Genomic DNA, 114,867 nt, shown 5'->3' on the forward strand with positions numbered 1-114,867 from the left:
TGTCGTTCGACCTCGCCGGCGACATGAAGCGTGACCAGCTCGTCACGGTTCACTGGGCGAAGAAGAACTACAAGCTGCCGCGTCAGGCCACGACCACGGGCGCCGACACGTTCTACGATCCGGCCAACGGCTTCAAGCTGATCGTGATCCCGACCAAGGCGATGCTGTTCAGCGACGCGAACGGCGGCGAGCGTCTCGCCGACGAATGCGTGACGCCGGAAATGGCACAAGGCGGCGCGGCGCCGACGCAGTCGAACGAGCTGAAGCCGGCAACGAACTAAGCGCGTTCCCAGACCCTCGATGTCCGCCCCGGTCTCCAACGTCCGCCCCGCGCCGGATTCGGTACTCGTCGATATCGTCGACTACGTGCTGAACACCGGCATCGACAGCGCGCTCGCGCTGGAGACGGCGCGTCATTGCCTGATCGACACGCTCGGATGCGGACTCGAGGCGCTGTCCTACCCTGCCTGCACCAAGCTGCTCGGCCCCGTCGTGCCCGGCACGATCGTGCCGAACGGCGCGAAGGTGCCCGGCACGTCGTTCCAGCTCGATCCCGTCCAGGCCGCTTTCGACATCGGCGCGATGATCCGCTGGCTGGACTTCAACGACACCTGGCTCGCGGCCGAATGGGGTCATCCGTCCGACAACCTCGGCGGGATCCTGGCGACGGCCGACTGGCTGTCCCGCACGGCCGTCGCGGCCGGCCGGCAGCCGCTTGCGATGCGCGACGTACTCGTCGCGATGATCCAGGCCCACGAGATCCAGGGCTGCCTCGCCCTCGAGAATTCGTTCAACGCGGTCGGGCTCGACCACGTGCTGCTCGTCAAGGTGGCGTCGACGGCCGTCGTCGGCCGCCTGCTCGGGCTCACCAGCGACGAGCTGATCAACGCGGTGTCCAACGCGTTCGTCGACGGTCAATCGCTGCGCACCTACCGCCACGCGCCGAACACCGGTTCGCGAAAGTCGTGGGCGGCCGGCGACGCGACGTCCCGCGCGGTGCGCCTCGCGCTGATCGCGAAAACCGGCGAGATGGGCTATCCGTCGGCGCTCACCGCGAAAACCTGGGGTTTCTACGATGTGCTGTTCGACGGGCAGCCGTTCCGCTTCCAGCGCCCGTACGGCACGTACGTGATGGAGAACGTGCTGTTCAAGATCGCGTTCCCCGCCGAATTCCATGCGCAGACGGCCGCCGAGGCCGCGCTGCAGCTGCATGCGCAGCTCGCCGCGGCGGGTCGCACGACCGACGAGATCAGCCGGATCACGATCCGCACGCACGCGGCCGCGATCCGCATCATCGACAAGCAGGGCCCGCTCGCCAATCCGGCCGATCGCGACCACTGCATCCAGTACATGGTCGCCGTGCCGCTGTTGTTCGGCCGGCTGACCGCGGCCGACTATGAGGATTCGGTCGCCGCCGATCCCCGCATCGATGCGCTGCGCGCGAAAACCGTGTGCGTCGAGGATCCGCAATTCACGAAGGATTACCATGACCCGGCGAAGCGCTCGATCGCGAATGCACTGACGATCGAATTCGCGGACGGATCAAAGCTTGCCGAAGTCGCGGTCGAATACCCGATCGGCCATCAGCGACGCCGTGCGGACGGCATCCCGCTCCTGGTCGAGAAATTCCGGACCAACCTCGCCCGCCGTTTCCCGGCAAAGCAGCAACAAGCGATTCTCGACGTGTCGCTGGACCAGGCAAAGCTCGAAGCGATGCCGGTCGATGAGTACGTCGACTTGTATGTGATATAGCCGTCAGATACGAGACTCTCTGTTTCCTAGCCTTAAACCCAGGAAAATCACCATGGCCCACAATCTCCACAAGACCCTCAAGGAATTCGACAGCGGTTCCGGCAAAGGCAAGTTCTACTCGCTGCCGCAGCTCGGCAAGGAACTGAAGACGAAGATCGAGCGCCTCCCGGTGTCGATCCGTATCGTGCTCGAGTCCGTGCTGCGCAACTACGACGGCAAGAAGATCACCGAAGAGCACATCGAGCAGCTGGCGAACTGGAAGCCGACCGCGAAGCGCGTCGACGAGATTCCGTTCGTGGTGTCGCGCGTCGTGCTGCAGGACTTCACGGGCGTGCCGCTGCTCGCCGACATCGCGGCCATGCGCGGCGTCGCGGAGCGTTCGGGCAAGAACCCGAAGAAGATCGAGCCGCTGGTCCCGGTGGATCTCGTCGTCGACCACTCGGTCCAGATCGACTACTTCCGCCAGAAGGACGCGCTCGACCTGAACATGAAGCTGGAATTCCAGCGCAACAACGAGCGCTACCAGTTCATGAAGTGGGGCATGCAGGCGTTCGACACGTTCAAGGTCGTGCCGCCGGGTGTCGGCATCGTCCACCAGGTGAACCTCGAATATCTCGCGCGCGGCGTCCACAAGAAGGCGGACGGCGGCGACACCGTGTACTACCCGGATACGCTCGTCGGCACGGACAGCCACACGACGATGATCAACGGCATCGGCGTGGTCGGCTGGGGCGTGGGCGGCATCGAGGCGGAAGCCGGCATGCTCGGCCAGCCGGTGTACTTCCTGACGCCGGACGTCGTCGGCGTCGAGCTGAAGGGCAAGCTGCGCGAAGGCGTGACGGCGACCGACCTGGTGCTGACGATCACCGAAATGCTGCGCAAGGAGAAGGTCGTCGGCAAGTTCGTCGAGTTCTTTGGCGAAGGCACGAAGTCGCTGTCGCTGCCGGACCGCGCGACGATCGGCAACATGGCGCCGGAATACGGCGCGACGATGGGCTTCTTCCCGGTCGACGAAAAGACCATCGACTACTTCGAAGGCACGGGCCGCACGAAGGCGGAAATCGCCGCGTTCGAGAACTACTTCAAGGCGCAGAAGCTGTTCGGCATTCCGAAGGCCGGCGACATCGACTACACGAAGACGGTATCGCTCGACCTGGCAACGGTCGCGCCGTCGCTGGCCGGCCCGAAGCGCCCGCAGGACCGCATCGAGATCGGCAACGTCAAGTCGACGTTCACCGACCTGTTCTCGAAGCCGGTCGCCGAAAACGGCTTCGCGAAGAAGGCGGACGATCTCGACACGCAGTACACGACGAGCAACGGCGTCGACGTGAAGAACGGCGACGTGCTGATCGCCGCGATCACGTCGTGCACGAACACGTCGAACCCGAGCGTGCTGCTGGCCGCCGGCCTGCTCGCGAAGAAGGCCGTCGAAGCCGGCCTGACCGTCGCACCGCACATCAAGACGTCGCTCGCGCCGGGATCGCGCATCGTCACCGAGTACCTGACGAAGACGGGCCTGCTGCCCTACCTGTCGAAGCTCGGCTTCGAACTCGCCGCTTACGGCTGCACGACCTGTATCGGCAACGCGGGCGACCTGACGCCGGAACTGAACGAAGCGATCACGAAGAACGACCTCGTCGCGGCAGCCGTGCTGTCGGGCAACCGTAACTTCGAAGCGCGTATCCACCCGAACATCCGCGCGAACTTCCTCGCGTCGCCGCCGCTCGTCGTCGCGTACGCGATCGCCGGCAACATCACGCGCGACCTGATGACCGAGCCGGTCGGCAAGGGCAAGGGCGGCCGCGACATCTACCTCGGCGACATCTGGCCGACGAGCGACGAAATCCACGCATTGCTCAAGTTCGCGCTGGACCCGAAGAAGTTCGAGGAAAACTACTCGAAGCTGACCAAGAAGGGCGACCTCTGGAGCAAGATCGAGGGCGAGACGGGCCAGGTCTACGACTGGCCGAAGTCGACCTACATCGCGGAGCCGCCGTTCTTCGGCAACGACTTCTCGATGGAACCGTCCGCGTCGATCCCGACCGTCAAGGGCGCGCGCGCGCTGGGCATCTTCGGTGACTCGGTCACGACCGACCACATCAGCCCGGCAGGCTCGATCAAGGAAGACTCGCCGGCAGGCAAGTGGCTGAAGGAGAACGGCGTGCAGAAGGCCGACTTCAACAGCTACGGCTCGCGCCGCGGCAACCACGACGTGATGATGCGCGGCACGTTCGCGAACGTCCGGATCAAGAACCTGATGATCCCGGCAAAGGCAGACGGCACGCGCGTCGAAGGCGGCCTGACGATTCACCAGCCGAGCGGCGAACAGCAGTCGATCTATGATGCGGCGATGCAGTACGTCGCGGCCGACACGCCGACCGTCGTGTTCGCGGGCGAAGAGTACGGCACGGGCTCGTCGCGCGACTGGGCCGCGAAGGGCACGCAACTGCTCGGCGTGAAGGCCGTGATCGCACGCAGCTTCGAGCGGATCCACCGTTCGAACCTGGTCGGCATGGGCGTGCTGCCGCTGCAGTTCAAGGGCGCGGACAGCATCCAGTCGCTCGGCATCACCGGCGAAGAGACCTACGACATCGAAGGCCTCGGCGACGACTTCAAGCCGCAGCAGGACGTCACGCTCGTGATCCACCGCAAGAACGGCGAAACGACCCGCGTGCCGGTGCTGCTGCGCATCGATACGCCGATCGAAGTCGACTACTACAAGCACGGCGGTATCCTGCCGTTCGTGCTGCGCTCGCTGCTCGCAGCATAAGCGCCCTGCTTTTGCAGGTGCCGCGGCCGCCTCGCGGGCGGTTGCGGCCGATTTGGATGCCCGACCTCGTGTCGGGCTTTTTTTGGTTCATCGCGGATTACCGGGGAACGCGGCGGCCGGACTGCGTGCCCGGTGCGTCGGTGCGTCATGCCTTGCCGGTTCGCGCCTTCGCGGCGGTGCCGGCCCGCGCGTTCTTCTTCAGATGCGCGCGGTTGTAGTCGATCGCCGCGCGCACGAGGCGCTTCAGCGCCCGCGTGTCGAGCTTGTCGCCCTCGAAAAAATCGATCGCGCGCCGCGCGTTGCCGCCAAGGCCGTCGTTGAACACATGGTCGGGATCGGGCAAATGCGCGCCGTGCATGAACGTGAGCTTCACCTTGCCCTTGTGCGCGTTCGCGACCGCGATCATCCCGTCGCACGACCACACCGGGCTGCCCATCCATTTCCATTCCTCGACGATGCCGTCGTCGACCGCGACGATCGTCTCGCGCAACTCGGCGAACGTCTTGCCGCGCCAGTCGGCGATGCCGGCGATCAGCGCGTCGATGCGGGCCGACGGTTCCAGGTCCGGGGTGGATGCGCTCATGCTCGCGCCTCCCGGTCGGCATCGGGGCGCGCCAGCACCTGGTCGAGCGACGTGAAGAATTGCGCCCAACCGTGCTGCGCACCGCGGTACGCCTGCTCCTGATCCGCGCGGAAGCCGGCCTGCTCCATCCGCAGCAACGTGCCGCGCGGCGTCGGTGTGAGCGTCCAGGTGACGACGCTTTCGAGGCCATAGGCGGCCCATGTATAAGACAACACACGCTGGGGCTCGATCGTCAGCACCGTGCAGTCGACCGAGCCCCAGTCCGCGCGGAAGCTGAACGCGCGGCCCGCGACGGGCTCGAAATCGCTCTTCATCAGCCACGCCTCGATCAGGTGCGGTTGCGTGAGCGCGCGCCAGATCTTCTCCGGCGGATGCGACAGTTCCCGTTCGACGACGACGGTACGCGTTTCGGTCGTGGCCTGATTCATCATTGATCCATCCTTTTCAGCAGATCTTCGAGCGCGTCGAACCGGTTCTGCCAGAAACCCGCCATCTGGCTGGTCCAGTCGATCAACGGAGTCAGCGCCTGCGGCTGCGCGCTGTAGTGCGTCTGCCGGCCCTCGTGACGGTCGCTCACGAGCCCGGCCTGCTTCAGTACGCCCAGATGCTTCGATACCGCCGGCTGCGACACGCCTGCATGGGCCGTCAGCGCGGCAACCGTCAGTTCGCCCTCCTCGCACAGCCGCTCGAAGAGCGCGCGGCGCGTCGGATCGGCAAGCGTCCTGAACAGCATGTCGTGAGCGTTTTGCATGGTTGAATTCATAACCCGATGGTTATGGGTTGAAGGATAGTGGCCGAGCGGCACACGTCAAGGAGGAATTTCGCCGCGGACGTCGTCCGCGCGTGCCGCATCCCGCATTCGCCACGACGGGCCGCCCGGCGCGGAACCTGCCTGCAACGAACGTCGGGAGCGCTTCGGGTTCGCTTCGGGTTCGTTTCCCGCCCGAATTCGAGCATTCCCTCTAATCGACTCACCCGACCCGCGAACCGAAAGCACGCTGCAAGACTCGGCCGCACGCTGTTCCACAGTTCGGGAAACGCTCGCTCCCGACTGGCCCTGTTTTCGTGTATCCGCTTATCCGGACACCGTCGCGTGGGCGCCGCGACGGCGCTTGACCACATAGTGCAACGTGCGACGTGCCCACGACCGATCGCGACCGATGCGGGCGCGCGGCGATTCGCTCCGTCATCGCGCGCATTCCGATGGCGCAACGAACGAGTCGTGCGTGCGAACGTCGTCGACCGTCGCGCGGTCGCGCCGCAAACCGGTTCCCTTTGCCGGCGGCCGCTATGGATGCATGAACGATGCAACGGATGCGCACGGGTACGCCGATGTCAGAACTGACAGCTATGGAAACTGGCAGCTACCTGAACGGCACCGACGCCCTACGCTCGTCTGCGCTCGCGGCCCCACAAGGGCCGGGTGCTCCAGCAACGTCGTCTCTCCTAAAAAGGACTCCCGATGAAAAGGAACGCCTGGTTTGCCCTCCCCCTTCCGTCGCCTCGCCGCCTTGCGTGCGCGGTCCCGCTCGTGTTCGCCGCCGGCGCGGCGCATGCGACGACGGACTGGGTCGACACCCACACGAAGGCCTTTCTGACCGGCCCGCAATTGATGGCGCGCAGCGCGGCGCCGTCGCTCGAACTCGCGGCCGGCGAGACGACCGACGTCGTCGTCAGCCTGAAGCTGCGCAACGCCGCGCAGCTCAAGCAGCTCGCACACGACGTGAACCGGCCCGGCAACGCGCATTACCGCCAGTACCTCACGCACGAGCAGTTCCTCGCCCGCTACGCGCCGACCGAAGCGCAGGTGAAATCGGTCGTCGACTATCTGCGCAAGAGCGGCTTCGTGAACATCGAAGTCGCGCCGAACCGGCTGCTGGTGTCCGCGCGCGGCACGGCCGGCACGGTGAAAACCGCATTCAACACGTCCCTCGTGCATTTCCAGTACGCCGGCCGCTCGGGCTTCGCGAACGCATCGACCGCGCAAGTGCCGCATGCGCTCGGCGGCATCGTCGGCTCGGTGCTGGGGCTGCAGAACGTCGCACGCGCACGGCCGATGCTGCGCATCGGCAACGTCGCGAAGCCGCAGGCGCTCGCGGCCGGCACGGCCACGGGCCACTATCCGAAGGAATTCCCGGGCCTCTACAACGCGACCGGCGTGCCGACCGCGGCCGGCGTGACCGTCGGCATCGTCACGATCGGCGGCGTGTCGCAGACACTGCAGGACCTGAAGCAGTTCACGTCGGCCAACGGTTACGGCACGGTCTCGACCCAGACCGTGAAGACCAACGGCACCGGCACGACCGGCAGCTACAGCGACGACCCGAGCGGCCAGGGCGAATGGGATCTCGACAGCCAGTCGATCGTCGGCTCGGCCGGCGGCCAGGTCGGCAAGCTGATGTTCTACATGGCGGACCTGAATGCCGCCGGCAATACCGGACTCACGCAGGCGTTCAACCGCGCGGTGTCGGACAACACCGCGAAAGTGTTGACATCCTCCCCCGCCTGAAGGCGGTGGATTCCTGCCGCGTCTGAAGCGATGATGCTTGCCTCAGATCGCCTCGGCGGGTTCCTGCTTCACGGAGCGGCCCGACTGCACCGGCTCTCCACAGGCTGCAACGCGGTGTCCCCGCGCCAGTATGTTGATCGCACCGACCACATCGGCATGGTCCTCATGACCGCACGCGACGCAGCGGAATGCGGCCTGCGTTTGCCGGTTTTCGGTGCTCACTGATTCGCAGGCCGGGCATGTGCGACTCGTATTCGCCGGCGGCACGGCGATGAGCCAGCCGCCATTCCACGTCAGCTTATAGTCCAGCTGACGACGAAATTCGAACCACCCCTGATCGAGGATGGCTTTGTTCAGGCCGGATTTGGCCCGAACGTTTTTGCCCGGCGCATCGGGGCTGCCAGCCGCCGACCTCGACATGTTGCGTACCTGCAAGTCCTCGATGCACACCATCGCGTGTTTTTTGCTGATCGTGGTCGTGGCTTTGTGCAGGTAGTCGCGGCGAGCGTTGCCGATGCCGGCATGGATACGCTGGATGCGCGCCTTTGCCTTCTTCCAGTTGTTGCTGAACTTGACCTTTCGGCTCATCGCCCGCTGCGCACGACGCAGCCTGGCCTCGTGCCGCTTGAAGCTGTTGAGCGGCGCGAGAAAGCTGCCGTCGCTCAGGGTGGCAAACCGTGCGATGCCCATATCGATGCCGATCGCGCTGGTGGCCTGCGGCACCGGCTGCGCGACTTCACGCGCGGTCTGGATCGATACGAACCATTTGCCCGCGTTTCGCGACGCGGTGGCATTACGCACTTCGCCCAACACATCCCGACTGTTGCGATAACGGAGCCAGCCAAGCTTGGGCAGAAAGATGCGGTTGTTGACCTGATCGAGCTTGATCTGCTTCGAGTCCGGGTAGCGAAAGCTGTCGCTGCGCCCCTTCTTCTTGAAGCGCGGGAACGCCGCACGCTTGGCGAAGAAGTTCTTGTACGCGCGCTCCAGATCCTTGAGTGCGTGTTGGAGCGGATGCACCGGGGCGTCTTTGAGCCAAGGTGTGTCCGTACCGTTGCGCCACGCCGTCAGGTGCTTTGCCATTGCCACATACCCGATGAACGTGCCGCCCGCCTCGTGGTTTTCCTTCTGCAACGCCAGCGCCTTGTTGAAAACGAACCGGCATGCCCCGGCGAAGCGGCACATCTTGCGCTGCTGCTCGCCGTTAGGCACCAGTTCGAACTTGAAAGCCTGGAGTCGTTGCATCGGGCCATTGTATGCTTGGCCCACAAGTGAGAGTCAAGCCATTCGATGTGGTCGCCATTGCATCTTTCTGATGCGCGTGCATTTTGCCATCCTGACCAAGTACCGGCGAGATGTGTTGCCCAAGGAAATTCTGGACAACATGCGCAGCATCTTCAAATCGTCCGCCAATACATCGAACAGCAAAAAACTCCGCATCAGCGGCCGCAAAGGACGCCTACGGCGTCCGCGCTATCCTTCCCCGTCCTGAAGAACGAGGTTTGACGCGCATTCAGATCAACGTCTCGCTCGGCTGGTGCGAGACGGACGCGAACGCAGACGGCACGATCGACGCCGAAGAGCAGATCTTCACGACGGCCGCCGCGCAAGGCCAGACGTTCTCGGTGTCGTCCGGCGACGAAGGCGTGTACGAGTGCAACAACCGCGGCTATCCGGACGGCGCGAACTACACGGTGTCGTGGCCGGCCGCGTCGCCGCACGTGCTCGCGATCGGCGGCACGACGCTGTACACGACGTCGGCGGGTGCGTTCTCGAACGAAACGGTGTGGAACGAAGGCCTCGACGCGAACGGCAAGCTATGGGCGACGGGCGGCGGCGTCAGCACGGTGCTGCCGGCGCCGGCGTGGCAGTCGGGCAGCAACCGTCAGTTGCCCGACGTGTCGTTCGACGCCGCGCAAAGCACGGGCGCGTACATCTACAACTACGGCCAGTTGCAGCAGATCGGCGGCACGAGCCTCGCCGCACCGATCTTCACCGGCTTCTGGGCGCGCCTGCTCGCGGCGAACGGCACGGGCCTCGGTTTCCCGGCCGGCAACTTCTATGCGGACATCCCGTCGAACCCGTCGCTCGTGCGCCATGACGTCGTGTCGGGGAACAACGGCTATCAGGGGTATGGCTACAACGCAGGCACCGGCCGGGATCTGACGACCGGCTTCGGCAGCCTGAACATCGCGAACCTCAACACGCTGATCAAGACGGGCGGCTTCTGAGTGCGATGTGACGGCCGGCGCGCGCGTCAGCGGCCTCGCGCGCCGGCTTGCGACGAGGATACCGCGCGGCCGGCGCGCCCGTGCCGCGTCACGTCACCGCGCGCCGCGCGTTGCGTCCGCGCAGCCACTCGAGCGCGAGCAGCAGGCTCGTCGAGAAGACGATCAGGATCGTCGCGAGCGCGGCGATCGTCGGGCTGATGTTCTCGCGGATGCCGGTGAACATCTGGCGCGGCAGCGTCGTCTGGTCCGCGCCCGCGAGGAACAGCGTGACGACGACTTCGTCGAACGACGTCGCGAACGCGAACAGCGCGCCCGACATCACGCCCGGCGCGATCACCGGCAGCGTCACGCGGAAGAACGTCGTGACGGGATTCGCGCCGAGCGACAGGCTCGCACGCACCAGGTTCTGGTTGAAGCCCTGCAGCGTCGCGGCCACCGTCGTCACGACGAACGGCACGCCGAGCGCCGCGTGCGCGGCGATCAGCCCGGTGTAGGTATTGGCGAGCCCGAGCGGCGCGAAGAACAGGTACATGCCGACGCCGACCACGACGACCGGCACGATCATCGGCGACAGCAGCACGGCCATCAGCAGCCCCTTGCCGCGGAAGTCCGCTTTCGTCAGGCCGATCGCGGCGAGCGTGCCGAGCACGGTCGCGACGATCGTCGCCGACGGCGCGACGATGAAGCTGTTCTTCGCGGCCATCCGCCACTCGTCGGATGCGATCAGGTTCTCGTACCAGCGCATCGAGAAGCCCGGGATCGGATACACGAGGAACGTGCTCGACGAAAACGACAGCGGCACGATCGCGAGCACCGGCAGGATCAGGTACAGCAGCGTCAGCACGACGAGCACGCGCAGCGCGACATACCACGCGCGCTCGACGAACGACATGTGCGGCGCGAACAGCGGCCTGGCGAGTTTCATGGTCGGCATCCCCTTTCCGTTTCCGTATTCGTGTTCCGCCCGGCGCTCAGCCGAGGCTCACGTTGGTGCGCGTGAAGCGCCCGTACACCGCATACAGCACCAGCGTCGCCGCGAGCAGCAGCCCGCCGAGCGCGCACGCCATGCCCCAGTTGATCGTCACGTTGGTGAAGTACGCGACGTAGTAGCTGACCATCTGGTCGTTCGGCCCGCCGAGCAGCGCCGGCGTGATGTAGTAGCCGATCGCGAGGATGAACACGAGCAGCGCGCCCGCGCCGACGCCCGGATAGGTCTGCGGCACGTACACGCGCCAGAACGCGGCGAACGGATGGCTGCCGAGCGACACGGCCGCGCGCTGGTAGGTCGGCGGGATCGATTTCATCACGCTGTAGAGCGGCAGGATCATGAACGGCAGCAGGATGTGCGTCATCGAGATGTACACGCCGACGCGATTGAACAGCAGCGCCAGTGGATGCGAAATGAGCCCGCTGCCGATCAGCGCGGTGTTGATCAGCCCTTCGCTCTGCAGCAGCACGATCCACGCGGCGACGCGCACCAGCACCGACGTCCAGAACGGAATCAGCACGAGGATCATCACGAGGTTCGCGCGGCGCTCCGACAGCGTCGAGATCCAGTATGCGAGCGGATAGCCGAGCAGCAGCGCGAACAGCGTGACCGCGACGCCGATCACGAACGTGCGGCCGAAAATCGCGAGATAGATCGACTGGTCGGGATCGGCCTGCACGATCCGGCCGAAGCCGTCCTGCTTGTGGTCGAGCGCGGCGAGCAGGTAGAACGGCGACACCTGGCTGCCGTTCTTCGCGATCGACTGCCAGTATGCGACGTCGCCCCAGCGTGCATCGAGGTCGATGAACTTCGCACGGGTCTGCGCGGGCGTCAGCGCCGCGGCGCCGGCACTGTCGTCGCCCTTCAGCGGCATCGCGCGCGCCGTCTTCGCGACGAGCGAGCGATAACCGGGAATTTCGGTGTTCAGGCGCCGCGCGAGCGCGCCCATCGCCTCGCTGTCGGCGACTTTCGTCATGTCGGCCGCGAGCGCGACATATGCGGCATCGGCCGGCGGCGCCTTGCGGTCCCAGCCCGACAGCGCGGCGATGGTGTTCGGCAGCGCGGTCGCGATCTCGGGGTTCTGCACGGCGCGCGTGAGCAGCGTGCCGATCGGCACGACGAAGACGAGCAGCAGGAAGATCGCGAGCGGCGCGATCAGCAGCAACGCCATCGTGCGCTTGCGGGCCTCGGCGGCCTTCAGCTCGCGCTTGAGCGCGACTGTCGACGGCGAGGAAGGAGCGATCGTCATCGTGTTCAACGGTTCTCTCCGGCCGGGCTCGATCCGGCGGAATGCCGCGCGACGCGTTCGGCGCGCCGCGCGGCAGGTTGCATCAGGACACCTGAACGGCGCTTACTTCGTCGCCCATGCGGCGAAGCGCTGCTCGAGCTCGTCGCTGTGATCGGTCCAGAAACCGATGTCCTCCAGCACCGCGTTCTTGCCGTTGGCCGGCGAGTTCGGCAGGTTCGCGAGCGTCTTCGCGTCGAGCGACTTGATCGCCGCGACGTTCGCGGGGCCGTACGCGATGTGCTGCGCATACCCTTGCTGCGGCTTCGGCGTCAGCGTGTACGCGATGTACTGCTCGGCCAGCGCCTTGTTCGGCGAGCCCTTCGGAATCGCCCAGTAGTCGAGGTCGTAGATGCTGCCGTTCCACACGACCTTCAGGTTCTTGCCTTCCTTCTGCGCGGCATCGATGCGGCCGTTGTACGCGGTCGACATCACGACGTCGCCGGCCACCAGGAACTGCGGCGGCTGCGCGCCCGCTTCCCACCACTGGATGTACGGCTTCAGCTCGTCGAGCTTCTTGAACGCGCGATCCTGGCCGGCCTTCGTGCCGAGCACCTTGTATACGTCCTTCGTCGGGACGCCGTCGGCCATCAGCGCGAACTCGAGGTTGTAACGCGCGCCCTTGCGCATCCCGCGCTTGCCGGGGAATTTCTTCACGTTCCAGAAATCGGCCCAGCCGGCCGGCGCGCTCTTCAGCTTGTCCGCGTTGTACGACAGCGCGGTCGACCACACGAAGAAGCCGACGCCGCACACCTGCGGCGATTCCGGAATCAGGTCGGACTTCTTCGCGATCTTCGACCAGTCGAGCTTCTCGTACAGCCCTTCGTCGCAGCCGCGGTTCAGGTCGCCCGATTCGACTTCGACCACGTCCCAGTTGACGTGCTTCGCCTCGACCATCGCCTTCACTTTCGCCTGCTCGCCGTTGTACTCGACGGCCGTGACCTTGTTGCCGGTCGACTTCTCGAACGGCTGGTTGAACGCGGCCTTCTGCGCGTCGCCGTTCGCGCCGCCGAAGTTGACGACCGTGAGTTCGGCCGCCGTGGCCGATGCGCCGACGACGGCGAGCGCCAATGCGAGCGCGGTGCGCCGCGCGGTAAAGCTTGCTCGGTTCATGGTGGTTCCTCTCCTCTCGTGGTGGAAGTGGGCTTTGTTGTTGACGACGTGCTGCGGAAAAACGGAAAGACGGGAAACGGCAAAAGCCTGCGTCACGCGAACACGCGCAGGTGCTCGGGCGAGAATGCGAGCGATACCGGCGTGCCGGGCGAGAACGCGTCGAGCGCGCCCGTGCCGAGCGGCACCTTCACGAAGCATTCGTCCTGGCCCGGCAGCGCGCAGCGCATCCGCACGTGATCGCCGAAATAGATGAGGCTGCGCGCCTCGCCGGTCACGCGATTGGCGGTGCCGCCATTCATATGCCCGTTCGCGAGGCTCATGCGTTCGGGACGGATGCACGCAACGGCCGGCGCGCCTTCGGCGGCGTCGCCGATGCGGCGTCCGACGAGCTGCGTGCCGTCGTCGAGCCGGAAGTCGCAGAATTCGCCGTCGACGCGCGCGATGGTGCCGCGCAGGCGGTTGCTGTCGCCGATGAAGTTCGCGACGAACTCGTTGCACGGCGATTCGTACAGGCGGTCGACGGTATCGAGCTGCTGCACGATGCCCTTGTCGAACACGGCGACGCGATCCGACATCGTCAGCGCCTCGCCCTGGTCGTGCGTCACGTAGACGAAGGTCACGCCGAGCTTCTCGTGCAGCGCCTTCAGTTCGTACTGCATGTGTTCGCGCAACTGCTTGTCGAGCGCGCCGAGCGGCTCGTCCATGAGCACGAGCTTCGGCTCGAACACGAGCGCACGGGCAAGCGCGATGCGCTGCTGCTGGCCGCCCGACAGCTGCGCCGGATAGCGCTTCGCGAAGCGTTCCATCTGCACCATCTTCAGCGCATGCGCGACGCGCTCCGCGCGCTCGGCCGCCGACAGCTTGCGCACCGTCAACGGATACGCGACGTTCTGCTCGACCGTCAGGTGCGGGAACAGCGCGTAGTTCTGGAACACCATGCCGATGTTGCGCTTGTGCGGCGGCACGGTATTCAGCAGCTCGCCGTCGAGGCGAATCTCGCCGCCCGTCGGAAACTCGAAGCCCGCCAGCATCATCAGGCAGGTGGTCTTGCCCGAGCCGGACGGCCCGAGCAGCGTCAGGAATTCCCCTCGGTGGATGTCGAGGTCGAGCGATTTGACGACCAGCGTCTCGCCGTCGTAGGTCTTCCGCACGCCGCGAAAGCTGACGATCACATCATCGGACTTCATCGTGGCTGTCCCCTTGCTGCGCGACAATCAATTTTGAGATGGACCCACTATACGGCGCGCACGGTTCTATACTAGGGAACCATTTCAATATTCCCAGTGGGACCACTTTGGATACCGTGATCCTCGCCGACTGGCTCTCCGCCCGTCTCGACCGCAGCTCGTCCGAGCCGATGTACCGGCAACTGCTGCAACAGATGCAGCAAGCCATCCTCACCGGGGAATTGGGGCCAGGCACGAAGCTGCCGAGTTCGCGCACGCTGGCGGCCGACCTGTCGATCGCGCGCAATACCGTGCTCCACGTGTACGACCAGCTGACCGCCGAAGGCTACGTGCTGACCACGACCGGCAGCGGTACCTACGTGGCCGACACGCGCCCGGACGCCGCCGCGATTCGCGTGCCGGGCGCCGCATCGGCGTCGCCCGACGCCGGCACGGCACCGCTGCCGGACGCGCAGGGCGGCCTGTCGGCGCGCGGCCGGCAACTGATCGAGCACGCGGGGGTGTCGCGGCGCCAGTGGGGCGCGTTCATGCCGGGCGTGCCGGACGTATCGGAATTCCCGAGTCGCACGTGGAGCCGCCTGCAGGCGCGGCTGTGGAAGGAAGCGAATCCCGAGCTGCTGACCTACGCGCCGGGCGGCGGCTACCGGCCGCTGCGCCGCGCGCTCGCCGACTACCTGCGCGTCGCCCGCTCGGTCAAATGCTCGCCGGACCAGGTGATCATCACGACCGGCATCCACCAGTCGATCGACCTCGCGGTGCGGCTGCTGTCCGACATCGGCGATCGCGCGTGGGTCGAGGAGCCGTGCTACTGGGGCGTGCGCAGCGTGCTGCAGGCGACCGGCCTCACGCTCATGCCGGTGCCGGTCGACCAGGAAGGCCTCGACCCGAGCGCGGGCGACATGCAGCATCCGCCGCGGCTCGTGCTCGTCACGCCGTCGCATCAGTATCCGCTCGGGATGGTGATGAGCCTCGCGCGGAGGCGGATGCTGCTCGAGTACGCACGTCAGCACCGCTGCTGGATCATCGAAGACGACTACGACAGCGAATTCCGCTACGGCAGCCGCCCGCTCGCGTCGCTGCAAGGGCTCGACGACGGCGGCCGCGTGATCTACGTCGGCAGCCTCGGCAAGATGCTGTTTCCCGGCCTGCGGATGGGCTACATGGTCGTGCCCGAGCACCTGGTCGACACGTTCCGCACCGGGCTGTCGGAGCTGTATCGCGAGGGCCAGCTGATGCAGCAGGCGGTGCTCGCCGAGTTCATCATGGACGGGCACCTGACTTCGCACGTCAGGCGGATGCGCACGCTGTACGGCGAGCGCCGGCAACTGCTGATCGATGCGATCCATGCACGCTTCGGCGACGCACTGCCCGTGATGGGTGACGAGGCCGGCCTGCATCTCGTGCTCGGCCTGCCCGACACCTGCGACGATCGCGCGGTCACGCAAAGCGCGTTCGACGCGGGCGTGATCGTGCGCCCGCTCACCAGCTACTACAGCAGCCTGGACACCGCGCGGCACGGGCTGCTGCTCGGCTATGCGTGCGTCGCGCACGAAAGCATCGGCCCCGCGTTCGACACGCTCGCGGCAACCATCGAGCAGCATCTGCCGCGGCACTTCACGCGCGCGGCATGATCGCATGCGCTAGGGCGCGGCGGCGGCACCGCGGTCGAGCGACGCCGCACGCACCGCTTCGCCGGGCCTGGTGAACACGCGCTGACGCAGCGCCGCGATCCGCGCGTCGCGATCCTGCGAAGACAACCCGGCCGTGTCGATCTGCGCCCGCTGCGCCGCATAGTCCGCATAGCGGCTTTGCCACGATGCGTCGTCCCGCTGCATCTGCGCGACGCGCGCGGCGGCTTCGGGGCCGAGCGTCTGCGTCAGTTGCGCACGCATCGTGTCGGGCGTCACCCCGCGCTTCTGCAACTGATCGATCTGGTCGATCGTGGCCCGCTGCCGCTCAGCCTTCTGTTGCGCCGCGCGTTCATCAGCCGGCATCTGCTGCGCGAGCGCCGCGAGCCGCTCCGCCTTCTGCGCGTCCGTCAACGTGCGGTCCTGCGCAATCTTCAACCGCGCGAGATCGTAGCGCTGCCGCCACTGTTCGGCGCCGAAGAACGGCTGGCTCCAGTCGCCGAGCGTCCGGTATGCGAGCGACGCGCGCTGGTCGAGCGCGAGCTGCAACGCACCGGGATCGGCCTTGTCGACCGCCCCGGCGTCGGGTAACTTCGCGAGCGCGTCGAGATAGGCACGGTATCGATGCCAGATGTCGAGCGCCTCGGGTTGCGCCACCGTGCCGTCCAGCTGCGCGGCGATCTCGCGCACGACGAGCGCATCGAGCGCGGTCGCGCTCAGGTCGTTCTGCGCGGTCAGGCAGTAGTCGAGGAAATCGCGCACCGCGCGCGACTTCGCGAGATGGCCGCCGGCGTCGAGCGGCAGCCGCGGCGCAACGGAACCGGCCAGCGGCGACGGCAGGCCCGCGCTCGCCGGCAACGCGGCCTGCGGCGCGCCCGTCGCGACGCGCACGCCGTCGAGCACCGCCGCATCGGCCGACGCGCGCGCGGCGTCGGCGCCGCGATGCGATGTCGCGCCGCTCCACACCGCGACGCCGGCGATCGCCGCCAGCCCCACCGCACCGTAGATCGCCACGCGCCGCGCGAGCGGCGCGCGTCCTTCACGTGCCGTCATCGATCACACGCCCGCGAGCTTCAGCCGGTTCGCATGCGTGCGGATCACCGCGACCGGATCGGCCGCGTACGCACCGCGCACGCCGAGCAACTGGTTGATCTCGTCGAGATGGTTCCACTTGTAATTCGTGCCCAGCACCTGCCCGTACAACGCGCTGCACTTCGACACGAGCCCGTCGTTCTGTCCCGAGCCGCGATTGATCATCACCGTGCCGGTGCCGAGCAGCGCAAGCGTCGACGGGTCGAGCGCATTCGCCGGATCGATCAGCGGGATCGTGCTGGTATCCGCCGCGCCCGTGACGCCGAATGCCGAGATCGTCGGCTGGATCGCCGTGCCGGCCCATGAATACAGCAGATGCGTATTGCCGCCGACGGTTTCGGTCGGCGCACCCGTCTGGCAACTGCCCGGCGCGCCGAGGCCGGCACTCGGATAGTTCTGGTTGTACGCGGCGGCCTGCGCGGTCGTCAGCGTCTTCAGCGCGGCGAGCGCGTCCTGGTTCGTATTGTTGTTGCTGCTCGTCAGGATGCCGAACACATTGACGAATGCAGCGATCACCGACGACGACAGCCCGGTCGGATCGTAGGCCAGCACGCTCTGCACGAAGTCGGCGAATTCCGAGCCGCGATGCGGCGTGCCGATCGTCGTCACCGACGCGACGAGGTCGGGCGCGACGGCCGCGACATAGCGCGACGTGAGGCCGCCCTGGCTGTGGCCGATCAGGTTCACCTTGGTCGCACCGGTTGCGGCAAGCACGGTCTTCACGTAAGCGAGCAACTGTTCGCCGCGCCCGTTCGGACCGTCGTCGCTCTGGAATCCCGACAAGTTCGCGACGTAGACCGTCGCACCGTGCTGCTGCAGGTCCTCCTGGATGCCGTACCAGTACTCGAGCACGCCGGCGTACTTGTCGGTGCCGGTGAGCCCGTGCACGAGGATGATCGGATAACGCGTCGCCGCATAGTTGTCCGCGGGCGCGGTTGCCGCCATCGCCGCGTGCGTCGTCGCGAGCGTCATCACCGCGGTCGCCCCCGCCAACGACGCGACGCTCATCGCGCATGCCACTGCCCCTGCCACCACCCTGGAACGCATCGATCTGGCCATGCATGTTCTCCTGATTATCGTGCTGCCGGTGCGAATGAGATCGGATCGACGCGCACGGCACGTCGCGAACCCTCGCAGGCATCGTGTGCGTCGAATGCGGGAGTGAAGCACGAGCGGCGAACGTTTGCGCCCTGACTAGACACGGTTCTCTAATCGGTTGACGCGCCCCACCCGTTCGGGCGGGGCCGCGTTCGTGCGCGCGCATGCTGCATCGCACATGCGCGTCGCGCGCTACAGCTTCGCGCTCACACGCACCCATGCGGTGCGCCCCGGCTCCCTCACCGGCGTGTTGGCCGGATAGCCGAAACCTGCGTTGCCGGCGAGGTTCAGGTGCTCGGCATAGGCCTTGTTCAGCACGTTGTCGACGCCGATCGAGATCTGCACCTGCTTGCTGACGTTGTACTGCGCATGCAGCGACAGCACGCCGAACCCGGCGCTCGGACCGAAGTCCTTGCCGACCACGTTGCCCTCATTCAGTGCATCGCGATGCTGCGGCGCAACGACCCGCCACAGGCCGCCGGCCGACCATGCGCCGCGCGCGTATTCGAGCCCGAAGCGCGCCTCGAGCGGCGGCATCTGCGGCAATGGCTCGCCGCTCGTCGCGTTGCGCCCCCACGCATACGCGAGCGACGTCTCGACGCGCAGCGGCGCAACCGGCCGCCACGACACGCCGGCTTCGCCGCCCATGATCTGCGCGTTGACGTTGGTCGCCTGCGTGGTCGGGCCCATCATCCCGGCCGCGTAGTTGAACAGGATGTAGTCCTGTACATAGCCGGCATAGGCCGACACCCACGCATCGAACCGGTCGCTCCTGTATTGCGCGCCGAGGTCGAGCTGCGTGGTCCTTTCCGGCTGCACCGCCGAGAACGCGTTGATCGAACCGGCCGGCCCGCGCTTCGCGGAGAACAGCTCCCAGTAGTCGGGATAGCGTTGCGCATGGCCGATCCCCGCGTACCACGTGACCGGCAGCGACACGAGATCGCGCTCGTAGCGCACGAAGCCGCTCGGCAGCACGCGCGCGCGATCGTCGTCGAAGGTCGGATTCGGCTTGCTCGCCATCATCCCGCGCGTCATCGCACGCTTGTCGCGCGCGCTCGCGTAGTCGATCCGCGCGCCGCCGATCACGCGCGACGCATCGCTCGCGTACCACGTCAGTTCGCCGAACGCGCCCGCGTTCCACATCGTCGCCTGCGCATCCCACGGCTGGTCGCCGTCGTTCTGCCGCCCCATCGCCGAACGCGTGTCGAGCCGGTTCGACTGCGCATCGACGCCGGTCACGAGCTTGAAATCGTCGCCGAAGCGGAACGTCGCCGCCGCCCGTGCGCCGAGCGTGCGGCGCCGCACCTCGGAGGCCATCCGCATCGGCATGCTGCTGGTCGGGTCCGGTTGACGCAGCGTGGTGTTGTCCATCACGTGGTCGGCTTCGTTGTAGTACACGCGCGCCTCGATCCGATCGAGCACGTCGCCGAGATGCCGCTTGTCGAACGACAGGCCGAACGTCTCGCGACGGAAATGCGCGCCGTCCATCCCGCGCCCTGCGTAGCGCGCATAACCGTCGCCGGTGCCCGCCGTCAGCTCGACGCGCGTGTGGTCGTCGGGCGTCCAGCCGAGCGCCGCGTCCGCATTCCACTTGTCCCATTGCGACGGCACGGTATTGCCGTTGCCGTCCTTGTAATCTTGCGCATGTGCATGGTTCGCGGTCACGCGGCCATAGACGTCCGGCGTGCCGGCCGTCACGTCGACGTTCTGGTCGTTGCGGCCGAACGACCCGCCGACCACGCTGCCCTCGAAGCGCATGCCGGGGCGCTCGAAACGCGGCGTCACGCGTTCGAACAGCACGGTGCCGGCCGATGCGCCGGGACCGTACAGCACGGTCTGCGGGCCCTTCACGACGGTGACCTTGTCATAGCTTTCCGGTGCGATATACGAAGTCGGCGCGTCCATTCGGTTCGGGCACGCGCCGAGCGTCGGCAGCCCGTTCGCGAGAATGTTCAGCCGCGAACCGAACATCCCGCGCAGCACGGGGTCGCCATTGGTCCCGCCGCTGCGGATCGACGTGAAGCCGGGAATGGTCTTCAGGTAATCGGCGCCGTCGCTCGCCGGCAGCGGCTGGCGTGGCGTCTTCGGATCCGTGACGACGACGAGCGGCGTCGTCAGCGGCGACGCGACGACTTCGACGGGCGGCAGCAGCGCGGCCGTGTCGCCGGCCGGCGCACCGGCAGCACGTGCGGTCTCGGCCGCTGCGGCCGCGGTCATCGCGCTGACGGCCAGCGCGGGAACGGTGAGTGTCAGCATGCGCGGCACGCGCCGCGCACGGGAATGGCGCGACGCCCGCGGCGCGCGCAAGGAAAACATGGTCATGATCGAAAGCCCGAGTGACGCCCTCCACGCGGCCTCGACGGACCGCACGGATATCGGCGATGAAGGAAACGAAAAACGGCGCGTCAGGCGCGCTCGGGCGGTGCGCGCGGATACGCGCGCGGATAGCGGTCGGCACAGGGCGCGGCCGCATGCGGCGCGGCGGCGGAAACGGTAACGACGGGAACGAAAGCGAACGATGCGGCGGCCGGGGCGCCGATCGCCGGACTGTGCGCGAAGAAGCCGCAATAGCCGCACGCATCGAGATGCCGCGCGTGGTCGTGCGCGGCGCCTGCATCGGGCGCGCGGTGCGCGCCATGCTCTGCACTGCAGACAATCGCGTCGGGCGTGGCCGCCTGCGCGATGCGCCACTGCGACACCAGCGGCGCCGCGATCGCGAGCCAGATCGCGAACACGCCGAGCCAGGCGGTCAAGTGACGATGTCGGTGCAGCATGCGCGGCGATGCGTAAGCGGAATGTAAAAACAGCCGAGATGTTACCGAATGTTCGCCGCGATGGCCAGCCGCACATGACCGTAAACGAGCCAGGGGCGCATGGTTGTCAACGCAACCATACGCCCCTGGATTGTCGTGCGCGACTTCAGCGTATTGCGATCACGGCGCCATGCGGCGCAGCACGTCGTCGCGCCGGATGAAGTGATGGTAGAGCGCGGCCAGCGCGTGCAGGCCGATCACGAAGTAGAACGCATTGCCGATCAGTTCGTGCGCCTCCTTGATCACCCGCCCCAGCGCCTTGTCCGGGCCGAACAGCGTGAACGACACGCCGATCCAGTCGAGCGACACGGGCTTGCCGCCCAGGTTGACCATCATGATGCCGAGCAGCGGCTGCGCGATGATGAACACGTACAGCGCAATATGCGCGAGCGTCGACAGCCACTTGAGCAGCGTTGCCTGCGGAATGGGTTGCGGCACGCGGCTGATCATCCGCCACAGCACCCGCAGCACGGACAGCACGAGCACGGACGTGCCGGCCAGCAAGTGCACATTCATCCAGAACGCGCGGCTGTCGCTGCCTTTCGGCCCGCGAATCTCGATGGCCAGGTAGGCGAGCGCCACCATCAGGAAGACGATCCAGTGGAAGAAGATTGCCGGCGCGCTGTAGCGCGTCTGTTTCGCGAGGATGTTTTTCATGCGGTGTCTCGTGTATTTCTCGTGTGGGTTACGCGACCGGCACATGCCGCGGCTCGCCGGTGCCCGGCGCTGCCCCGATTGTAGCCTCACGAGCGACCGGTATTGCGCGACCGGATCAAATATCCGAAGAATCCGCCTCGCCCCGCCTCGCGGCCTCGTCATATGGAAAATCCGCATCGCGCGCGCCCGCGGCTGTGGCACGATGAAGTTTTCGTGCGACGTTGCGCGGGCATCATGAGCAAAGCGTTCTTCGTTGCGGCCTACCGGCTGATCGCCGCGCTGCTCGCGGTGTCCATCACGCTGCACAGCGTCGCCGACTACTGGAGCTTGCCGACCTTCCGCCTCGGCAACTACCTCAGCTACTTCACGCAACTGAGCAGCCTGTATGCAGCGGCCATGCTGGTCGCGGGGCTGTCGCGCATCACGCGCCGCGGCTCGGCCCGCTACGAATCGATGCGCGGCGCCGCCGTGCTGTACATGCTGATCACCGCGATCGTCTACGAGTTGCTGCTCGCGCGGCTCGATGCGCTGCGCCACATCACCCCGGCCCTCAACAACTGGGTCCTGCACCGGATCGTGCCGCTCGTGGTGCTGTGCGACTGGCTCTATGTGGAGCCGCGCTCGCCGATTCCGCGGCGCAGCGCGTTCGCGTGGCTCGCTTTTCCGGTCGTCTATCTCGGCTATACGCTCGTGCGCGGCGCGGTGGAGAACTGGTATCCCTACCCGTTCGTCGATCCGCGGCCGCACGGCTATCTACCGGTCGCGATCCAGTGTTCGCTGATCGCACTCGGCGCAGCGGGGCTCGCGCTGGCCATTCGCTGGCTCGGCAATCATGCGAGGCAGCCTGACACCGCGGAGCTCAAGGAAGGTTGAAGGCGGGAACGTGTGCGCCGCGCGGCGCACACGTTGTCACGCGGCGCGTCAGCCGCCGTTGCGCGGCAGAAACCCCATCGGATCGACGACCTTGCCGTTCTGCCGGACTTCGAATTCGAACGTCGCGCGGCCGCTCGCGTCGGTGCCCATCTCCGCGATCGGCTGGCCCGCGCGCACCGCGTCGCCTTCGTTGACGAGCAGCTTGCCGTTGTGTCCATAGGCCGTGATGAGCCCGTTGTCGTGCTTGAGGATCACGAGCGGCCCGTATGCCTTGACGCCGGACCCGGCGTAGACCACCCGCCCGTTCGCCGCGGCCCGCACCGAATGGTCGGGCCCCGATGCGGCGATCACGATGCCGCGCGTCTTGCCGGCCGAGAACGGCGTCGCGACGATACCCGTGGCCGGCCAGGCCAGCGAGCCGGGTTGCGCGGCCGCGGCGGACGGCTGCCCGAGCGACGTCGCGGCAGGCGGCGGCGCGACGCGCAGCACCTGGCCCGGCGACACGGCGTCGTTGGGCGACATGTGGTTCCAGCTGGCCACGTCCTGCACGCGCTGCCCGTAGGCGGCGGCGATGCCGGCGAGCGTGTCGCCCGGATTCACGCGGTAATAGCCGGCGATCACACCCGGCGTGGCGGCCGACATCGGCGTCGACGGCCGCATCGGCTGCCAGTTGTCGGTCCACGGCGTCATCGTACAGCCCGTCAGCGCCACGGCCGCGGCGACGAATGCCGCCTGCGGCAACCAGCGCGTCAGCGCATCGTGGATCGGAGTATTGTTTCTCAAGGGTCCTCCCGGATTTGCGTCGTTGCGCCGCCCACCGCCCTCCGGCGCGCGACGCACGATGTCCGGCCGGACGGCCGGACCAACCAGTATCCGACCGCTCTCGCGGCCGTCAGTTTCCACAGCGGAACATCGACGTGAACGGGCTCACCGGCCCTTTTTTCGCGTCGTCCCGATCGGCAAAGATACCATTTGTCGTGGTCGGGACTGCGGCAGGCGCCTCCGCCGGCAACAATCTTGCAGCACCGCAAACGGATGCCGACTGGCCGCAAACCGCGTCGCACGGGGCGTCCGGCGGGTGTCCGGCCGGCCACGCGCGCCGCCTCCTATACTCGGAAAGGCACCGCGCGATCGAGCGATAACGAGGAGATCACCATGAACAATGCGACGTTTCTGTCCGTGCAACTCAACGCCGAGGATTTCGCCGGTACCAGCGGCCTGGTCGAATTGCTGAACCGGCACCTGCTGTTCGCGACCGACGTGGCCGAAGCCGCCGACGCCCTCGTCCAGCTGGCGAGCGTCGCGCACCTGAGCGGCGCCACCCGGCACAGCGTCGAGCTGCCGGTGCTCGCAATCGAGCGGCTGCGCGACGCGCTCGACACGCTGAGCGGCTACGACGAAGCGTGGCTGCAGGCACTCGAGCCGGCCGACACGCTGTTCCGGGACATCGCTCGCGGCCCGCGGCCGCTGCACTGACGCGGCGCACCGCCAATGAAAACAGCCCGCCGTTCCGTGATGCGGAACGACGGGCTGCCTGCACTGCATTACGCTGCTCGGGGTCAGATCGGGCCGCGCGTGCGGCCTGCGATCAATGCCGATTAACGACCCTTGTAGACCGGTGCGCCATCCGACACGCGCTTGACCTGCCAGCCGGTCTTGGCGACTGCCGGCGCGCCCGACTCTTGTTGGGCAGCGGGCTGGGCACCGTAGCCGCTCGTATCGGCAGCGGCGACGTTCTGTTGCGGGTTCAGGCGAGCTTCGGCGGCCTGGATGCTTGCCGGGTAGTCGGTACGGTCGCTGCCCAGCTTGTAGCCGGCCTGTTGCAGCGCGGACAGTTCAGACTTCACCTGCGCACGGGTGACAGGCGCGCTCTGTTGGGCAAACGACACGGCGGGAACGGCGAGAACGGCAGCTGCAGCGAACGTTGCGATCAGCGATTTCATGATTACCTCCGGGATTTTTTTGCTTCGCCGCACACACCATGTCTGCAGCGATTGATCAAAGTTTAGTCCGGAGATCACCTAGGGAAAACCATGAAACAACGAAAACACTGTTTCCTGAGTGCCAACAATTCCGACATCCGGGAAGGAGAAACCCTACTCGAAGAATAGAATTTCGCAACAATACCGCCTCGCCTGCTAGTTACGACCAGTTCGCGTGGAAGCTGCCCGGCTTGTCGGTCCGCTCGAACGTGTGCGCGCCGAAGAAGTCTCGCTGCGCCTGCACAAGGTTCGCCGGCAGCCGCTCCGAACGGTAGCTGTCGAAGTAAGCGACCGCCGACGCGAACGCCGGCACCGGCACGCCCGCCTTCACCGCCGCCACCACGACGTCGCGCAGCGAGGCCTGGTAATTCGCGGCGATGTCCTTGAAGTACGGATCGAGCAGCAGGTTCGCGAGCACCGGATCCTGCGCGTATGCGTCCGTGATCTTCTGCAGGAAGCGCGCACGGATGATGCAGCCCGCGCGGAAGATCTTCGCGATCGTCCCGAGATCGAGGTTCCAGCCGTACTCTTCGGACGCCGTGCGCAATTGCGCGAAGCCCTGTGCGTACGAGATCACCTTGCTCAGGTACAGCGCGCGGCGCACTGCTTCGACGAACGCGGCACGATCGCCGTCGAACGGCGCGGCGGCCGGGCCCGACAGGATCTTGCTGGCCGCGACGCGCTCGGTCTTCAGCGACGACAGCACGCGCGCGAACACCGACTCGGTGATGAGCGGCAGCGGCACGCCGAGATCCAGCGCGTTCTGGCTCGTCCACTTGCCGGTGCCCTTCTGCGCGGCGCGGTCGAGAATCACGTCGACGAGGTGCTTGCCGGTTTCGTCGTCCTTCTTGCCGAAGATCTTCGACGTGATCTCGATCAGATAGCTGTCGAGTTCGCCCTGGTTCCACTCGGTGTACACCGCGCCGAGTTCGTCGTTGGTCAGGCCGGCGACGTCCTTCAGCACCGCATAGCTCTCGGCGATCAGCTGCATGTCGCCGTATTCGATCCCGTTGTGGACCATCTTCACATAGTGGCCCGCACCGTCCGGGCCCATGTACGCGACGCACGGCTCGCCGTCCGACGGCGCCTTCGCGGCGATCTGCTTGAGGATCGGCTCGACCAGGTCGTACGCGTCGCGCTGGCCGCCAGGCATGATCGACGGGCCGCGCAGCGCGCCCTCTTCGCCGCCCGACACGCCGGTGCCGATGAAGTGCAGGCCCGATTGCGCGAGTTCCTGGTTGCGGCGGATCGTGTCGGTAAAGTGCGTATTGCCGCCGTCGATCAGCACGTCGCCCTTCTCGAGCAGCGGCTTGAGCGATGCGATCGTCGCATCGGTCGCTTCGCCGGCCTTCACCATCATCAGGATCCGGCGCGGCGTTTCGAGCGATGCGACGAATTCTTCGAGCGTATAGGTCGGCACCAGATTGCGGCCGGGGAATTCGGCGATCAGTTCGTCGGTTTTCTCGCGGCTGCGGTTGTACACCGACACCGCGTAACCGCGGCTCTCGATATTGAGTGCGAGATTGCGGCCCATCACCGCGAGCCCGATCACACCGATTGCTTGTTTGCCCATTATTCAATTCTCCGGAAAAAACGGGGCGCGACCCGAACCGGGCCGCGCGCACAGGCGAAAGGATAGTGGAAACCCGGCCGCGATGCGCGCATGCGCGTCACTGCTCGGCGTGCGGCAGACGCCGGAACACGACGCTCAGGTTGTTGGCCGGCATCTCGACGACCTCGACGCAGTCGAGCCCGCGGTCGAGGCCGAGCGCGACGACCGCCTCGAGATCGCGCACGCCCCACGACGGGTCGCGGCTGCGCAACTGCTGGTCAAATGCTTCGTTGGACGGTGCCGTGTGCCGGCCTTCGCGGCGATACGGGCCGTACAGGAACAGCACGCCACCGGGGCGCAATACGCGTGCCGCGCCGGCAAACAGTGCGTCGGTGCAGGCCCACGGCGAGATGTGAATCATGTTGATGCAGACGATCGCGTCGAGCGCCACGCCCGGCCACGACGACGCGTCGCGCACGTCGAACGCGAGCGGCTCGGCGAGATTCGGGAGGCCCGCATGCGCGACCCATGCGGCAATCGAGCGGCGCGCGTGCGCGTCGGGGTCGCTCGGCTGCCAGCGCAGGCCCGGCAGCGCCTGCGCGAAGTGGACGGCATGCTGCCCGGTGCCGCTGGCGATCTCGAGCACGCTGCCGCTCGCCGGCAACACGCGGCGCAGCACGTCGAGGATCGGCCCGCGGTTGCGCTCGGCCGCGGGCGCCAACAGCCGCGCGGACGGATCGGGCGTAGACGCCGGCCCGGTCACGATGCGTGCTCCGGCGCGCTGCCGGCGACACCCAGCCGCGCATTCAGCGCATCGAGCGCAGGCGCGCAACGCGCTTCGATCTTCAGCGTCAGCATCGGATCGGCACGCGTGTGGCCGAGGTTCAGCGCGGCGACAGGCTTGTCCTGCGCCTGCGCCCACACGCAGAACCGGTAGCCGGAATACACCATCAGCGACGAGCCGACCACGAGCAGCGCATCGGCCGCGTCGAGCGCCTGCGACGCGCGCGCGACGCGTTCGCGCGGCACGTTCTCGCCGAAGAACACCACCGCCGGCTTCAGCAGCCCGCCGCAGGCCGGGCAGGCCGGGATGCGGAACGTGTCGAGCGCGGCCCATTCGAGGTGCGCGTCGCCGTCGGCGGCAGGCTCCGCCTGCGCGCCCAGCAATTCGGGGTTATCCGTTTCGAGCACGGTCTGGATCGTCGCGCGCGCATGATCCGCGCCGCAATCGAGGCACGTGACGCCGTTGATGCCGCCATGCAGTTCGATCACGTCGTCGCTGCCCGCGCGCTGGTGCAGGCCGTCGACGTTCTGCGTGACGAGGCGTTCGATCCGGCCGGTGCCGCCGAGCCGCGCGAGCGCGACGTGCGACCGGTTCGGCTGCGCGCGGCCGACCACCGGCCAGCCGATCATGCTGCGCGCCCAGTAGCGTCGGCGCGCGGCGTCGGAACCGAGGAATTCGTGGAGCTGGATCGGCGGCGAGCGCATCCATTGACCGTTGCGGTCGCGATAACCGGGAATGCCGGAATCCGTGCTGATGCCCGCGCCGGTCAGCACGAACAGCCGCGGATGGCGCTCGACGAACGTGTGCAGCGCATCGAGCGCGGCCGGCTCGATGCTGGCGGATGAGGGGTCGTGCAAGTCGGTATCGTTCATGTTGACGGCGGGTGATCGGGCACGCAGGCAGGCCGTGCGCCCGCACGGGCGGCCAACGCGCCAGCACATGATACAGAACGCCGTGCGATCGGGCCGGCGGTCCACGCGCGAAACCGGCGCTGCCAAAAAAGACGCCCATCGACCACATGGCGATGGGCGCTTCAACAATTGATCCATCGGGGTAGTGGATCAACTGACAGCACAATGTCGTCGGATCCGCCGCGGTGCGGCCGGCGGACCATTCCCCTGAACTACGCCTGCGATTTGCTGATGTTGCGCGGATCGCCGCGCCGCCGGCCCGTCCTTCCGGACCGTTTCGGCTTTGCCGGTTCGCCGCCATGCGCCGCGTGCGGCACGCACGCGCATGCGACGCGTGCGGCGCGCTGGCAATTCGCGCGTCGGAATGACGGTCCGGAAGTCATGGTCGCCCATCGGCGCGCACTCGCGGTTCATTCCCGACGGCCGACTGGCACCGGTCGACCTCGTGCGTCACACCTGCACGTCGTCGTTCGGAACAAACCCGATTGGTCCGGATGGAACGGAAAGCCGCGCGCTCATGTCGCCGCAATCAACGGCGAAGCGAATTCACGGGCAGGTCGGCGATTCATGTTTGCAACATGACTCGTTGCGATTTGGTCTGTTCTCATTGTCTTGTCCCTGTCTTCGATGCATCCGACCCACTGAAGCGATCGCCCGGTCGTACTCCGCCGGCGATCGCGCTCACGGCGCATACAGACATGCAAGGAGCGCACCATGTTTCGCGGCGCAAGGCCACACGGGCCGATGAAATGATCCGATGCAAATTGCACGGCGACAGATACGCGCAAACGTTTCGAAAGTGAAACGACGGGAAACGGCCCGCCCGGTCGACGGGAAGCGGGCAGGACGCCGGTGTTACAGGAATGGGACGCGTGCGCGGGCCGTGGAGCGGCGTCGCGCTCGGGCCCGCACGATGCTGACGATCAGCCTGCAACCGCCCGCGTCGGCCGAGTGCCGGCGCCGCCGCTCGAACGCTGCCGTCAACGATAGGCTTCGAGCACCTTCACGCGGCGTTCGGTGGCGTCGACACGGCAACCGTCGTATTCGATCAGGCCGAGCGTGCCGCCGGCGTCCGACTGCCGCGACTCCGCGCATCGTGCGCCCCGCGCCTTGAGCCAGCGCCGCTCGTGCGGCGCAAGCGGCGCGCAAACACGTTAGCATGCGGACACGGCGCGGCGCGCACGCCCTTCGCCCCGTCTTCAAGGAATGGACATGACCCTGCCCGCCTCCGAGCGCGCCGACGTTGCCCATCGCGTATTCGCGCCCGAGCGGCTGTCGATCGGCCTCACGCTGCCGCTGCTGCGCCGCGGCCATGCCGTCGCCGATTTCAACGAGCAGCTCGAACTGGCGGCGCTGGCCGATTCGCTCGGCTTTCGCGCGCTGTGGATTCGCGACGTGCCGCTCAACAGCGCCGACTACCCCGACCCGGTCGGGCATCTCGATCCGTGGGTGCTGCTCGGCGCGCTCGCAGCGCGCACGCACCGGATCGCGCTCGCCAGCGGCGCGATCGTGCTGCCGCTGCGCCATCCGCTGCATATCGCGAAAGGCGCGCTGTCGGTCGCGACGCTGTCCGGCGGACGCTTCATCCTCGGCCTCGGCTCCGGCGACCGGCCGCCCGAATATGCGGCGTTCGGCGTCGATGCGGACACGCGGCGCGACCGCTATCGCCGCCATTGGGACATCGTCGCGGCCGCGCTCGGCGTGCCGTCCCGCGTGCTGCCCGACGAGACGCCGCCCGACGCGCCCGATTTCACGCTGCTGCCGCGCGGCGACGACGCGGTGCCGATGCTCGCGGTCGGCTCGGGCGGGCAAAGCGTCGACTGGATCGCACGGAACGCGATCGGCTGGATGACGTACCACCGCGATCCGGACACGCAGCGCGCCCGTTATTCGATGTGGCGCGCGGCCGTCGAGCGGCTCGCCCAGCCGGCGTTTCGCGCGTTCGGCGTATCGATGCGGCTCGATCTCGACGCGAAGCGCGATGGGCCGGCCACCGCGCTGCCGCTCGGTTACGCAACCGGCCGGGATGCGCTGATCGACATCCTGCAGGACATGCGGGCGGCCGGCACCCATCATGTCACGCTGAATCCCGGTTCAGCGCGGCCCGTGCGCGAGGTCGTCGAGGAAATCGCCGAGCACGTCCTGCCGATCTTTCACGGCGGGCAGGACTGATTCATCAGGAATCCGGAACGCATCGCAGGTAGCGTAAGACGTGGATTGCGCCGGACCGATGCGCCGCCGAGCATGCTTCGTTCCCGGTCCGGCCGAAACGACCTGCCCGAACAGCGGAGCACGAACGGCCCGGACTGACGCCGACGTCACTCGAAACGAATTGTCCGGCATGCTGTAGACGCCCGCAGCGCTTGCCGCATGCCCGATACGAATACTCATCGAAGGAACTATTCGGCCCCGCTCGCGATCATGTTAACTTCCGTCCATCGTCCAGCCTGGCGGGCCGCACCGCGATGCGCGCCCGCCTGCCCATTCATGCGACATTTCCTGCTCGGCTGGCTGCTCGCCGCCATCGTATCGGCCGCCCACGCGGCCACGCCTGCCCCCGCCGCCGCATCGGCCGCCTCCGGCGCCGTGCCCGCGCTGACACCGCAACAGGCGCAGCAGGCGCTCTCCGTCCTGCAGAACCCGCGCGAGCGCCAACAAGTCGAAACGACGTTGCGCGCGATCGCGGCCGTCGGCGTGCTGAGCACGCCCGCGCTGCCGGCCAGCGGCGCGGCGCCGGCCAGCGCGGCATCGGCCGCCGCCCCCGCCGCGCTCACCACGAACGGGCTGGCGTCGATGCTGGTCCGGCAGGGAGCGCACTGGGCCGCCGAAATCGGCGGTGCGCTGAACGAATCGCTGCGCTCGCTGCTCGATGTCGGCTCGGTGGGCACCTGGTGGCACGAGCGGCTGGTACGGGCCGACGAACGCGCGGATCTCACGCGCGCGATCGGGATCCTCCTTGCGGTGCTCGTGCCCGCGCTCGTCGTCGAATGGTTCGCGAAGCGACTGCTGCGACGCGCACTGGCCGCCCTTGGCGTGCGCCGCGCCGAATCGCCGCGCCCGAATGAAGCCGAATCGCCCGAGCCCGACGACGACGACGAGACCGCGCCACCGACGAAGCCGGGCGACACCGCGGCCGCGGCCACGACCATCAAGGCCGACGCGGCCGCCACGCCCCATACGTCGTCGCAAGGCCGCGGCCATGCGCGCCGCCACACCACGCTGCTGCGCCGGATGCCGCGCGCGCTGGTCAGCCTCGCACTGCGGGTGGTGCCGCTGCTCGTGTTCGTCGGCGTCGCGAGCCTGACGATGTCGGTCCTCGACGGTGCCGACACGCCGACCGATACCGCGCTCGAATCGCTGATCGACATCTACGTGATCTGCCGCCTCGTGACGATCGTCAGCCGGCTGTTCTTCCAGCCCGACGCGCGGCAACTGCGGCTGGTGCATATCAGCGACGCATGGGCCGCGGTCGCGCAGCGCTCGATCGCGCGGATCGCGATCGTCGTCGGCGCCCTCACGGCCGCGGTCGAGGTTGCCGCGAGCTTCGGCCTCAGCGACGCCAGCCACATCGCGCTGCTGAAGGCCGTCGCGCTCGTCGGCCACCTGATGGTCTCGGTGCTGATCCTGCGGTGCCGTCAACCGGTCGCCACGCGCATTCGTGCAGCCGGCGAAAACCGGCCGACCGCCGCGATGGTCAGCAATGCGCTCGCCGACGCGTGGGCGCCCGTGTCGGTATTCGTCGTGATGGCACTGTGGTTCGTGTGGGCACTCGACGTGCACAACGGCTACCGCGTGTTGATCACGCTCGGCGGCCGCTCGATCGCCGTGATGATCGGAATGCGGATCGTGTCGATCGTCGTGTTCGGCGCGCTCGCGCGGCTGTTCCAGCGCCGCGACGACGATCGCACGCTCGTTCATCTGCACGCGTACCGCTACTACCCGCTGCTGCGTCAGATCGTGTCGGCGGTGATTGCCATCGTGACCGTCGTGCTGCTGCTGCAAATCTGGGGCGTGCCGATCTTCCACGCGTTCCAGGCCGGCACGATCGGCCATCGGCTCGCGTCGGCGCTGATGACGATCGCGATCGCGGCCGTCGTCGCGCTGATCGTCTGGGAAGCCGCGAACATCGCGATCGAGCGCCGCCTGCAACAGTGGACGCGCGAAGGCAACCTCGTGCGCGCGGCGCGCTTGCGCACCCTGCTGCCGATGCTGCGTTCGCTGCTGTTCATCATGATCGCGCTCGTCGTCGTGCTGACCGGCCTGAGCGAAATCGGCGTGAACGTCGGCCCGCTGCTCGCCGGCGCCAGCATCTTCGGCGTCGCGCTCGGGTTCGGCTCGCAGAAGCTCGTGCAGGACTTCATCACCGGGATCTTCCTGCTGATGGAGAATGCGATGCAGGTGGGCGACTGGGTCACGCTCGCCGGCGTGTCCGGCACGGTCGAATACCTGTCGATCCGCACCGTGCGGCTGCGCGCGGGCGACGGTTCGCTGTACACGATCCCATTCAGTTCGGTGACGACCGTCAACAACACGAATCGCGGGCTCGGCAACGCGGCCGTCAAGGTCAGCATCGCGTATGGGCAGGACATCGATCTCGCAATCGCGACGCTCAAGGAAATCGGCGCGGCGTTGCGCGAGGATCCGAATTACAAGGACGGCATCCTGTCGGATTTCAGCTACTGGGGCATCGACCAGGTCGACGGCGCGACGATCGCGCTGGCGGGACAGATCCAGTGCAAGGACTCCGCACGCTGGGGCGTGCAGCGCGAATTCAACCGGCGCATCGCGGTGATGTTCCGCGAACGCGGGATCCGGATCGCGAATCCGCAGCGCAGCCTCGTCGCGTATGACGACGGTTCGCGACATGTCGTGCCCGGCAACGGCGAGCGCAACGCGAACGGCGACAACGCCGCGGGCCCGCCCGCTGCCGAACCGCCCCCCCCGCCGCCGGAGCGCAAGCCGGGCTGATCATGCGAATGCCGGTGGCGCAACCACCGCGCGTCGTGCCGTAATCGGGCCCGTGCCGCCTGACGGCTCACCGCTGCGCTCGGCGCGCGGCGCTTTTCTTCCCCTTCGCGGTCGGCCGTGCCATTACGAATCGAACCGCGGATTATCCGGTCGATGAAGTTGCCATTGCAACTGGATCGAACCTCGGAAATTACAAAACACCGACACTGCTGCACGACGTCACCGCCGGCAACAACGGCAGCGGCACGTACGGCTACAAGGCGAAGGCCGGCTGGGATGCGACGACGGGCTTCGGCAGTGTGAACATCTCGAAGCTGAACGCGTTCATCCAGAGCACGTCGGATTTCGCGCGCTGATCGAGCGATGAGCGGTGCGGTTCCGGGGGCGGAGTCTCGCACGCCCGGAACCGTGTGCGCGGCCTTCGGCACATCGCGTAAGGATCGACGATGCGCGTCCGCGCAAACCGCCCGCGCTGGCAGCGGGATCACAGCTGCGATTCGATCGGGAACAGCCCGAGAAACCACACCTCCATGCGCCGCGCCGCCGACACTTCCGGCTCGTGATCGATCTCGGTCACCTTCCCGTCCGCATCGGTCTGAATCCATTTGAGCCGCCCCTTCCCGGCCGGGTCGGTTCTCGCTTCGACCCGCCACGCGATCAGGTCGAGCCGCGGCTCCAGATCGGCCGCGACTTCCGACGCAATCGCCGGACTCTCGCAGTAAACGCCGATCTCGGTGTTGAGATTCAGCGAGCGCGGATCGAGATTCATCGAGCCGATGAAGATGCTCTTGCGATCGAACACATACGTCTTCGCGTGCAGCGACGCGCGCGACGAACCGATGATGACCTGCTTCGAGATGCTCTTGTCGCCGGACGGCCGCCGCTCGTAAAGCCGCACGCCGGCGTCGACCAGCTCGCGCCGATAGCGCCGGTAACCGGCATGCACGGCCGCGACGTCGGTCGATGCGAGCGAGTTGGTGAGGATCGTCACGTTCACGCCGCGCGCCGTGAGCGCTCGCAGTCGATCGACCATGTCCTGGCCCGGCACGAAATACGGCGACACGATCAGCAGTTCGTGCTCGGGCCGCAGCGCGAGCGCGCGCAATTGCGGCATCAGGTGCCCTTCGCTGTCCTTCGGTGCGCGTGCGATCTTCGCCGGATCGTCGTACAGGACCGTCGCATGGCCCCATGACAGCTCGGTTCCCTGGCCGTGCACGATCTGATCGAGCCGATGCCGCGCCTCGAGCACATACGGATTGTCCTCCATCGCGCGCAGGTAGTCGCGCAGCCGTTCGCGCTCGCGATCGAGCCCGCCCGGCGTCGCGTCATGCCCGACCAGCGCATCGATCGAAAAGGCATACGGCGAGTTCCAGAACGTATCGAACTCCGTCGAGATGTCGTTCACGACGGGGCCGTGCACGACCACATCGAGATCGCCGAACTCCAGCATCGACGACGCGCCGAAATACTCGTCGCCGATATTGCGGCCGCCGACGATCGCCGCCTGGTTGTCCGCGATCATCGCCTTGTTGTGCATGCGCCGGTTGACGCGCGAGAACTCGAACACCGTGCCGATCTTCTTGAAATGGCGCGTGGCGACCGGATTGAACAACCGGATCTCGATGTTCGGATGCGAACTGATCTGGAGCAGCTTGCGATCGTCCGCATTCGTGCCGAGATCGTCGAGCAGCACACGCACCCGTACCCCGCGATCGGCCGCGCGCATGATCGCGTCCGCGAGCTCATGGCCGGTCAGGTCGTCGTGCCAGATGTAGTACTGAAGGTCCAGCGAGCGGTCCGCGCGATCGGCGAGCAGCACGCGCGCGTCGAGTGCATCGACCGGATCGCGCAGCAGATGAAACGCGTCCTGCCCCGGATGGGCGGCAGCCTGCCGGCGGAACGCCGCACCGAGGCGCGTGTTGCCGGTATCGGTGAACCCATGCGTCGGCGCGCGGTCGACCTGCGGCGGCAGGCTGGCGCACGCGGCAAGCATCAGCAACGAGAGAATCGCACCCCACGAACGCAGCATGGTCATGATGGCCGCCCCTCACTGTCGGGCGAAGTCGGTTGGTGTTTGTTCTGGCTGCCGGATCGCACGCAGCGCGGGTCGGCGGCTTGCGCGCTCGACGGACATCCGGTCGTGCACGCCGGTCGCGCTACAGCATACTTCGATCGGGATCGGGACGGCACGCTCTCCGTGTTTCCCCGGTGGCGGCGATACGACATGCTGCGCCGACGTGAATGCGTTCAACGCGTTCGACACATTCCGTCCGACCGCAAAAGAAAAACCCGCGACGCGTGATGCGATCGCGGGTTTTGCGACGCTGTGCCGTTAGTCGTAACCTGCCCGCGGAATAAAGCATAAGCTGTCCGCGGATGGCGGCTCTCCGCCTCGGCTCGCATGTCGTCAGTCAAGGTGGCTTGCAGCACCTTGGTGGAAGACAAAGTGCGCATCAGCTGCTTGAACCGCGGCGCCTCATAATTGTTATAGCGCACATCACCCAACAGGAGATTTCGAATGCTCCGTGCCTGACTGGTACAGAACGTATTCTGCGAGGACGTCTCCGAGTCCTTGTACGCAGTGAGTCTCGCCAGGTCCTTGGCGAGCGCGTCCTTCTCCTCTTGTAGAGCGACTATCTCCCTCTGTTTCTCAGCACTATCCTCACCAAGATAGAACACTGGAGGCAGCGTTACGCCTGGCGTCTCAAAAACGTTGCGGTCAACGAAGTCGCGATTGAACACGCGAACGGAGGACACTTTCCCGCTAGCAAAGTCCGTCCCTGTGACCACATTGCCGTCAATTACCAACTCAACAGCCCCTGTCTCAAGAGGCTGTTGTCTTTGCAAGAACCTGAACACCGACGATAGCGACGTCTTTCCAGCACCATTCCAACCGTATATCAGGTTGTATCGCCCGAAGTCTGGCAAACCATCCCAAGTGAAGTCCCGAAATATCCGATAACCTTGCAATTTTTGGATACGCACAATCGCCACGCTGACCCTCTGTCTGATTCTTGATAACGATGGCCACCTGCACCGTGATTACGGCCTGCCTACTCGTTAGGCCACATAGGCGGTGCTCCCCACTGCTGCGTCCCAGAACGGAAACTATTCGGCTGCCGCATTGCCCGTCTCAGCGATATGCTGGAGCACGGTTCTTTGGTCCGCATACCACCTTGCCAGACATTCGCGGTCGTGACAGGCTTTCTCGCGGTAGTTCCACTGCTCCAGCGTTCGTGCCTTGAAAGCTACCTGGTCCGTGACAGCCGCCTTTGCTTTGGTATATATGGCAGCCAGCTCGACGTCAGCCGCAGCCAGCTGGGCATCAGTGCAAATGAGGTGTTCAGCATCCGAATGCGCCTTGCTGCAATCGAAGCTTGTCCGCAGGGTCGATTGCGCCGGAGCGAGTGCAGCTGTGTCTGAAGCCGCTTCGGTCTCCGTCGAGTGCACCCATTCGGCGAGCGGAGTTGAATCCAGCGGCAGGTCCTTCCATGTCACCCTTTTGATGATGGCCTTACCGGATGCGGGGTCGACAGTTTCCCGAAACGCAAAATCGCCCTTACCCGTAGACGCATCAATTGCAAACGCGGCGGCATCCGAACCACAAGCACCTGCCTTACATCCTTGCCCTACTAGAAAGCCGTCTCGCAACTCGATGCCCCTGGAATTCGCGACCGCGAGCCGGTCAACGAATCGCTTCCAGTCTGCCTTGGAAGCGTGGTTGAAGGTCGCGCGAAACCGCTTATCGGTAACCACGTCGACCGGCAGCTTTCCGACCATCCAACCGAAGTCGAGTTGCTTTCCGTCCCCCTGTGCCGTGTCGGCGGCCACGCTCGACGTCGATGCGACAGATTTCTCGGCACCTTGCGTCGCTGTCGCAGGCTGATAAGCATTCGGTGTTCGATACGACCACGCAACTGCAGAAACGGCTACAAGCAGAACGCCGCAGCCGATTGCCTTGACATGCGTGTTGTCCCGGACTTCACCAAGTGCCGGGCGCCCGGACACCTCGACAGCCAACAACGCATCGAACCGCTCGTTGGCATCCGCAATCGTGTTTGCAGCAGCAGTTTTTTTCTTGCTGAACGATACGAAGCTGAAGCCCCCAAGTGCAAGCGCGACCAGGAGCAGAATTAGGCCGGCGACAATGCCACCCATGAACAGGAGAAACGCTGCTATGAGCCCCACAACCAACGGGGCCATTAACGTGGGAGCCACCGGCCACGAGCGCACCACGCTTGCAAGGGTGGCGGCTTCGTTCGCCAGTTGCCCTCTATCGCCGAGATTTTCTGAACACTTGCGCTCGACTTCATAGACTGCAAGCATCGCCTTCTCTTTCTCGGCGAGCGATATCGAGCCGATGTCGACAGCCAACTTAATTGCCTTGGTCGTGGCTTCAAACTCAAGGGCGAGCGTCTCGACGAATCCTTGATGCTCCTCAAGCGTTACGGCATCCGTCAAATCCTCTCGTCGGACGTAGACACCGTGCGACATGAAGTACAACAACAGCGCATTCGCCGTGCGCTCCTGCACCTGGGCCACGAAGTCTCGAGCTGCCTGCTCCCGCTTCGAGAGACGTTCCGTGCTCGCGGAATCGATGCGACCACTTCCGGCAACCACGGAGCGTACCGGATTCGATGTACGTGTTGCGCGGGTGTTCTGGGTAAAGCGAACACCCGTGCCAGGAATACTAGCGGTCACACGGCCGCGCGAATTGTAGGTAAATCCTTTGCCACCAATCGACGTACTGACACCGCTCTTGCTCACGTTCAGACGAACGCCAGGCGCAATCTTTATGCTCTTCCTGAAACCCCAGCCCATTTTTAGCCCCGTATTGTCTCAATTCGTTTCGTCAGCTGGAGCTACCCATCAAGCCCCCGCTTGTACAGACGAGCGCGTTAGTGGGCCTCCAGTGAAGCCCCACCCACGACGTTCGACCCGACTCTCTCCAGGCGAGCCTTACTCACTGCAGAGACCTTGCTCAGACCAATCGCGTGCCATCGCGATAACACCCGACTCGTATCATGGCCTACCTACGGAATTTCTATAGCAAGCGCCTTGAGCTCGTCTAGCGAGATTCGTCAACAGAGCGCGCGGTGCTATCGGCGGCCCGTCTGAACTCAACGTTATTCACATCGCCATGCTTGCTCCAAACGCTCCCTGCTCGCGCCGCGCAGTCGAAGGAGGCCCAACTCTCGACTCATGGCGTTGAGCCCTGACTCCTCGTCATGCCCCTCGGCTTGCAGTTTTGTCGCAAGCGTTCTCAGCTCTGCGATTGAAACCTCATCTACCGGTCGTGTAGCTCCGGGCAGCGGACTTCTGAACGCTAAAGATGCCTTGACAGTCTTAGGCCAGATAAACAGGCCAACATCTTCAGTCTCGGCATCGAAGTGCTTCGACGCGAGGTCGACCACGCGACTCAGAATGCGAGAGCCGGTTCGGGACCATCCATGCGCCCGAGCAATACGTCTTGCCAGAACCTCGTCGCGCACGGGTCCCTCGACGTTGACGACTGCTGTAATCATTGCGAGCAGACGCTCGTCGTAAGAGTGAGCGAAGAACAGCTCCGGGTCACGCTCGTGGTCGGAAATCGTCAAGTCAACTTCAACGAATATCGCCTCCTCGCGCTCAACGGATATCGGCGTTGACGCGGCGCGAGCGTACATGACCGGCGCTTCATCTTCGGAGACTGCAGCCTTCGATACCACCTTCGGCGCAACATCTTCCACCGAATTTGCGTTACTGAATCCGCTGCCTGAACCCGATTTTGCGGCGGCGAGGACCTCGTCCGCGATTGCTGCAGCGCTCTGCATCTCCGCTGCCTCTGCTTCTCGTCTGACCGCAAGCAAAGCTCGCAGTTGACTATCCACCTTCTCGAGGGTGCCCGGCATGTCAACCCACCAGTCTGTCGACCAGATTCGGACGATTTCCCAACCAAGCCCTCTCAGAACCTGCTCGCGCAGCTTATCGCGGTCACGAGCCGTCGCTGAGCGATGGTAGGTCGCGCCATCACATTCAACGCCTGCCAGATAGCGGCCAGGAGCATCGGGGTCCACCACGCCAAGATCAATACGAAACGCCGATACGCCCACCTGAGGATGAACCGTCCAGCCCCTCTCCGCCAGTGCCACACACACCGCCTTCTCAAACGGGCTATCGAAGTCGCCGATGCTGCCGGCAACGGCTTCACCCAAAGCGCGAGCTCCTCGCTCGGCAAACTCGAGGAAGTGCTTCAGGTCTCGAACACCCAGCGCCTGCGTTCGGGACAGGTCCATCTTCTCCGGCTTGAAGCTGCCAAACACACGCAGTTCCTGGCGAGCACGCGTGATAGCAACATTGAGGCGCCGCTCCCCACCCTGCTGGTTCATCGGACCGAAGTTCATTGGCATCGTGCCATCAATGCCAGGGCCGTAGGTAATCGAGAAGTACATGATGTCCCGCTCGTCACCTTGAACGCTTTCCAAATTCTTGACGAACACCGGCTCAAGCGCCGACTCAGCAAAGTGCGGCTCGATTGACGGGTCCCTGCGACGCTCCTCGTCAAGGAGGTCTTCAATCAGGCGCTGCTGCTCGGTGTTGAACGTGACGACACCGACCGTCATCCGACTGTCGATGAATCCCGGGGACTTCAGTCTGCCGACCAAGTCGGCCACAAGCGCCTTCGCCTCTGGTTTGTTGGTACGGGCTCCACCGCGCTCATACTTGCCGTCAGGCACGAGATTGAAACTGACAGCCCTGTCGTTGGTGACAGGACTCGGGAATGTAACCAGGTCGCCGCTGTAGTACCGGTAGTTCGAGAAGGCAATAAGGCTCTCGTGCCGGCTGCGGTAGTGCCACGACAGCTTCATTGTCGGCAGGTTCGCTCCGATACATTCTTCCAGAATGCTCTCGAGTTCCGCCTCGACATCCGTATCGTCGACGTCGGATTCCGCACGGTCGAAGAAGCTGGTCGGCGGGAGCTGCTTCGGGTCACCGACCATGATGACTTGCCGCGCCCGCGCCATCGCACCAATCGCATCCCAGACCGGAATCTGAGAAGCTTCGTCGAAGACCACGACATCAAAGTCAGAGGTCTCAGCCGGTAGGTACTGGGCAATCGACAGCGGGCTCATGAGCAGACAAGGAGTCAACCTGAGAATTGCACCAGAAGCCTTCGACATAAGTTCGCGCAACGGAAGATGTCGCGTCTTCTTCTGCATCTCATAACGCAGGAGCCCCCACTCGGAGCCCAGTGCGACCCTCGCCGGCGAAGGAAGACCGGACGAAAGTTGCGCTCTGACCCAGGCCCGAGTCAGAGCGACGAACTGCTCATCAAGCTCGCGAAAATCTTGGATGCGTTTTTCGTGCTCGGCGGACACAAAGTTACGCAGAACCTCGTCGCCATCCACGACAGCATTCAACCACCAGCGGCAGTAGTTGGTCTCAAAGACCGCCTTCACCTGCCCACGCTGAATATTGCCGTCTTCGATACCTGAAACCAATGGGGCCAATCCCAGCGAAAGCGCATGCTGACGGACTTTCCGCCAGGCGCACCAGAGTTTCAGCCGATTAGCATTCTGCACCACCTGCCTAGCGCGTTCCGCTACTTGACCGGGGAGAAGCGAATGCAGAGTCGCGTGTTCCGAAGATGCCAGCCCGCTGGCAGTAGCAAATTGAGCGACAACTTCATTAAACGACTGCAGCGCTTCGGCATAGGTGCGCCTCGTACCAGCAACGATGCCTGACGGCTCAAGCAGAATATTGCTGTCGCCAAGCAGAAGGGCGACCGGGGCTTTGACCGCTGCAAGCAATTCAGGTGTATTCGCGAGGTTTGCCAGTGCGGCCGAGAGAGACTCGAGAAACTTGAGGGCCGGCTCAATGCCATCAATCTTAGTTTGTAGACCGCTCCACAGACCGGACGTCTTGCCTGACAGGTCTGCGAACTCCTGAATTCTGGCATGCAACGAAACCAATTCGCGCATGTTTCGTATGTCGGTAGCCGCGGTTGGGCCAGCGCGTCCAGACTCGATTACCGTATATCCGTCATCCATCCAGTGGGTTTCTGCTCGTGCAGCAGAGAGCGCTCCTTGAAAAGGTACATATGCTTTCGCAACTACAACATCAGTTTTGTAACCGGTCCAGACCTTGCCCGTCTCGATTTCCAGATGAGCGAGGCTCGCAATAACCTGCTCGATTTTCCGCAGCTCACGCATCCGCTGCAGGTCATCTTGAGCAGCATCGCCGCATTGCCCTCGGCTGACTGGGTCAAGGCCCACGTCATCCCAGTTCGAGCGTTCACGAGCACGCTCGAGGGCCGTCTGGAATGACAGGAGCGCACAAACTACATCAAGGTCTGTTTTTAGCCCCGTCCATACGCTCGAAGTGAGCGAGAACAGGTCACCGTATTCCTTGATTTCGTTATTGAGGGCGTCAATTCGCGCAAGACTCTCGATATCACCATCGATGTTCGGTTCGCCACCACCGTTTCCGCCTGCCAGCTCCCTGAGCTTCTTCGTCAAGGACCGTTTGCGCATCATGCTCATCGGCCAGCCCGAGTCCTTGAGCTCACGCAGGTCAGACTGCAACTCGGCAATTGTCCTTGTCTGGATGCCCTCCTTGTATGGAATCGAAAGCTGGCCGAGAACGTCAAGTCGGGTGCGCAGCAGTTCGATACCTTTGGCGAGGCGAGCGCGCAGTGTTTCGCTCCAAGGCACGGAAAGAGCTGCATGCAATTCCGAATCGCGTTGCAAATGGCTAATGCCTACTCGCAGGTCCTCGAGTGTCTGATTCGAGCAAGGCGTCGACAACGTGCCGAGCAATTCCCGGTACCGCTGCAACATTGGTGTTGCCTGGCGCAATCCATCCGCAATAGCCTTTGCATCCGGACGTAGCGCAAAACGCCAGTCGTAACCAGACGCGGACGACAGGACCGCGGCGAGCATCCGCATACCATCGCGTACTCGGGGGTCCAACGGCAGGTCCGGCAGCCCTATAGCCTGGCGCAGGTCAGCCGCTGCTTTCTCGAAGCGCACCACAACGTCTGGTACCGCGCGGGCAGCGTCGTCCAGCGCGGCCGCCCAGAGAGGCGACCACTCGGTCTGAGCCACATGTGCCAACGGGGTTGACGTCAACTTCTCTTCACCGAATGCCTTGGCATTGACATCGAGCAGTTCGGCGGTTTCGCGAAGGCCCCGCATCGCTTCCATGTCATGCGCCTGGGTCGACGACCACGTCAGCCGGAACACTGGCAGGTCATGACCGCCGACGACTCGACCGATTGCCTCATAGACGCTCAGGCCATTCGAGTGTCGAAGATGGAGTCGTTCAACATATCCATTCAGCTGGGACCTCAGTCCTTCAAGTCGGACCGCTTCTGCGTGCCATTGCTCAGGCGCGAGGACGGCGGAGGCATCCCATGACGTTTTCAACTGCTCAAGAACATCAGTCTTTCGCGCCTTGCTGGAGTGAAGCTCGAGACAGAAATTTCCAAGGCCGACGTCCGCGAGGCGCCGGTAGACGACATCCAGCGCGGCCATCTTCTCGGAAACGAACAGAACGCGCTTGCGCTCGGCGAGGCACTGCGCAATGAGATTTGCAATCGTCTGGCTCTTTCCGGTGCCCGGTGGTCCAATCAGAACAAAATCCTTGCCCTTGCTGCCCGCGACCACGGCGGAAAGCTGCGACGAGTCTGCTGGTAGAGGGCAGAACGTCTCCTTCACAGGCAGCTCGATATCCAGCCGCCTGACATCAGGGAACTCCACCGTACTTTGATACGAATCGCGCGGAGTATCGATGAGGTGACGAACTACCGCGTTCTGTTTGAGCTGCTCGGTACGTTCGGTGAGGTCCCGCCACATCAAGTATTTGGCAAAGGAGAAAGAGGCCAGAACGACTTCTTCCACGACCTCCCAGCCCTTGATGTCCTTGATGGCATGGGACACCGTTTTCCAGATTCCGGCAACATCGAGGCCTGAGTCATCCTTGGGCAGCTCGACGTCGTTCACACCGAGTTCGAGCTCGAAGTCCTGACGCAGCATTTCAATGAGCGTCGGATTGAATCGGGCCTCTTCGTCGTAAAGCTTCAGACTGAAGCCAGAGCGCGCACTGCGACGCTCGAGTGTGACAGGTACGAGGATGAGAGGTGCACGATATTTCTTGTCGTCTTTGTCGTCGCGCGTCCACGATAGGAAGCCGAGTGCGAGGTACAGTGTATTCGAACCACCCTCCTGCAAGGTGGTCCGGGAATTCCGGAACAATTCAGTCAGGCGAGAATCCATCTCGTCCTGCGGCAACCCGATAAACACTTCCTTGCGCGTCAACGCGTCGAGGGCGTGCTGGCGGCGAATGTGTTCGCGCTCGCGCGCCTCGTGGATAGCCTGGCTGCGTGGGTCCGAACCGTCCATGAGGTCCGGACGGGTCAGCAGCTTTAGCGCATGACCCTCCGCCAGAACATCCTCAAGCAGTCCTGGCTCAGGCGCGTCGAGCTTCAGGGACTTCTTTCCCGACTTGAAGCTCAGCAGATTGTTCCTGAGTGACAGGTCGAGGAGCCTTCGCTGCCAGCGTGTAAGACGGTCCTCCGGCCGCTCCTGCCCGTCGTCTGAATGCGCGTCTTCAAGCTCCTCCAAAAACTCAGGGGCATCCTCCCACCGCGGAGTCAGGTCCTCGGTCACATCGGTGCCAGCTGTGCCACGAACTACAGCGTGTTCGCTAGCAAGCGGTTTGATGCGCTGCAGGCGTGCGCGTCGAATATCAATTGCCAGCTCGAACTTCGGCTCTTCGTCTTCGGAGATGTGCTCCTCACCTTTGGCCGTAGTGAAACTGAAAGTCGGCAGAGGCCTCTGTGCAAGGAGGGTCGACTCGAACAGGACCATCTCTTTGAGCTTCACCCGCTTCCGCAGAGCAGTGATGTCGTCAATGACAGTGGTCGAGAACTCTTCGGGCTTCAGCCAGACGCCGGGAAAAGCGTGCCCCTGCTGGAAGACGAGAACTGGATTCAGTCCCGCCTGCTCCAGTGCCGCGCAGACGAACAAAGCCAGGTCGAGACAGGTAGCGAGTCCAGATTCCGCAATCTGGCTGGGCCCGCGCACTTTCTGCCCGTCCCGCTCGAAGCTCGCGGGAGGTACGGCATAGTCGAGTCCCATCGCGCCAATTGCATTCCAGATAGCAGAAGCGAGTTCCCATGCGCGCTTTGCACCTTCCTGATAGCCATTGATGCCGCCGGGCTTCCCCGCTTTGCGTAGCACCTCCGCAGCCTGCTTGAGCACACGTTCGACTGCCTGCTCGTTCGGCTGAACGAAGGCCGCAATCATGTCCGGCAACGACGACAGGCCGCCCCACTGATTCCTTGGAAGAAGCTCGACTGTCTGCTCGGAAACTGCAACCTCGGCTGACTCTCGGTTTGGCGCAGTGAGTGTGAGCGTGACCACCGACTTTTCCGACTCAGTCAGGCGGCCAAGCAGCGGACCGTCGAGAGACAAATCAAGGTCCGTGATACGCAGGGTCTGCCCCGCCGCCAGATGGTCTAGGTGCCAAGTCTTGGGCTTGAGGAATGGTGGGTTAGAAATCGCGGTGAGCTTCAGGTCCCGGAATGCGTCTTCCGTTTCGTTAACTATGGAAAGCTCCCGAACCACGGGCACCGCGTTCTGGAAGTCTGCCAGATTGACCCGTCCAGCGACGGTCGCCTGAATCTGGACGCAATAAGTCTTTGCCGATTCATCCGTCGGCTCGACAACCCCGGTATCCATCAATGGTCTCCAACTACAACTAGCTATTCGTCTAGACGTGTTGCCACGAACGCTCGCTTCCTCCGGAAACATCCGTGCCAACCGTACTTTCTAATCCCCGTTCAAGCGGTACAGAAGCTTCCACTTGGCGAACCCCACCAGCGCGTCGAACAACAGTCAGACCTCGGATGCGAACGGCAGTGGGAAAATTAGGATACCAGCGGCAAGATGTATTACAAGGACAATAAATGTCACCAGAATGCTGAAAGCAATAAAGTCGGTGTCGGGCTTATCTGATGGCTGCACGGAGCGGTGTTGGTTCAGCCGCCTTGCGTTGCTTCATCGCTAACCTAGTCCCTGACCTTGTCCGTGTTTCTCCGAAGCAGGCAATTATTACTAGGGATATTTGGCTATTGACTCATCACAATGTACGACGGTCGCCAGTCTTGCTCGCAGCGATGGAATTCCTCCCCGAGCTTGCAAAACACCCGCCATCTAGGTTACAAAACGTTGCAGCATCAACTTGAGGCGAGGGCCTCTTGATTAATTTTGCTGTACTGGTGTAACCACACCTTGTCGACAGATGGTAATGAAACGGCAGCCATAAAAATCCTTGCGCATAAGGCTCAGCCCTGAGCATTCCCGTGGGTCTGGGCTCCGGGTGGTAAGGCTGAGCCCAGCCCTCCCTATGGCAATTGCCTGGGAAAGCCTTCCACTCAGCCTCCCCACCCGGATTCCCCGGTTTGGAGCCGCCTCGCCCGCCAGCCTCTACGCGCCCTCCGGGACGCTAGCTTCGCCATCCCGTTGCCGATATCTCAGACGCTATCCCCCCTAGTTTCGGCTATCCCCTGCACGCTAGTGGTAGATTCAGCCCCCGTCCATGCAAGCGGCCACTCACCGAAGCCCGTCAGTTGGACGGGGCGGCCCTAACGTCGGGCGGCTTCGTACTCGGCCGACGCGTGGCATGACCGTATAACGCAATTTGAAGGGCATGACGGTGCTCGAATGCTTCCTTGAATCACTGCGGGAATCCCGACAATGGGAAATTCTTGAAAGCGGACTCTGGATTTACTAGGTTGAATGCTGGCGCAACGCCAGCCTGAGTAGGTCGCACTTGACGACGCCGTGGCCCATCGGACCAGGGCCTCCTCGCCTTTTTGTGAGAGGGTACGAGGCGAGGGCGTCATGCGACAAGCAAAGTGGCTTCGAGGGGCGAATCCGCACGGATGCGCTACGGGCGCTCGAATTTCGAAAAAGCCGACCCTATTTAATCCGGACAGACTTCACGTCCATTGCGGCCAAGCAGGCCAGCAAGAACGCCGACGAGAATCGCTTCCGGTTGACCTTTCGGTTTATCTGGTCCGGCGACTCATCAATTCCGAGTCTCTCCAGTCGCTTCGAAAGCTCCTTGTAACTCAAGAGCTGACGCGCCATCTCCTCCACTATCAGCTCCTTCGCCGCCTCTTCCCACGAGCCGTACGGCTCCGCTGGCGACGATGCCCTTTCGAGCGGCGTCTCGCTCATCCTTGCACCCATAGCCGGATTTGGCCCCTGATTTTTGAGGAAAGCACGATTCTGGCACAAACAAATCGGTCATATACGACCGACCCAGCGCCAGCGTCCCTACACGTCCTTTGTAGGCATTTTTTGTGAGGACGTAATGCTTAACAAGGCACAACTGGTCGACCTGTTCGACCATCTGGGCACGCCACCTACGGGCCGCAAGCTGGTCCAGGAAGCTCGCGTCCACGCGCCAGTACGCAAGGTGGCATCCCGGGGAGGCAATGTCATTACCTACGTGGCAAGCAGGAAGATGGCGCGCGAAATCGCCACGGAGAGCTACGGCATCGAGTTCGCTGCAGCTATCGGATTCGAATACGACGAACGTGTTCTGGAGTTCTATCCGCAGCCGTGCAAGTTGCAATTCAGTCTGGTCGATGGCGCCACCGGTGAAATCCGAGCGATTCATCACACCCCGGACTTTCTCGCGATTTGCCAGGACGGCATCACACTTGAGGAGTGGAAGTCTGAGACGAAGCTGACCCACTTGGCCGAGAAGTACCCCTACCGCTACCAGCGGGACGCCGACGGAAACTGGTACTCGCCACAAATCGAGGAACAACTCGCCAAACTCGGCATTCGCTACCGGATTCGCAGCGATGCTGCCATTCCCCGGCGCCGAATCGAAAATCTGCAACATCTCGCGGACTACCATCTCCCCACTGCCGCCCCGTGCCCCGCGGACGTTCTCGCTCGTCTCGAAGCAGGCCTGAAGGAGCAAGGTGCACTCCACTTTTGTGAACTACTCCAGCCGCCGTATTCATTTAGCGCCGACCAGGTGCACAAGGCCATCGCAGACCATCTCGTTGTCACCGACCTCGACCGGGAGTCCTTGCGCAATCCTCGACGTTTCCGAATCTACCGGGACGAGATGCTGCGCGAGTTTCTGTATGCGGAGGCACATCGAGCAACGCCGCCAGGTTACGAACACTTCGCGCTCCACATCGCCGTCGGCACCAGGTTCGAGTTCGAAGGTCAGGAACTGACCATCACACTGGTCGGCGAAAAGAGCGTGGTCTGCAACAGGCAGGACCATACGACCATGGAGCTTCAGCGTGACTGGTTCCTTGCGGCTCACGACGAAAATCGCATCCGGGTCCTCGAGGCGGCACCGCCTGCCGACCTCGGTCTGAGCCAATATACCGAAGAAGAGTACGCGGAAGCACTTCGGCGCCAGACGCTACTCCAGTCGGAATCGGCAACGGCGACGGTTTCCGCGCGCACGTTGCGTCGCTGGAACGCCCGTAAGGCCATCGCACGAGCCAATGGAGACCATGAGATTCTCGCCCTAGTGCCGCACATCAGCGCACGCGGAAATCACACTGCCCGTCTGAGTGACGAGCAGTTCGACCTGATGGACCGCGTCATCGATGAAGAATGGCGAAACAGCAAGGCGATTAACTACAAGACCTGTCATCGGCATCTTGTGGTGGTGTGCTCGCAGGAAAACGTGCCGGCGCCGTCATACCCGACTTTGATTAAGCACATCAAGTCACAGGCAACCAACCGCGACATACGGACCCGTGAAGGTAAACGCATCGCATACCAGAAGGATGCGTTCGTAGACGTTCTGCACTACCACACGCCGATACATGGCAGCCGCCCGTTCCAGTATGTACATATCGACCATACGGAACTGGACATCGAACTCATCTCCAGCCGCACTGGCAAGAATCTCGGCAGGCCGTGGTTGTCGCTCGCCGTGGACGCATATACACGGCGCATTGTCGGCATGTTCTTGACGTATGACCCTCCGTCGTACCACTCAGTCATGATGGCGGTTCGCGACATGGTGCGCCGCTTTCATCGGTTACCCGAAATTGTCGTCGTCGATAACGGCAGCGACTTCAGGTCCAATGCATTCAAGTCCTTTCTCAAGGCAATGGGTTGCCACCTGCGTTTTCGACCATCCGGCAACCCGCGTCACGGTGCGGTACTCGAGCGCATGTTCGGCCATCTGAACGTTAATTACATACACGGTCTCGCGGGCAATACGAAGGCCACCAAGCACGTCCGGATGGTCTCCGGTTCGCATCTGCCCAAGAACCTCGCCGAGTGGACGCTCGAGCCGCTCTATTACGGAGTCGAATACTGGGCCACGGAGTTCTACGACCAGGAGCCGCATCCCGTTCTGGGCGAGTCCCCCCGCGAAGCATTTCTGCGCGGCTTGCGCGAAAGCGGCTCGCGGGAGCACCGGCACATCCAGTTCAACCGGGACTTCCTGGTTGCCACGTGCCCTCCGGTCGACCGGGAAGGCATCCGGCAGGTTCATCCGCAGCGCGGCGTAAAAGTGAACGAGAGGCTCTACCACAACCCCGCATTCCGGTCCTACGAGGTCGCGGGTCGGCGTCTTCCTGTCAGGTATGACCCGTGGGACGCATCGTCCGTCTATGTACGCGTAAAGGACCAATGGATTCAGGCTGTCTGCCCGAGTTTGAGTGGCCTTGGTCAGCTAACCGAAAACGAACGCAAAGCGCTGACGCAGGAATACAACCGACGCTTCCGTGCATCAGTCAATAACGAGATGGATGCGCAGCGGCTCAAGGAGTTCATGCGCACCTTCACGCCAGAGGGCGCGTTGGCCGTTGCCTTCGAGCGCCAGGCCGAAAACAAGTCGCTTTACAACAGTTTGCAGTTCGCGAGCATCGCGCCCGTCGCGCCGCGGCATCAACAACGCCTCACCGAGGAAACATCCAGCGCTGCCGAATCGCCGGCAGAAACAAGGTCAAGAAGTACTGCTACCAATCTATTCCCATCGCTTCCTGAGGCGGTAGCGTGGGACGACATTCCCGACCTTGACACGTTTTGAGGTGATTCATGAAACAACACCCCGCACCACTTTCGCCGATTCCGAATTCGGCGAGCATGCTGCTCAGCAAGCGCATCAGACACCCGCGCATCGCGCAGGTCATGTCTGAACTAGAAACCTTGATTTACCCCGGCAGCCAGGACAGCACGCTCCTCGTTTGCGGCCCGACTGGCGCTGGCAAGACCACGCTGGCCAGATACATGGTCGAGTCGGCAGTTGAGCGCGCCTCCGCCGCAATGGAAGCCGACGCCGGAACGATTCCGGCCATCTTCGTCGAGGCACCTGCCTCTGGTGAGAACGAGTTCTCGTGGAGACTTTTCTATCGGCAGATTCTCGCTCAGCTTGGCGACGACCTCGACTCGCCGAAAGCGGCCTACGGTATCGACCAGCAGTCTGGACGCATGGTCCGGCCACGCGGTGCCAGTGGCAACAGCCTCGCGGCGCTGAGAACGGCCGTCGAACGTGGGCTGCGCGAGCGGCAAGTCCAGTTCCTCGTCATTGACGAAGCCGCTCACATCATTCACCAGACGCGCGGCAGTTCCAAGCTGGAAATTCAGCTTGATACGCTGAAGTCATTGGTAAATCAGTGCGGCACGCAGATGGTGTTGGTCGGCTCCTACGACCTGTACCGGCTCATGTCGTTGTCCGGCCAACTCGCCCGACGCTCGCATGTCCTGCATTTCGAACGCTATCGGCAGGACCGTCCCGAGGATGTTCGAGCGTTCATCGCCTGCATCCAGGCATTCGAAAAGATGCTTCCTGAACTCTGGGGCGGCGAACTGACACGTTACGCAGAAGCGCTCCTCGAGAACACGCTGGGCTGCATCGGTACGTTGAGCAGCGTGCTCACTCGAGCAGCCAGGCTGGCCGAAGCCGACGGGCGTTGGTCAGAGGACGCGCTACGGCGAGCGCTGCTCACCGAAGCACAGCGCGACCGGATATTGACCGAAATCCTCGACGGCGAGGAGGCCATCAATCCCGGCCTCACCCGCATCATGCGTAGGCCGCAGCGTCAGGCATCAGCTGGCAGAAGGAGTGCCGCATGAGTTACACGATTTCAAATCCACGCTCGACACTGCACGCTCTCGAACCCATCGGCCTCGGCACGCCCGAGGTTGAAAGCCTGCTCAGCTACTTCTGCCGGCTGGCCGTGTCGCATAGCGTGTCTGTGGCGGCGCTTTGCCGGCAAGTCGCCAAAACTGTTGGCTGGGAGCTTTCGGAGAAGCACGAATGGCACGTGGGGAACATCGGCGGCATCGGGGAAGCAGCAAGCAACTGGTCTGCCGGGCTCTCAGCTCTTACGAGCGTCGAACGACTCGACAGACTCACACTGCTGCCATGGCGTGACGCTATTGCTCAAACCAGCCTGGCCGCGACGCGCTCACGTTGGTGTCCGGCATGCTTCGCAGAGGACCGGGACAGCGGCAAAACGCCTTATTTCCGCCTGGCATGGGACGTGGGTGCAGTAAATGTATGCACCCAGCACAAGGTCGAGCTGGTGCACATCTGTCCGGATTGCGGACGCGCTGACGCGCGGCACAAGTCGGCCTACGTCGTCCCCGGCTGGTGTGCGCACTGCGGGGCTTTTCTCGGCGATGGAGAGCCGCCCGCGCCTGCTTCTCCGGAGGAGCTCTGGAAGGCGACTCAGGTCGGGGCGATACTGGAAGCTCAAGCTTCACTCGAAGCGCCGCCTGCCCGGCAGGGGATGCTTGACGCGATACAAACGCTTGTTACCCAGGTCGACAACGGAAAGGGAGCAGTTTTTGCCCGGCGTCTGGGCCTGAGCAAGACTACGGTGCATCACTGGTTGAAGGAAGGCGGCGCTCCTGCGTTAACAGCACATTTGCGCATCGCGTCACAGACCGGATTGCCACTCCAGCGGTTGCTGACGGGTAATTTGGACGGTTGGACTCCCTCCACGGCGGAAGTCCACCAGTTGGCGATGCTGTTCCCCGCTGAGACAAAACGGGCGACCGCCCGCTCAATCGACTGGGAGAGGGTTCGCGACGAATTGCACACGCTCAGCAGACTACCGTCCATCATTAGCGTAGCGGAGGCAGCACGCCGCCTCGACGTCGACACCAGGCTGCTGTACCAGAATGCGAACAAGGAAGCGCGCGTCCTCGCCGAACGCTGGAGGCAATATATGCAGCGCCGGAAAGAACAGAGCGTGGCCAATGCCCGCACCGTCATCGAGGCGGCATGCCGGGACATCATCGCCGATGGCAAGGCCATCAACCTGCGGGAGCTTAATGCTCGAGTGCCCAAGGAGGTTCTGGGCAGCATCCGCGGCGTCATAGACGTGCTCCAGGAGGTCAAGGAGGCGCTTGGCGTGAGCTAGGCGCCCGTACCCCTTCACAGCGAAAAAGCCGGCGCGCACGCCGGCTTTTTTACGCCCATTCGCGGCTGCACACCGCGAACAAAGCTTTTCACGCTACCACCGATTCCCGATAAAGCAAAATGCGTCCTATCGGAAAATAAAGCATAACCTGTCCAAGTGGCCACTTTATGCTTAACGGCACAACGCTCCGCGATCGCTCGAGGAACGTAATCTGGTGGGCCCCCCGGGAGTCGAACCCGGCACCAACGAATTATGAGTTCGCTGCTCTAACCAAGCATGAGCTAGGGGCCCAGACGTGAATCACAGCGTGCTACACGCTGCCCCGGCAACGAAGCCGGGCCGGCATTGTAACAACAAAGACGCGACAGAGGACAAACGCCACCGGCATCACGCGGATACCGGCGGCGTTCGCAAGTGAGACGCTGGAAATCAGTTCCCTTCGAGGAACGACTTCAGCTTGTCGGAACGGCTCGGATGACGCAGCTTGCGCAGCGCCTTGGCCTCGATCTGACGGATCCGCTCGCGGGTGACGTCGAACTGCTTGCCGACTTCCTCGAGCGTGTGGTCGGTGCTCATCTCGATGCCGAAGCGCATCCGCAGCACCTTCGCCTCGCGCGGCGTCAGCGAATCGAGCACGTCCTTCACGACGTCGCGCATGCTGGCATGCAGCGCGGCATCCGCCGGCGCGACCGTGTTGTTGTCCTCGATGAAGTCGCCGAGATGGGAATCGTCGTCGTCACCGATCGGCGTTTCCATCGAGATCGGCTCCTTCGCGATCTTCATGATCTTGCGGATCTTGTCTTCCGGCATTTCCATCTTCTCGGCGAGCGTTGCCGGATCCGGCTCGAGACCGGTTTCCTGCAGGATCTGCCGCGAGATGCGGTTCATCTTGTTGATCGTCTCGATCATGTGAACCGGAATACGAATCGTGCGCGCCTGGTCCGCGATCGAACGCGTGATGGCCTGACGGATCCACCACGTCGCATAGGTCGAGAACTTGTAGCCACGACGGTATTCGAACTTGTCCACCGCCTTCATCAAGCCGATGTTGCCTTCCTGGATCAGGTCGAGGAACTGCAGGCCGCGGTTCGTGTACTTCTTCGCGATCGAGATCACGAGACGCAGGTTCGCCTCGGTCATTTCACGCTTCGCCTGGCGTGCCTTCAGTTCGCCGGCCGCCATCTGGCGGTTGGTTTCCTTCAGGTCCTTCAGCGGCAGCACGACGCGCGCCTGCAGGTCGAGCAGACGCTGCTGCTGTTCGCGGATCGCCGGAACGTTGCGCGACAGAACCGCGCTGTACGAATGGCCCTCGGCCGTGACCTTCTCGGCCCAGTCGAGATCCGTCTCGCTGCCCGGGAAGCGCGCGATGAATTCCGAACGCGGCATGCCGCACTTGTCGACGACGATGTGCAGGATCTGACGCTCGACCTGACGCACTTCATCCACTTGCGCACGCAACGTGTCGCACAGACGCTCGACGGTACGCGCGGTGAAGCGGATCGTCATCAGCTCGGCCTGGATCGTTTCCTGCGCCTTCAGGTAGGACTTCGACTTGTAGCCTTCCTTCTCGAACGCGCGACGCATCTTGTCGAACCACTCGCTGATCTGCGAGAACTTCTCGAGCGATGCACGCTTGAGGGCTTCAAGCTGGGCGGCATTCGCCGACGCCTGCGCGGCACCGTCGTCCTCCTCCTCTTCCTCTTCTTCCGCTTCCTCTTCGGCTTCCTCGTCCTCGTTCTCGATGGCCTCCGCTTCCTTCGCGGAGAAGCCGTCGGTGTCGGCGGAGTCCGAAGCGTTCGGATCGAGCAGGCCGTCGACGAGCTCGTCGACGCGGATCTCTTCGTTCGCTACGCGCTCGGCCATCGCGAGGATGTCGGCGATCGTCGTCGGGCACGCGGAGATGGCCAGCACCATGTGGCGCAGGCCGTCCTCGATCCGCTTCGCGATCTCGATTTCGCCTTCGCGCGTGAGCAGCTCGACCGTGCCCATCTCGCGCATGTACATCCGGACCGGATCGGTCGTGCGGCCGAATTCCGAATCGACGGTGGACAGCGCGACTTCCGCTTCCTCTTCGACTTCATCGTCCGACGACGCGGCCGGCGCGTTGTCGTTCAGGAGCAGCGTTTCCGCGTCCGGCGCCTGCTCGTAAACCGCCACGCCCATGTCGTTGAACGTGCCGATGATGCCTTCGAGGGCTTCGGTCTCGGTGAAGTTGTCCGGCAGGTGGTCGTTGATTTCGGCATACGTGAGGAAGCCGCGCTCCTTGCCGAGCTTGATCAGCGCGCGCAGCTTCACGCGGCGCTCTTCGAGCTCCTCGGCCGTGCCGGGCGTGCTCGTCGCGAACGCTTCCTTCAGCAGCGCCTTTTCCTTGGCGCGACGATCGCGCACCTTGGATTTGCCCGGAGCAGCCGCGGCTGCGGGCTGCTCGTCGCTCTGATTTGCGTCGTCATCGACGGATACTTCGTTCAGCTTTTTGGTCATGGAGTTCGCCGTACCGGCTATATCGACTCGCGGCTGCTGGACGACAGCCGGTTGAACCGTGGGTGCATGAGTAGTACGTACTGCCGTTTCGTCCGCGGCGGCAGTCGTGTCCCTTGCGCTTTTCGCACTTGCCCGCTTCGCCGCCGGCTTGGCCGGCCCGGAGTCGGGTCTGGCGGCAGCCCGTGATCTGGCTGCCGGCGCCGGCGCAGCCTGAGCAGTGCCGGCCGCGGTTTTCTTTCCTGCAGGGGCTGACGTGACTGAAGACGTTGTCCTGGCGGAAGAAGCTGACTTGGCCGCTGTGACCTTGGTGGTCGGCTCCGTCGAGCCCTTGCCTGTTGCTTTCTTTCCGCCTGTCGTCTTTGCCATCGCGATTCTCGCCTCTGCTTGGAAAACAAACCGCTGGAAACCTTATATTATAGCACGCTGGGGAGCCCTCTCCTGGCGCCCCGGCCGCCTACAGCCCGAGCCGACGCTTCATGTCGGTTCGCTGCTGGTTCAATTCCGTCAATTCGGCCAGTTCCTCGGGTGTGAAGGTGGATTGCCGCGCCAGCCGATCGAGGCGGTCGCAGCAGGCGTCATAGCGCATCTTGAGCACCGCTGCCTGCAGCTCCTCCCCCGCGATCCGTTCCTGTTCACGCTGCCGCTCGGGCACCGTCTCGTCTTCCGGATTCTGTAACAGCAAGTCGCGGACGTTTTCATCATAGTCCAGAATTTCGCGGAAGATTTCCTCGTAAGTCGCCCCGTTCGAGGACGTCCGCAGAACGTCCGACAGCAGCCGGAACTCCGCGCCGTCGCCCAGCGCACGCGCGTGATCGACGACTTCCGCGAACAGCTCGCCGATGCGCGGCAGCGCGCGCAGGGTCGCAATCTGTTCGTCGTCGAGCTGCGACGCGATCCGCGGATGCATCACGAGCGTGCGCAACGCGCGCTTTTCGCTGTCCGTCACGCGCCGCCGCTCGCTGCGCGCGGGCGCCTGGCGCGGCGGCGCCGCAATCCGCGCATCGACGTCCGACAGCCCCGCGACTTCCTCGAACGGGATATCGAGACGGTCGGCGAACATGTGCATGATCTGCGCGCGCAGCGCGTTCGCAGGCAGCGCCTGCAGCATCGGCTTCGCGTCGAACAGCGCCTTCGCGCGACCCTCCGGCTGATCGAGCGCCTTGCCGGCAATTGCTTCGTTCAACAGAAATTGTGACAGCGGCATCGCACGCTCGACCTGCTCGGAGAATGCGTCCGCACCGAATTCGCGTACGTAGCTGTCCGGATCATGTTCGGACGGCAGGAAAAGGAATCGGATCGTGCGGTTGTCCGCCGCGTGCGGCAGGCATGCCTCGAGCGCGCGGCGCGCCGCGCGCCGGCCAGCGGAGTCGCCGTCGAAGCTGAAGATGACCGTGTCCGTCTGGCGCAGCAACTTCTGCACGTGGATCGGCGTGCAGGCCGTGCCGAGCGTCGCGACCGCGTTCGGGAAGCCGAGCTGCGCGAGCGCGACGACGTCCATGTAGCCTTCGACGACCAGCACGTACTTGCGCTCGCGGATCGCGAGGCGCGCCTCGAACAGTCCGTACAGTTCGCTGCCCTTGTTGAACAGCGGCGTTTCGGGCGAATTCAGGTACTTCGGCTCGCCGCTGCCGAGCACGCGACCGCCGAACCCGATCACCTGCCCCTTCACGTTGCGGATCGGGAACATGATGCGCTCGCGGAACCGGTCATAGCGCCGCGCGACGCCTTGCGCGTCGGTTTTCTCGCTGACGATCACGAGCCCCGACTCGACCAGCGAATCGTCGCGGTAGTCCGGAAACGTGGCTTCGAGGTTCTGCCAGCCGTCCGGCGCATAGCCGAGCCCGAAGCGCGCGGCGATCTCGCCGGTCAGGCCCCGGTTCTTCAGGTACTGGATCGCGACGGTCGCGCCGCGCAATTGCTTGCGGTAGTAGTCGCACGCCGCGGACATCACGTCGGACAGCGCGGTCGCGACCGATTTCGACACGGGCGCCGGGTAATCGCCGCCGCCACCGCCGCCACTCCCGCCGCGCATCGACGGTTCGTGCGGCACGGTCAGCCCGACCGACTGCGCAAGCTCCTGCACGGCTTCGGGGAACGTGAGCCCCGCGTGCTCCATCAGGAAGCCGATCGCCGTGCCGTGCGCGCCGCAGCCGAAGCAGTGATAGAACTGCTTGGTCGGACTGACGGTAAACGACGGACTCTTTTCGTTATGGAACGGGCACAACCCCATGAAGTTGGCGCCGCCCTTCTTGAGCTGCACGTACCGACCCACCACGTCGACGATATCGACGCGGTTCAGCAAGTCCTGCAGGAACGAATGCGGAATCACCGTGGGATCGAGCGAAAAAAAGACAATACGACGCCCCGGCGCACGCGCATGCGACGCGCCGGGAAGCGGGTTTTACTTCGTCAGCGCGGCCTTGACCTGCGCGGAAACGGCCGTCATGTCGGCGCGGCCGGCGAGCTTGCCCTTCAGCACGCCCATCACCTTGCCCATGTCCTGCGGGCCGGCTGCGCCCGTTGCCGCGACGGCGGCCTGGACTTCGGCGGCCACTTCGGCGTCCGACAGTTGCGCGGGCATGTAAGCGCCCAGCACCGTCAGTTCGGCCTGCTCCTTCGCGACGAGATCGTCGCGGCCCGCGGCCTGGAACTGGCTGATCGAGTCCTTGCGCTGCTTGATCATCTTGTCGACCACCGCGGTAATGCCCGCGTCGTCGAGGGTCACCCGATCATCGACCTCGCGCTGCTTGATCGCGGCCAGCAGCAGTCGAATCGTCCCCAGACGCTCGCTTTCCTTCGCGCGCATCGCGGCCTTCATGTCTTCGCTGATCTGCTCTTTCAAACTCATCTTGCACCCGGGATGGAAACGTGACTTCAACGCCCGCAAACGGGCGTCAACACAAAAACCCGCTTGGGACGATGTCTCAAGCGGGTTGCTCGAATCCGGCATCGGCGACTCGCTGACCCTGATCGTGACCGATCGTGCGGAGGTCGCCGGTGCGCCGCTCAGCGAACCGCGCGGCGCTCAATCTTTCAGTACAGCTTCTTCGGCAGCGTCTGGCTGCGGATCCGCTTGTAGTGACGCTTCACCGCAGCAGCCTTCTTGCGCTTGCGCTCGGCGGTCGGTTTCTCGTAGAACTCCCGCGCACGAAGCTCGGTCAGCAGACCGTTCTTCTCGATCGTGCGCTTGAAGCGACGCATGGCGACTTCAAACGGCTCGTTTTCTTTAACGCGAATGATCGTCATGATCCGACACGAATAAAGGTTTACGGGGAAGATTTATGAGTATAGCAGAGCGTCGCGCAAAGACATAAGGGCCAGGTCCCGTCAACGCGGGCCCGGCACAGGCCCGTCAGGCGCCGCGCGCGAACTCCGCCGCCGCCTGCCCGGCCGCCGTGCCGGACGCCCACGCCCACTGGAAGTTGTAGCCGCCGAGCCAGCCGGTGACGTCCACAGCCTCGCCGATGAAGAACAGCCCCGGCACCCGCGAACTCATCATCGTCGCCGACGACAGTTCGCGCGTATCGACGCCGCCCTTCGTCACCTCGGCCTTCTTGTAACCCTCGGTGCCGTTCGGCGTCAGCGTCCAGCCGGACAGCGCGTCGCCGATCTGGCGCAGCGTCTTGTCCGGCAGGTCCGCGAGCCGTGCATCGGCCGCGACGCGGTGCGTGTCGAGCCACGCGTGCGCGAGGCGCGACGGCACCCAATCCGCGAGCAACGAGCCGATCTGGCGCTTCGACGTGCGCTTCGCGTCGAGCAGGTCGGCCACCGCGTCACGCTGCGGCAGTAGGTCGATGCGAATCGGGTCGCCGGACTGCCAGTAGCTGGAGATCTGCAGGATGCCGGGGCCCGACAGGCCGCGATGGGTCAGCAGCAGGTCCTCGACGAATTCGCCGCCGCGCTTCTTGTCGCCGGTCGAAACGCGCACTTCGAGCGACACGCCGGACAGCGCCGCGAACGGCTCCCAGTCGTGCTGCGCGAACGTGAGCGGCACGAGCGCGGGGCGCGTGTCGACGAGCTTGTGGCCGAACTGCTTCGCGAGCCGGTAGCCGAAGTCGGTCGCACCGATCTTCGGGATCGACAGGCCGCCCGTCGCGACGATCAGCGCGCGCGCGCGGATCGGCCCCGCCTGCTGCGTGTCGAGCGTGAAGCCGTCGGCCGGCGCGTGGCGCACCGCCTCGACGGCCACGGGCCGGCGCCAGGCAATGCCGCCCGCGTCGCATTCGTGCTTCAGCACGTCGATGATCGCGTCGCTGCCGTGGTCGCAGAAGAGCTGCCCCTTGTGCTTCTCATGCCAGGTGACGTGATGGCGCTTGAGCAGCCCGAGGAAGTCGCGCGGCGTATAGCGGGCGAGCGCCGAGCGCGCGAAGTGCGGATTCGACGACAGGTAGTTGTCGGGGCCTGCGTAGAGATTCGTGAAGTTGCAGCGGCCGCCGCCCGAGATGCGGATTTTCTCGGCGAGCCGCGGCGCGTGGTCGATCAGCACCACGCGGCGGCCGAGTTGCCCGGCGACCGCGGCGCTCATCATCCCGGCGGCGCCCGCGCCGATCACGGCGATGTCATAAGTTTCCATGGCGCGGATTGTACCTGCCCGGCCTGCGGCCCGGGCCGCCCGCGGCGGCGACCGGCCCTCGCCTGCTATAATTTGCGGTTACGTTGACCTTCCTGCGGCGCGCTCGAACCGGCGCGCCCCGCCCTGCCCCATGCTCGTTCTCGGCATCGAAAGCTCCTGCGACGAAACCGGCCTCGCGCTCTACGACACGCAGCGCGGCCTGCTCGCGCACGCGCTCCATTCGCAGATCGCGATGCACCGCGAATACGGCGGCGTCGTGCCCGAGCTCGCGTCGCGCGACCACATCCGCCGCGCGCTGCCGCTGCTCGAGGAAGTGCTGGCGCAAAGCGGCACGCGCCGCGACGACATCGACGCGATCGCGTTCACGCAAGGCCCCGGCCTCGCCGGCGCGCTGCTGGTCGGCGCGAGCATCGCGAATGCACTCGCGCTCGCATGGAACAAGCCGACCGTCGGCATCCATCACCTCGAAGGCCACCTGCTGTCGCCGCTGCTCGTCGACGCACCGCCGCCGTTCCCGTTCATCGCGCTGCTGGTGTCGGGCGGCCATACGCAACTGATGCGCGTGACCGACGTCGGCGTGTACGAGACGCTCGGCGAGACGCTCGACGACGCGGCCGGCGAAGCGTTCGACAAGACGGCGAAGCTGATCGGCCTCGGCTATCCGGGCGGCCCGGAGGTATCGAAGCTCGCCGAAACCGGCACGCCGGGCGCCGTCGTGCTGCCGCGCCCGATGCTGCATTCGGGCGATCTCGACTTCAGCTTCAGCGGCCTGAAGACGGCCGTGCTCACGCAGATGAAGAAGTTCGAAGCGGCGAAGCTGGAAGGCGACGCACTCGAGCGCGCGAAGGCCGACCTCGCGCGCGGCTTCGTCGATGCGGCCGTCGACGTGCTCGTCGCGAAGTCGCTCGCCGCGCTCAAGAAGACGAAGCTCAAGCGGCTCGTGGTCGCGGGCGGCGTCGGCGCGAACCGCCAGTTGCGCGCGGCGCTGTCGGCCGCCGCGGCCAAGCGCGGCTTCGACGTGCACTACCCCGATCTCGCGCTCTGCACCGACAACGGCGCAATGATCGCGCTCGCCGGCGCATTGCGGCTCGGCCGCTGGCCCGAGCAGGCGAATGCCGACTATGCGTTCACGGTGAAGCCGCGCTGGGATCTCGCGTCGCTCGCCCGCTGAGTCGCGCGACGCGACGCCGATCGCACCGGCATCCGCCGGAAAGCAACAAGGCCGCTCGAAGCGGCCTTGTTCGTTGCAGCGGCAAATCGACGCAGCGATGCAGCAACCCGGCGTCAGGCCGCTTGTCGCTTGTCGCGCTCGATCAACGCATAGGCGCTGTGATTGTGGATCGACTCGAAGTTCTCGGCTTCGAGCACGTACGCCACCACGCGCTCATCCGCATCGAGACGCTGCGCGACGTCGCGCACCAGATCCTCGACGAACTTCGGGTTCTCGTACGCACGCTCCGTGACGAACTTCTCGTCCGGACGCTTCAGCAGGCCCCACAGCTCGCACGACGCCTCTTCTTCCGCGATGCGAATCAGCGCCTCGACCGGGAGATCGGCCGCAAGCTCGGCGTCGATCGTCACGTGCGAGCGCTGGTTGTGCGCGCCGTATTGCGAGATCTTCTTCGAGCACGGGCACAGGCTCGTCACCGGCACGAGCACCTTCAGGAACAGGCGCGTCTCGCCGTTGCGGCTTTCGCCCGCGAGCGTCACTTCGTAATCGAGCAGGCTCTGCACGCCGGACACCGGCGCCGTCTTGTTCACGAAGTACGGGAACGTGACCTCGATGCGGCCGGCCTCGGCTTCCAGCTTCTCGAGCATCGACGCGAGCATCGCGCGGAAGCGCGCGACCGTCAGCGGCGCGCGGTTCTCTTCGAGCAGCGCGACGAAGCGCGACATGTGCGTGCCTTTCTGATCGGCGGGCAGGCGCACGTCGAGGTTCCAGACACCGACGCTCGGCTGCACGTCGCCGCTTTCGGTGCACACCGTCAACGGATGCCGGACCGCCTTCACGCCCACGCGCTGAATCGGAATCTGGCGGGTATCCACCGTGCTCTGCACGTCGGGCATCACGAAGGCGGGATTCATCTGGTTCATCTTGTTCAATCCTTGTAAGCCAAGCCGCGCGTTCGACGACGCGCACGCCGCGTCATGCGGCAGCCGGAAAAGCAACATGGGCCCGCAGGCCCATGTTTTCCGCATCAACGAAGACCGGTTGCGCCAGTCGCACCGACGCCGCCCGCGGGCGGCGCCCGCTTATGCGACGCGCTTCGCGTGGCCGGCGACATCGGCCGCCGGGCTCAGGAAGCGTTCGCGAATCGACTTCGCGATGCCCGCGCCGTCGAGGCCACATTGCGCCAGCAGCTTCGCGTGGTCGCCGTGGTCGACGAACTGGTCAGGGAGGCCCAATTGTAGTACGGGTCGGATAACCCCACTCTCCATCAGGGCTTCGACACAGGCAGAGCCCGCGCCGCCCATCACGCAACCTTCCTCGATCGTGACGAGGTAGTCGTGCGTCTCGGCAAGTTCATGCACGAGCGCCGCATCGACCGGCTTCACGAAACGCATGTTCGCGACCGTTGCATCGAGTTCCTCGCCTGCAACCAGCGACGGCGCGACCATCGTGCCGAATGCGAGGATCGCGACGCGCTTGCCTTCCGGCTGCGACGTGCGGCGACGCACTTCGCCCTTGCCGAGCGGGATCTCGGTGAATTCCTTCACCGTCGCCACGCCCGTGCCCGCACCGCGCGGATAGCGCACCGCGGTCGGGTTCGGCTGCTGAAGCGCCGTGTGCAGCATCTGGCGGCATTCGTTCTCGTCGGACGCGGCCATGATCGTCATGTTCGGGATGCAGCGCATGAACGCGAGATCGTACGCGCCCGCATGCGTCGCACCGTCGGCGCCGACGAGGCCCGCACGGTCGATCGCGAACACGACCGGCAGGTTCTGCAGCGCGACGTCGTGGATCAGCTGGTCGTACGCGCGCTGCAGGAACGTCGAGTAGATCGCGACGACGGGCTTCAGTCCTTCCGTCGCGAGGCCGCCCGCGAATGTCACCGCGTGCTGCTCGGCAATGCCGACGTCGTAGTAGCGATCCTTGAAGCGCTTCTCGAACTCGACCATGCCCGAACCTTCGCGCATCGCGGGCGTGATGCCGACGACGCGCGAATCGCGCTCGGCTTCATCGCACAGCCATTCGCCGAACACCTGCGTGTACGTCTTTTTCGCGGGCGTGGTCGACGGCTTGATGCCTTCTGCCGGATTGAACTTGCCGGGGCCGTGATAGAGCACGGGATCCGCTTCGGCGAGCTTGTAGCCCTGGCCTTTCTTCGTCACCACGTGCAGGAACTGCGGGCCGCGCAGTTCGCGGATGTTCTGCAGCGTCGGGATCAGCGAATCGAGATCGTGACCGTCGATCGGGCCGATGTAGTTGAAGCCGAACTCCTCGAACAGCGTCGCCGGCACGACCATGCCCTTCGCGTGCTCCTCGAGCTTGCGCGCGAGTTCGAGCACCGGCGGCGCCACGCTCAGCACGCGTTCGACGCCAGCGCGCGCGGCCGCGTAGAAGCGGCCCGACATCAGGCGGGCGAGATGGCGGTTCAGCGCGCCGACCGGCGGCGAAATCGACATGTCGTTGTCGTTGAGGATCACGAGCAGCTTCGCATCCTCCGACACACCTGCGTTGTTCATCGCCTCGAACGCCATGCCGGCCGTCATCGCGCCGTCGCCGATCACCGCGATCGAGAAGCGGTCGTCGCCGTTCAGCTGGCTGCCGATCGCCATGCCGAGCGCGGCCGAGATCGACGTGCTCGAATGCGCGGTGCCGAACGTGTCGTATTCCGACTCGCTGCGGCGCGGGAAACCCGAGATGCCGTCGTACTGGCGCAGCGAATGCATCTGGTCGCGGCGGCCCGTCAGGATCTTGTGCGGGTAGGTCTGGTGACCCACGTCCCAGACGATCCGGTCGTTCGGCGTGTTGAACACGTAGTGCAACGCGATCGTCAGCTCGACCGTCCCGAGGTTGGACGACAAATGGCCGCCCGTCTTCGACACGCTGTCGAGCACGAACGCGCGCAGTTCATCCGCGAGCGGTTGGAGTTGGCGACGATCGAGGCGGCGCAAATCCGCCGGGTCGTCGATGGTTTTCAGCAAGTCGTACATCGTCGTTCCATTGTAGGAAATCAAACGCGCCCGCATTCTATTGCGCACCGTAGCATGTGCGCAGCGGCGGGCTTCGCGTCAGCTGACCCGGTTCACCACCAGGTCGGCAAGTTCGGCGAGACGCTGTGCGCGTGCGCCGAACGGTTTCAGCGCATCGTGTGCTTCGGCGCGCAGCTGGGCTGCGAGCTCGCGCGACGCGTCGAGGCCGAGGAGCGATACGTAGGTCGGCTTGTCGTTCGCCGCATCCTTGCCGGCCGTCTTGCCGAGCGTCGCCGAATCGGTCGTGACGTCGAGGATGTCGTCGACGACCTGGAAGGCCAGACCCACGGCACCCGCGTAAACGTCGAGCGCGGTCATCGTTTCCGCGGACGGCGTCTCGCCGGCCAGCGCACCCATCCGCACGCTGGCGCGCAGCAGCGCGCCCGTCTTCATCCGGTGCATCGTCTCGAGCTGCTCGCGCGTCAGCTTGAGGCCGACGCTCGCCAGGTCGATCGCCTGCCCGCCGGCCATGCCGATCGAGCCGCTCGCCAGCGCCAGCTCGCGCACGAGCGCGGCCTGCTGCACCGGCGACAGCGCAGCGGCGTCGGTCAGCGCGACGAATGCCTGCGACTGCAGCGCATCGCCGACCAGCAGCGCCGTCGGCTCGTCGTACTGCACGTGCACGGTCGGCTTGCCGCGTCGCAGCGCGTCGTCGTCCATGCACGGCATGTCGTCATGCACGAGCGAATAGACGTGGATCATCTCCAGCGCCGCCGCCGCCGCGTTGCGCGCCGCTTCGGTCGCGCCGGTCAGTTCGCCTGCCGCATGGCACAGCAGCGGGCGAACGCGTTTGCCGCCGCCAAGGACCGCGTAGCGCATCGCTTCGTGGAGTTGCGTGGGCACCACGTTTTCAGCCGGCAAATAGTGGCCGAGTGCGTCCTCGACACGGTCGAGCACGGACCGCATCCATTGTTCGAATGTCATAGATCGTCGTCTTCGCCGTCCGTGGCGGCCGTTCCGGATGAAAGCGGCTTCAGCGTCGCGCCGTCGAGCACGCGAACCTGCTGCTCCACTTTCTCAAGCTGCTGTTGGCAAAACGCAACGAGGGTCGCACCGCGGCGATACGCGGCAAGCGAATCCTCGAGGCTCAGCGCGCCGCCTTCCATCCGGGCAACCAGCGTCTCGAGTTCCGCGAGCGCCGTTTCATAGTTGTCCGGCAACGGTTCGGTGCCGTTACCGGGCGGGGTGGCGCCTGGGGATGCGGTTTTCGCCATGGACGAGGGTGTAAATTTCAAAACAAGTCGGACATTCTACGGCAAAAGAGAATTTTCCGACCTGTCGACTTGGGCACCCCGCCCCGCATTCGGGCCCCTTCTTCGCCTCGCATTGTGCGCCACCCGAGCGCCGACCGACAAAAAATTGACACAAATCAGGCACTTAATCCTAGCCTTGCGAGGCGAACCGGGTATAATTCCCCGTTTCCCTAAATCGATTTTTCGATGGTTGGGTTGTTCACTGCTTTCACGCTAACACCGGGAGTGGGAATGTCCAATCTGAGCGATGCGCTTCAGTTGAAGTCGGCTCACAGCCAGCTTCCAGTCACTGCATATTTCGATGAGGCGCTACTCGAGCGCGAGATCGAAACCCTCTTCAAGAAAGGACCTCGTTACGTCGGGCACGAGTTGATGGTGCCCGAGGCGGGGGATTATTTTGCGCTGCCGTCCGAGAAGGAAGGTCGCGTGCTGGTCCGCAACCCGACGAACCAGATCGAACTGCTGTCGAACGTGTGCCGTCACCGGCAGGCGATCATGCTGAACGGGCGCGGCCACACCCAGAACATCGTGTGCCCGCTGCACCGCTGGACGTACGACCTGGAAGGCCAGTTGCTCGGCGCGCCGCACTTCCCCGACAAGCCGTGCCTGAACCTCGGCAAGAGCCCGCTGCAAAACTGGCAGGGGCTGCTGTTCGAGGCCGAAGGCCGCAACGTCGCGCGCGATCTCGCGAACCTCGGCACGAAGCATCACTTCGACTTCTCCGAGTACCAGTTCGATCACGTCGAAGTGCACGAGTGCGATTACAACTGGAAGACGTTCATCGAGGTCTACCTCGAGGATTACCACGTCGTCCCGTTCCACCCGGGCCTCGGCAGCTTCGTGTCGTGCGACGATCTCAACTGGGAGTTCGGCGACTGGTACAGCGTGCAAACGGTCGGCGTGCACAACGCGCTCGCGAAACCGGGCAGCGCGACCTACCAGAAGTGGCACGAGCAGGTGCTCAAGTTCCGCAACGGCGTGCCGCCGGAGTTCGGCGCGATCTGGATGGTCTACTACCCGGGCCTGATGATCGAGTGGTATCCGCACGTGCTCGTCGTGTCGTGGCTGATCCCGCGCGGCCCGCAGAAGACGACCAACATCGTCGAGTTTTATTACCCCGAGGAAATCGCGCTGTTCGAGCGCGAGTTCGTCGAGGCCGAGCGCGCCGCCTATATGGAAACGGCCGTCGAGGACGACGAAATCGCGATGCGAATGGACGCAGGCCGGCGCGCCCTGATGGCGCGCGGCGAATCGCAGGTCGGCCCGTACCAGAGCCCGATGGAAGACGGCATGCAGCACTTCCACGAGTTCCTGCGGCGCCATCTCGGCGATCTGTGAGCGCACGCGCCGCTGCGGCGCCGCACGGCATCCTGCAGATGAAAAGACGGGTTTCGGCCCGTCTTTTTTTGTTTAGACTTGGAGTATCAGGCCGTTTGCACTCCAGGGAGCCGTCATGCCACATACCCACTACACCACGCTCATCTCCGCAACCAATCTCGCCGAGCGCCTGGCCGCGGCGCCGGGCAGCGTCGCGGTGTTCGACTGCCGCTTCGATCTCGTCGATCCGGCCGCAGGCGAAGCCGCCTATGCGGCCGGCCACATTGCGGGCGCGCAGTATCTCCATCTCGACCGCGATTTGTCCGGCCGCAAGACCGGCACCAATGGCCGTCACCCGCTGCCGACCCGCGATGCATTCGCCACGCTGATCGCGAGCCGCGGCGTCAGGCAGGGTCAGCAGGTCGTGGCCTATGACGCACACGGCGGCGCCTATGCGGCCCGCCTGTGGTGGCTGTTGCGCTGGCTCGGGCACGATTCGGTCGCGGTGCTCGACGGCGGCCTGCAGGCCTGGGAAGCGGCCGGCCAGCCCTTGACGACCGACGTACCGCATCCGGCTGCCGGCGACTTCCGCGCGGCGGCGCCGCTCGAATCGACGGTCGACGCGGCAGCCGTGCTCGCGAACGTGACATCGGCCAAGCGCGTTGTGATCGATGCGCGCGCGCCGGACCGCTACCGCGGCGAAAACGAAACGATCGATCGTATCGGCGGCCATATTCCCGGCGCACGCAACCGGTTCTTCAAGGACAACCTGAACGCCGACGGCCGCTTCAAGACCGGCCATGAACTGCGCGAGACGTTCACCACGCTGCTGGCCGGCACCGAACCGAACAGCGTGATCCTGCAATGCGGGTCCGGCGTGACCGCATGCCACAATGCGCTCGCACTCGAAGTCGCGGGATTGCATGGCGCGTCGCTGTATCCGGGCTCGTGGAGCGAATGGAGCGCCGATCCGTCGCGACCGGTTGCGACCGGCCCGAACCCGTAAGCACCGGCGCGCCGCTTGTCGCTCACATCACGCCGTACTTGTGGAACCACTCGATCGCGCGCTTCCAGCCATCCTCGGCATCGCCCTTCACGTAACTCGGCCGGTAATCGGCGAAGAACGCGTGGCCGGCATCCGGATACACGACGATCTCCGACTGGCGCGCAAGCGCCGAATCGCTCGCCTGAATGGCCTTGCGCATGTCGGCGAGCGACGCCTGCGTGATGTTGCTGTCCTTCTCGCCATACAGCCCGAGCACCGGCACCTTCAGCAACGACGCATGATCGACAGGATTGAACGGCGTCATCTCGTCGGTCTTGCCTTCGACGAACCCGTACCATGCGACGGCCGCACGCACGTGCGGATTGTGTTCCGCGTACAGCCACGCCTGACGGCCGCCCCAGCAGAACCCCGTCACGCCGAGACGCGACAGGTCGCCGCCATTCTTGCCGGCCCACGCGACGGTTGCGTCGAGATCCTCGGTGACCTGGCGGTCCGGCACCTTGCTGATGATGTGGTCGTACAGCTCCTTCATCGTCGGATACTTCGACGCATTGCCCTGCCGCGCGAACAGGTCGGGCGCGATCGCCAGATAGCCGAGCTTCGCGAAGCGGCGGCAGACGTCGGCGATATGCGCATGCACGCCGAAGATCTCGTGGATCACGATGACGACCGGCAGGTTCGTCTTGTCGACCGGCTGCGCGCGATACGCGGGGATGCTCGCGTCGCCCGAGCGGATCTCGACGGTGTCGACGTCCAGCCCGGCGGTGTCGGTCGTAACCGTCTGCGCCGAGACGGGCAGCACGGCCGCCGCGAAGGTGCCGCCCAGCGCGGCCTGCATGAACTTGCGGCGCGAGAACGGAACGTGGGGAACCAGGCTGTCGACTTCGGGTTTCAACATGAATGCACTCCTCGATTGGGTGCCGCCGTCATGGCCACGGATTCGACCTGACGAGGCATCGCGCCGGCGGACGGCGCGGATGTCGCGGCGGTTGGCACCCCGCCGCGACCGGAAACCCGGACAAGATGCCCAATAATCCGTTGTCGCGTCAACTGTCAGATGTGTAAGACTGGATTACGAGATTGAAATCCCCTGGCGTCGATCACGGTGTCGAGCGCCGCCAGCCGACCCGGCAAGTCGAGGTGCGGCATGCATGCGGTGAGCGCCGCCGCGCAATCGAATGCTTGCGGATTGAAACGAAGGACGCGCAACAAACGGGCCCGCCCGGCCGATTCGCGGTCGCCCGTGCCCGAAAACACAACGGGCAGGGAGCGCGCCCGATGCGCATTCCCTGCCCGTCCGGTGCACGAGACCGTGCGTGTCAGTGCAGCTTGACGCGCGGCAGCGTCGTGCGTCGCAGCCAGTGCGCGACCGTATCGAGCATCATGCGCGGATAGCCGTGCAGCGCCGCGATGTGCAGCCGGTACAGCGACATGTACATGAACCGCGCGAACAGCCCTTCGATCAGCATGTTGCCGCCGATCAGCCCGCCCATCAGGTTGCCGACCGCGCTGAAGTGACCGAGCGACACGAGCGAACCGAAATCGCGATACGTGAACTCGGGCAGCGGACGACCGTCGAGCCGGCATCCGATCGCCTTCAGCAGGAAGCTCGCCTGCTGGTGCGCGGCCTGCGCGCGCGGCGGCACGTTGCGTTCGTTGCCGGGCCATGCGCATGCCGCGCAGTCGCCGAGCGCGAACACGTTGTCGTCGGTGAAGGTCTGCAGCGTGCGGCGCACGTCGAGCTGACCGAGCTTGTTGACCTGCAGGCCGTCAAGCTGCGACAGCACGGACGGCGCCTTGATGCCGGCCGCCCAGACCGTGAGATCCGCGCGCACCGCCTTGCCGCTCGCGGTGTGCACGACACCCGGCCCGACCTCGGTCACCCGCTCGGCGAGCATCAGTCGCACGCCGAGCTTTTCGAGCAGTTCGGCCGTTGCGGCCGATACACGCTCCTGCAGCGCCGGGAGTATGCGCGGCCCCGATTCGATCAGCACGATGCCGACGTCGTGCCGCGGATCGAGCTTGTGCAGCCCGTACACGGACAGCACCTGTGCGGTATTGCGCAGCTCCGCGGACAACTCGACCCCCGTCGCACCGCCGCCGACGATCACGACCTGGATGCGCGGCTCGGCCGCCGCACCCGGCGCGGGTTCCACCGGGGCCTGGTGCTCGGCGCGCATGCACGCGGCGATCAGGCGCTTGCGGAAGCGCTCGGCCTCGCCGACCGTATCGAGCGCAATCGCGTTTTCAGCCGCACCCTGCACGCCGAAGAAGTGCGTCGTGCTGCCGATCGCGATCACCAGCGTGTCGTATTCCAGGTCGCGCGCCGGCAGCAGTTCCTCGCCGTCGCTGTCGTTGACGGGCGACAGCGTGATGCGCTTCGCGGTGCGATCGAGCGCGTTCAGTTCGCCCTGCTGAAACTCGAAGCCATGCCAGCGCGCCTGCGCCGCGTATTCGAGCTCCTGGGTGAACGGGTCCATGCTGCCGGCCGCGACCTCGTGCAACAATGGCTTCCAGATGTGAGTCGGATTACGGTCGACGAGCGTGACAAGCGCACGCGCGGGACGATCGCCGCGCGCACCGTAACGGTCGCCGAGCCGCGTCGCCAGTTCCAGGCCGCCCGCGCCTCCACCTACGATGATGATCCGATGCATCTGATTTCCCCTTTGCGATTCGAAACTGCTGCCGCCGAACGTTGCGGACGCGATGCGTTCGCGCCGCCCATTGGATCAACCGGTTCGGACCTCATCGATGTGCAGTTCGAAACACTTCGATGCGCCGATCCCGGAACGCGGGCGCGCCGCCCCCCGAGACAATGACCTGACTGACTGGCATTGTCCGGGAGCTTGCGCGTTGACCACAAGCAAACCATCTCGATATTCAGCATCCCTGCAACAATATGCTGCGGGAAGCGGGGAATCGCACGGGGTGCGTCAGTGCGCCTCTTCCCAGTTCGCGCCGGCGCCCACTTCGGCGACCAGCGGCACCTTCAGCTGCGCCACGCCGCACATCATTTCCGGCAACTTCTCGCGCACGAGCGACAGTTCGCTGTCGGGCACCTCGAGCACCAGTTCATCGTGCACCTGCATGATCATCCGCGACGCGAGCCGATCGCGCGTGAGCCAGCCGTCCACCGCGATCATCGACAGCTTGATCAGGTCGGCCGCCGTGCCCTGCATCGGTGCATTGATGGCCGCGCGTTCGGCGGCCTGACGGCGCGGGCCATTGCCGCCGTTGATCTCCGGCAGCCACAGGCGGCGGCCGAAAACGGTTTCGACGTAGCCCTTCTCCTTCGCCACCGTGCGCGTGTCTTCCATGTACTGCGCGACGCCCGGATAGCGCGCGAAGTAGCGGTCGATGTAGAGCTTCGCCGCGTCGCGCGTGATGCCGAGATTCGACGCGAGGCCGAACGCGCTCATCCCGTAGATCAGCCCGAAGTTGATCACCTTGGCGATCCGGCGCTGGTCGGCGTTGACCTCGAGCGGCGTCACGCCGAACACTTCGGCGGCGGTTGCGCGGTGGATGTCCTCGCCCTGCGAGAACGCGCGCAGCAGCGACGCGTCGCCGGAGATGTGCGCCATGATCCGCAATTCGATCTGCGAATAGTCGGCCGACACGATCCGGTGGCCCGGCGACGCGATGAACGCTTCGCGGATCCGCCGGCCTTCGGCCGTGCGCACCGGAATGTTCTGAAGATTGGGATCGTTCGATGCGAGCCGGCCCGTGACCGCGACGGCCTGCGCATAGTTCGTGTGCACGCGGCCCGTTGCCGGGTTCACCATGCGCGGCAGCTTGTCGGTGTACGTCGACTTCAGCTTCGACAGCCCGCGATGCTCGAGCAGCAGCTTCGGTAGCGGGTAATCCTCGGCCAGCTTCTGCAACACTTCCTCGTCGGTCGACGGAGCGCCGCTCGGCGTCTTCTTCACGACGGGCAACTGCAGCTTCTCGAAAAAGATCTGCCCGATCTGCTTCGGCGAGCCGAGATTGAACTCGCCGCCGGCCAGTTCGTACGCCTGGCCCTCGAGCTCGATGAGCCGCGTCGCAATCTCGCTGCTCTGCGCCTGCAAAAGCGCGTCGTCGATCAGCACGCCGGTGCGCTCCATCTTGCGCAGCACGAGCGAGACCGGCATCTCGATGTCGCGATACACGCGCGCGAGGCCCGCTTCGCGCGCGACCTGCGGATACAGCGTCAGGTGAAGCTGCAGGGTGATGTCCGCATCTTCGGCCGCATACGCGGCGGCCTGCTCGAGCGCGACTTCGTCGAAGCCGATCTGCTTCGCACCCTTGCCGGCCACGTCTTCGTACTTGATCGTCTTGACGCCCAGATGACGCAGCGCGAGGCTGTCCATGTCGTGCGTGCGATGCGATTCGAGCACGTACGATTCGAGCAGCGTGTCGTGCTCGATGCCGTTCAGCGCGATGTCGTAGTTCGCGAGCACCTGCGCGTCGTACTTCAGATGCTGGCCGACCTTCTTGCGATCGGCCGATTCGAGCCACGGCTTCAGGCGCGCGAGCACGTCGTCGATCGGCAGTTGCTCGGGCAGGTCGGGGCCGCGATGCGCGACCGGCAGATACGCGGCCTTGCCCGGCTCGACCGAGAACGACAGGCCGACGAGCCGGGCGGTCATCGGATCGAGCGCGGTGGTTTCGGTGTCGAACGCGGTGAGTGCGGCCGCATCGATCTTCGCGAACCACGCGTCGAATTGTTCCCAGGTCTGGATCGTGTCGTATTCGCGAGCCATGTCAGCGGCGACCACCGGCGCGGGGTCGCCTTCCGGCGCATCGGCGCCGCCGCCTTCGGCGGGTGCGCTCTCGACTTCGCGCAGCCACGTCTTGAAGCCATAGCGCGCGAAGATGTCGCGCATCAGGTCGCGCGCCTCGCCGTCGCTCTTCAGCGACGCCTCGATCGATTCGAGATGCGGCGCGAGATCGCACGCCGTGTCGACGGTCACGAGCTTGCGGCCGAGCGGCAGGAAGTCGAGCGCGCGGCGCAGGTTGTCGCCGACCACGCCCTTGATCTCGCCCGCATGTTCGATCACGCCGTCGAGACTGTCGTATTGCGACAGCCATTTCACGGCCGTCTTCGGCCCGCACTTCTCGACGCCCGGCACGTTGTCGACGGTGTCGCCGATCAACGCGAGGTAGTCGATGATCCGCTCGGGCGGCACGCCGAACTTCGCGATCACGCCGTCGCGGTCGAGCGTCTCGTTGGTCATCGTGTTGACGAGCGTGACGTGAGCCGTGACGAGCTGCGCGAGATCCTTGTCGCCGGTCGACACGATCACGTTCATCCCGTGCCGCTCGGCTTCGCGCGCGAGCGTGCCGATCACGTCGTCGGCTTCGACGCCCTCGACCATCAGCAGCGGCCAGCCGAGCGCGCGCACCGCGCCGTGAATCGGCTCGACCTGCAATGCGAGATCGGGCGGCATCGACGGACGGTTTGCCTTATAGTCGGCATAGAGGTCGTCGCGGAACGTCTTGCCCTTTGCATCGAACACGCAAGCGCTATACTCTGCACTGACTTCCTTGCGCATACGGCGCAGCATGTTGATGATTCCGTAGAGCGCTCCGGTCGGCTCCCCGCCAGGGCCACGCAAATCAGGCATCGCATGGTAAGCCCGATACAGATAGCTCGAACCGTCAACCAATAGCAGGGTCTTACCTTCCAGATTTCGTTCTTCAGGCATTATGAACAAGAGAAAAGTGATTCCGAGTCTGCGTTCGCTCGCAGATCAAGAACGCGCGACGGCCAAGAAGGCGCGCGCATCGTGGCAGATGTTCACGATTATGGCAGAGTTTATCGAGGCGACCGAGTACCTGTCGGAGATCCGCCCGGCCGTCAGCATCTATGGTTCGGCCCGTCTCAAGCCCGACACGCCGCACTACAAGCTCGCGGTGCAGATCGCCCGCAAGCTGTCCGACGCCGGCTTCGCGGTGATCTCCGGCGGCGGCCCCGGCATCATGGAAGCCGCGAACAAGGGCGCGCACGCCGGCAAGGCGCCGTCGGTCGGCCTGAACATCGAGCTGCCCCATGAGCAGGCGGGCAACCACTATCAGGACATCTCGCTGCGCTTCCGCCACTTCTTCACGCGCAAGGTCACGTTCGTGAAGAACTCCGACGCGGTGATCGTGATGCCGGGCGGATTCGGCACGCTCGACGAGCTGTCCGAAGTGCTCACGCTGATCCAGACGAAGAAGTCGCGCCTCGTGCCGATCATCCTCGTCGGCAGCGAGTTCTGGAAGGGGCTGCTGCAGTGGTTCCGCGACCAGCTGATTCCGATGGGCCTCATCAATCCGGAAGACATGGATCTGATGCAGGTGATCGACGATCCCGACCAGGTGCTCGATGCCGTGCTCGCGTTCTACGAGGACAGCGGCGAGGAGGAAGGCACGGACGATGGCGAAGGTCATCCGCCGCGGCCCGAAGAAGACCGCATGTTCTATCTGTAAGTCGATCGACGTCGACGGCCGGCCTCATGGCCGGCATCTCGCGTCCCGCGCGGCAGGCCTGGCGATTGCGCCGCCTGCCGCGCGTCATTTTGTAACGCCGCATTAATCGCGCCGTGCTGCCGCGCGCCGCCGAATGTCAAATCCGGGCGGCCTGCATCGCGCAACGCGATTGCCGCGCTCCGCGCCCGCAGCCCCGTCAATGTCAAATCATGCCGCCTGCCGTTCATCGGGCCGGCCTGCGTCGCGACAATCCGCCGTAACAAATTCGCCTCGCCTTTTCCGCGCCGCACCCGCACACTTCATCTCGTCGGCGTGGCGTCCCCCCGGTGGAACGATCCCCCTCGCGTCCATCGCGTCGCGCCGGCCTTTTACAACGACAACACGGAAAACAACATGCAACGCTCGCTGATCGCCCTCGCCTTCGCCGGCCTCGGTCTGTCGCTGTCCGGCCTCGCCCACGCCGTCAACGTCGACGTCAACATCGGCACGCCCGCGCCGGTCATCGTCGCGCCGGCACCCGTCGTCGTTGCGCCGGCACCCGCGGTGATCGTCGGCTGGCACGGCGACCGCTACTGGGACGGTCATCGCTACTGGGAGCGCCGCGAGTGGGAAGAGCGCGACCACCATCGTGGTCACGAAGGCCGCGACGGCTATCACTGCCCGCCGGGACACATGAAGAAGGGCGAGTGCTGAACGTTTGAGCGAAGGGCCGCCAGGCCCTCGTGCTGCAGCAGAAAAACGAAGGCCGCATGCGAACGAAGGTTCGCGTGCGGCCTTTGTCGTTGGGGACGCGGTTGCGTTGCCGCGTTACTGAAACGCCACTTCCGCGAAGCTGCGCAGCTTGCGGCTATGCAGCTTGTCGAGCCCGTTCGTGCGCAGGATCTCCATCGCCTTCACGCCGATCTGCAGATGCTGGTCGACCTGCCCGCGATAGAACGTGTCGGCCATGCCCGGCAGCTTCAGCTCGCCGTGCAGGGGTTTATCCGATACGCACAGCAGCGTGCCGTACGGCACGCGGAAGCGGAACCCGTTCGCGGCGATCGTCGCGCTTTCCATGTCGAGCGCGATCGCACGGCTTTGCGACAGACGCTGCACCGGCTCGCGATGATCGCGCAGCTCCCAGTTGCGGTTGTCGACGCTCGCGACCGTTCCCGTGCGCATCACGCGCTTCAGTTCGGCGCCTTCCAGCCGGGTGACCTCGGCCACGCCGCGCTCGAGCGCGAGCTGCACTTCGGCGAGCGCCGGGATCGGCACCCACAGCGGCAGGTCGGCGTCGAGCACGTGATCCTCGCGCACGTAACCGTGTGCCAGCACGTAGTCGCCGAGACGCTGCGTGTTGCGCAGGCCCGCGCAGTGACCGAGCATCACCCACGCATGCGGACGCAGCACCGCGATGTGGTCGGTGATCGTCTTCGCATTCGACGGACCGACGCCGATGTTGACCATCGTGATCCCGCTGCCGTCCGCGCGCTTCAGGTGATACGCGGGCATCTGCGGCAGCCGCGGCGGCGCGGCGCCTTCGGCCGCCTCGCTGCCGAGGTTCGCGTTGTACGTGACGACATCGCCCGGCTCGACGAACGCGCTGTACTGGCTGCGGTACGCACGCACTTCGGGATCGGTGCTTTCCGTCATCAGCGTGCGGCCGAGCTTCACGAATTCGTCGATGTAGAACTGGTAGTTCGTGTAGAGCACGTAGTTCTGGAAGTGCGTGGGCGACGTCGCCGTGTAGTGACGCAGCCGGTGCAGCGAGAAGTCGACGCGCGCGGCGGTAAACAGCGCGAGCGGATGCGGCTCGCCATGCTCCGGCTCGAACGTGCCGTTGACGATGCGGTCGTCGAGGTACGACAGATCCGGCGTGTCGAAGATGTCGCGCATCGCGAGCAGGCGATCGCGGTCGAGCTCGCCTTCGAGATGGATGCCTTCCGGAAACGCGAAGTGAATCGGAATCGGCTGCGACGACACGCCGACCTCGATCTTCACGTGATGGTTCTTCGACAACAGGCGCAACTGCTCGCGGTAGTAGTTCGCAAACAGGTCGGGACGCGTAACCGTCGTCTCGAACACGCCGGGGCCCGCGACGAAGCCGTACGAGCGGCGCGAATCGACGTGCGTGTTGACGTCGGTGCGGATTCGCACGAACGGATAGCACGCACGCACGTGCTCGGTGATCGGTTCATGGCGGCGATAACGCGCGAAGGCATCGCGCAGAAAGCCCGTATTCGTGTCGTAGATGGCCGACAGTCGCGCGACGGCGGCAACGGAATCGTCGAATGCTTCGACGGCCGGGCTCTCGGGCGTCAGCACCCGATGCCGGCGGCTCAAATCGTTCTTCATTTTCAACACCTCGTGTGATCGAACGACATTACCACGGAACCCGGTCACGCTCGTGGCCCCCGCTTGCATGCCGCTTGCACGCGAGGGCCGGGCCGCGCGCAGTATTTGCTAAAATCGGTAGGTTCACTGGAGACTCATCATGAAGCCGCTCATTCTCGTCGCCGCTGCCGCCGCGTTTGCTGGCACGTTTGCCGCTGCCGGCGCCGCTTACGCCGCCGGCAGCACGCCTGACGCCGACGCACAGGCCCGGGCCGAGGCCAACGAAGCCGCCGGCCTGCCCGATCTCCGCAAGATCAACCGGCCGGGCGCCGAAGTCTCGTCGAAAGTCGACTTCGCCGACATTCGCCGCACGCCGAGCTTCCACGAAAAGAGCAAGAACGGCACCGAGGTCACCGAGTATCGCGATCGCGGCAAACCGGTCGAGATCGACGTGAAGTCGAACTTCGGCACGCGCTATCAGATGAGCTCGACGCTCGACACGTCGCCGAAGCCGCACGACGCGGGCGTCCCGATCACGCGCCTGCCGTCGGTCAACCTGCGCTACTGATTGCTTGCCGCGCCGCCTCGATCCCGACGCGGCGCGCCGGCTTCCCCTTCACCTCCTGTCGCGCCGCACGCCGCGCGCGTGCCGACAACTGACCAGACGCATCTCGCATGGCCGTTTTCACCGCTGTTTCCGACTCCGATCTCGCGCAATGGATGCGCCACTACGAACTGGGCGACGTGCTGGCGTTCCGCGGCATTCCGTCCGGTATCGAAAACAGCAACTTCTTCCTGACGACGACGCGCGGCGAATACGTCCTGACGATCTTCGAAAAGCTGACCGCTGAACAACTGCCGTTCTACCTGGATCTGATGCGCCACCTGGCGAGCCACGGCGTGCCGGTGCCGGATCCGATCCCGCGCGACGACGGTGCGCTGTTCGGCGAGCTGCACGGCAAGCCGGCGGCGATCGTCACGAAGCTCGACGGCGCGGCCGAACTCGCGCCGGGGGTCGAACACTGCATCGAGGTCGGGCAGATGCTCGCGCGCCTGCACCTCGCGGGGCGCGACTATGCGCGCCACCAGCCGAACCTGCGCAGCCTGCCGTGGTGGCAGGAGAACGTGCCGGCGATCGTCCCGTTCATCACCGACGCGCAGCGCACGCTGCTTGAGGGCGAACTCGCGCACCAGGCCGCGTTCTTCGCATCCGGCGACTACGCTGCGCTGCCGAGCGGCCCGTGCCATTGCGACCTGTTCCGCGACAACGTGCTGTTCGCGCACGCGGCGCCGGGCACCGGCCATGACGTCCGGCTCGGCGGCTTCTTCGATTTTTATTTCGCCGGCTGCGACAAGTGGCTGTTCGACGTCGCGGTGACCGTCAACGACTGGTGCGTCGATCTCGCGACGGGCGTGCTCGACGTCGCCCGCGCGGACGCGCTGGTGCGCGCGTACCAGACGGTCCGGCCGTTCACGGCCGAGGAACGTAGCCACTGGAGCGACATGCTGCGCGCGGGCGCGTACCGCTTCTGGGTGTCGCGCCTGTACGACTTCTACCTGCCGCGCGCGGCCGAAATGCTCAAGCCGCACGACCCCGGTCATTTCGAACGGATCCTGCGTGAACGTATCGCCCACACGCCCGCGCTTCCCGAGACTCATACCGCATGCAACTGATCGAAGTACCCGCGAAAGCGGGCTATGTCTGGTTCCGACAAGGCATCTGGCTGTTCCGCCGGAACCCGCTCGCGTTCATCACGCTGTTTTTCACGTACCTGCTGGCCATCACGCTGGTGTCGATGGTGCCGGTGATCGGCGCGGCGCTGCCGCTGCTGTTCATCCCCGGCATCGCGGTCGGCTTCATGGCCGCGTGCCGCGACACGGTGGCCGGCAAGCCGGTGATGCCGACGATCCTCATCGACGGCTTCCGCTCGTATGGTTCCGCAACGCGGCAGCGGCTGCTCGTGCTCGGCGTGGTCTATGTCGCGCTGATGGTGCTGGTGTTCGCCGCGTCGTCGATCGTCGACGGCGGCGGGCTGCTCCACATGATGCTGGGCACGACGGGCGACACCAACGCGACGCCGGAAACCCTTGCCGCGCAGGGCACGCTCGGTGCGCTGCTGCTCGCGACGCTGCTCTACGCGCCGGTCGCGATGCTGTTCTGGTTCGCCCCGGTGCTCACCGCGTGGCATGACATTCCGCCCGCGAAGGCACTGTTTTTCAGCGTCGTCAGCTGCTGGCGCAATCGCGGCGCGTTCGTCGTGTACGGGCTACTGTGGTTCGGCGTCGCACTCGGCGCGTCGTTCGGCCTGTCGCTGCTGCTGCAGGCGCTCGGCGCCGGCGCCTATGTGCTGACGATCATGATGCCGGTGACGATCATCATCGTCACGATGATGTACTGCTCGTTCTACGCAACCTATCGCGGCTGCTTCGGCGTGCAGGAACCGGGCACCGCGACGCCCACGTCGGGCCGCTGAGGCCCGCTCGGCCGGTGCGCGCGCGCCGGCCGGCCCATTCGGCGCCCCTTGCGGATGGCCGCTCCCGCCCAATCCGCGCCGCACCCTGTTCAATCGAATCTTTTGCGCGCAAAATAATTTGCGTGCAAATCATTAGCGCGTCCGCCGCGCCGCCCGAATCATGGACCGCCTGCCCCCGCTGCCCCAGACGCTCGACGCGCAACTGTGCTTCGCGCTCTACTCGACTTCGCATGCGATGACGAAGGCGTACAAGCCGTTGCTCGACAAGCTGTCGCTGACCTATCCCCAATATCTGGCGATGCTCGTGCTGTGGGAACGCGACGACATCGCGGTAAAGGACATCGCCGCGCGGCTCGACCTCGATCCGGCCACCGTCACGCCGCTGCTGAAGCGGCTCGAGGCGCTCGGCTACGTCGCGCGCGCGCGCAGCGCGACCGACGAGCGAGTCGTGAACGTGCGCTTGACGGCGGAAGGCCGCGCGCTGAAGGACAAGGCGCGCTCGGTGCCCGCCGATCTCTTTTGCGCGATGCAACAAACGCCCGAGTTTCTGGTCCGGCTGCGCGCGGATCTCCAGCAGTTACACCACGCGCTGTCGGCGGCCAACGAAGACTGACGACCTCGTCGACGCGAACGGGCCCGGCACCGCCGGGCTTTTTTTCCAAATTTCATTTGCACACAAATCATTTGTGTTCTATATTTTTGTCGTGGCCGGCGACGCCTCGTCCGACCGGACCGCTTTCCTCCCATTCTTCCGACAGGAGCTGCACGATGAACATTCTGTACAAGACCAGCGCCACGAGCACAGGCGGCCGCGACGGCCGCGCGGTATCCGCCGACCACAAGCTGGAAGTGAAGCTTGCCGCGCCGCGCGAGCTCGGCGGCACGGGTGCGGAAGGCACGAACCCTGAGCAGCTGTTTGCCGCAGGGTACTCGGCCTGTTTCCTGAGCGCGATGAAATTCGTGGCCGGCCAGAACAAGCAGACGCTGCCGGCCGACACGCAGGTCACCGCGGAAGTGGGCATCGGCCCGAACGACGCAGGCGGCTTCGGGCTCGACATCGAACTGCGCGTGTCGCTGCCGGGGCTCGACAAGGCCGATGCACAGGCGTTGGTCGACAAGGCGCACCATGTGTGCCCGTACTCGAACGCGACGCGCAACAACGTGCCGGTGCGCCTGACGGTCGTCTAAGGCGACTCGCGGAACCGAATGCAAAAAGGGCGTGTGCGGCTACTTGCCGCACACGCCCTTTTGCATGATGCGCCGGACCGGCCGATGCGCCGGCCCGCGCAATGCTGCTTAACGCGAGCCGATCGAGAACGGACGGTTCATCGCTGCTTCGCGATCGATCTTGCGCATACGGAATTCGAGATCGTAGATGTCGGTCGCTTCGGACAGGTACGCGTCGGCGCGCTCTTTCGCGGCCTTTTCAGCGTTCTTGGTCAGCATCAGGAAGAGGTGGCTCAGCAGGTACATGTTCGATCTCGCAATCCAAAGGTTCTTTGACTAGGGTTTTCCCGCATTATAGGGAAAACCCTAGGACTTGGCCAGCGTCGATCAGACGGTGCGTCGTTCGGCCGCCACAGTCCTGCGATTGTGTTCGAAAAAAGACCAGATCATGGCGCTTGCATCGGGGCCGACGGCCGCATGAAACGGCACGGCTTCGTCGCCGCCCGACCATGCATGATCGAGCCCTTTCACATGGCAAAGTCGCACGACCGGCTCGCCGTCGCGGCGCACGTCGGTGATCTGCGCGCCGGCCTCGCGCGTCTCCACGCGCTCGCCGCCGCGCAATGCGCCGCGGCTGTCCGCGAGCCCGTTCAGGCGCATGAACTGCACCGTCAGCTGGTCGGCGTTCTTCGGCGCGACGACATGGTCGCCGTCACCCTGCACGATCAGCGCGGGCATGCCCGGATACGCACCGGCGTCGACCAGCGCATCGACGTTGGCCGCCGGGTTCTGCCGCAGCCCGCGCCGCATCACGTCCATCGCGCTGATCCCGGAGTTCGCTTCGCCGAGCGCGGGCCCCGAGTGCAGCGCAACCGCGGCGAAGCGGTCCGGATGATGCAGCGCCAGAAGCGTCGCGAGGCCCGCGCCGGCCGACAACCCGGCGACGTAGACGCGCGACGCGTCGAAGCCGTGCTCGTCGACGAGCGTATCGACGAGCGACGCGACGGCATCCGCTTCGCCGCGGCCCGCGCGGTCGGTATCTTCATACCAGTGCCAGCAGCCGTGCGCGTGTGCGCGCAGCGACTGCTCCGGGTACAGCACCGCAAAGCCGTGCTTGTCGGCCAGCAGGTTCATCCGGGTGCCCTGCGCGAACTCGTCGACCGATTGCTGACAGCCGTGCAGCATCACGACGAGCGGGATCGCGCCGCGCCAGCGGCCAGGCGGAACGTAAAGACCATAGGCGAGCTGCTGGACGAGGCGGCCGAGCGCGGGCGCCATCGGATGCTCGCCGCGCGTCCACTCGCCGGCCGCCCATGCAGCCGCGCGCGGCCGCACGCGCGATTCGCGCGGCGGGGACAGATCGGCTACGGCGGGCGCCGCCGCGGCCTCGAGCGTCTCGCGCGCGATCCGCTGCGCATCGCGCGTCGCACGTTTGGCGGCCGGAGACAGCATGCGTTTCATGCCGCCCAGCCATACCTTGGTCAGACTTTTGGTCATCGATCGGGCTCGCAGTCAGGAAAAATGGGGACACGACACAACGTGCATCGTTCAGGTTTGTGCAATGCACCATAGCACTGTTTCCGGGATTTTTCCTGCATGCGGCGCGTTCCCGCAGTGCAAAAAACGGGCCTCGATCAGACGCGGCGCTATACTGGGGTTTGGCCGCTTGTATCCGTTGTAGTCGTTCTTTCCGGCTCGCGCGTTGATTTAAGCATTCGTCCTGCCTCTGCTCGTTCCCTTCCCGATGTTCGACCTGTCCTCTCACCTGTGGATCACGATCACCGCGTTCGGTGGCGCCGGCCTGACCTTGCCGCTCGCGATCACGATCGCCGTGTGGCTGGCGCTCGGCTACTCGTGGCAGCGCTCGGCCGCCTGGCTCGGCGTGCTCGCGGTCGCGATCGGGGTCGTCGCGCTGACGAAGATCGCGTTCCTCGGCTGGGGCATCGGCATCCGCGCGTGGGACTTCACGGGATTCAGCGGTCACGCGATGCTGTCGACGTCGGTCTACCCGGTCGCGATCTTCCTCGCGCTGATCCGCACGCGCACCCCGGCGCGGATCGCCGGCATCGCGCTCGGGCTCGCGGCCGGCATCGCGGTCGGCGTGTCGCGCGTCGCGCTCGACGCGCATTCGCCGTCCGAATCGATCACCGGCTGCATCGTCGGCGCGATCGCCGCGCTGGCGTTCATCGCCGGCTCGTGGCACGCGGTGCCGCACCGCTGGTCGGTACCGGCGGTCGTCGCGAGCCTCGCGCTTGTCACCGTTGCGCTGCACGGCATCACGGTGCCGTCGCACCGCTGGGTCACCAAGGTCGCGCTGGAGCTGTCGGGGCATGCGCGACCGTTCGTCCGCGCGCGCTGGAAAGCCAATCCGAACTACCGGCCGGCGTCGCAGCCGTCGCCGCTGCATCGCACCGGGGCGTCGCTGCCGCTGCACGCGTGACGCGGCGCCCGCCCGACCTTCCCGCCTGCTTTCAAGCCTGAAGGTTTCATGCGCGCCGGCGCATGTGCGGTATGTCAAGCGTTATAACCCACGCTATATTACGATTACGGTTTTCAACCAGACAAACCACCCGACCATGCGCTCAACCGTTCGTCCGCTTCGCCGCACCCTGCTCCGCCTGCTGCCGCTCGCCACGCTGGCCGCGGGGGTCGTGTTCAGCGCGCCGGCTGCCGCCGCCGACGAACTGGTCGTGTCGGCGGCTGCAAGCCTGACGAATGCGTTCAAGGCCGTCGGCGATGCGTATCAGAAGCAGCATCCGGACACCAAGGTGCTATTCAACTTCGGCGCGTCGGACGTGCTGATGCAGCAGATCGCGAAGGGCGCACCCGCCGACGTGTTCGCATCGGCCGACCAGAAGGCGATGGACCGCGCGGTCACCGAAAAGGTCATCGTGCCCGGCACGCGGCGCGATTTCGCGGCGAACTCGCTCGTGCTGATCGTGCCGGCGGACAGCCACGCGGCCGCGCCGACGTCGCTGAACGACCTGACGGCGCCGGGCATGAAGCGCATCGCCTATGGCGACCCCGCGTCGGTCCCGGTCGGCCGCTACACCGAAGGCGCGCTGCGCGCGGCAGGCGTGTGGGACGCCGTCAGCGCGAAGGGCGTGCTGGCCGCCAACGTGCGCCAGAGCCTCGATTACGTCGCCCGCGGCGAAGTCGACGCGGGGTTCGTGTTCGGCACCGACGCGGCGATCATGCCGGGCCGCGTGAAGGTCGCCCTGACCGTGCCGACGCAAACGGCCATCACCTATCCGATCGCGGTGGTCAAGGACAGCCGCCACGCCGCGCAGGCGCAGTCGTTCATCGACTTCGTCGCGTCGCCGCAGGGCCAGGCCGTGCTGGCGACGTTCGGCTTCAAGCCCGCGGGCAAGTGAGCGCGGCATGATGCAGGACGCCTGGGTACCGCTGCTGCTGTCGCTGAAGGTTGCCGGCTGGGCAACCGCGCTCGACATCGTGCTCGGCGTCGCCGCCGCCTTCGTGCTCGCGCGCTGGCGCTCGCCGCTGCGCGACGTGGTCGATTCGCTGCTGACGCTGCCGCTCGTGCTGCCGCCGACGGTGCTCGGCTATTACCTGCTCGTGCTGCTCGGCCGGCGCGGCGTGTTCGGCGCGTGGCTCGACACGCTCGGCATCGAACTCGTGTTCACGTGGCAGGGCGCGGTGATCGCGTCGATGGTGGTCGCGTTCCCGCTGATCCTGAAATCGGCGCGCACCGCGTTCGAAAGCGTCGACCCGCATCTCGAACGCGCGGCTCGCACGCTCGGCCTCGGCGAAGCCGCGGTGTTCTTCCGCGTGACGCTGCCGCTCGCGACGCGCGGCATCCTGGCCGGCGCGTTGCTGGCCTTCGCGCGTGCGCTCGGCGAATTCGGCGCGACGCTGATGATCGCCGGCAACCTGCCCGGCCGCACGCAGACGCTGTCGGTCGCGATCTATGCCGCGGTGCAGGCCGGCGACGACAGCACGGCCAACTTCCTCGTGCTGGTGACGTCGATCACCTGCGTGCTCGTGCTGCTCGCGACCGGCTGGCTCGTACCGTCGCGCGCCGGGCGGAGTCAGCTGACATGACGCGCGCGCCGCATCCGTATCGTTGCGTCGCGCCGGTCGGGGCGACGCGCGTTGCCGCCGCGCAAGCGGGGGCCCGTGCGTGCGACGCGGCACGACGGAGGCACGCATGAGCGTCGCCGTCGACATCCGCAAGACCTACGCGAACGCCGAGCGCCGCTTCACGCTCGACGTGTCGTTCACGGCGAACACGCAGCGCGTCGTGTTGTTCGGGCCGTCCGGCGCGGGCAAGAGCATGACGCTGCAGGCGATCGCCGGCTTGCTGTCGCCCGACGAAGGCACGATCACGCTGAACGGCGAACCGCTGTTCGACGCCGCGCGCGGCATCGACGTGCCGACTCGCGCACGCCACGTCGCGTACCTGTTCCAGGACTATGCGCTGTTTCCACACCTGAACGTACGCCAGAACATCGCATTCGGGCTTACGTCCGGCCTGCGCAACCCGCGTGCGAAGACGGTGCCGCCGGAAGTCGCGTACTGGCTGCAGGCATTCGAACTCGACACGCTCGCCGGGCAATTCCCGTCGCAGCTGTCGGGCGGCCAGAAGCAGCGCGTCGCACTGGCGCGCGCGCTGGTCGCGCAGCCGCACATCCTGCTGCTCGACGAGCCGTTCGCGGCACTCGACGGCGCGATGCGCCAGCGCATGCGTCACGAGCTCGCCGAACTGCAGGCGCGGCTCGACATCCCGATGGTACTCATCTCGCACGACCCCGACGACGTCGCCGCGTTCGGTGACCAGGTCGTGCAATTGAGCGAAGGACGCGTGCAGGCCGCAACACCGCACGCCGAGTGGCCGACGCGCGTTGCCTGAGCGCGAAGGCCGTGGCCCTGGCGGCCATGTTGGAGCCTGAGAGAAGCCGCACTGGCGGCACACGCCGTACCAGCCGAAAGCGGGATCGAAGCCTGCGCCTCATGCAGGTGCGGGCGGCGCCGGTTTCGCGTCGCCTGCCCGCAGGCGTCTACCAAAACCTCGCGCCGCCGCCGTCGCGCGCGTTTCAGCCCGTCACCGCGAGAATCACGCTCGATGCCTTGAACAGCGCAATCGCGCGCCGGCCGGCGTCGAGCTGCAGCGCGCCGACACTGCCGTTGGTGACGACGGCCGTGAGCGTGCCGCCGCCGTCGAGCGCCAGCGTCACCTCGCTGTTCACCGCGCCTGCGGCGACGGTTGCGACCGTCCCGTGCAACTGGTTGCGCGCGGACACCTTCAACGCCGCGCCGGCTTCGCCGTGATCGTCGACCGCCAGCACGACCCACGATGCCTTCACGAGCGCGCACGCGTGCGCGCCCGGCTGCAATCCGAGCGCGTCGGCGCTTTCGTGCGTGAGCACCGCGACGATCGCTTGCCCGCCGGGCAGCACGAGCGTCACCTCGTCGTTCACCGTGCCGCGCACGATCGACTCGACCTTGCCGAACAGCTGGTTGCGCGCACTCGTCTTCATCCCGATCCGGCCGATCAGTGCCCAGTCGACGTCGAAGCCGGACACCGCCGCGCTCGCGGCCTCGATGAAGCGGCGATGCTCGCGCTCGATCGTGCGGAACGCGGCGATCAGCGACGTCGCGCGCGGCGTCAGCGTCGTGCCGCCGCCCCCCTTGCCGCCGGTCGAACGCGTGACGAGCGGCTCGCCGGCCAGGTTGTTCATCGTATCGATCGCATCCCACGCGGCCTTGTAGCTGAGGCCGACGGCCTTCGCCGCACGCGTGATCGAACCGGTGTCGCCGATCGCCGCGAGCAGCGCGATGCGGGTGGCGCCGCCGAGCGTCTGCTCGCCCGCGCGCAGCCACAGTTCGCCGCCCAGTTCGAGCGATCCGGCGGAAGAGGAAGGAGGCGACGCGTCGCTCATCGGTCTGTCTGAAGAAAACGGGCAGCCATTATAGTGAGCGCGCCGCTCAACGCGGCTTGCCGTCGAGCCTCGGCGGACGCAGGCTCGCGAGCAGCGCCTCGGCGTCGCGCGCCGCGCGTTGCTCGAGCGCGGCACCGTAGCCGCGCACGAAACCGAGCTGGTACGCGGGCGCCGCCAGTTGCTCGAGATGATGCAGCGCGACCATCGTGTCGTTCGCCTCGCCGAGCACGCTCTGCACGCGCGCGAGCGTCTTGACCGTTTCAGTGCGGGTGCGGCGCGACGCAAGCGACGCGAAGAATTCGAGCGCGTAGCGCAGCCGCTTCGCGTCGATCCGCACCCGGTGACGTGCGGCCGTATCGAGCGACGTGAGCGACGGCGAGGCATAGAGATGACCGAACAGCCGCCGCACACGCTTGGTCGCGTGACGTCGCAGCGACGGCGCATCGTCGTCGGTGTCCGGCGGCAGCGCGAGGGTGGCGAGCCATTCGAGCCAGCCGAGCGTGAGCCGCGCATAGCGCGCCGAATGGAGCGCCTGGCGCAATTCGACGCGCGCTGCCAGCGCCTGTGCGCGCGCCGCGTCGAGCGTGCCGTTCCAGTCGGCGCTTCCGCCGTCGGCCGCGATCAGCGCGGGCAGGCTTTCGGTCGAGAACACGTCCCAATCGCGCACCGTGCCGAGCAGCGCGGCAACCCAGCGCAGGTCGGCGCCGAACGTGTCCTGCCATTGATCGTCCGCGAAGCGCGGAAAGAAGCGCATCAGCGTACGCAGCCGACGCAGCGCGACACGCATCTGGTGCACGAATTCGGGATCGTCGCGATCGAGCACGCCGCGCTCGTTGCCGAGCCATTGCGCGGCGATGTCGCCGGACAGCGCGAACAACGCGCCCCGCTGCGTGCGGATGCCGGCGAGATCGACGAGCTGCGCCTTGACGGGCGCGGCCACGGCAGGCTCGCCCGCGCACGCGCGATCGATCACGCTGGTCAGTTGCACGAATGCGGGCCATGCGCCGCTCAGTTCGCGCGCGGCGGCAAACAGCGCGTGCAATGCGGCCGTGCGGGCGTCGACGGTTTCCCAGTCGGGCGCCGCGAGGCGCAGCTCGACCTGGCGGCGCGGTGGTTCGGTGCCGCCATGCAGAATGATGTCGTCGAGCGTCATCTCGACCACCACGCCGCTGTCGTCCGCCCATCGTCCGCGCCGCCGCTCGCTGACGAGCCGCAGCGGCGCCGGCCCGGACGACGCGGCAACCGCGGCTTCGTCGACGGAGCCGGGTGCCGCGCGATCGCCGTCGCCCGCCGCCTCTGCCGATTCCGCATCGGCAAGCGGCGCGGCTGCCGGGGTGGCCACGACGATGCCCGCATGCTCGGCATCGAACAGCTCGCGCGCCACGACGCCGGGTGTCAATGTCTTCGTGCGGGACGCAACGACATGTCGCCCGTGCGCGTTCGATTCGATCCACGTCCACCAGCATTCGCCGGGGCTCGGCTCGGCCTCCTCGACCTGGCACGGCTCGATCGTCACGCGCTCCTGGCCGCGCCGCATCCGCACCTGCGGACAGATTCGCCACGCACGGACGAGTTCGGCGCCGAAGTTGCGCTGCTCGCCACGGGCCCGGCTCCCCGTCTTGACCGGCCAGCCTTCGAGCGACAGACACAACACGATTTCCAGCACACGCGACATGGCGGCTCCTGCACATGAAGAATCGCCGGCACATCCTCCGTGCCGGCGTCGACCGTGAAGCAGCTTCCATAGTACACGGCGTATCAGCGCACGGGCGTCGATCCGGCCCCGCCGCGCTGTCGCGGATCAAACGACGGATCGGACGACGCGTCAGACGACGTATTGCGCGATGCCGTTGCCGAACGACCAGTCCTCCTTCAGCACCTCGACGAGACTGATGAAGACGTCCTGCGGCCGCACGCCGGGCTGCCGCGCGAGGTTCTCGGCGATGGTCCGGTACAGCGCCTGCTTTTGCTCGAGCGTGCGCGTGTTGTTCGCGGTGATCTGGATCATCACGAGATCGTCACTGCGTTCGATGTCGAGGTAGTGGCGGCCGAACACGAAGTTCTCGGCCGTGTGCTCGGTCACGACCATGAAGATGTCGTCCTCCGGCACGTTGAAAGTGTGCATCAGCGCGCGATGCACACCGTCGACGAGCGCCCCACGGTAGGCGGCCGGTTTGCCTTCGCGCACTGCGATACGGGTGAATGGCATGGTCCTGCTCCTTTCGGTGACGTTGAAAAGCGGAAACGCCACGTCAGGTTAGGCGCGCATAACTATAATTAACAGTCATCGATCAATATTTCATTCATTTACATTTGAAATGAAAGTCCTCGACCTCGATGCGGTGCGCGCGTTCGTGCTGGTCGCCGATCTCGCGAGCTTCACGCGCGCCGCCGACGCGCTCGGCACCACGCAATCGGCCGTCAGCCTGAAGCTGAAGCGGCTCGAAGCGCACCTCGGCAAGCCGCTGCTCGCGCGCACGCCGCGCGTCGTCAAGCTGGCGGCAGACGGCGAAAATTTCCTGCCGGCTGCCCGCGCGCTGCTCGACGCGCACGACCACGCGCTCGGCGCAATTTCGGCCGGCACGCACCGGCTGTCGCTCGGCGTCAGCGAGCACGTCGCCGTGCCCGACCTGCCGGCCGTGCTGACGAGCCTGCACCGGCAGGATCCGGGGCTGTCGCTGGAGATGCACCTGGGGATGTCGTCGAACCTGCTCGCGCAATACGACGAACGGCGGCTCGACGCGGCGATCGTGCGGCACGAGCCCGGCGAGGATCCCCCGCGCGACGATGGCGCGCTGCTGTTTACCGAACCGCTCGCGTGGCTCGCCGCGCCCGACTGGGCACCGCGCGCGGGCGAGCCGCTGCCGCTCGCGGTGCTGGCCGGGCCGTGCGGCGTGCGGGCCGCCGCGCTGCGCGCGCTCGAGCACGCGGGGCGGCCGTGGCGCGAGCGCTTTACGGGCGGGGGCGTCGCGGCGGTCGCGGCCGCCGCCGCCGCGGGGCTCGCGGTGTGTCCGCTGGCCCGGCGCGTCGCGCCGCGCACGCTGGTCGACGTCGGCGCGAAATTCGGCTTGCCGCCGCTGCCGCATTCGCAGGTCGTGCTGGTCTCGCGCGTCCGCGACGCCCGCGCGGCAGCCGCACTTCGAAGGTTTGCCGACAGCCTTGCAATCTCGGCGTAAACTAAGCGGCTTCGCCGCCCGCAATCCTCCGAAGAATTCCGATGAAGCCTGACACCCGCAAGCACCTCCGCGCCAACCTGCTGATGCTCGCCGCCGCCGCGATCTGGGGCTCGGCATTCGTCGCGCAACGCTTGAGCCTCGACGTGATCGGGCCGTTCCTGTTTACGGGGCTGCGCTTCCTGCTCGGCGGACTCGTGCTGATCCCGCTGCTGGCGTTCAACGCACGCTCGCGCGCGCAATTCGCGGCGATCCGCCGCGCGCCCGCGCTGCTGGCGCCGGGCCTCGCGCTCGGCGGGCTGCTCGCCGTGTCGATCTCGCTGCAGCAGTTCGGCCTGCAGTACACACGGGTCGCGAACGCGGGCTTCATCAGCTCGCTGTATGTCGTGATCGTGCCGCTGATGGGCGTGTTCGCGCGCCACCGGATCGGCGCCGGCACCTGGTTCGGCGCGCTGCTCGCGGCGATCGGCCTGTATTTCCTCAGCATCGACGAGCATTTCTCGGTGCTCTACGGCGACTGGTTCCAGCTCGCGGGCGCCGTGATCATCGCCGCACACGTGATGGCCGTCGGCCATTTCGCGAAGCGGCACGATCCGCTCGTGCTCGCGTTCCTGCAGTTCGTCACGTGCGGCGCGCTGTGCGTCGCGGCCGGCCTCGTGATCGAGCCGGTCAGCGTCGCGATGCTGCAAAGCGCGCTGCCGACGCTGCTGTACGGCGGCTTGCTGTCGGTCGGGGTCGGCTATACGCTGCAGGTCGTCGCGCAGCGCGATGCGGCGCCCGCGCACGCGGCCGTGATCTTCAGCATGGAAGGGGTGTTCGCGGCCATCGCCGGCTGGGCCGCGCTCGGCGAAACGCTGACGCTGCGCGCGCTGATCGGCTGCGCGCTGATGCTCGCCGGCCTGCTGGCCTGCCAGTTGCTGCCGAGCGGCGACGCGCGGAAAAAGGACGAGGACGCGCTGCCGGCGTGACGCACGCCGTCCCTATAATGTTGGTTCGCGTGTCTTTCATGCCAACTGCTTCCAACGGGCCAGCTCCGTAATGTCCATTCCCGTCGATCCCGCCGCCGACCTGCTGCGCGAACGCGCCATGCACTATGCCGCCCAGGCGGCGCTGTTCCTGCGCGACCAGGCACTTTCCACCGCGTCGCACGACCTGCGCAGCCCGCTGAATGCCATGCACAGCTGGGCGTATGTGCTCGAGCACCAGCTCGCCAGCGCCAACCCGAACCTGCAGCGTGCGCTCGCGGGCATCCGCACGGGGATCGATCAGCAAGTCGCGCTGATCGATGACGTGCTCGACGCGCCGCGCGCGGAAACGCGCAATCTCGCCATCGCGCCGCAATCGTTCGCGCTGCGTCCGCTGCTCGACGACACGCTCGTGCTGACGCGTTTCGCGCTCGCCGACGCGCGTCAGGTGAGCGTCGACGCCACGCTGCCTGACGGCGAACCTTCGCTCACCGCCGATCGCGAACGCATCGCGCAGGCACTCTGGACGATGCTGACGACGGCCGTCGAAGCCAGCGCCGCCGGCAGCCGCGTGACGTTCGCGTGCACGCGCGACGGCACGCAGTGCGTCGCGCGCGCCACCTGCGGCGTCAGTGCAAACGCCCTCGCCGATCCCGCGCTGCCGCACGCGTTCGAATCGTTCGGCCGCCGCGAGCTGCTGCGCCCGCACGATGCGAAGCGCGTCGCCTGGACGCTCGCGCTGTGCCAGCGTGTCGCGCTCGCGCACGGCGGCACGTTCACGCACGACCCGTTCGACGACGGCGCCGCCGTCACCCTCTCGCTCTCCGTCCCCTGCGAGGCGCCGGTGTAAGCAATCGGTCGCCCGACAGACATTACACTTTCCTTTCTGACCCATATACTGATGGGCCTGTCATGACTGGAGCGATTCTTTGTTACAGATCTTCGCGCTCATCGGCGCGTTGTTCCTGGTGGCCCTGAACGGGTTTTTCGTCGCAGCCGAATTCGGCCTCGTCAAACTGCGCGCGACGCGCGTCAAGACACTCGCCCGCAAGCACGGCCTGCGCGGGCGCATCCTCGCCGTCGTGCACGGCCGGCTCGACGCGTATCTGTCCGCGTGCCAGCTCGGCATCACGCTCGCGTCGCTCGGCCTCGGCTGGGTCGGCGAACCGGCGTTCGCGCAACTGATCGGCCCGCTGCTCGACCTGCTCGGCGTGCAGTCCGAACGCATCGTGCACCTGATCTCGCTCGTGTTCGCGTTCTCGCTGATCTCGTTCCTGCACATCGTGGTCGGCGAGCTCGCGCCGAAATCGATGGCGATCCGCCAGTCGGAGAAGGTCGGCCTGTGGGTCGCGCTGCCGCTCTACGCGTTCTACTGGGCGATGTATCCGGCGATCTGGGTGCTCAACAGCAGCGCGAACGCGGTGCTGAAGCTCGCCGGGTTGTCGGCCGACCACGGCGGCGATGCGCACTACTCGACCGACGAGCTGAAGCTGATCCTGCGCAGCCGCCGCAGCGCGGCCGGCAATCCGGCCCAGCCGGCGCGCGGCACGTACACCAACGACGAGTGGAACACGCTCGCGCATTCGCTCGATTTCTCGTCGATGACGGTGTCGGACCTGATGCGGCCGGCGCATGAAATGATCGGCCTGCGCCGCGACCTGCCGCTGCCCGACAACATGGAAATCGTCGCGCGGCACCGCTTCAGCCGCTATCCGCTGTTCGAGGATGCATCGCGCGAACTGGTCAGCGGGCTGATTCACCTGAAGGACCTGCTGCTCGCGCGTCACGCGGGCGCAGCGCTCGAAGATCTCTCCGACTACGTGCGTCCGGTGCAGTACGTGAAGCCCGATACGCCGGCGCTGGAGCTGTTCCGCCGCTTCCGCAAGGGCGCGCCGCACTTCGCGCTGGTCGGCGACAAGGGCGCGAAGCCGATCGGCTTCCTGACGCTCGACAACCTGCTCGGCGCGCTGGTCGGCCAGATCCACGACGAATTCCGCCAGGGCGACGCCGACTGGAGCCGCCTCGACGACGGCACGCTGATGGGCAAGGGCAGCCTGCCCGTCGTGTCGCTCGAGCAGGCGCTCGGCATCGACATCGACGAAGGGCGCGCGGAATCGGTCGGCGGCCTCGTGATCCAGGCGTTGAACGACCTGCCGACCGAAGGACAGCGCGTGTCGTTCGACCGCTTCGACGTCGTCGTGAAGAAGATGAACGGGCCGCGCATCGTGCTGGTGCGCGTCTATCCGAAGATCGGGAAAGAGGCCGACGAATGACGGCCGCCGCCCGCCGCGCGCGATGAGTTCGGCGCTGCCGCGCTGCTGCGTGATCACGCCGGAGCCGGCGTCCGCGTCGGCGGCCGATTGCCGGGCGTTTCTCGACCGGTTGTCGGCCGTGCTCGCGCGTGGCGAGACGCTCGTGCAGCTCCGTGTGAAGTCGTTCGACGCGGCCGCGTTCGCGCGGTTGGCCGCCGATGCGCTCGCACGCTGCAACACAGCCGGTGCGCCCGGCGTGCAGCTGATGCTCAACGGTCCGGTCGATGCGGCCGGCGTGATGCAACTCGACGGCGCGGGCTGGCACCTCGACGGCGCCACGCTGCGCGCCGTCGCGCAACGGCCGCTGCCGGCCGCGCGCCGCGTGTCGGCTGCCTGCCATACGGCCGACGATCTCGCGCTGGCCGCCCGCGCAGGTGTGGATTTCGTCACGCTGTCGCCCGTGCTGCCGACGCTCAGCCATCCCGGCGCGCCGACGCTCGGCTGGACGCAATTCGCGGCATTGGCCGCCCAGGCCGCGATGCCGGTTTATGCGCTCGGCGGCATGACGCGCGCGCATCTCGACGACGCGCGCCGCCACGGCGCGTATGGCGTCGCGGGCATTCGAAGCTTCTGGTAAGTTCGGCCGGGCGAGACCGCGCCCGGCCTGTTCGGCGTCACGCGTTCAGATCGGGCCGCATCGCGCGCCATGCGCCGTCGTCGACGCGGCGCACGTCGTGCGTGAGCGCATAGTGGTTCACGTCGCCCGTCAGCCACGCGACGAGCGAATACGGCGGCAACGCCCCTTCATCGACCCGGTCGCGTGCGCGTGCCGGCGTCTCGAACACCACCTGCCCGCGCGGCGCATCGAACGGCACCGCATCGGGCGACAGGTTCAGCGCGATGGTCAGCGTCTCGTCGTCGGCGAGCCGCCATGACGCGAGCAGCGCGTCGGCCTCGCCGTCACCGTCCGCCTTCAGCGTATGCGCGTCCTGCGGCCGGCAATCGGACAGCCGCGGCGCAATCAGCTTCGCGCGCACGGCGAGCGCCGACTGCACGAAATGCGCACGATCGGCATCGCGCGCGGTTTCGTCGAAGATCAGCGGAATCTGCGGCGTGAGCAGCGACAGCGCGAGCGCGGCGAGGCCGGGCGCTTGCTCGTCGTCGCCCTGCCCGCTCTCGCGCCATGCGCCGTCGGACAGCACCAGCGACGTCAGCGCGAGCCCTTCGGCACATGGGCCGTCGCCCGAGGCGGCCGGCTGGAACGCCGTGCCGGACGCGGTCAGCGCGCGCGCCAGCGTGTGGATCGACTGATGCGCCGAAATGCCTTCGTGAGCGCTCGTGTCGCGGCCCGTCAACCGATGCAGCGCACGTTCGCCGCACCCGTTCCACTGCGCATCGAAATGGGTATCGGCCAGATGCACCGGATGGCGCTCGCTGCCGAGCACGAGGTGGATCAGCCGGTCGGCCGGCACGGCCGCGCGCACGCGGTCGGCGATCTCGCGCAGCCACGATGCGCCGATCCGGTCGGCCTCGCGCAGCCGCAGCCCGTCGCAACGGTATTCGTCGATCCAGTACAGCGCGTTGTCGCAGAAGAAGTCGCAGACTTCCGGGTGATCCAGCGCGAGCGGCGCTGCCTGCAGCGGATCGTCGCGCGTATGAAAGAACGGTGCCGCGTAATGGCGCAGCGCGTCGGTGCCGCTGCCGAAGCGCGCGTAATCGAGCTCCAGCAGCACCGCGAGACCATAGCCGTGCGCATCGTCGATCAGCGCCTTCAGCGCGTCGGGGCCGCCCTCGGTCGCAAGCGGCGCGAACGGCAGGCTGTCGTGCGGCGACGCGACCAGCTCCAGCGCGGTCACGCCGAGGCGCGCAAGCTGCGGCAACCGGCGGCGCACGCCGTCGAACCCGCCCACCGCATGCGGACGAATCGCGTACAGCGCGATGTCTTCCCACGGGCGCCCGCGCCAGAACGTGTTGCGCCACCTGAACGCGCGCGGATCGATGACCTCGCTGGCGCCGTTCAGCCCGTCGGGCTGCGAACGCGAGGCGGGATCGGGAATCGACGCGACATCGTCGAGCCGGTAGCGGTAGCGCGTGCCCGCGCCGCATTCGACGAAGACTTCGAACCAGTTCGGGCCAGCCGCCGTCATCGGAACGAACGTCGGGCCGATGCCGGTATCGAGTTCGAGCTGGACCTGCGTGCTGCCCGGCGCCCATACGCGAAAATGCGTGCGCGGCGTCGTGCCGAGTGCGCCGCAGGGCTGGGCGCCGGACGACAGACAATGAATGTAGTGCTGCGCATACGGATCGTGCGGACAATCTGACATCATGCGCTCCTCATGCGTGCCGAGCGGCATGGCCGCGCGATCGACGCGCGGCGCATCGGGGCCCGGCATGCGACGGCCAGGCAGGGGGGAAGAAAAGTATGCGCCGGTTCGGCGATCGCGACGCATCGATTCCTCACATTTTTAAATGCGAATCGACCCCGCCAACGCTGCGCGCGATGCCCGCGGAGTCGGGTAGTTCGCATACCGGAATGACCGCTCGCCTTGCTGGGCCGCCGCCCCGCGCTTACGCTCTGCGACGCGCGTGGGCACACCGTCCGCGCCCCGACCCGAGGAATCCGCCATGTCGCTCCCCGCCAGCGCCGCGAAGTTCGATCCGGCACGCGCGCACGAATACGCCGAACAATCCCGCATCGCGCTCGCCGGCTACGATGCGTGCCACGAGCTCGTCGCGTGCATGCTCGCGTCGGCGATCGGCGTGGCGGATGCGCGGATCCTCGTCGTGGGTGCGGGCGGCACGGGCCAGGAGATCTGCGTACCCGCCGCGCTCGAACCGGGCTGGCAGTTCACGGCCGTCGATCCGTCCGCGCCGATGCTCGCGCTCGCGCGTGCCAACGTCGAAGCGGCGGGTTTCGCCGCACGCACGCAGTTCATCGAAGCCGGCGTCGATGCGCTGCCCGATGCGCCGGCCTTCGACGGCGCGACGCTGATCGGCGTGCTGCATCACGTGCCCGGCGACGCGGCAAAGGCCGCGCTGCTGGATGCGATCGCGCGCCGCCTGAAGCCCGGCGCACCGCTCGTGATCGCGGGCAACCATCGCCGTTACGCGGATCACCCACGCCTGCTCGACGCGTGGCAGCAGCGCTGGCGCATGAAGGGCGCGACGCCCGACGCCGTGCGTGCGCAACTCGCGAAGATCCTGCAGGGCGCCGATCCGCCAGCTTCCGAGGAAGCCGTGTTCGGGCTGCTGCACGATGCGGGCTTCGATGCGCCGCTGCGCTTTTTTTCGAGCCTGTTCTGGGGCGCGTGGATCGCGGTGCGGCGCAGTGCGTGATGGTGCGTGATGGTGCGCGGCGGTCCGCACGAACGGCTCGAATGACCGGCGTCAGCTCACCAGCCCGGCCGCGACGTTGATCGACAGCCCGAGCACGGCCATGTTGAAGTAGAACGACAGGATCGACTGCGCGAGCACCGAGCGGCGTGCGGAGCGGCTCGCGAGCGACACGTCGGCGGTCTGCGACGCGACCGCGAGCGTGAACGCGAAATACAGGAAATCCCAGTAGTCGGGCTCGGGATGCGTGTCGGGAAAGCGCAGCGCGCGATCGCCGCACGGCGAGCCGTAATAGAGCCGCGCATAGTGCAGCGTGAAGATCGTCGGGATCAGGAACCATGCGCCGAACAGCGTCGCGCCCGTGATCGCGTAGTGGCCGAGCCCGATGCGAAAGCCGACGCTCTTCGCGGTGGCGAGCTCGATCGCGATCGCGGCCACGCTCGCGACCGTCGCGAGACACACGACGGTCAGCACGGTGGTCGCGCTCTCGTCTTCGCGGATCGCGACTTCGCGCACCTTGTGATGATGCGCGGTGATCATGCGGCCCCACATCAGCGCGAGATACAGCCAGATCGCGCAATCCCAGCCGATCAGCGCGCGTACGGCCAGACGCAGCGGAAACGGCAGCAGTACCGCACACAGCACCCCCGCGACGAAGGCGGCAACCATGCGTGGCCGGTTGCGTAATACCTGCGGATAAAACGTCATCGTATGATTCCGAAAGCGGATGGAAAGGGTTCGGCCGGCGCGAGCGGACCGGTGCGCCGGGCCGGCGGGTAGCGCCCCGATTATCGCCATTCCTGCATGACGTTGCGATGGGCACGAGCGCCTAAGATATCGGGATGACTGCTTCCCTCTGCCACCATCCCGCGAACACGGCCGGCCGCGACTTCGTCGTCGGCGATCTGCACGGTTGCGTGGACGTGCTGCGCGCGCTGCTGCACGACGTCGGCTTCGACGCGACGCGCGACCGGCTGTTCTCGGTCGGCGATCTCGTCGACCGCGGCCCCGCGTCCGAGACCGCGCTCGAGCTGCTCGACCGCCCGTGGTGCCACGTGGTGCGCGGCAATCACGAAGAAGTCCTCAGCCTCGTGTCGCGCGGCAAGCTGGCGCCCGATGCGTGGCGCGGCATTGGCGGCGACTGGGGCGCCGACCTGCCGCCGGAGCGGCTGCACGCGCATGCGGCGCGCGTGGATGCGCTGCCGCTCGTGCGCGTGATCGGCGACGGCCCCGCGCGCTTCAACGTGCTGCATGCGGAATTCTTCGGCCCGGACGCCGAACTCGATACGGGCAGCTATTCGCACGACGTGCGCGAACGGCTCATCTGGGGGCGAGACCTGGTCCAGGGTCTCGTCGACCCGGCCCGGCAGGCCGGGCTGTCGCTGACCTGCACCGGCCACACGCCCGTGCGTGCGCCGCAGCGCATCGGCGCGCAATGGTTCATCGACACCGGCGCATTCGCACCGTCGGGACGACTGACGATCGTCGAGCCGCGCACGGGCGATACGTGGTCGCTGACCCAGGCCGACGCGCGCGCACGCCATGCGGGCGACCTGCCGCTGCCGTAGTGCATGCCAATGACGGGCGCACGCACACGCGTTCGCACGCGGCGCCCGCCGCTAGCCGACCTGGTTCAGCTCGAACACCGCATCGACCGCGGCGCCGTTCCAGTTGTATTCGAGATACGCCGCGTGATGACAGTCGCGCAGCAGGGTCGTGCGGAACGCCGCGAGACACTCGCCGCTCGGGTCGCGCACCGACGGATAGACGATTCCCCCGCCACCCGCGTTGCGTACCGCGCGGCCAAGCGCCTGCCCCGCGCTGTAATCGAGCGGATCGAGCAATCCGGGGCTGCGCTGCGGCCACGTGCGCACGTCGGCGACGTCGCCCTGCGCGACCACCGTGTAGAGCCGCATCTGCTGACGCATCGGCGGCTCCTTCGTCGCGGCCAGGAACAGCCCGCTGTGATAGCGCGTTTCGGCGATCGCCGTCTGGCGCGAACGCCCGCAGTAGAACACGCCGTAGGTGCCGTCGGAGAAACGGCTGCCCTGCGGATTCAGATGCGTGAACGCGGCCATGATCGGCCCCCAGCCCTGGCCGTAGCGGCGCTCCGCCGGCGGCACGAGTTCGAGCGTGCCCACTTCGTGGCGGATGCGGTCGTTGGTCAGCGATTCGAGCGCATAGAGCGCGTCGAAATCGTCGGCCGACGCGACGCGGTCGAACAGGTTGATGGCCGGAAAACGGGTGGGAATCACACGATAGGCAGGTGCCCAGTCGACGGTGGTCGTGGGCCAGCGTTGCGTTTCGGTCGGCATCGTCACGCCCAGCCACCCCGCATCGCATCGAGATACTGGCGGACGGCGACCAGGTCGCCGACGTTGCCGGCCAGCATCCGGTCGAGCGCGCGCTTGCCGCCGAACGGCGCCGCGTCGTTGGGCCGCTTGACCCAGGTGTCGGCGGCCGACGGCTGCGGCAGCAGGATCTGCAACGCCTTGTAGATGCCGAGCAGCAGCGATAGCCGCTCGAGCGTATCGCGCGGCAGGCGCGCCGATTCGGGCGACGCCTTCCACTTGAAGAACGTCGAGCGGCCGGGCGACCCGAGCAGCACGATCTGCTCGTCGATGGTCAGTTCCCAGTCGCGCGCGATGTTGAAGAATGCACGCAGGCCGGCCGCCGACATCTGCGCGACCGAAGCCTGCCGCGGGGCGGAATGCGGATCGAAGGCGGGCTGTGACATGATCGTTAGTCTCTAAACGAATTTACTAACAAGATTAGTCCATTTTCGTATTTTTGCAAGGCTCGCCCCCCGCGCGGTCGGCTTCGATCCGGCAGATCGATATTTTTTGTCCATTCTGGACTGAGATTTTATTTTCTGCGTTAATGGTCGTGCGGACAGCGCACCGGAACGCGGTGCGTGCCGGCAGCCACCGCGTCGCCCAGAACCGGACAGACCACGCCAAGGATCCACCATGAAGAAACTGATTGCCGCCGTTTCGATCGCCCTGCTCGCGGTATCGGCAGGCCCCGCCGTCGCGAAGGACTGGACCACGCTGCGCTTCGGCACCGACGCCAGCTACGCGCCGTTCGAATCGAAGGCGCCCGACGGCAAGCTCGTCGGCTTCGACATCGACCTCGGCAACGAGATCTGCGCGCGGCTGAAGGCGAAGTGCGTGTGGCTCGAAAACGATTTCGACGGGATGATTCCAGCGCTGAAGGCGAAGAAATTCGACGCGGTGCTGTCGTCGATGTCGATCACGCCGCAGCGCGCGGAGCAGATCGGCTTCACGACGAAGATCTACAACCAGCCGACCCGGCTCGTCGTGAAGAAGGGCTCGCCGCTACTGCCGACGGCCGAATCGCTGAAGGGCAAGTCGATCGGCGTCGAACAGGGGACGACGCAGGAAGCCTATGCGAAGGCGTACTGGGCGAAGCAAGGCGCGAACGTCGTGTCGTACCAGAACCAGGACGGCGTGTACGCGGACCTCACGTCGGGCCGCCTCGACGCCGCGCTGCAGGACGAGGTGCAGGCCGCGATCGGGTTCCTGAAGTCGCCGCGCGGCGCGGGCTACCAGTTCGTCGGCCCCGAACTCGTCGACGAGAAGGTGCTCGGTGTGGGCGCCGGCATCGGCCTGCGCAAGGAGGACACCGACCTGAAAGCGAAGATCGACCGCGCGATCCTCGACATGGTCAAGGACGGCACCTACAAGCGGCTCGCATCGAAGTACTTCGACTTCGATGTCTACGGCAGCTGAAGCGGCGTCGCGCGCGTCGGGGTGCGATGCCCGTCGCGCGCGGCCCGACCGCCCCTCCCCTGCCCGCCGGACGGCGACGCCTCCCTGACGTTCGCCGCCGCGACGGTTTCATCATCCGTGTCGCGTCACCGGATGCCGCCGATCGTTCGCGTTGCAAACGGATCGCCTGCGCTGGCGACCGCAGGCGCTCGACGTCGTCAACAAGCGAAGACCGGGCGCCGGGGAACCGGTGCCCGCGCGCACATCCCCATGCGGACCGGGTTGGCGAGCGAGAAAGCGCCGGCCCGGCGCGGATGGCCGGGTATCAGCCGGATCCGCCTCGCACCGGGCGCGGAGAGATGGCCTGTCGGCGCATGCCGGCCGGCAGCAAGATGCGCGGTCGACCGGCGATGGGTCGAATCACTGCGATCGCGGCCTGCCGGCCGCGGCGTGTGGCGATCGTTCATCATTTTTCTACCCCGTATTCGATCCGTTGCTTGTACCGGCAACCGGACGCCGCCGGTGCCCCGACGATCCGATGACGACGGCCCATGCCGGCCGGAACGGGGCCATGCCGCCCGTCCTGCCGATCATCCCCGCGGACTGCGTCCTTGCCGGCCCCTCGCAGGGTTCGCTGCCGAACCGGCCGGACGCCACGTCGTCGACGCTCGCACATGAACTACCGCAAGGAGCGGGCCAGCCTCGCATCAGGCCGTCCGCACAAGGCTTTCGTCGGACCAGCCCGCGGCACGAGCGGGCAGGACCTGCGGGACGTTACGAAACTGAAACATGTCGCGCGCGGGCGGCGTCCGCCGTGCGGCGGCAGCGCCTTGCCGGACAAGGCGCTCGGACGATCCGGAAAATTTTCCCGGCAAGGGCGGCAGGCTGCCACCCGCGTTTGCCGCGGTTATCGGCACGGCCGCCGGCACGAAACGTTTCACGCCCTTTACATGCGGCCGGACACCCGCGCACGGGGCGGCCGCGGACGTCGCCGCGCCGCCGTTCAGCCGACCCGCTGGTGGTCCGCGTCGTCAGGCGGCGAGCCGTCCTTGCCGCCGTTGTCGCCGTTGTTGTCGTGGTCGTTGAGCCCGTGCTCGATCATCATCCGGTACAGCGTCACGCGCGAAATGCCGAGTTCGGCGGCGGCCTTGTTGATCCGGTGATCGTTGCGCAGCAGCGCGTTCTCGATCGCGGTGCGCTCGGCGAGCGAACGCGCCTGTTCGAGCGTCACGGGCTCCGTTTCGCCCGGCGCCTCGAGCCCGAGATCGTGCGGCGTCAGCAGCCGGCTCTCGGCCATCACGATCGCGCGGCGCACGCGATTGATCAGCTCGCGCACGTTGCCCGGCCACTCGTAGCGGCGCATCGCGTCGAGCGCGGCCGACGTGAAGCCGCTGATCTTGCGGCCGCTGTCGGCCTTGTATTTCTGCAGCACGTAATGCGCGAGGATGTCGATGTCCTTGCCGCGCGCGCGCAGCGGCGGCTCGTGAATGCGCAGCACGCAGAGCCGGTGATAGAGGTCCGCACGGAAGCGGCCGGCTTCGACCGCGCTGTCGAGATCCACGTGCGTCGCCGAGATGATCCGCACGTCGACGGGAATCGACTCCTGGCCGCCGAGCCGTTCGATCTTCCCTTCCTGCAGGAAGCGCAACAGGCTCGCCTGGCTTTCGACGGGCATGTCGCCGATTTCGTCGAGAAACAGCGTGCCGCCGTTCGCGGACTCGATCCGGCCCGCACGCCGCTGGTTTGCGCCGGTGAATGCGCCGCGCTCGTAGCCGAACAGTTCCGACTGCAGCAGGTGATGCGGGATCGCGCCGCAGTTGATCGCGACGAACGGCCCCTTGCCGCGCACCGAACGCTCGTGGATCGCGAGTGCCGTCAGCTCCTTGCCGGTGCCCGACTCGCCGGAGATGAACACGCTCGCATCGGTTTTCGCGACCTTGCGGATCGTGCTGAACAGCTGCTGCATCGCTTCGCAGTTGCCGATCATCCCGTGCTCGCCGATCGACGCCGCGTAGGCCGCGCCGTCGACGCGATCGAGCGCGGCCATCCCGCGGGCATGGCCGAGCACGTGCGAAATCCATTCGTACGGCAACGGCAGTGTCACGTAATCGAAACAGTAGCTGCGGATCAGCTCGCGCACGGCGACGCCGATCGTGATGCCGGCCTGCGCGGTGGAAATCCAGCCGATCGCCGACTGGCTCAGGCACGCCTTCAGCGCGGGATAATCGCGCGACGTGAAGCCCGTGAAATCGATCAGCCCGGCCGCGACACTCACGCCGGACGTCATGTTCTGCGCGGCGCCGGCCGTCTTCGCGACCGAAATCTCCCAGCCGAGGCCGCGCAGTTGCGCCAGCAACGGCTCGTCCGGCGAACGCATGATCACGAACAGCTTGCGTCCGGCTTCGGGGGCAGTAACGGACACGGGCGGCATCTCGGACGCCGCCCCGTTTGCGTCGGGTGACCTTGCAACCATCGTTGTTCCCCGCTTGGCGTTGGTATCGTGCGCCGGCTCGCCGCCGCGTACGACGGACCTCGATCGAACCGACATATTGGCTGCATTTCCGTCCGAATAAAATCCCCCCGGGCAATAATCGCGCGCCGGGCGGATCCATTCATGATCGGTATATCGACGCCACCGGCGCGCGGCTAGATGGGTGTTATCCCGGTGGCGCGGCCCGTGCGAAGCGAGGCCGGACGGTGAGCGAACGCGCGAAACCGCGCCGGCGCGGGCGCGCAGGCGCGGCACGTCACGCCGGGCACGCGGAATCGGGCCCGCGGCGGGCGCCGGCGCGACCTGTCGGTCGGACCGGCGCGTGCACGTGCAACCGTTTCCGCCTGACGCCGGTCAATCGTCAGATGAAGCGGGACTGATGCACGGACGCAACATGCACCGCATCGCGCAGGGCTGGGTCAGCGCCCCGACGCGAGCGGTGCGAGCGCGCTGGCCCGCCCACGCCCGGCCGCCGCGCCGTCATGGTCGCCGTAGGCGGCGACGAGCGCGTCGACCCGTGCGAGATGATGGCGGTTGTCATGGTCCCACGGATGGAAACCGGGCCGGAAAAAGCTCAGCCATTCCCCCGCGATGCGCGGGAACAGCCCGCGGCGCGGCCCGTACAGGAACGCCATCATGCGCAGCATGCCGCGCACGCGATGCTTGATGTCGCGATCGCGCGACGACAGCGCCCGGTGCATCAGGAATACGGTCGGCCAGAACGTCAGCGTGGTCGCCAGGTACACGCCGACGCGGATCAGGTAGCGGCGCGGGCCCGGCTTCATCACGGCATTCCAGACGTCGTAGGACACGGCCTTGTGCTCGGTTTCCTCGAGCGCATGCCACACCCACATCTGCCGGTAGCCTTCGACCGAGCCGTCCAGACGCGTCGGGTCGCGCAGGATCCAGTCCGCGAGCATCGCCGTGTAGTGCTCGGCCGCGACCGTGTGCGCGAGCTGCACCGAATGCGGCAGCGTGCGCTTCACGAAACCGAGCACCGTCCACACGCGCTTGTCGAGCTTGCGCGCGGGCAGGCGGTTCGCCTGCAGCAGCGCGTTGTATTCGACGTGCTCGCGCGTATGCATCGCCTCCTGGCCGATGAAGCCGAGCACCTGCCGTTTCAGCACGGGATCGTCGATCCGGTCGCGATAGTTGCGCACCGAATCCATGAAAAAACGCTCGCCGGCCGGAAACAGCAGCGACAGCGCGTTGAAGAAGTGGGTCACGTGCGGGCCGAGCCCATGCCAGTCCTTCGCGCGCTCGACCGGCAGGTCGAAGCGCAGGTCGCGGCGCACCGGCATCACGTCGGCTGCGGTGGCGGAAGCGGCTGCCTTCATGGTCGTCATTCTCCTGGTCGTCGGCCGGCCCGGCAGCCGTTGCGGCCTTGTGGCGCGGGCCCAGGGCAGCGCAGCGCGCCACGCCGAAATCTTGACATCGATAGCTGTAAAGATAGGCGCCGGGCCGCGCGACGCGCAAGCCGCGCGGTAGACGCGCGCTTCCAAACGGGGCACGGTCGGAATCGCGGTAAATGCGGCGTTCAAACGACGGCCGGACGGGCCGCGATTCGAACGCGGACGCCGGGTGCGTGGCCGCCATGCACGGGGTGCCCGTGCGGGTTGTCGCCGGCGCGACAGCCCCGCCCGACAGGCGTCTCCGGAACGGGCATGACGGCAGTCGGCACGGTGCCGGACGGACGGTCGACACCGATTCATACACGCGCCCCGCTTGCCCGGCGCCGCCGCGTGAATCCGGCGCTCGAGCCATTCAAACGCGCGTGACATGCGCATGCCGGGCGATGCGCGCCACGGCCGCCGCAGCCGGCGCACAGCCGGCGCACGACCGGCGTGCAGCCGGCCTTCGCCGCGTGCGGCGGCGCCCTGCGCGCTCGCCTACAATAGCGGTTTTACCCAACCCCTTTTCAGGAGAAGTCATGACTGTCACCACGACCGCATCGGGCCTCAAAATCGAAGAGCTGACCGAAGGCACCGGCGCGGAAGCGCAAGCCGGCAAGACCGTCAGCGTCCATTACACGGGCTGGCTGACCGACGGTCAGAAGTTCGACTCGAGCAAGGACCGCAACGACCCGTTCGCGTTCGTGCTCGGCGGCGGCATGGTCATCAAGGGCTGGGACGAAGGCGTGCAAGGCATGAAGGTGGGCGGCGTGCGTCGCCTGACGATCCCGCCGCAACTCGCTTACGGCCCGCGCGGCGCAGGCGGCGTGATTCCGCCGAACGCGACGCTCGTGTTCGAAGTCGAACTGCTCGACGTCTGACGACGCCGCCGGCCGACGCCCTTCCGATGGAACGCATCCCGTCTCCCGCCATCGCGCTGCGCCGTTACGACATGTGCGAAGCGTCCGACCTGCACGACTTTCACCAGATCGTGCTGGGCGTCGACGGCGCGATGGTGATGGCGGTGGACGGCGTCGGCCAGCGCATCGACCGGCACGCGGCCTGGCTGATTCCGGCCGGCGCGCGCCACGATTACGCGGGCCTCGGCGACAATCGCCAGCTCGTGCTCGACCTGCCCGCCGCATCGCTCGCGGTGCCGCAGCGGCTGTTCGATCGCGCGCGGGCGGTGTCGATCGACCCGCGGCTCACGTCGCTCGTCGCGCAGGTCGCGGCGGCCGCCGTGCAATTCGACGGGACGGCCGGCGACACGCGGCGCGCGCACCGTTTCCAGTGGCAGGCCGCCGTGCGTCTGTGCGATGCACTGCTCGGCGACACCCGCGTCGCCGCGCCCGCGGCAGGCCTCGATTTCGCGCGCATCGACCGCTGGCTGCGCGCCCGGCTCGCTCAGCCGCTGCGCATCGCCGATCTCGCCGCGCATTGCGGCTACGGGATGCGCCGGTTTCATCAACTGTTCATCGACGCGTTCGGCGAAACCCCGCATCGCTACCTGCAGCGGCTGCGGCTCGACGCCGCCGTGGTGCTGCTCGCCGAAGGCCATCACGCGCTCGTCGACATCGCCGGCATGGTCGGCTTCGCCGATCAGAGCACCTTCACGCACGCATTCACGAAACGCTTCGGCGTCGCGCCCGGGCGCTGGCGCGGCGAACGGCACTGAGCGGCCCGGCTACGCCGAATTTCCCCAGCACCAACCGCGCCAACCGCGCTTGAGCCGATCGTGCCGATCCGTCACGGCCGGATGGTCGTCGGCCGCCTCGGCCCGTGTCACGTGAAGCCGTGTCGCGCGTAACAGCGGGGCGCATCGGTCCAATGATCACGCTCGTCGCGAACGTGACGCGTATCGACACTTCGCGCCTCCCTGAAACATCGCTTGCCCGCCGCGCCCTACGATGGGCACATGGACAAGACCACCGCTTCCCCCGCCTTCCCGCCCGCGCTGGCCCGCATCGTCGCGACCGTCAGCATCGGCTTCGTCGTCACGCAGCTCGACGTGACGATCGTCAACATCGCGCTCGCGCATCTGGCCGGCGATCTGCATCTGTCGGTCGCCGGCCTGCAGTGGGTCGTCGACGCATATACGCTCGCGTTCGCGGTGCTGATGCTGTCGGGCGGCGCGCTCGGCGACCGCTTCGGCACGCGACGGATGTACGTCGCGGGCCTCGTGCTATTCGCGCTCGCGTCGCTGGCGTGCGGCGCCGCCGTCGCCCCCGCGATGCTGATCGCCGCCCGTGCGCTGCAGGGCGTGGGCGCCGCGGCGATGCTGCCGAATTCGCTCGCGCTGCTCAACGATGCGTGCCGGCACGATCCGCGCCTGCGCGCGCGAGCCGTCGGCTGGTGGACGGCCGCGGGCGCGATCTCGATCGCGGCCGGCCCGGTGGCGGGCGGCCTGCTGATCGCCGCATGGGGCTGGCGCGGCATCTTTCTCGTGAACCTGCCGCTGTGTGCGGCAGGACTGGCTGCCGCGTTCGCCTGGGTGCCCGCACGGCGCACCGGCGCGACGCCGGCCGCGACAACCCCTTCCTCGGGTTCCGTGCGGGCGCTCGACCTGCGCGGACAGCTCACCGCGATCGCGATGCTGACCGCGCTGACCGCCGCCGTGATCGAATGGCGGCCGCTCGGCTTCACGCATCCGGTCGTCGTCGGCGGCTTCGCGCTCGCGGCACTGGCCGCCCTCGCGTTCGTCGCGGTCGAGTCGCGCGCCGCGACGCCGATGCTGCCGCTGTCGCTGTTCCGCCGCCGCACGTTCAGCGCGGCCGTGCTGTTCGGGATCTGCGTGAACCTCACGTACTACGGCACCGTGTTCGTGCTGGCGCTGTACCTGCAACGCGTGCGCGGCGAATCGGCGCTGCAGGCCGGGCTCGCGTTCCTGCCGCTCACGGGCGGCTTCCTGCTGGCGAATCTCGCGAGCGGCCGCGCGGTCGCGCGTCACGGCCCGCGTGCGCCGATGTGCGCGGGCGCCCTGGTCGCCGCGCTCGGCTACGGCGCGCTGCATTGCATCGATGCGTCGACGCCGCTGCCGCTGCTGCTCGTGCCGTTCCTGCTGATTCCGACCGGCATGGGTTTCGCGGTGCCGGCGATGACGACGGCCGTGCTGGCGTCGGTCGAACCCGAGCGCGCGGGTATCGCGTCGGCCGTGCTGAACACCGCCCGACAGGCCGGCGGCGCGATGGGCGTCGCCGCGTTCGGCGCGCTCACGGGCGGCGGCGGCGCGTGGCAGACCGTCGCGGGCCTGCATGTCGCAACCGCTGTGTCGGCCGGGCTGCTGGTCATCGCCGCGCTGCTTGCGACGATGGTCAGGGCCGATGCGCAGCGCGGCGCGCCGGCGGCGCGTCGGGCGATGTCGGCGGCCGATTGAACGGCACGGTCGGCCGTCGCCGGGCGCGCGGCGCACGGCAAAAGGCCGGCTCGCCCGAATCGGGTGAGCCGGCCTGCGCACCGGCCGCACGCGCGTGCGGCCGGTGAAAACATCATCGTGGCAGCGTGCGGCGCCGAATCACGCCGCCGCCTGGATCGCCTCCTCATACACGCCGGCGACGCGGCGCGCGATCACCGCGTTGTCGAAATGCTCGCGTGCATAGCGCTTGCACGCGGCTTCGTCCGGCAGCGCGATCGCGCCCGACAGCGCCGCGCCGAGCCCTTCCGCGATCGCATCCGCGCCGGTCGACGGCAGCACGAGATCGTCGGACAGCCCGGCAACGGCCTCGGGCAGCCCGCCGACCGGCGTGACCAGCACCGGCGTGCCGGACGCAAGCGATTCGACGGTGATCAGCCCGAAGCCTTCGAGCGCGACCGTCGGCACGACGCTGACCGTCGCCGCGCGATACAGCGCCGCGAGATGGTGGTCGGGCACGAAACCGAGCAGCTTCACGTTGTCCTGCAGCCCGGCCGCATCGATGCGCTGCTGCAGTTCCTCGGCGATCTTGCCCTTCCCGGCGATCAGCAGCAGCACGTCCGGATGGCGGCGCTTGACGACGCCGATCGCATCGATCAGATCCTCCAGCCCCATGCGTCGCACGAGGCGGCGCACGGCCAGCACGATCGGCCGGTCCTGCGGCAACTGCAGCTTGTGCCGCGCCTCGGCCGGCGTGAGCGGCGTGTCGAACTGCGCGGTATCGACGCAGCCGGGAATCACGCGCACGCGCGACGCATCGATGCCGTAGCGGTTCGTCAGGATCTGGCCGAACGCCTGCGACAGCACGATCAACCGCGACGAGCGCGTATAGACGGCCTGTTCGAGATAGCGCTTCGCGCGCTGCCCGAGCGACGCGGCGCCTTCGACCTGGCTTTCGTCGGCCCACGGCCCCTGGAAATGCGACACCTGCGGAATCCCGCGCGTCACGTCGAGACCCGGGAACGTGTAGAGCGCGAAGTGCGACGAAATCACGTCCGGCCGCGCGCTGCGAATCTCGTCGCGCAGCGCGCGGCGCGCGGCGAGCATCCGGCGCGCGAGCGTCTGCGACGCGGGCCCGAAGCCCTGGATCGCGCCGCCCGTGTCGTCGGCGACCTTCGGCGAGCCGGCAACGAGCCCGCGCACTTCGACGCCCGCACCGGGCAGCGCGCCGACGAGCGAGTAGTACATCCGGTCGAGGCCACCCGCGCGTTCGGGGAACCAGTGCATGCCGATCTGCAACGATTTGATCGGCCGGGAAGAAAGGGACATCAGGTTTGCTCCTGCGTGACCGCATGCTCGACCCGCTCGAAGGCGGACGGCTGCGAGGGTTGTCCGATGCGCCGGTAAAGCGCGACGTACTGGGCGCCCATGTGGGCCCAGCCGAAACGGGTCATCAGTTCGCGGGCGGCATCGCCCATCGCGCGACAGGTGTCGCGCGACGCCGCGAGCGCGCCGATCGCCTGCGCGAGCGCGGCCGGATCGTCGGGATCCTCCAGCACGATCCCGCATTCGCGCGTGATGATTTCCGCGCCGCCGGCGGTGCGCGCGGTGACGACCGGCAAACCGGCCGCCATCGCTTCCAGCAGCGACAGGCTCATCGCTTCGTAGCGCGACGGGAACACGTAGGCGTCGACCGAGCGCATCAGCGTCGGCATGTTCTTCACGAGCCCGAGGAAATGCACGCGCGAAGCGATGCCGAGCGCGCGCGCCTCGTCCGGATACGGGCTGCCGGGCAAGTAGCCGGCCACCGCGAGGTGGACGTTGGCCGGCAGCGTCGTCAGCGCCTTCAGCACGGTGCCGAGGTTCTTGCGCGGCGTGCGCAGGTCGCCGACGAACAGCAGCAGGAATGCCTCGTCCGGCAGCTTGAACGCCGCGCGATCGGCCTGCGCGCCGGCGAACGCGCTGCCGTCGACGCCGTTGTAGATCACGCTGATCTTGCGGCTGTCGATGCCGAGCCCGGCGATCTCGTCGGCCACCTTCTGCGACACGCCCGTGATCGCGCGCGAACGCCGGTACGCCCAGCGCTCGAGCGCGGTGTTCACGCGCGTATAGACGTACTGGTAAGCCGACCACAGCCCCTTCGTCAGCCCGAACGGGTAGTACGGGCTCTTGAACCAGCCGCCGTGCACGAAGTGCGCGGTATTCACGTCGGCCTTGATCCACGAGATGAAGCCGTTCACGTGCAGCACGTCGATTTCGCCGCGATGCGCGCGCAACCAGGCCGCGCTCTTGAGCGCGAACACCTGCTGCTTGACGAGATTCGACGGCCAGAAGCGTCCGACCGTCACCGGCACCCAGCGCACGCGCGGGTCGGCCAGCAGCTCGGGCGCGACGTGCGACGCAATCAGCGTGACTTGGTAGTTTTCGGCCAGCGCCGCGCGCGCGATTTCGTAATTGACGCGGCCCTGCCCGTCGTTATGACGCACGACATGCGTGACGATCGCGATTCTCAATGGTCGCCTCCCCGTGAACGCGCGGCGGCCAGCAGGCGCTGCGCCTTCTGCCAGTGCGCCGCGGATAGTATGGAAAAAATGGCCGTAAACAGCAGCAGGCCGCCCGTGCCGATCAGCGAGTTCGTGAACACGAGCATCGCGAATACCGACAGGCACAGGCTCAGGCATGCGCCGACGAACTTGTCCTTGCGCAGCTTGAACGCGGCACGCAACGTGCGGGCCAGCAGCATGAACACGCCCGACAGGTACAGCAGCGTGCCGGGCCAGCCGAGCACGAACGGCACGTTCATCACGCCGCTGTCGAAGCTGCCGTACTTGCCGAGCTCGCCGCTGTCGCTCGACAGCTTGGTCGACGCGCCGGTCGCGCCCATCCCTTCGCCGGCGACGTCGGTGAATGCCGTTTGCGCGAAGGTCGCGTAGAACTTGTTGCGGTCGTCGTAGCTGCGGTCATCCTTCAGGTTCGTGATCGACTGCAGACGCTGGCCGAGCCGGTCGGCCACCGGCCCGACGGTCAGCAGCGGCACGCATAGCCCGACCAGCACGACACCGCTGATCAGGATCCGCATCCGCACGCGGTTGCTCGATTGCACGAGCTGGATCGCGAGCGCGATCACCCAGCCGCCCCAGGTCGAGCGCACGAGACTCAACGCGAACGACACGAAGCCGGCCGCGCCCGCGAACCAGCGGACCTTCTGCGGCGCCGCGAACACGAACACCAGGGCGCCCATGATCGCGAACGCGAACGGCCCCGACGAGTTCATCGTGCTGAACACGCGAACGCCGTACGGCACCGGCTCGCCCTGCGAACCCATGTCCGAGCCGATCATCCACAGCACGTCCCACTGCGGCATCACGAAGTACTGCACGACGCCGTACACGCCCATCACGAGCGCGCCCCACATGAACGCGGACAGCAGCACGTCGCGGTACTCGGGGTAGTCGCGCGAGTTGACCATGATGTGAAAGCCGATCAGCACCGGATAGACCCAGTTCGCGAGATCGTAGGTCGCGGCCATCACGCCGCTCGACACGATCCCGACCAGGTACGCGTACGTGAGCCCGAACAGCATCAGCAACACGGGAATCCCGCGCCGCTGGGCGAGCACGCGGTAATGCCTGAGCAGCCCCAGCCCGGCGATCATCGTCACCGCGAGCGGCGCGACCTGGATCAGGCTCGTCGGCGTGAACGCGCCCTTCGACCAGTCGGCCAGGCGCCGCACTTCCGGGCTCAGGAACCACACCCACCACATGAAGCCGACGTAGCGCGCCGGGCTCTTGAAATACAGCCAGAGGCCGACCGCGATGGCCAGCACCGGAAACGCGAGCGTCAGCACCTTGCCCTGGTGAATGGCGATCAGCGCGGCGGTGAACGTCCACAGCCCGGCCTGCCCGACCCAGTGCTTCGGCTCGGGGAGCCATTTGCGGTTGCGCGACGGAGCGCGCTCAGCGGCAATCGTACTCATCGATCCGCTCTCACCGCGACGACGGACGCGAATCCGCGAGCGGCATCGCGCGCCCCGCGGCGGCCGGCGTGCGACGCCGGCGCAGCATGTCGCGCGTGATCCGCACGTGCTGTTCGGCAAACGCCTGCGTGGTCAGGTCGCGCTCGCGCAGGCACGCAGCGGCGGCGCGCGCGCAGTCGAGCGCGGCAACCGGATCGGCGACGAAGCGATCGGCGGCCTGGCGCATCGCCTGTGCGTCGAACGCCGGCACGTAGGCGGCCGTGTCGTGCGGGAAATAGTCGCTGAGCCCGCCGACGTCGGACACGATCATCGGCTTGCCGACCGCCGCCGCCTCGAGCATCACGGTGATGCCCGACGCGTGGAAGTTCGGCCGCAGCGGCACGACGATCACGTCGGCCCATGCGTAGAGCTCATGCTGCTTCGCGAGGCCCGACGCCGACCCGATCTTCACGTTCGGCGCGTGCCACTCGCGCGGCACGCGGCGCCGTGTCGCGAGCCGCACGTCGTAGCGCGCGTCGCCGCCGAACGCGGCGAGGAAGGTACGCCAGTCGCGGTCGCGGTCATTGCCGATCGCGGCGATCCGCAGCGGCCGGTTCGGCTGCCACTGCCGCGGCTCGACCGGCGGGAAGTCCTGCGTGTTCAGCCCGTAGTACACGAACTCCGCGTCGCGCCCGAGGAAGCGGCGGCACAGTTCGGCGTTGTCGCGGGCGAGCGTCGTCAGCGCGTCGGCGCGGGCGAGCAGCTTGCGATACAGCCAGCGGCGCGGGCCGCCGAACGTGTTCCACTTGTCGAACAGCCAGACGCTCTGCGCGAGCAGCAGCGGGCGCTTGCCCGGTGCGCCGGCGAGCTTGAGAATCAGCGCGGCGGCGAGATGCTCCTGCTCGGTGTGCGTCCAGATCACGTCGGTGTTCAACAGCGCGGCGCGATTGCGCCATGCGTGCGCGACGTCGAAGCCGAGCGCCGCCTTCAGCGCACGGCGCGCGAGGCTCGCGACGCGGCTCTCGCGCCGGTCCTGCGAATAGGTCAGCCGGAATTCGTCGGATTCGGCGTGGTGATAGCCGTACAGGCAACCGATGTCCTCGCCTTTCCGGTAGGTGCGCGGATCGGCGCCGTAGAACAGGTGGACGTGAACTTTCGTGGCAGTCATGTCAGCCTCCGCCGGGCCGTCGGATGATGTGCCGACGGACAAGCTTCCGGGAGATGGGGGGGCTGCGCCCCCCCAAGCGAACAAAGTGAGCGTGGGGGTTGTGCCATTTAGTGCCCTCCGGGGGTGGCCGTGCGTCGGACGCGCGGCCCGTTCAAGACGTCACCGGCGGCATCGCCGCACGGTGGGGGGCAAGGTTCGCGCGGCGCGCCTCGCGCGCGCCGCGGCGCACCGCGCGCCAGTGCTCGCGCACACGGTCGCGCCGCGCGGTATGCAGCGACAGCAGCACGTGCGCGAAGCCGGGATAGACGCGCGTGCCGACCAGCGTCCACCACCACCACGCGATCTCGCGCCGCACCGGCGGCAGATGCTCGCGCAGGATCACGTGCAGGTTGTACGCACCGTTGCTGATCGCATTCAGCGACGCGGCGTCGCGCCGGTCGTCGTCGAAACGCTCGGCCGGAAAGTGATCGACGGCGATCGCCGGGTCGTAGACGAGCTTCCAGCCTGCGCGCTGCACGTGCATGCTGAACGCCATGTCGTTGTGCACCTGCGCACCGGCGCCGCGCAGCCGCGTGTCGAAGCGCAGCCGCTCGATCGCCGCGCGGCGATAGCTCATGTTCGCGCCTTTCAGCATGTCGACTTCGCGTGCGCCGCCGACGCCGAGGTGATGGTTGCCGATGATCTTGCCGGACAGCGTGAGCTGGCCGACGCGCTCGCGCGACTCGTCGAGCACGCGGCCTTTCTCGTGAACCCAGTCGCGGCCGCCGACCGCACCGGCGCGCGGATCCGCCAGGAAGACGGCTTCGACGCGCGCGAGCCAGTCGGCACGCGGCGCCGCATCGTCGTCGGTGATCGCGACGATGTCGCCGGTCGCCGAGTCGAGCCCCTTGTTGAGCGCGGCGACCTGCCCCGGCACGTCGACCGGCACGATCCGCAACGGCAGCGCGCCGCCGACCGACGGATCGGCAAGGCGCTCGTGCGTGGCATCGTCCTCCGGGCGCGCGACGACGATCACCTCGTCGGGCAGCCGCTGCTGGCGCTGCAGCGCCAGCAGGCAGCGCGCGAGGTCGGCGGGACGCCGGTAGGTCGGAACGAGCACGGAAATTTTCATCGGGGGTTCTCCAGTCGGCCGGGGCGGTGCCGCTCGCACCGGCCCGGTGTCGTGAAATTGGTCAAGCGCTCAGGTATTCGTGGACGGCCGCATAGCCGCGGCCGTAGCCGCGCGCCTTCGGCGGCACGCCGTTGAAGATCCCGCCTTCCAGATCGACGCCGGCCGTGCGCAGGCGCTTGATCGCGTCGGCGATCTCGCCTTCGGTATGCATGCCCGAGCGCAGCACCAGGAAGGTCGCGCCGGCCATGCGGCCGACGATGGTCGCGTCGGTCACCGCCAGCACCGGCGGCGAATCGATCAGCACGATGTCGTAGCGCTTGCCGAGCCCTTCGAGGTATTGCGGCAGGCGCGTCGACATCAGCAGCTCCGACGGGTTCGGCGGGCGCGTGCCGGCCGAGATGAACGACAGGCCCTGCACCGGCGTCTCGCGGATCGCGTCCTCGAGCGGCGATTGATCGCTCAGCAGTTCGGACAGGCCCGGCTGCGCGGTGAGGCCGAAGTAGCGGTCGAGCATCCCGCGGCGCATGTCGGCATCGATCAGCAGCACGCGCTTGCCCGAATGCGCGAGCAGCACCGCGAGGTTGACCGTCAGGAAGCTCTTGCCGATGCCCGGCGTCGGGCCGGTCAGCACGATCACGCGGTTCTTCGCGTCCATCATCGCGAACTGCATCGCGGTGCGCAGGCTGCGCATGCTTTCGACGCTCAGGTCCTTCGGACGCAAGCTCGCGAGGATCGGCCGCGCGCGGCCGCCGCCCTTCTCGGCCACGGCGTCGAGCTTCACCTGCTCGGCGCTTTGCGGCACCAGCCCGTACAGCGGCAGGTTGAACGTGCGCTCGACGCGGTCCGGATCCTCGATGCCCTGGAACAGGTTGCGGCGCAGGAACACGATGCCAGTGCCGAGGATCAGCCCGAGGAACACCGCCGCCGACAGGATCAGCACCTTCTTCGGCTTGACCGGGTCGCCCGGGCGCAGCGCCGAATCGAGGAGATGGATGTTGCCGCCCGTGCCGGCCTTCTGCACCGACAGCTCCTGCACGCGGTTCAGCAGCAGCACGTAGATGTCCTCGGCAACCTTCGCGTCACGCTGCAGCTGGACGGCCTTCACTTCGGTCGCCGGCAGGCTGCGGAAGCGGTTGCTGAACTTGTCCTTCTCGCCCTGCAGTTCCGCGAGCTGCTGCTTCGCGGCGATCACCATCGGGTGCGAATCGGTGAAGCGCTGCGCGAGCGATGCGAGCTGCAGGCGCTGCGCGGCGATCTGCTGTTCGTACTGCACGCTGCCTTCGAGGTAGACCTTCGCCTCGTCGCTCGCGTTGATCGAGCCGGACGTGCGCTGGTACTGCGTCAGCGCCGCTTCCGCACGCTCGAGGTCGGCCTTCAGGCGCGGTTCCTCGCCCTTCAGGAAGTCGAGCATCTTGGTCGCTTCGGCCTGCTTCGCGATCACGTGCTGGTTCAGGTACGACTGCGCGAGCGCGTTCGCGATCGCGGCGGTCTGGTCCGGATCCTTGCCTTCGAGCGAGATCTGCACGACGCCCGTCTGCTTGCCCTGCTCGGTCACCTGGATGCCCGCCTGGAAGCCGCTGATCGCGTCGAGATCGTTGTAGCGGACCACGGTGAACTGCGTGCCCGGCCGCGCGACGAGCTTCTTCACGAGCAGCGTCACGCCGCCGCCCTGCTCCGATTCGCCGACCTGGCCCGCCAGCAGCCGCGTGCCGTTCGGGTCGACCAGCGAATAGGTGCCGTTCGGGCCGGCCGTCAGCGTCAGCTTCTTGCCTTCGAGCGCGGGCACGACGTTGATCGTGTCGAGGTCGGCGACTTCACCGCCCCACGCGTACGACCGCAGGCCGAACCACGCGCGCGACGGCTCGCCCGGCGTCGCGAGGCGCGCGGCCAGGCTGCCGATCAGCGGCATCGTCTTCGGCACGACCGAGAAGTTCAGCTTGAACTGCTCGACGACCGGCGCGACGACGCCGCGGCTCTTGATGATTTCGATTTCCGCGTCGGTCGGCGCCTGCTGCGGGCCGCTGTTGATCGACGCGCCCGTCTGCGTCTGCGTGAGCGCCTGCGACGTGTTGTCGTTGCCCTCGACCCGCACGTGCACGTCGGCCTGATAGACCGGCTTCGCGACGAAGCAGTACAGGCCGGCGAGCGCGATGACGGTCACCGCGATGCCGAGCAGGAGCCAGATGTCGTCCATGATCACCTGGAGCAACTGGCCGAGGACGACGTCCTCTTCCTCGGTTTTCGCGGTCAGATCCGCGTAGGAGTGTTTCGCTTGCGTGTTCACCATTCGTTCCCGCTTGAGTGGTGCCGGGGCGGAGGCGCCGCCCCGGCGGGCTATCAGCGCGTGATTTGCCGCATGAAGAAGATCGTCTGGATCGTCGGCAACACCTGCTGCAGCACGCGGTTGAACTGCACCGAGCTGGCCGTGCTGACGTAGACGACGTCGAGCGGCTGGAGCGGGAAGCGGCTCGACAGCATCAGCGCATCCGGCTGCGTCATGTCGAGACGGAACACTTCCGGCTTCGTCGGGTTGTCGTGCATCCCGCGCATCACGTAGATCTTGCGCGGGTTCGCATCGGTGTCGAGGATGCCGCCGCCGGACGTCAGCGCATCGGCGAGCGTCAGCTTGCCCTTGAGCATCGGCACGGTGACCGGCGTCTTGACCTCGCCCATGATGAACACGCGGCTGTCGCTGCGGTCCGGCACATTGATGATGTCGCCCGGCTGCAGCATCACGTTCTGCTTCACCTCGCCGCGATCGAGCACGCCGTTCGCGTCGAGCGTGTAGAGCTTGCCGTCGCGCGTCAGGCGCACGCGCTGCAGGTCGGCCTCGTTGGTCGAGCCGCCCGAGCGCGAGATCGCGTCGACCAGCGTCAGCGGCACGTCGCTCACCGCGAGCGGGCCCGGCTGCTTCACCTCGCCCGTCACCTGCACCTTCTGGCTGCGGAACGACAGCACGCGCACGTCGAGCTGCGGATTCTTCACGTAGCGCGCCAGCGTGGTGGCCATCTGCTCGCGGATCTGCGCGACCGTCTTGCCCGCCACCTTGATGCGGCCGACGAACGGGAAGAAGATCGTGCCGTCGGCGGCGACCGTCTGGCCGTACGGATCGGCCTGCCCCGGCAGCGCGGTCGTATACGGCTGCTGCAACGCACCGGCGACCGACTGCGTCGTGTTGCCGCCGCTCGAGAACGACTGGCCTTGCGGCGTCGTCAGCTCGGGGTGATCCCACACGGTGACGCCGAGGATGTCCTGCGGGCCGACGCGGTAGACGTACTGCGACGGATCCGTGTAACGGCCCGGCGGCAGCGGGTGCTCGACCTGCTGCTTCTGCAGCTGATCCATCACCAGCTTCGCGTCGATGTAATGAACCGGATAGGTTTCGGCCTGGCCTTGCCTGCCTTCGTCCTTCAGGTTCGACGAGTCGAGATAGTTGCCGGGCGCGGTCGCGCAGGCCGACAGGAATGTCGTCATCGCGACGGCGAGCGCCAGCGGGCGCATGGGACGTTTCAGCATAGTTTTTGCAGCCATCCTTGAACCAGACGTTCGATCAATGAGTAGCTCTCGCGATAGTCGGCCTCGGGGCCGCCATGCGGATCCGCGATTTCGGCGTCCTCCCACTTGCCCAG

The 114,867-nt window shown here is 66.2% G+C and carries 91 protein-coding genes, 1 tRNA gene and 3 pseudogenes (2 of these 95 only partly in view); 38 read left to right on the forward strand and 57 right to left on the reverse strand.

Going from position 1 to position 114,867, the window contains the following annotated elements; translation table 11 throughout:
* The 3 genes in view from ACTJKF_RS00730 to acnA are tightly spaced (at most 52 nt apart) and all read left to right on the forward strand, a layout consistent with a single transcriptional unit that may run on beyond the window.
* Positions 1-281, forward strand: the 3' portion of a protein-coding gene (locus ACTJKF_RS00730) for a hypothetical protein (protein WP_440621624.1). Its footprint begins 229 nt before the window's first position; 281 of the gene's 510 nt are visible here — the last part of the coding sequence; its start codon lies off the left edge, out of view; the stop codon is at positions 279-281.
* Positions 282-300: 19 nt separating this feature from the next.
* A complete protein-coding gene (locus tag ACTJKF_RS00735) occupies positions 301-1,752 on the forward strand; it encodes a bifunctional 2-methylcitrate dehydratase/aconitate hydratase (RefSeq protein ID WP_440621625.1) in 1,452 nt (483 codons plus the stop codon).
* A gap of 52 nt (positions 1,753-1,804) precedes the next feature.
* The gene (acnA, locus tag ACTJKF_RS00740) at positions 1,805-4,522 is read left to right on the forward strand and encodes an aconitate hydratase AcnA (RefSeq protein ID WP_440621626.1); all 2,718 of its coding nucleotides are present in this window, start codon (positions 1,805-1,807) and stop codon (positions 4,520-4,522) included.
* A 145-nt stretch (positions 4,523-4,667) separates the two neighbouring features.
* Here the strand turns inward: acnA and ACTJKF_RS00745 are convergent, their stop codons facing one another.
* Genes ACTJKF_RS00745 through ACTJKF_RS00755 form a run of 3 tightly spaced genes read right to left on the reverse strand, consistent with a single transcriptional unit; the run spans position 4,668 to position 5,856 of the window.
* The gene (locus ACTJKF_RS00745; RefSeq protein WP_440621627.1) at positions 4,668-5,105 is read right to left on the reverse strand and encodes a DUF1801 domain-containing protein; all 438 of its coding nucleotides are present in this window, start codon (positions 5,103-5,105) and stop codon (positions 4,668-4,670) included.
* Positions 5,102-5,533 carry an SRPBCC family protein gene (locus tag ACTJKF_RS00750; protein WP_440621824.1) on the reverse strand — a complete coding sequence of 144 codons (432 nt, stop codon included), beginning with the start codon at positions 5,531-5,533 and terminating at the stop codon, positions 5,102-5,104. Before ACTJKF_RS00750 ends, ACTJKF_RS00745 begins: the two co-directional genes overlap by 4 nt.
* Entirely contained in the window at positions 5,533-5,856 is a 324-nt protein-coding gene (locus tag ACTJKF_RS00755; protein ID WP_039319058.1) for an ArsR/SmtB family transcription factor, read from the reverse strand. Before ACTJKF_RS00755 ends, ACTJKF_RS00750 begins: the two co-directional genes overlap by 1 nt.
* Before the next feature lie 711 nt (positions 5,857-6,567).
* Between ACTJKF_RS00755 and ACTJKF_RS00760 the strand changes: the two are divergent.
* Positions 6,568-7,605, forward strand: a pseudogene (locus ACTJKF_RS00760) (protease pro-enzyme activation domain-containing protein); the annotation flags it as partial.
* A gap of 51 nt (positions 7,606-7,656) precedes the next feature.
* Here ACTJKF_RS00760 and ACTJKF_RS00765 read toward each other — a convergent pair.
* Positions 7,657-8,859 carry an RNA-guided endonuclease InsQ/TnpB family protein gene (locus tag ACTJKF_RS00765; protein ID WP_440621628.1) on the reverse strand — a complete coding sequence of 401 codons (1,203 nt, stop codon included), beginning with the start codon at positions 8,857-8,859 and terminating at the stop codon, positions 7,657-7,659.
* Between the two features lie 272 nt (positions 8,860-9,131).
* Here ACTJKF_RS00765 and ACTJKF_RS00770 point away from each other — a divergent pair.
* Positions 9,132-9,845, forward strand: a pseudogene (locus ACTJKF_RS00770) (S53 family peptidase); the annotation flags it as partial.
* Positions 9,846-9,933: 88 nt separating this feature from the next.
* On the opposite strand, the gene ACTJKF_RS00775 reads toward ACTJKF_RS00770, so the two are convergent.
* The 4 genes from ACTJKF_RS00775 to ACTJKF_RS00790 all read right to left on the reverse strand — a co-directional run bounded on the left by ACTJKF_RS00775 (position 9,934) and on the right by ACTJKF_RS00790 (position 14,418).
* Positions 9,934-10,770: an ABC transporter permease gene (locus tag ACTJKF_RS00775; protein WP_440621629.1), complete on the reverse strand. Its 837-nt coding sequence runs from the start codon at positions 10,768-10,770 to the stop codon at positions 9,934-9,936.
* Positions 10,771-10,816: 46 nt separating this feature from the next.
* Positions 10,817-12,082, reverse strand: a complete 1,266-nt coding sequence (locus ACTJKF_RS00780; protein WP_440621825.1) for an ABC transporter permease — start codon at positions 12,080-12,082, stop codon at positions 10,817-10,819.
* A 102-nt stretch (positions 12,083-12,184) separates the two neighbouring features.
* Complete coding sequence (locus ACTJKF_RS00785) at positions 12,185-13,231, reverse strand: ABC transporter substrate-binding protein (RefSeq protein WP_440621630.1); 1,047 nt, start codon at positions 13,229-13,231, stop codon at positions 12,185-12,187.
* A 92-nt stretch (positions 13,232-13,323) separates the two neighbouring features.
* Positions 13,324-14,418, reverse strand: coding sequence for an ABC transporter ATP-binding protein (locus ACTJKF_RS00790; RefSeq protein ID WP_440621631.1), 1,095 nt, complete (start codon positions 14,416-14,418; stop codon positions 13,324-13,326).
* Positions 14,419-14,525: 107 nt separating this feature from the next.
* Between ACTJKF_RS00790 and pdxR the strand changes: the two genes are divergently transcribed.
* Positions 14,526-16,049, forward strand: coding sequence for a MocR-like pyridoxine biosynthesis transcription factor PdxR (gene pdxR / locus ACTJKF_RS00795; protein WP_440621632.1), 1,524 nt, complete (start codon positions 14,526-14,528; stop codon positions 16,047-16,049).
* A gap of 9 nt (positions 16,050-16,058) precedes the next feature.
* Here pdxR and ACTJKF_RS00800 read toward each other — a convergent pair whose 3' ends face one another.
* From ACTJKF_RS00800 to ACTJKF_RS00820, 5 genes are all read right to left on the reverse strand, one after another.
* Positions 16,059-17,099, reverse strand: coding sequence for a lipase secretion chaperone (locus ACTJKF_RS00800; RefSeq protein WP_440621633.1), 1,041 nt, complete (start codon positions 17,097-17,099; stop codon positions 16,059-16,061).
* Positions 17,100-17,102: 3 nt separating this feature from the next.
* The gene (locus tag ACTJKF_RS00805) at positions 17,103-18,197 is read right to left on the reverse strand and encodes an esterase/lipase family protein (protein WP_440621634.1); all 1,095 of its coding nucleotides are present in this window, start codon (positions 18,195-18,197) and stop codon (positions 17,103-17,105) included.
* A 231-nt stretch (positions 18,198-18,428) separates the two neighbouring features.
* Positions 18,429-20,558, reverse strand: coding sequence for a TonB-dependent copper receptor (locus tag ACTJKF_RS00810; RefSeq protein ID WP_440621635.1), 2,130 nt, complete (start codon positions 20,556-20,558; stop codon positions 18,429-18,431).
* An 83-nt stretch (positions 20,559-20,641) separates the two neighbouring features.
* Positions 20,642-21,010: a DUF2946 domain-containing protein gene (locus ACTJKF_RS00815; RefSeq protein ID WP_440621636.1), complete on the reverse strand. Its 369-nt coding sequence runs from the start codon at positions 21,008-21,010 to the stop codon at positions 20,642-20,644.
* A gap of 159 nt (positions 21,011-21,169) precedes the next feature.
* Complete coding sequence (locus ACTJKF_RS00820; RefSeq protein ID WP_440621637.1) at positions 21,170-21,706, reverse strand: cytochrome b; 537 nt, start codon at positions 21,704-21,706, stop codon at positions 21,170-21,172.
* A 234-nt stretch (positions 21,707-21,940) separates the two neighbouring features.
* On the opposite strand from ACTJKF_RS00820, the gene ACTJKF_RS00825 reads away from it, so the two are divergent.
* Positions 21,941-22,579 carry a Pr6Pr family membrane protein gene (locus tag ACTJKF_RS00825; protein WP_440621638.1) on the forward strand — a complete coding sequence of 213 codons (639 nt, stop codon included), beginning with the start codon at positions 21,941-21,943 and terminating at the stop codon, positions 22,577-22,579.
* A 48-nt stretch (positions 22,580-22,627) separates the two neighbouring features.
* On the opposite strand, the gene ACTJKF_RS00830 is transcribed toward ACTJKF_RS00825, so the two are convergent.
* Positions 22,628-23,362: a peptidoglycan DD-metalloendopeptidase family protein gene (locus tag ACTJKF_RS00830; protein WP_440621640.1), complete on the reverse strand. Its 735-nt coding sequence runs from the start codon at positions 23,360-23,362 to the stop codon at positions 22,628-22,630.
* A gap of 372 nt (positions 23,363-23,734) precedes the next feature.
* On the opposite strand from ACTJKF_RS00830, the gene ACTJKF_RS00835 reads away from it, so the two are divergent.
* Positions 23,735-24,055 carry a hypothetical protein gene (locus ACTJKF_RS00835; RefSeq protein ID WP_440621641.1) on the forward strand — a complete coding sequence of 107 codons (321 nt, stop codon included), beginning with the start codon at positions 23,735-23,737 and terminating at the stop codon, positions 24,053-24,055.
* Between the two features lie 122 nt (positions 24,056-24,177).
* On the opposite strand, the gene ACTJKF_RS00840 is transcribed toward ACTJKF_RS00835, so the two are convergent.
* From ACTJKF_RS00840 to ACTJKF_RS00860, 5 genes and pseudogenes are all read right to left on the reverse strand, one after another.
* The gene (locus ACTJKF_RS00840) at positions 24,178-24,522 is read right to left on the reverse strand and encodes a DUF4148 domain-containing protein (RefSeq protein ID WP_440621642.1); all 345 of its coding nucleotides are present in this window, start codon (positions 24,520-24,522) and stop codon (positions 24,178-24,180) included.
* 199 nt (positions 24,523-24,721) lie between these two features.
* Positions 24,722-26,134 carry an NADP-dependent phosphogluconate dehydrogenase gene (gndA, locus tag ACTJKF_RS00845; protein WP_440621643.1) on the reverse strand — a complete coding sequence of 471 codons (1,413 nt, stop codon included), beginning with the start codon at positions 26,132-26,134 and terminating at the stop codon, positions 24,722-24,724.
* 97 nt (positions 26,135-26,231) lie between these two features.
* Positions 26,232-26,876: a DUF938 domain-containing protein gene (locus ACTJKF_RS00850; protein WP_440621644.1), complete on the reverse strand. Its 645-nt coding sequence runs from the start codon at positions 26,874-26,876 to the stop codon at positions 26,232-26,234.
* On the reverse strand, positions 26,873-27,769 hold the full coding sequence (locus ACTJKF_RS00855; RefSeq protein WP_440621645.1) for an NAD-dependent protein deacetylase: 897 nt from the start codon (positions 27,767-27,769) through the stop codon (positions 26,873-26,875). Before ACTJKF_RS00855 ends, ACTJKF_RS00850 begins: the two co-directional genes overlap by 4 nt.
* A gap of 1,019 nt (positions 27,770-28,788) precedes the next feature.
* A pseudogene (locus ACTJKF_RS00860) lies at positions 28,789-28,929 on the reverse strand (lysozyme inhibitor LprI family protein); the annotation flags it as partial.
* Between the two features lie 91 nt (positions 28,930-29,020).
* On the opposite strand from ACTJKF_RS00860, the gene ACTJKF_RS00865 reads away from it, so the two are divergent.
* Together ACTJKF_RS00865 and ACTJKF_RS00870 are read left to right on the forward strand one after the other, a co-directional pair.
* Positions 29,021-29,980 (forward strand): LLM class oxidoreductase, encoded by a 960-nt coding sequence (locus tag ACTJKF_RS00865; protein ID WP_440621646.1) that lies wholly within the window; start codon positions 29,021-29,023, stop codon positions 29,978-29,980.
* Between the two features lie 315 nt (positions 29,981-30,295).
* Positions 30,296-32,776 (forward strand): mechanosensitive ion channel family protein, encoded by a 2,481-nt coding sequence (locus ACTJKF_RS00870; protein WP_440621647.1) that lies wholly within the window; start codon positions 30,296-30,298, stop codon positions 32,774-32,776.
* Positions 32,777-33,260: 484 nt separating this feature from the next.
* On the opposite strand, the gene ACTJKF_RS00875 is transcribed toward ACTJKF_RS00870, so the two are convergent.
* From ACTJKF_RS00875 to ACTJKF_RS00895, 5 genes are all read right to left on the reverse strand, one after another.
* Positions 33,261-34,811: a phospholipase D family protein gene (locus ACTJKF_RS00875; RefSeq protein ID WP_440621648.1), complete on the reverse strand. Its 1,551-nt coding sequence runs from the start codon at positions 34,809-34,811 to the stop codon at positions 33,261-33,263.
* A 212-nt stretch (positions 34,812-35,023) separates the two neighbouring features.
* Positions 35,024-35,770 carry an AAA family ATPase gene (locus ACTJKF_RS00880; protein ID WP_440621649.1) on the reverse strand — a complete coding sequence of 249 codons (747 nt, stop codon included), beginning with the start codon at positions 35,768-35,770 and terminating at the stop codon, positions 35,024-35,026.
* A 114-nt stretch (positions 35,771-35,884) separates the two neighbouring features.
* Entirely contained in the window at positions 35,885-37,597 is a 1,713-nt protein-coding gene (locus ACTJKF_RS00885) for a DUF4236 domain-containing protein (protein WP_440621650.1), read from the reverse strand.
* 305 nt (positions 37,598-37,902) lie between these two features.
* The gene (locus tag ACTJKF_RS00890; RefSeq protein WP_440621651.1) at positions 37,903-44,499 is read right to left on the reverse strand and encodes a DUF3320 domain-containing protein; all 6,597 of its coding nucleotides are present in this window, start codon (positions 44,497-44,499) and stop codon (positions 37,903-37,905) included.
* Between the two features lie 1,242 nt (positions 44,500-45,741).
* Positions 45,742-46,002, reverse strand: a complete 261-nt coding sequence (locus ACTJKF_RS00895; RefSeq protein ID WP_122768921.1) for a DUF6471 domain-containing protein — start codon at positions 46,000-46,002, stop codon at positions 45,742-45,744.
* Between the two features lie 136 nt (positions 46,003-46,138).
* Between ACTJKF_RS00895 and ACTJKF_RS00900 the strand changes: the two genes are divergently transcribed.
* Genes ACTJKF_RS00900 through ACTJKF_RS00910 form a run of 3 tightly spaced genes read left to right on the forward strand, consistent with a single transcriptional unit; the run spans position 46,139 to position 51,188 of the window.
* Entirely contained in the window at positions 46,139-48,847 is a 2,709-nt protein-coding gene (locus ACTJKF_RS00900; RefSeq protein WP_440621652.1) for a DDE-type integrase/transposase/recombinase, read from the forward strand.
* Positions 48,848-48,855: 8 nt separating this feature from the next.
* Positions 48,856-49,893 carry an AAA family ATPase gene (locus tag ACTJKF_RS00905; protein ID WP_440621653.1) on the forward strand — a complete coding sequence of 346 codons (1,038 nt, stop codon included), beginning with the start codon at positions 48,856-48,858 and terminating at the stop codon, positions 49,891-49,893.
* Positions 49,890-51,188: a TniQ family protein gene (locus ACTJKF_RS00910; RefSeq protein ID WP_440621654.1), complete on the forward strand. Its 1,299-nt coding sequence runs from the start codon at positions 49,890-49,892 to the stop codon at positions 51,186-51,188. The genes ACTJKF_RS00905 and ACTJKF_RS00910 overlap by 4 nt, the downstream gene beginning before the upstream one ends.
* Before the next feature lie 212 nt (positions 51,189-51,400).
* Here ACTJKF_RS00910 and ACTJKF_RS00915 read toward each other — a convergent pair.
* The 6 genes from ACTJKF_RS00915 to ACTJKF_RS00940 all read right to left on the reverse strand — a co-directional run bounded on the left by ACTJKF_RS00915 (position 51,401) and on the right by ACTJKF_RS00940 (position 58,242).
* Positions 51,401-51,479 (reverse strand) — tRNA-Ile (locus tag ACTJKF_RS00915).
* Between the two features lie 138 nt (positions 51,480-51,617).
* Positions 51,618-54,035, reverse strand: a complete 2,418-nt coding sequence (gene rpoD, locus ACTJKF_RS00920; RefSeq protein ID WP_440621655.1) for an RNA polymerase sigma factor RpoD — start codon at positions 54,033-54,035, stop codon at positions 51,618-51,620.
* A gap of 88 nt (positions 54,036-54,123) precedes the next feature.
* Positions 54,124-55,998 carry a DNA primase gene (gene dnaG, locus ACTJKF_RS00925; protein WP_440621656.1) on the reverse strand — a complete coding sequence of 625 codons (1,875 nt, stop codon included), beginning with the start codon at positions 55,996-55,998 and terminating at the stop codon, positions 54,124-54,126.
* A gap of 72 nt (positions 55,999-56,070) precedes the next feature.
* Positions 56,071-56,517, reverse strand: a complete 447-nt coding sequence (locus ACTJKF_RS00930; RefSeq protein WP_440621657.1) for a GatB/YqeY domain-containing protein — start codon at positions 56,515-56,517, stop codon at positions 56,071-56,073.
* A 185-nt stretch (positions 56,518-56,702) separates the two neighbouring features.
* Positions 56,703-56,915, reverse strand: coding sequence for a 30S ribosomal protein S21 (gene rpsU, locus ACTJKF_RS00935; protein ID WP_006479415.1), 213 nt, complete (start codon positions 56,913-56,915; stop codon positions 56,703-56,705).
* 106 nt (positions 56,916-57,021) lie between these two features.
* Positions 57,022-58,242, reverse strand: a complete 1,221-nt coding sequence (locus ACTJKF_RS00940; protein ID WP_440621658.1) for an NAD(P)/FAD-dependent oxidoreductase — start codon at positions 58,240-58,242, stop codon at positions 57,022-57,024.
* Positions 58,243-58,372: 130 nt separating this feature from the next.
* Between ACTJKF_RS00940 and tsaD the strand changes: the two genes are divergently transcribed.
* Positions 58,373-59,413: a tRNA (adenosine(37)-N6)-threonylcarbamoyltransferase complex transferase subunit TsaD gene (gene tsaD, locus ACTJKF_RS00945; protein ID WP_440621660.1), complete on the forward strand. Its 1,041-nt coding sequence runs from the start codon at positions 58,373-58,375 to the stop codon at positions 59,411-59,413.
* 113 nt (positions 59,414-59,526) lie between these two features.
* Here the strand turns inward: tsaD and folE2 are convergent, their stop codons facing one another.
* From folE2 to ACTJKF_RS00965, 4 genes are all read right to left on the reverse strand, one after another.
* A complete protein-coding gene (gene folE2, locus ACTJKF_RS00950; RefSeq protein WP_440621661.1) occupies positions 59,527-60,336 on the reverse strand; it encodes a GTP cyclohydrolase FolE2 in 810 nt (269 codons plus the stop codon).
* A 159-nt stretch (positions 60,337-60,495) separates the two neighbouring features.
* Positions 60,496-62,400 carry a 1-deoxy-D-xylulose-5-phosphate synthase gene (dxs, locus tag ACTJKF_RS00955; protein ID WP_440621663.1) on the reverse strand — a complete coding sequence of 635 codons (1,905 nt, stop codon included), beginning with the start codon at positions 62,398-62,400 and terminating at the stop codon, positions 60,496-60,498.
* Between the two features lie 78 nt (positions 62,401-62,478).
* The gene (locus ACTJKF_RS00960; RefSeq protein WP_440621664.1) at positions 62,479-63,363 is read right to left on the reverse strand and encodes a polyprenyl synthetase family protein; all 885 of its coding nucleotides are present in this window, start codon (positions 63,361-63,363) and stop codon (positions 62,479-62,481) included.
* Entirely contained in the window at positions 63,360-63,653 is a 294-nt protein-coding gene (locus ACTJKF_RS00965; RefSeq protein ID WP_040139363.1) for an exodeoxyribonuclease VII small subunit, read from the reverse strand. Before ACTJKF_RS00965 ends, ACTJKF_RS00960 begins: the two co-directional genes overlap by 4 nt.
* A gap of 270 nt (positions 63,654-63,923) precedes the next feature.
* Between ACTJKF_RS00965 and ACTJKF_RS00970 the strand changes: the two genes are divergently transcribed.
* Positions 63,924-65,030: an aromatic ring-hydroxylating oxygenase subunit alpha gene (locus tag ACTJKF_RS00970; RefSeq protein WP_440621666.1), complete on the forward strand. Its 1,107-nt coding sequence runs from the start codon at positions 63,924-63,926 to the stop codon at positions 65,028-65,030.
* A 115-nt stretch (positions 65,031-65,145) separates the two neighbouring features.
* Positions 65,146-66,015, forward strand: a complete 870-nt coding sequence (locus ACTJKF_RS00975) for a sulfurtransferase (RefSeq protein WP_440621667.1) — start codon at positions 65,146-65,148, stop codon at positions 66,013-66,015.
* A 22-nt stretch (positions 66,016-66,037) separates the two neighbouring features.
* Here ACTJKF_RS00975 and ACTJKF_RS00980 read toward each other — a convergent pair whose 3' ends face one another.
* The 3 genes from ACTJKF_RS00980 to polA all read right to left on the reverse strand — a co-directional run bounded on the left by ACTJKF_RS00980 (position 66,038) and on the right by polA (position 71,702).
* Complete coding sequence (locus ACTJKF_RS00980) at positions 66,038-66,913, reverse strand: dienelactone hydrolase family protein (RefSeq protein WP_440621669.1); 876 nt, start codon at positions 66,911-66,913, stop codon at positions 66,038-66,040.
* Between the two features lie 421 nt (positions 66,914-67,334).
* Positions 67,335-68,669, reverse strand: a complete 1,335-nt coding sequence (locus ACTJKF_RS00985; protein ID WP_440621671.1) for an NAD(P)/FAD-dependent oxidoreductase — start codon at positions 68,667-68,669, stop codon at positions 67,335-67,337.
* A gap of 279 nt (positions 68,670-68,948) precedes the next feature.
* The gene (gene polA, locus ACTJKF_RS00990) at positions 68,949-71,702 is read right to left on the reverse strand and encodes a DNA polymerase I (RefSeq protein ID WP_440621672.1); all 2,754 of its coding nucleotides are present in this window, start codon (positions 71,700-71,702) and stop codon (positions 68,949-68,951) included.
* 1 nt (position 71,703) lies between these two features.
* Here polA and ACTJKF_RS00995 point away from each other — a divergent pair, with 1 nt between their 5' ends.
* The gene (locus ACTJKF_RS00995) at positions 71,704-72,465 is read left to right on the forward strand and encodes a TIGR00730 family Rossman fold protein (RefSeq protein ID WP_440621673.1); all 762 of its coding nucleotides are present in this window, start codon (positions 71,704-71,706) and stop codon (positions 72,463-72,465) included.
* Positions 72,466-72,858: 393 nt separating this feature from the next.
* The gene (locus ACTJKF_RS01000) at positions 72,859-73,158 is read left to right on the forward strand and encodes a hypothetical protein (RefSeq protein ID WP_440621674.1); all 300 of its coding nucleotides are present in this window, start codon (positions 72,859-72,861) and stop codon (positions 73,156-73,158) included.
* 114 nt (positions 73,159-73,272) lie between these two features.
* On the opposite strand, the gene ACTJKF_RS01005 is transcribed toward ACTJKF_RS01000, so the two are convergent.
* Positions 73,273-74,799 carry an AMP nucleosidase gene (locus ACTJKF_RS01005; protein ID WP_440621675.1) on the reverse strand — a complete coding sequence of 509 codons (1,527 nt, stop codon included), beginning with the start codon at positions 74,797-74,799 and terminating at the stop codon, positions 73,273-73,275.
* Positions 74,800-74,938: 139 nt separating this feature from the next.
* Between ACTJKF_RS01005 and ACTJKF_RS01010 the strand changes: the two genes are divergently transcribed.
* The 5 genes from ACTJKF_RS01010 (at position 74,939) to ACTJKF_RS01030 (ending at position 78,440) form a co-directional block, all read left to right on the forward strand.
* Positions 74,939-75,346, forward strand: coding sequence for a hypothetical protein (locus tag ACTJKF_RS01010; protein WP_440621676.1), 408 nt, complete (start codon positions 74,939-74,941; stop codon positions 75,344-75,346).
* Positions 75,347-75,453: 107 nt separating this feature from the next.
* On the forward strand, positions 75,454-76,452 hold the full coding sequence (locus ACTJKF_RS01015; RefSeq protein ID WP_440621677.1) for a homoserine kinase: 999 nt from the start codon (positions 75,454-75,456) through the stop codon (positions 76,450-76,452).
* Entirely contained in the window at positions 76,443-77,252 is an 810-nt protein-coding gene (locus ACTJKF_RS01020; RefSeq protein WP_440621678.1) for a BPSS1780 family membrane protein, read from the forward strand. Before ACTJKF_RS01015 ends, ACTJKF_RS01020 begins: the two co-directional genes overlap by 10 nt.
* 160 nt (positions 77,253-77,412) lie before the next feature.
* Positions 77,413-77,865, forward strand: a complete 453-nt coding sequence (locus ACTJKF_RS01025) for a MarR family winged helix-turn-helix transcriptional regulator (protein WP_440621679.1) — start codon at positions 77,413-77,415, stop codon at positions 77,863-77,865.
* A gap of 155 nt (positions 77,866-78,020) precedes the next feature.
* On the forward strand, positions 78,021-78,440 hold the full coding sequence (locus tag ACTJKF_RS01030) for an organic hydroperoxide resistance protein (protein WP_048988685.1): 420 nt from the start codon (positions 78,021-78,023) through the stop codon (positions 78,438-78,440).
* Between the two features lie 108 nt (positions 78,441-78,548).
* On the opposite strand, the gene ACTJKF_RS01035 is transcribed toward ACTJKF_RS01030, so the two are convergent.
* A complete protein-coding gene (locus ACTJKF_RS01035) occupies positions 78,549-78,725 on the reverse strand; it encodes a DUF3563 family protein (RefSeq protein ID WP_440621680.1) in 177 nt (58 codons plus the stop codon).
* A gap of 81 nt (positions 78,726-78,806) precedes the next feature.
* Complete coding sequence (locus ACTJKF_RS01040; RefSeq protein ID WP_440621681.1) at positions 78,807-79,916, reverse strand: extracellular catalytic domain type 1 short-chain-length polyhydroxyalkanoate depolymerase; 1,110 nt, start codon at positions 79,914-79,916, stop codon at positions 78,807-78,809.
* A 247-nt stretch (positions 79,917-80,163) separates the two neighbouring features.
* Here ACTJKF_RS01040 and ACTJKF_RS01045 point away from each other — a divergent pair, with 247 nt between their 5' ends.
* From ACTJKF_RS01045 to ACTJKF_RS01060, 4 genes are all read left to right on the forward strand, one after another.
* Positions 80,164-80,859, forward strand: coding sequence for a phosphatase PAP2 family protein (locus ACTJKF_RS01045; RefSeq protein WP_440621682.1), 696 nt, complete (start codon positions 80,164-80,166; stop codon positions 80,857-80,859).
* A gap of 136 nt (positions 80,860-80,995) precedes the next feature.
* Positions 80,996-81,793, forward strand: coding sequence for a molybdate ABC transporter substrate-binding protein (modA, locus tag ACTJKF_RS01050; protein ID WP_440621683.1), 798 nt, complete (start codon positions 80,996-80,998; stop codon positions 81,791-81,793).
* A gap of 10 nt (positions 81,794-81,803) precedes the next feature.
* Entirely contained in the window at positions 81,804-82,481 is a 678-nt protein-coding gene (gene modB, locus ACTJKF_RS01055; protein WP_440621826.1) for a molybdate ABC transporter permease subunit, read from the forward strand.
* 106 nt (positions 82,482-82,587) lie between these two features.
* Positions 82,588-83,289, forward strand: coding sequence for a sulfate/molybdate ABC transporter ATP-binding protein (locus ACTJKF_RS01060; RefSeq protein ID WP_440621684.1), 702 nt, complete (start codon positions 82,588-82,590; stop codon positions 83,287-83,289).
* 184 nt (positions 83,290-83,473) lie between these two features.
* Here ACTJKF_RS01060 and ACTJKF_RS01065 read toward each other — a convergent pair whose 3' ends face one another.
* The 3 genes from ACTJKF_RS01065 to ACTJKF_RS01075 all read right to left on the reverse strand — a co-directional run bounded on the left by ACTJKF_RS01065 (position 83,474) and on the right by ACTJKF_RS01075 (position 86,528).
* A complete protein-coding gene (locus ACTJKF_RS01065; protein WP_440621685.1) occupies positions 83,474-84,319 on the reverse strand; it encodes a TOBE domain-containing protein in 846 nt (281 codons plus the stop codon).
* Between the two features lie 46 nt (positions 84,320-84,365).
* Entirely contained in the window at positions 84,366-85,994 is a 1,629-nt protein-coding gene (locus ACTJKF_RS01070) for a CHAD domain-containing protein (protein WP_440621686.1), read from the reverse strand.
* Between the two features lie 150 nt (positions 85,995-86,144).
* A complete protein-coding gene (locus tag ACTJKF_RS01075; RefSeq protein WP_440621688.1) occupies positions 86,145-86,528 on the reverse strand; it encodes a tautomerase family protein in 384 nt (127 codons plus the stop codon).
* 109 nt (positions 86,529-86,637) lie between these two features.
* Between ACTJKF_RS01075 and ACTJKF_RS01080 the strand changes: the two genes are divergently transcribed.
* The 5 genes from ACTJKF_RS01080 (at position 86,638) to ACTJKF_RS01100 (ending at position 91,346) form a co-directional block, all read left to right on the forward strand.
* A complete protein-coding gene (locus tag ACTJKF_RS01080; RefSeq protein WP_440621689.1) occupies positions 86,638-87,495 on the forward strand; it encodes a LysR family transcriptional regulator in 858 nt (285 codons plus the stop codon).
* Positions 87,496-87,536: 41 nt separating this feature from the next.
* On the forward strand, positions 87,537-88,460 hold the full coding sequence (locus ACTJKF_RS01085; protein WP_440621691.1) for a DMT family transporter: 924 nt from the start codon (positions 87,537-87,539) through the stop codon (positions 88,458-88,460).
* A 70-nt stretch (positions 88,461-88,530) separates the two neighbouring features.
* The gene (locus tag ACTJKF_RS01090; RefSeq protein ID WP_440621692.1) at positions 88,531-89,307 is read left to right on the forward strand and encodes a sensor histidine kinase; all 777 of its coding nucleotides are present in this window, start codon (positions 88,531-88,533) and stop codon (positions 89,305-89,307) included.
* A gap of 79 nt (positions 89,308-89,386) precedes the next feature.
* Complete coding sequence (locus ACTJKF_RS01095) at positions 89,387-90,730, forward strand: hemolysin family protein (protein WP_440621693.1); 1,344 nt, start codon at positions 89,387-89,389, stop codon at positions 90,728-90,730.
* Positions 90,731-90,752: 22 nt separating this feature from the next.
* Positions 90,753-91,346, forward strand: a complete 594-nt coding sequence (locus ACTJKF_RS01100; RefSeq protein WP_440621694.1) for a thiamine phosphate synthase — start codon at positions 90,753-90,755, stop codon at positions 91,344-91,346.
* Between the two features lie 37 nt (positions 91,347-91,383).
* Here the strand turns inward: ACTJKF_RS01100 and ACTJKF_RS01105 are convergent, their stop codons facing one another.
* Positions 91,384-93,033: a DUF3459 domain-containing protein gene (locus tag ACTJKF_RS01105; protein WP_440621827.1), complete on the reverse strand. Its 1,650-nt coding sequence runs from the start codon at positions 93,031-93,033 to the stop codon at positions 91,384-91,386.
* A gap of 301 nt (positions 93,034-93,334) precedes the next feature.
* On the opposite strand from ACTJKF_RS01105, the gene ACTJKF_RS01110 reads away from it, so the two are divergent.
* The gene (locus tag ACTJKF_RS01110; protein WP_440621695.1) at positions 93,335-94,045 is read left to right on the forward strand and encodes a class I SAM-dependent methyltransferase; all 711 of its coding nucleotides are present in this window, start codon (positions 93,335-93,337) and stop codon (positions 94,043-94,045) included.
* Positions 94,046-94,096: 51 nt separating this feature from the next.
* Here ACTJKF_RS01110 and ACTJKF_RS01115 read toward each other — a convergent pair whose 3' ends face one another.
* On the reverse strand, positions 94,097-94,750 hold the full coding sequence (locus tag ACTJKF_RS01115) for a DUF1345 domain-containing protein (protein ID WP_440621696.1): 654 nt from the start codon (positions 94,748-94,750) through the stop codon (positions 94,097-94,099).
* 134 nt (positions 94,751-94,884) lie between these two features.
* On the opposite strand from ACTJKF_RS01115, the gene ACTJKF_RS01120 reads away from it, so the two are divergent.
* The gene (locus ACTJKF_RS01120) at positions 94,885-95,610 is read left to right on the forward strand and encodes a metallophosphoesterase (protein WP_440621697.1); all 726 of its coding nucleotides are present in this window, start codon (positions 94,885-94,887) and stop codon (positions 95,608-95,610) included.
* A 51-nt stretch (positions 95,611-95,661) separates the two neighbouring features.
* Here the strand turns inward: ACTJKF_RS01120 and ACTJKF_RS01125 are convergent, their stop codons facing one another.
* Both ACTJKF_RS01125 and ACTJKF_RS01130 read right to left on the reverse strand, forming a co-directional pair.
* Positions 95,662-96,357 (reverse strand): RES family NAD+ phosphorylase, encoded by a 696-nt coding sequence (locus tag ACTJKF_RS01125; RefSeq protein ID WP_440621828.1) that lies wholly within the window; start codon positions 96,355-96,357, stop codon positions 95,662-95,664.
* 2 nt (positions 96,358-96,359) lie between these two features.
* A complete protein-coding gene (locus ACTJKF_RS01130) occupies positions 96,360-96,779 on the reverse strand; it encodes an MbcA/ParS/Xre antitoxin family protein (RefSeq protein WP_440621698.1) in 420 nt (139 codons plus the stop codon).
* A 232-nt stretch (positions 96,780-97,011) separates the two neighbouring features.
* On the opposite strand from ACTJKF_RS01130, the gene ACTJKF_RS01135 reads away from it, so the two are divergent.
* Positions 97,012-97,794 (forward strand): ABC transporter substrate-binding protein, encoded by a 783-nt coding sequence (locus ACTJKF_RS01135; RefSeq protein ID WP_440621699.1) that lies wholly within the window; start codon positions 97,012-97,014, stop codon positions 97,792-97,794.
* Between the two features lie 982 nt (positions 97,795-98,776).
* Here ACTJKF_RS01135 and ACTJKF_RS01140 read toward each other — a convergent pair.
* Both ACTJKF_RS01140 and ACTJKF_RS01145 read right to left on the reverse strand, forming a co-directional pair.
* The gene (locus tag ACTJKF_RS01140; protein WP_440621700.1) at positions 98,777-100,246 is read right to left on the reverse strand and encodes a sigma 54-interacting transcriptional regulator; all 1,470 of its coding nucleotides are present in this window, start codon (positions 100,244-100,246) and stop codon (positions 98,777-98,779) included.
* Between the two features lie 437 nt (positions 100,247-100,683).
* On the reverse strand, positions 100,684-101,601 hold the full coding sequence (locus tag ACTJKF_RS01145; RefSeq protein ID WP_440621701.1) for a metal-dependent hydrolase: 918 nt from the start codon (positions 101,599-101,601) through the stop codon (positions 100,684-100,686).
* Between the two features lie 593 nt (positions 101,602-102,194).
* Between ACTJKF_RS01145 and ACTJKF_RS01150 the strand changes: the two genes are divergently transcribed.
* The 3 genes from ACTJKF_RS01150 (at position 102,195) to ACTJKF_RS01160 (ending at position 105,028) form a co-directional block, all read left to right on the forward strand.
* Positions 102,195-102,536 (forward strand): FKBP-type peptidyl-prolyl cis-trans isomerase, encoded by a 342-nt coding sequence (locus ACTJKF_RS01150; protein ID WP_440621702.1) that lies wholly within the window; start codon positions 102,195-102,197, stop codon positions 102,534-102,536.
* A 26-nt stretch (positions 102,537-102,562) separates the two neighbouring features.
* Positions 102,563-103,330: an AraC family transcriptional regulator gene (locus ACTJKF_RS01155; protein WP_440621703.1), complete on the forward strand. Its 768-nt coding sequence runs from the start codon at positions 102,563-102,565 to the stop codon at positions 103,328-103,330.
* Between the two features lie 240 nt (positions 103,331-103,570).
* Positions 103,571-105,028, forward strand: a complete 1,458-nt coding sequence (locus ACTJKF_RS01160; protein WP_440621704.1) for an MFS transporter — start codon at positions 103,571-103,573, stop codon at positions 105,026-105,028.
* A gap of 138 nt (positions 105,029-105,166) precedes the next feature.
* On the opposite strand, the gene ACTJKF_RS01165 is transcribed toward ACTJKF_RS01160, so the two are convergent.
* The 8 genes from ACTJKF_RS01165 to ACTJKF_RS01200 form a co-directional block, all read right to left on the reverse strand.
* Positions 105,167-106,333 (reverse strand): glycosyltransferase family 4 protein, encoded by a 1,167-nt coding sequence (locus ACTJKF_RS01165; protein ID WP_440621705.1) that lies wholly within the window; start codon positions 106,331-106,333, stop codon positions 105,167-105,169.
* Positions 106,333-107,517 (reverse strand): glycosyltransferase family 4 protein, encoded by a 1,185-nt coding sequence (locus tag ACTJKF_RS01170; RefSeq protein WP_440621706.1) that lies wholly within the window; start codon positions 107,515-107,517, stop codon positions 106,333-106,335. The genes ACTJKF_RS01165 and ACTJKF_RS01170 overlap by 1 nt, the downstream gene beginning before the upstream one ends.
* Positions 107,514-108,980, reverse strand: a complete 1,467-nt coding sequence (locus ACTJKF_RS01175) for an O-antigen ligase family protein (protein WP_440621707.1) — start codon at positions 108,978-108,980, stop codon at positions 107,514-107,516. The genes ACTJKF_RS01170 and ACTJKF_RS01175 overlap by 4 nt, the downstream gene beginning before the upstream one ends.
* A gap of 10 nt (positions 108,981-108,990) precedes the next feature.
* Positions 108,991-110,127: a glycosyltransferase family 4 protein gene (locus ACTJKF_RS01180; RefSeq protein WP_440621708.1), complete on the reverse strand. Its 1,137-nt coding sequence runs from the start codon at positions 110,125-110,127 to the stop codon at positions 108,991-108,993.
* A gap of 151 nt (positions 110,128-110,278) precedes the next feature.
* Positions 110,279-111,238, reverse strand: a complete 960-nt coding sequence (locus tag ACTJKF_RS01185; protein ID WP_440621709.1) for a glycosyltransferase family 2 protein — start codon at positions 111,236-111,238, stop codon at positions 110,279-110,281.
* Between the two features lie 61 nt (positions 111,239-111,299).
* Entirely contained in the window at positions 111,300-113,525 is a 2,226-nt protein-coding gene (locus tag ACTJKF_RS01190) for a polysaccharide biosynthesis tyrosine autokinase (RefSeq protein WP_440621710.1), read from the reverse strand.
* Positions 113,526-113,575: 50 nt separating this feature from the next.
* Positions 113,576-114,754 carry a polysaccharide biosynthesis/export family protein gene (locus ACTJKF_RS01195; RefSeq protein WP_057924067.1) on the reverse strand — a complete coding sequence of 393 codons (1,179 nt, stop codon included), beginning with the start codon at positions 114,752-114,754 and terminating at the stop codon, positions 113,576-113,578.
* On the reverse strand, positions 114,748-114,867 hold the final stretch of the coding sequence (locus ACTJKF_RS01200; protein WP_440621711.1) for a low molecular weight protein-tyrosine-phosphatase. It continues 324 nt past the right edge of the window; 120 of the gene's 444 nt are visible here — the last part of the coding sequence; its start codon lies beyond the right edge, outside the window; it ends in the stop codon at positions 114,748-114,750. The genes ACTJKF_RS01195 and ACTJKF_RS01200 overlap by 7 nt, the downstream gene beginning before the upstream one ends.

Origin of the sequence: Burkholderia sp. 22313, assembly GCF_052045245.1 — a bacterium.
Classification (GTDB): Bacteria; Pseudomonadota; Gammaproteobacteria; order Burkholderiales; family Burkholderiaceae; genus Burkholderia.

What these genes read in the sequence shown, in the direction of transcription:
- ACTJKF_RS00735 (WP_440621625.1), top strand. Translation starts at nt 301, where the DNA reads ATGTCCGCCCCGGTCTCCAACGTCCGCCCCGCGCCGGATTCGGTACTC.
- acnA (WP_440621626.1), top strand. Translation starts at nt 1,805, where the DNA reads ATGGCCCACAATCTCCACAAGACCCTCAAGGAATTCGACAGCGGTTCC.
- ACTJKF_RS00745 (WP_440621627.1), bottom strand. Translation starts at nt 5,105, where the DNA reads ATGAGCGCATCCACCCCGGACCTGGAACCGTCGGCCCGCATCGACGCG.
- ACTJKF_RS00750 (WP_440621824.1), bottom strand. Translation starts at nt 5,533, where the DNA reads ATGAATCAGGCCACGACCGAAACGCGTACCGTCGTCGTCGAACGGGAA.
- ACTJKF_RS00755 (WP_039319058.1), bottom strand. Translation starts at nt 5,856, where the DNA reads ATGCAAAACGCTCACGACATGCTGTTCAGGACGCTTGCCGATCCGACG.
- ACTJKF_RS00765 (WP_440621628.1), bottom strand. Translation starts at nt 8,859, where the DNA reads ATGCAACGACTCCAGGCTTTCAAGTTCGAACTGGTGCCTAACGGCGAG.
- ACTJKF_RS00775 (WP_440621629.1), bottom strand. Translation starts at nt 10,770, where the DNA reads ATGAAACTCGCCAGGCCGCTGTTCGCGCCGCACATGTCGTTCGTCGAG.
- ACTJKF_RS00780 (WP_440621825.1), bottom strand. Translation starts at nt 12,082, where the DNA reads ATGACGATCGCTCCTTCCTCGCCGTCGACAGTCGCGCTCAAGCGCGAG.
- ACTJKF_RS00785 (WP_440621630.1), bottom strand. Translation starts at nt 13,231, where the DNA reads ATGAACCGAGCAAGCTTTACCGCGCGGCGCACCGCGCTCGCATTGGCG.
- ACTJKF_RS00790 (WP_440621631.1), bottom strand. Translation starts at nt 14,418, where the DNA reads ATGAAGTCCGATGATGTGATCGTCAGCTTTCGCGGCGTGCGGAAGACC.
- ACTJKF_RS00800 (WP_440621633.1), bottom strand. Translation starts at nt 17,099, where the DNA reads ATGACGGCACGTGAAGGACGCGCGCCGCTCGCGCGGCGCGTGGCGATC.
- ACTJKF_RS00805 (WP_440621634.1), bottom strand. Translation starts at nt 18,197, where the DNA reads ATGGCCAGATCGATGCGTTCCAGGGTGGTGGCAGGGGCAGTGGCATGC.
- ACTJKF_RS00810 (WP_440621635.1), bottom strand. Translation starts at nt 20,558, where the DNA reads ATGACCATGTTTTCCTTGCGCGCGCCGCGGGCGTCGCGCCATTCCCGT.
- ACTJKF_RS00815 (WP_440621636.1), bottom strand. Translation starts at nt 21,010, where the DNA reads ATGCTGCACCGACATCGTCACTTGACCGCCTGGCTCGGCGTGTTCGCG.
- ACTJKF_RS00820 (WP_440621637.1), bottom strand. Translation starts at nt 21,706, where the DNA reads ATGAAAAACATCCTCGCGAAACAGACGCGCTACAGCGCGCCGGCAATC.
- ACTJKF_RS00825 (WP_440621638.1), top strand. Translation starts at nt 21,941, where the DNA reads ATGAGCAAAGCGTTCTTCGTTGCGGCCTACCGGCTGATCGCCGCGCTG.
- ACTJKF_RS00835 (WP_440621641.1), top strand. Translation starts at nt 23,735, where the DNA reads ATGAACAATGCGACGTTTCTGTCCGTGCAACTCAACGCCGAGGATTTC.
- ACTJKF_RS00840 (WP_440621642.1), bottom strand. Translation starts at nt 24,522, where the DNA reads ATGAAATCGCTGATCGCAACGTTCGCTGCAGCTGCCGTTCTCGCCGTT.
- gndA (WP_440621643.1), bottom strand. Translation starts at nt 26,134, where the DNA reads ATGGGCAAACAAGCAATCGGTGTGATCGGGCTCGCGGTGATGGGCCGC.
- ACTJKF_RS00855 (WP_440621645.1), bottom strand. Translation starts at nt 27,769, where the DNA reads ATGAACGATACCGACTTGCACGACCCCTCATCCGCCAGCATCGAGCCG.
- ACTJKF_RS00865 (WP_440621646.1), top strand. Translation starts at nt 29,021, where the DNA reads ATGACCCTGCCCGCCTCCGAGCGCGCCGACGTTGCCCATCGCGTATTC.
- ACTJKF_RS00870 (WP_440621647.1), top strand. Translation starts at nt 30,296, where the DNA reads ATGCGACATTTCCTGCTCGGCTGGCTGCTCGCCGCCATCGTATCGGCC.
- ACTJKF_RS00875 (WP_440621648.1), bottom strand. Translation starts at nt 34,811, where the DNA reads ATGACCATGCTGCGTTCGTGGGGTGCGATTCTCTCGTTGCTGATGCTT.
- ACTJKF_RS00885 (WP_440621650.1), bottom strand. Translation starts at nt 37,597, where the DNA reads ATGGGCTGGGGTTTCAGGAAGAGCATAAAGATTGCGCCTGGCGTTCGT.
- ACTJKF_RS00890 (WP_440621651.1), bottom strand. Translation starts at nt 44,499, where the DNA reads ATGGATACCGGGGTTGTCGAGCCGACGGATGAATCGGCAAAGACTTAT.
- ACTJKF_RS00895 (WP_122768921.1), bottom strand. Translation starts at nt 46,002, where the DNA reads ATGAGCGAGACGCCGCTCGAAAGGGCATCGTCGCCAGCGGAGCCGTAC.
- ACTJKF_RS00900 (WP_440621652.1), top strand. Translation starts at nt 46,139, where the DNA reads ATGCTTAACAAGGCACAACTGGTCGACCTGTTCGACCATCTGGGCACG.
- ACTJKF_RS00905 (WP_440621653.1), top strand. Translation starts at nt 48,856, where the DNA reads ATGAAACAACACCCCGCACCACTTTCGCCGATTCCGAATTCGGCGAGC.
- ACTJKF_RS00910 (WP_440621654.1), top strand. Translation starts at nt 49,890, where the DNA reads ATGAGTTACACGATTTCAAATCCACGCTCGACACTGCACGCTCTCGAA.
- rpoD (WP_440621655.1), bottom strand. Translation starts at nt 54,035, where the DNA reads ATGGCAAAGACGACAGGCGGAAAGAAAGCAACAGGCAAGGGCTCGACG.
- ACTJKF_RS00930 (WP_440621657.1), bottom strand. Translation starts at nt 56,517, where the DNA reads ATGAGTTTGAAAGAGCAGATCAGCGAAGACATGAAGGCCGCGATGCGC.
- rpsU (WP_006479415.1), bottom strand. Translation starts at nt 56,915, where the DNA reads ATGACGATCATTCGCGTTAAAGAAAACGAGCCGTTTGAAGTCGCCATG.
- ACTJKF_RS00940 (WP_440621658.1), bottom strand. Translation starts at nt 58,242, where the DNA reads ATGGAAACTTATGACATCGCCGTGATCGGCGCGGGCGCCGCCGGGATG.
- tsaD (WP_440621660.1), top strand. Translation starts at nt 58,373, where the DNA reads ATGCTCGTTCTCGGCATCGAAAGCTCCTGCGACGAAACCGGCCTCGCG.
- folE2 (WP_440621661.1), bottom strand. Translation starts at nt 60,336, where the DNA reads ATGAACCAGATGAATCCCGCCTTCGTGATGCCCGACGTGCAGAGCACG.
- dxs (WP_440621663.1), bottom strand. Translation starts at nt 62,400, where the DNA reads ATGTACGACTTGCTGAAAACCATCGACGACCCGGCGGATTTGCGCCGC.
- ACTJKF_RS00960 (WP_440621664.1), bottom strand. Translation starts at nt 63,363, where the DNA reads ATGACATTCGAACAATGGATGCGGTCCGTGCTCGACCGTGTCGAGGAC.
- ACTJKF_RS00965 (WP_040139363.1), bottom strand. Translation starts at nt 63,653, where the DNA reads ATGGCGAAAACCGCATCCCCAGGCGCCACCCCGCCCGGTAACGGCACC.
- ACTJKF_RS00970 (WP_440621666.1), top strand. Translation starts at nt 63,924, where the DNA reads ATGTCCAATCTGAGCGATGCGCTTCAGTTGAAGTCGGCTCACAGCCAG.
- ACTJKF_RS00975 (WP_440621667.1), top strand. Translation starts at nt 65,146, where the DNA reads ATGCCACATACCCACTACACCACGCTCATCTCCGCAACCAATCTCGCC.
- ACTJKF_RS00980 (WP_440621669.1), bottom strand. Translation starts at nt 66,913, where the DNA reads ATGTTGAAACCCGAAGTCGACAGCCTGGTTCCCCACGTTCCGTTCTCG.
- ACTJKF_RS00985 (WP_440621671.1), bottom strand. Translation starts at nt 68,669, where the DNA reads ATGCATCGGATCATCATCGTAGGTGGAGGCGCGGGCGGCCTGGAACTG.
- polA (WP_440621672.1), bottom strand. Translation starts at nt 71,702, where the DNA reads ATGCCTGAAGAACGAAATCTGGAAGGTAAGACCCTGCTATTGGTTGAC.
- ACTJKF_RS00995 (WP_440621673.1), top strand. Translation starts at nt 71,704, where the DNA reads ATGAACAAGAGAAAAGTGATTCCGAGTCTGCGTTCGCTCGCAGATCAA.
- ACTJKF_RS01000 (WP_440621674.1), top strand. Translation starts at nt 72,859, where the DNA reads ATGCAACGCTCGCTGATCGCCCTCGCCTTCGCCGGCCTCGGTCTGTCG.
- ACTJKF_RS01005 (WP_440621675.1), bottom strand. Translation starts at nt 74,799, where the DNA reads ATGAAGAACGATTTGAGCCGCCGGCATCGGGTGCTGACGCCCGAGAGC.
- ACTJKF_RS01010 (WP_440621676.1), top strand. Translation starts at nt 74,939, where the DNA reads ATGAAGCCGCTCATTCTCGTCGCCGCTGCCGCCGCGTTTGCTGGCACG.
- ACTJKF_RS01015 (WP_440621677.1), top strand. Translation starts at nt 75,454, where the DNA reads ATGGCCGTTTTCACCGCTGTTTCCGACTCCGATCTCGCGCAATGGATG.
- ACTJKF_RS01020 (WP_440621678.1), top strand. Translation starts at nt 76,443, where the DNA reads ATGCAACTGATCGAAGTACCCGCGAAAGCGGGCTATGTCTGGTTCCGA.
- ACTJKF_RS01025 (WP_440621679.1), top strand. Translation starts at nt 77,413, where the DNA reads ATGGACCGCCTGCCCCCGCTGCCCCAGACGCTCGACGCGCAACTGTGC.
- ACTJKF_RS01030 (WP_048988685.1), top strand. Translation starts at nt 78,021, where the DNA reads ATGAACATTCTGTACAAGACCAGCGCCACGAGCACAGGCGGCCGCGAC.
- ACTJKF_RS01035 (WP_440621680.1), bottom strand. Translation starts at nt 78,725, where the DNA reads ATGTACCTGCTGAGCCACCTCTTCCTGATGCTGACCAAGAACGCTGAA.
- ACTJKF_RS01040 (WP_440621681.1), bottom strand. Translation starts at nt 79,916, where the DNA reads ATGACCAAAAGTCTGACCAAGGTATGGCTGGGCGGCATGAAACGCATG.
- ACTJKF_RS01045 (WP_440621682.1), top strand. Translation starts at nt 80,164, where the DNA reads ATGTTCGACCTGTCCTCTCACCTGTGGATCACGATCACCGCGTTCGGT.
- modA (WP_440621683.1), top strand. Translation starts at nt 80,996, where the DNA reads ATGCGCTCAACCGTTCGTCCGCTTCGCCGCACCCTGCTCCGCCTGCTG.
- modB (WP_440621826.1), top strand. Translation starts at nt 81,804, where the DNA reads ATGCAGGACGCCTGGGTACCGCTGCTGCTGTCGCTGAAGGTTGCCGGC.
- ACTJKF_RS01060 (WP_440621684.1), top strand. Translation starts at nt 82,588, where the DNA reads ATGAGCGTCGCCGTCGACATCCGCAAGACCTACGCGAACGCCGAGCGC.
- ACTJKF_RS01065 (WP_440621685.1), bottom strand. Translation starts at nt 84,319, where the DNA reads ATGAGCGACGCGTCGCCTCCTTCCTCTTCCGCCGGATCGCTCGAACTG.
- ACTJKF_RS01070 (WP_440621686.1), bottom strand. Translation starts at nt 85,994, where the DNA reads ATGTCGCGTGTGCTGGAAATCGTGTTGTGTCTGTCGCTCGAAGGCTGG.
- ACTJKF_RS01075 (WP_440621688.1), bottom strand. Translation starts at nt 86,528, where the DNA reads ATGCCATTCACCCGTATCGCAGTGCGCGAAGGCAAACCGGCCGCCTAC.
- ACTJKF_RS01080 (WP_440621689.1), top strand. Translation starts at nt 86,638, where the DNA reads ATGAAAGTCCTCGACCTCGATGCGGTGCGCGCGTTCGTGCTGGTCGCC.
- ACTJKF_RS01085 (WP_440621691.1), top strand. Translation starts at nt 87,537, where the DNA reads ATGAAGCCTGACACCCGCAAGCACCTCCGCGCCAACCTGCTGATGCTC.
- ACTJKF_RS01090 (WP_440621692.1), top strand. Translation starts at nt 88,531, where the DNA reads ATGTCCATTCCCGTCGATCCCGCCGCCGACCTGCTGCGCGAACGCGCC.
- ACTJKF_RS01100 (WP_440621694.1), top strand. Translation starts at nt 90,753, where the DNA reads ATGAGTTCGGCGCTGCCGCGCTGCTGCGTGATCACGCCGGAGCCGGCG.
- ACTJKF_RS01105 (WP_440621827.1), bottom strand. Translation starts at nt 93,033, where the DNA reads ATGTCAGATTGTCCGCACGATCCGTATGCGCAGCACTACATTCATTGT.
- ACTJKF_RS01110 (WP_440621695.1), top strand. Translation starts at nt 93,335, where the DNA reads ATGTCGCTCCCCGCCAGCGCCGCGAAGTTCGATCCGGCACGCGCGCAC.
- ACTJKF_RS01115 (WP_440621696.1), bottom strand. Translation starts at nt 94,750, where the DNA reads ATGACGTTTTATCCGCAGGTATTACGCAACCGGCCACGCATGGTTGCC.
- ACTJKF_RS01120 (WP_440621697.1), top strand. Translation starts at nt 94,885, where the DNA reads ATGACTGCTTCCCTCTGCCACCATCCCGCGAACACGGCCGGCCGCGAC.
- ACTJKF_RS01125 (WP_440621828.1), bottom strand. Translation starts at nt 96,357, where the DNA reads ATGCCGACCGAAACGCAACGCTGGCCCACGACCACCGTCGACTGGGCA.
- ACTJKF_RS01130 (WP_440621698.1), bottom strand. Translation starts at nt 96,779, where the DNA reads ATGTCACAGCCCGCCTTCGATCCGCATTCCGCCCCGCGGCAGGCTTCG.
- ACTJKF_RS01135 (WP_440621699.1), top strand. Translation starts at nt 97,012, where the DNA reads ATGAAGAAACTGATTGCCGCCGTTTCGATCGCCCTGCTCGCGGTATCG.
- ACTJKF_RS01140 (WP_440621700.1), bottom strand. Translation starts at nt 100,246, where the DNA reads ATGGTTGCAAGGTCACCCGACGCAAACGGGGCGGCGTCCGAGATGCCG.
- ACTJKF_RS01145 (WP_440621701.1), bottom strand. Translation starts at nt 101,601, where the DNA reads ATGAAGGCAGCCGCTTCCGCCACCGCAGCCGACGTGATGCCGGTGCGC.
- ACTJKF_RS01150 (WP_440621702.1), top strand. Translation starts at nt 102,195, where the DNA reads ATGACTGTCACCACGACCGCATCGGGCCTCAAAATCGAAGAGCTGACC.
- ACTJKF_RS01155 (WP_440621703.1), top strand. Translation starts at nt 102,563, where the DNA reads ATGGAACGCATCCCGTCTCCCGCCATCGCGCTGCGCCGTTACGACATG.
- ACTJKF_RS01160 (WP_440621704.1), top strand. Translation starts at nt 103,571, where the DNA reads ATGGACAAGACCACCGCTTCCCCCGCCTTCCCGCCCGCGCTGGCCCGC.
- ACTJKF_RS01165 (WP_440621705.1), bottom strand. Translation starts at nt 106,333, where the DNA reads ATGTCCCTTTCTTCCCGGCCGATCAAATCGTTGCAGATCGGCATGCAC.
- ACTJKF_RS01175 (WP_440621707.1), bottom strand. Translation starts at nt 108,980, where the DNA reads ATGAGTACGATTGCCGCTGAGCGCGCTCCGTCGCGCAACCGCAAATGG.
- ACTJKF_RS01180 (WP_440621708.1), bottom strand. Translation starts at nt 110,127, where the DNA reads ATGACTGCCACGAAAGTTCACGTCCACCTGTTCTACGGCGCCGATCCG.
- ACTJKF_RS01185 (WP_440621709.1), bottom strand. Translation starts at nt 111,238, where the DNA reads ATGAAAATTTCCGTGCTCGTTCCGACCTACCGGCGTCCCGCCGACCTC.
- ACTJKF_RS01190 (WP_440621710.1), bottom strand. Translation starts at nt 113,525, where the DNA reads ATGGTGAACACGCAAGCGAAACACTCCTACGCGGATCTGACCGCGAAA.
- ACTJKF_RS01195 (WP_057924067.1), bottom strand. Translation starts at nt 114,754, where the DNA reads ATGCTGAAACGTCCCATGCGCCCGCTGGCGCTCGCCGTCGCGATGACG.